105 protein-coding genes and 4 pseudogenes (1 of these 109 only partly in view) are annotated in these 112464 nt (G+C 63.9%); 76 read left to right on the top strand and 33 right to left on the bottom strand.

Going from position 1 to position 112464, the window contains the following annotated elements; genetic code table 11:
• A protein-coding gene (locus ACFFP0_RS11355; protein ID WP_377260457.1) for a hybrid sensor histidine kinase/response regulator crosses the window boundary here: on the bottom strand, positions 1 to 94 show its 5' end (the start). Its footprint begins 1868 nt before the window's first position; only the first 94 of its 1962 coding nucleotides appear in the window; the start codon lies at positions 92 to 94; its stop codon lies beyond the left edge, outside the window.
• A 196-nt stretch (positions 95 to 290) separates the two neighbouring features.
• On the opposite strand from ACFFP0_RS11355, the gene ACFFP0_RS11350 reads away from it, so the two are divergent.
• From ACFFP0_RS11350 to ACFFP0_RS11340, 3 genes are read left to right on the top strand one after another with little or no spacing between them, the layout of a single operon-like run.
• Entirely contained in the window at positions 291 to 893 is a 603-nt protein-coding gene (locus ACFFP0_RS11350) for a TetR/AcrR family transcriptional regulator (RefSeq protein ID WP_377260455.1), read from the top strand.
• Between the two features lie 39 nt (positions 894 to 932).
• Positions 933 to 2090, top strand: a complete 1158-nt coding sequence (locus ACFFP0_RS11345) for an efflux RND transporter periplasmic adaptor subunit (protein WP_377260453.1) — start codon at positions 933 to 935, stop codon at positions 2088 to 2090.
• 24 nt (positions 2091 to 2114) lie between these two features.
• A complete protein-coding gene (locus ACFFP0_RS11340; protein WP_377260451.1) occupies positions 2115 to 5276 on the top strand; it encodes an efflux RND transporter permease subunit in 3162 nt (1053 codons plus the stop codon).
• Here ACFFP0_RS11340 and ACFFP0_RS11335 read toward each other — a convergent pair.
• Entirely contained in the window at positions 5222 to 6211 is a 990-nt protein-coding gene (locus tag ACFFP0_RS11335) for a LysR family transcriptional regulator (RefSeq protein ID WP_377260449.1), read from the bottom strand. The two genes, ACFFP0_RS11340 and ACFFP0_RS11335, sit on opposite strands and share 55 nt — an antisense overlap.
• 173 nt (positions 6212 to 6384) lie before the next feature.
• On the opposite strand from ACFFP0_RS11335, the gene ACFFP0_RS11330 reads away from it, so the two are divergent.
• From ACFFP0_RS11330 to ACFFP0_RS11260, 15 genes are all read left to right on the top strand, one after another.
• On the top strand, positions 6385 to 7587 hold the full coding sequence (locus tag ACFFP0_RS11330) for an ABC transporter substrate-binding protein (RefSeq protein ID WP_377260447.1): 1203 nt from the start codon (positions 6385 to 6387) through the stop codon (positions 7585 to 7587).
• Positions 7587 to 8369 carry an ABC transporter ATP-binding protein gene (locus ACFFP0_RS11325; RefSeq protein WP_377260445.1) on the top strand — a complete coding sequence of 261 codons (783 nt, stop codon included), beginning with the start codon at positions 7587 to 7589 and terminating at the stop codon, positions 8367 to 8369. Before ACFFP0_RS11330 ends, ACFFP0_RS11325 begins: the two co-directional genes overlap by 1 nt.
• A complete protein-coding gene (locus ACFFP0_RS11320; protein WP_377260443.1) occupies positions 8369 to 9070 on the top strand; it encodes an ABC transporter ATP-binding protein in 702 nt (233 codons plus the stop codon). The genes ACFFP0_RS11325 and ACFFP0_RS11320 overlap by 1 nt, the downstream gene beginning before the upstream one ends.
• A 235-nt stretch (positions 9071 to 9305) precedes the next feature.
• A complete protein-coding gene (locus ACFFP0_RS11315) occupies positions 9306 to 10193 on the top strand; it encodes a branched-chain amino acid ABC transporter permease (protein ID WP_377260441.1) in 888 nt (295 codons plus the stop codon).
• Positions 10186 to 11205: a branched-chain amino acid ABC transporter permease gene (locus ACFFP0_RS11310; protein WP_377260439.1), complete on the top strand. Its 1020-nt coding sequence runs from the start codon at positions 10186 to 10188 to the stop codon at positions 11203 to 11205. The genes ACFFP0_RS11315 and ACFFP0_RS11310 overlap by 8 nt, the downstream gene beginning before the upstream one ends.
• 99 nt (positions 11206 to 11304) lie before the next feature.
• Positions 11305 to 12936 (top strand): GMC family oxidoreductase, encoded by a 1632-nt coding sequence (locus tag ACFFP0_RS11305; protein WP_377260437.1) that lies wholly within the window; start codon positions 11305 to 11307, stop codon positions 12934 to 12936.
• A 13-nt stretch (positions 12937 to 12949) separates the two neighbouring features.
• Entirely contained in the window at positions 12950 to 14029 is a 1080-nt protein-coding gene (locus tag ACFFP0_RS11300; RefSeq protein WP_377260435.1) for an enoyl-CoA hydratase/isomerase family protein, read from the top strand.
• Between the two features lie 117 nt (positions 14030 to 14146).
• Positions 14147 to 15034: a 3-hydroxyisobutyrate dehydrogenase gene (mmsB, locus tag ACFFP0_RS11295; RefSeq protein WP_377260433.1), complete on the top strand. Its 888-nt coding sequence runs from the start codon at positions 14147 to 14149 to the stop codon at positions 15032 to 15034.
• Positions 15035 to 15484: 450 nt separating this feature from the next.
• Positions 15485 to 15688 carry a DUF1059 domain-containing protein gene (locus ACFFP0_RS11290; protein WP_377260431.1) on the top strand — a complete coding sequence of 68 codons (204 nt, stop codon included), beginning with the start codon at positions 15485 to 15487 and terminating at the stop codon, positions 15686 to 15688.
• Between the two features lie 208 nt (positions 15689 to 15896).
• The gene (gene cysP / locus ACFFP0_RS11285; RefSeq protein WP_377260429.1) at positions 15897 to 16883 is read left to right on the top strand and encodes a thiosulfate ABC transporter substrate-binding protein CysP; all 987 of its coding nucleotides are present in this window, start codon (positions 15897 to 15899) and stop codon (positions 16881 to 16883) included.
• Positions 16884 to 17090: 207 nt separating this feature from the next.
• Entirely contained in the window at positions 17091 to 17912 is an 822-nt protein-coding gene (cysT, locus tag ACFFP0_RS11280) for a sulfate ABC transporter permease subunit CysT (protein WP_377260427.1), read from the top strand.
• A 2-nt stretch (positions 17913 to 17914) separates the two neighbouring features.
• Complete coding sequence (cysW, locus tag ACFFP0_RS11275; RefSeq protein WP_377260425.1) at positions 17915 to 18802, top strand: sulfate ABC transporter permease subunit CysW; 888 nt, start codon at positions 17915 to 17917, stop codon at positions 18800 to 18802.
• Positions 18799 to 20238 carry a hypothetical protein gene (locus ACFFP0_RS11270; RefSeq protein WP_377260423.1) on the top strand — a complete coding sequence of 480 codons (1440 nt, stop codon included), beginning with the start codon at positions 18799 to 18801 and terminating at the stop codon, positions 20236 to 20238. Before cysW ends, ACFFP0_RS11270 begins: the two co-directional genes overlap by 4 nt.
• A gap of 6 nt (positions 20239 to 20244) precedes the next feature.
• Positions 20245 to 21264 carry a sulfate/molybdate ABC transporter ATP-binding protein gene (locus ACFFP0_RS11265; protein ID WP_377260421.1) on the top strand — a complete coding sequence of 340 codons (1020 nt, stop codon included), beginning with the start codon at positions 20245 to 20247 and terminating at the stop codon, positions 21262 to 21264.
• Positions 21265 to 21379: 115 nt separating this feature from the next.
• Positions 21380 to 23479, top strand: coding sequence for a DEAD/DEAH box helicase (locus ACFFP0_RS11260; protein ID WP_377260419.1), 2100 nt, complete (start codon positions 21380 to 21382; stop codon positions 23477 to 23479).
• Positions 23480 to 23970: 491 nt separating this feature from the next.
• Here the strand turns inward: ACFFP0_RS11260 and ACFFP0_RS11255 are convergent.
• The 3 genes and pseudogenes from ACFFP0_RS11255 to ACFFP0_RS11245 all read right to left on the bottom strand — a co-directional run bounded on the left by ACFFP0_RS11255 (position 23971) and on the right by ACFFP0_RS11245 (position 27373).
• Positions 23971 to 25072: pseudogene (locus ACFFP0_RS11255) on the bottom strand (DNA alkylation repair protein).
• Positions 25073 to 25235: 163 nt separating this feature from the next.
• Positions 25236 to 26672, bottom strand: coding sequence for an NAD-dependent succinate-semialdehyde dehydrogenase (locus tag ACFFP0_RS11250; protein WP_377260417.1), 1437 nt, complete (start codon positions 26670 to 26672; stop codon positions 25236 to 25238).
• A 119-nt stretch (positions 26673 to 26791) separates the two neighbouring features.
• Positions 26792 to 27373 (bottom strand): cupin domain-containing protein, encoded by a 582-nt coding sequence (locus tag ACFFP0_RS11245; protein ID WP_377260415.1) that lies wholly within the window; start codon positions 27371 to 27373, stop codon positions 26792 to 26794.
• A gap of 251 nt (positions 27374 to 27624) precedes the next feature.
• Here ACFFP0_RS11245 and ACFFP0_RS11240 point away from each other — a divergent pair, with 251 nt between their 5' ends.
• The gene (locus ACFFP0_RS11240) at positions 27625 to 28101 is read left to right on the top strand and encodes a P-loop nucleotide/nucleoside kinase family protein (RefSeq protein WP_377260413.1); all 477 of its coding nucleotides are present in this window, start codon (positions 27625 to 27627) and stop codon (positions 28099 to 28101) included.
• Positions 28102 to 28208: 107 nt separating this feature from the next.
• Here the strand turns inward: ACFFP0_RS11240 and ACFFP0_RS11235 are convergent, their stop codons facing one another.
• Complete coding sequence (locus ACFFP0_RS11235) at positions 28209 to 28655, bottom strand: MarR family winged helix-turn-helix transcriptional regulator (protein ID WP_377260411.1); 447 nt, start codon at positions 28653 to 28655, stop codon at positions 28209 to 28211.
• Positions 28656 to 28723: 68 nt separating this feature from the next.
• On the opposite strand from ACFFP0_RS11235, the gene ACFFP0_RS11230 reads away from it, so the two are divergent.
• Positions 28724 to 29095 carry a VOC family protein gene (locus tag ACFFP0_RS11230; RefSeq protein WP_377260409.1) on the top strand — a complete coding sequence of 124 codons (372 nt, stop codon included), beginning with the start codon at positions 28724 to 28726 and terminating at the stop codon, positions 29093 to 29095.
• Positions 29096 to 29366: 271 nt separating this feature from the next.
• On the opposite strand, the gene ACFFP0_RS11225 is transcribed toward ACFFP0_RS11230, so the two are convergent.
• Positions 29367 to 30542: an acyl-CoA dehydrogenase gene (locus ACFFP0_RS11225; RefSeq protein ID WP_377260407.1), complete on the bottom strand. Its 1176-nt coding sequence runs from the start codon at positions 30540 to 30542 to the stop codon at positions 29367 to 29369.
• A gap of 101 nt (positions 30543 to 30643) precedes the next feature.
• On the opposite strand from ACFFP0_RS11225, the gene ACFFP0_RS11220 reads away from it, so the two are divergent.
• The gene (locus ACFFP0_RS11220) at positions 30644 to 31576 is read left to right on the top strand and encodes a LysR family transcriptional regulator (RefSeq protein WP_377260405.1); all 933 of its coding nucleotides are present in this window, start codon (positions 30644 to 30646) and stop codon (positions 31574 to 31576) included.
• A 50-nt stretch (positions 31577 to 31626) separates the two neighbouring features.
• Here the strand turns inward: ACFFP0_RS11220 and ACFFP0_RS11215 are convergent, their stop codons facing one another.
• Complete coding sequence (locus ACFFP0_RS11215) at positions 31627 to 33054, bottom strand: amidase (protein WP_377260403.1); 1428 nt, start codon at positions 33052 to 33054, stop codon at positions 31627 to 31629.
• Positions 33055 to 33206: 152 nt separating this feature from the next.
• Here ACFFP0_RS11215 and ACFFP0_RS11210 point away from each other — a divergent pair, with 152 nt between their 5' ends.
• The 22 genes from ACFFP0_RS11210 to ACFFP0_RS11105 all read left to right on the top strand — a co-directional run bounded on the left by ACFFP0_RS11210 (position 33207) and on the right by ACFFP0_RS11105 (position 55768).
• Entirely contained in the window at positions 33207 to 34292 is a 1086-nt protein-coding gene (locus ACFFP0_RS11210; RefSeq protein WP_377260401.1) for a LacI family DNA-binding transcriptional regulator, read from the top strand.
• Entirely contained in the window at positions 34289 to 35311 is a 1023-nt protein-coding gene (locus ACFFP0_RS11205; protein ID WP_377260399.1) for an ABC transporter substrate-binding protein, read from the top strand. Before ACFFP0_RS11210 ends, ACFFP0_RS11205 begins: the two co-directional genes overlap by 4 nt.
• Positions 35312 to 35531: 220 nt before the next feature.
• The gene (locus ACFFP0_RS11200) at positions 35532 to 36374 is read left to right on the top strand and encodes an ABC transporter permease (protein WP_377260397.1); all 843 of its coding nucleotides are present in this window, start codon (positions 35532 to 35534) and stop codon (positions 36372 to 36374) included.
• A complete protein-coding gene (locus ACFFP0_RS11195; protein ID WP_377260395.1) occupies positions 36371 to 37153 on the top strand; it encodes an ABC transporter permease in 783 nt (260 codons plus the stop codon). Before ACFFP0_RS11200 ends, ACFFP0_RS11195 begins: the two co-directional genes overlap by 4 nt.
• Positions 37146 to 38171, top strand: a complete 1026-nt coding sequence (locus ACFFP0_RS11190; RefSeq protein ID WP_377260393.1) for an ABC transporter ATP-binding protein — start codon at positions 37146 to 37148, stop codon at positions 38169 to 38171. The genes ACFFP0_RS11195 and ACFFP0_RS11190 overlap by 8 nt, the downstream gene beginning before the upstream one ends.
• 12 nt (positions 38172 to 38183) lie before the next feature.
• The gene (locus tag ACFFP0_RS11185; protein ID WP_377260391.1) at positions 38184 to 39107 is read left to right on the top strand and encodes a nucleoside hydrolase; all 924 of its coding nucleotides are present in this window, start codon (positions 38184 to 38186) and stop codon (positions 39105 to 39107) included.
• Positions 39104 to 40891 carry an adenine deaminase gene (locus ACFFP0_RS11180; protein ID WP_377260388.1) on the top strand — a complete coding sequence of 596 codons (1788 nt, stop codon included), beginning with the start codon at positions 39104 to 39106 and terminating at the stop codon, positions 40889 to 40891. Before ACFFP0_RS11185 ends, ACFFP0_RS11180 begins: the two co-directional genes overlap by 4 nt.
• Before the next feature lie 8 nt (positions 40892 to 40899).
• A complete protein-coding gene (locus tag ACFFP0_RS11175; protein ID WP_377260386.1) occupies positions 40900 to 41577 on the top strand; it encodes a phosphoribosyltransferase in 678 nt (225 codons plus the stop codon).
• Between the two features lie 91 nt (positions 41578 to 41668).
• A complete protein-coding gene (locus ACFFP0_RS11170; protein ID WP_377260384.1) occupies positions 41669 to 42718 on the top strand; it encodes a dipeptidase in 1050 nt (349 codons plus the stop codon).
• A 44-nt stretch (positions 42719 to 42762) separates the two neighbouring features.
• A complete protein-coding gene (locus ACFFP0_RS11165; RefSeq protein ID WP_377260382.1) occupies positions 42763 to 44406 on the top strand; it encodes an ABC transporter substrate-binding protein in 1644 nt (547 codons plus the stop codon).
• 18 nt (positions 44407 to 44424) lie between these two features.
• On the top strand, positions 44425 to 45492 hold the full coding sequence (locus tag ACFFP0_RS11160; RefSeq protein ID WP_377260380.1) for an ABC transporter permease: 1068 nt from the start codon (positions 44425 to 44427) through the stop codon (positions 45490 to 45492).
• The gene (locus ACFFP0_RS11155) at positions 45489 to 46421 is read left to right on the top strand and encodes an ABC transporter permease (protein WP_377260378.1); all 933 of its coding nucleotides are present in this window, start codon (positions 45489 to 45491) and stop codon (positions 46419 to 46421) included. Before ACFFP0_RS11160 ends, ACFFP0_RS11155 begins: the two co-directional genes overlap by 4 nt.
• Complete coding sequence (locus ACFFP0_RS11150) at positions 46418 to 47269, top strand: ABC transporter ATP-binding protein (protein ID WP_377260376.1); 852 nt, start codon at positions 46418 to 46420, stop codon at positions 47267 to 47269. Before ACFFP0_RS11155 ends, ACFFP0_RS11150 begins: the two co-directional genes overlap by 4 nt.
• The gene (locus ACFFP0_RS11145; protein ID WP_377260374.1) at positions 47266 to 48015 is read left to right on the top strand and encodes an ABC transporter ATP-binding protein; all 750 of its coding nucleotides are present in this window, start codon (positions 47266 to 47268) and stop codon (positions 48013 to 48015) included. The genes ACFFP0_RS11150 and ACFFP0_RS11145 overlap by 4 nt, the downstream gene beginning before the upstream one ends.
• A gap of 73 nt (positions 48016 to 48088) precedes the next feature.
• Complete coding sequence (locus ACFFP0_RS11140) at positions 48089 to 49018, top strand: LysR substrate-binding domain-containing protein (RefSeq protein ID WP_377260372.1); 930 nt, start codon at positions 48089 to 48091, stop codon at positions 49016 to 49018.
• Positions 49019 to 49196: 178 nt separating this feature from the next.
• Positions 49197 to 50693 carry an ABC transporter substrate-binding protein gene (locus ACFFP0_RS11135; RefSeq protein WP_377260370.1) on the top strand — a complete coding sequence of 499 codons (1497 nt, stop codon included), beginning with the start codon at positions 49197 to 49199 and terminating at the stop codon, positions 50691 to 50693.
• Positions 50694 to 50968: 275 nt separating this feature from the next.
• Positions 50969 to 51919, top strand: coding sequence for an ABC transporter permease (locus ACFFP0_RS11130; protein ID WP_377260691.1), 951 nt, complete (start codon positions 50969 to 50971; stop codon positions 51917 to 51919).
• Complete coding sequence (locus ACFFP0_RS11125; protein WP_377260368.1) at positions 51916 to 52734, top strand: ABC transporter permease; 819 nt, start codon at positions 51916 to 51918, stop codon at positions 52732 to 52734. The genes ACFFP0_RS11130 and ACFFP0_RS11125 overlap by 4 nt, the downstream gene beginning before the upstream one ends.
• A gap of 24 nt (positions 52735 to 52758) precedes the next feature.
• Complete coding sequence (locus ACFFP0_RS11120; protein WP_377260366.1) at positions 52759 to 54153, top strand: amidase; 1395 nt, start codon at positions 52759 to 52761, stop codon at positions 54151 to 54153.
• A 294-nt stretch (positions 54154 to 54447) separates the two neighbouring features.
• Positions 54448 to 54795 carry an ElaB/YgaM/YqjD family protein gene (locus ACFFP0_RS11115; protein ID WP_377260364.1) on the top strand — a complete coding sequence of 116 codons (348 nt, stop codon included), beginning with the start codon at positions 54448 to 54450 and terminating at the stop codon, positions 54793 to 54795.
• 2 nt (positions 54796 to 54797) lie between these two features.
• Complete coding sequence (locus tag ACFFP0_RS11110; protein WP_377260362.1) at positions 54798 to 55250, top strand: hypothetical protein; 453 nt, start codon at positions 54798 to 54800, stop codon at positions 55248 to 55250.
• Positions 55251 to 55414: 164 nt separating this feature from the next.
• Positions 55415 to 55768 (top strand): hypothetical protein, encoded by a 354-nt coding sequence (locus ACFFP0_RS11105; RefSeq protein WP_377260360.1) that lies wholly within the window; start codon positions 55415 to 55417, stop codon positions 55766 to 55768.
• Positions 55769 to 55793: 25 nt separating this feature from the next.
• On the opposite strand, the gene ACFFP0_RS11100 is transcribed toward ACFFP0_RS11105, so the two are convergent.
• Both ACFFP0_RS11100 and ACFFP0_RS11095 read right to left on the bottom strand, forming a co-directional pair.
• On the bottom strand, positions 55794 to 56360 hold the full coding sequence (locus tag ACFFP0_RS11100; protein WP_377260358.1) for an RNA polymerase sigma factor: 567 nt from the start codon (positions 56358 to 56360) through the stop codon (positions 55794 to 55796).
• A pseudogene (locus ACFFP0_RS11095) lies at positions 56357 to 56488 on the bottom strand (NepR family anti-sigma factor); the annotation flags it as partial. The pseudogene ACFFP0_RS11095 and the gene ACFFP0_RS11100, both read right to left, overlap by 4 nt.
• Before the next feature lie 222 nt (positions 56489 to 56710).
• On the opposite strand from ACFFP0_RS11095, the gene ACFFP0_RS11090 reads away from it, so the two are divergent.
• The 3 genes from ACFFP0_RS11090 (at position 56711) to ACFFP0_RS11080 (ending at position 58838) form a co-directional block, all read left to right on the top strand.
• The gene (locus ACFFP0_RS11090) at positions 56711 to 57505 is read left to right on the top strand and encodes a response regulator (protein WP_377260356.1); all 795 of its coding nucleotides are present in this window, start codon (positions 56711 to 56713) and stop codon (positions 57503 to 57505) included.
• Between the two features lie 81 nt (positions 57506 to 57586).
• A complete protein-coding gene (locus ACFFP0_RS11085; protein WP_377260354.1) occupies positions 57587 to 57748 on the top strand; it encodes a DUF1328 domain-containing protein in 162 nt (53 codons plus the stop codon).
• A 91-nt stretch (positions 57749 to 57839) separates the two neighbouring features.
• Positions 57840 to 58838, top strand: a complete 999-nt coding sequence (locus tag ACFFP0_RS11080; RefSeq protein WP_377260689.1) for a sensor histidine kinase — start codon at positions 57840 to 57842, stop codon at positions 58836 to 58838.
• Positions 58839 to 59097: 259 nt separating this feature from the next.
• Here ACFFP0_RS11080 and ACFFP0_RS11075 read toward each other — a convergent pair whose 3' ends face one another.
• From ACFFP0_RS11075 to ACFFP0_RS11060, 4 genes are all read right to left on the bottom strand, one after another.
• Positions 59098 to 59295, bottom strand: a complete 198-nt coding sequence (locus tag ACFFP0_RS11075; protein WP_377260352.1) for a CsbD family protein — start codon at positions 59293 to 59295, stop codon at positions 59098 to 59100.
• A 144-nt stretch (positions 59296 to 59439) separates the two neighbouring features.
• Complete coding sequence (locus ACFFP0_RS11070; RefSeq protein ID WP_377260350.1) at positions 59440 to 60366, bottom strand: ABC transporter permease; 927 nt, start codon at positions 60364 to 60366, stop codon at positions 59440 to 59442.
• Positions 60359 to 61369 (bottom strand): ABC transporter permease, encoded by a 1011-nt coding sequence (locus ACFFP0_RS11065; protein ID WP_377260348.1) that lies wholly within the window; start codon positions 61367 to 61369, stop codon positions 60359 to 60361. Before ACFFP0_RS11065 ends, ACFFP0_RS11070 begins: the two co-directional genes overlap by 8 nt.
• Before the next feature lie 171 nt (positions 61370 to 61540).
• Entirely contained in the window at positions 61541 to 63250 is a 1710-nt protein-coding gene (locus tag ACFFP0_RS11060) for a peptide ABC transporter substrate-binding protein (RefSeq protein ID WP_377260346.1), read from the bottom strand.
• Between the two features lie 439 nt (positions 63251 to 63689).
• On the opposite strand from ACFFP0_RS11060, the gene ACFFP0_RS11055 reads away from it, so the two are divergent.
• The 12 genes from ACFFP0_RS11055 to ACFFP0_RS11000 all read left to right on the top strand — a co-directional run bounded on the left by ACFFP0_RS11055 (position 63690) and on the right by ACFFP0_RS11000 (position 77164).
• Positions 63690 to 64853: a M20 aminoacylase family protein gene (locus tag ACFFP0_RS11055; RefSeq protein ID WP_377260344.1), complete on the top strand. Its 1164-nt coding sequence runs from the start codon at positions 63690 to 63692 to the stop codon at positions 64851 to 64853.
• A 23-nt stretch (positions 64854 to 64876) separates the two neighbouring features.
• Positions 64877 to 66724 carry an ABC transporter ATP-binding protein gene (locus ACFFP0_RS11050; RefSeq protein WP_377260342.1) on the top strand — a complete coding sequence of 616 codons (1848 nt, stop codon included), beginning with the start codon at positions 64877 to 64879 and terminating at the stop codon, positions 66722 to 66724.
• 108 nt (positions 66725 to 66832) lie between these two features.
• On the top strand, positions 66833 to 67054 hold the full coding sequence (locus tag ACFFP0_RS11045; RefSeq protein ID WP_377260340.1) for a hypothetical protein: 222 nt from the start codon (positions 66833 to 66835) through the stop codon (positions 67052 to 67054).
• A 13-nt stretch (positions 67055 to 67067) separates the two neighbouring features.
• Positions 67068 to 67646: a Fic/DOC family protein gene (locus ACFFP0_RS11040; protein WP_377260338.1), complete on the top strand. Its 579-nt coding sequence runs from the start codon at positions 67068 to 67070 to the stop codon at positions 67644 to 67646.
• Positions 67647 to 67738: 92 nt separating this feature from the next.
• Complete coding sequence (locus ACFFP0_RS11035) at positions 67739 to 68692, top strand: sugar-binding transcriptional regulator (protein WP_377260336.1); 954 nt, start codon at positions 67739 to 67741, stop codon at positions 68690 to 68692.
• Between the two features lie 147 nt (positions 68693 to 68839).
• The gene (locus tag ACFFP0_RS11030; RefSeq protein ID WP_377260334.1) at positions 68840 to 70165 is read left to right on the top strand and encodes an ABC transporter substrate-binding protein; all 1326 of its coding nucleotides are present in this window, start codon (positions 68840 to 68842) and stop codon (positions 70163 to 70165) included.
• 259 nt (positions 70166 to 70424) lie between these two features.
• Positions 70425 to 71297 carry a carbohydrate ABC transporter permease gene (locus tag ACFFP0_RS11025; RefSeq protein WP_377260332.1) on the top strand — a complete coding sequence of 291 codons (873 nt, stop codon included), beginning with the start codon at positions 70425 to 70427 and terminating at the stop codon, positions 71295 to 71297.
• 9 nt (positions 71298 to 71306) lie between these two features.
• Positions 71307 to 72131: a carbohydrate ABC transporter permease gene (locus ACFFP0_RS11020; protein ID WP_377260330.1), complete on the top strand. Its 825-nt coding sequence runs from the start codon at positions 71307 to 71309 to the stop codon at positions 72129 to 72131.
• Between the two features lie 11 nt (positions 72132 to 72142).
• Positions 72143 to 73147, top strand: coding sequence for an ABC transporter ATP-binding protein (locus tag ACFFP0_RS11015; protein WP_377260328.1), 1005 nt, complete (start codon positions 72143 to 72145; stop codon positions 73145 to 73147).
• 180 nt (positions 73148 to 73327) lie between these two features.
• Complete coding sequence (locus ACFFP0_RS11010; RefSeq protein ID WP_377260326.1) at positions 73328 to 74809, top strand: mannitol dehydrogenase family protein; 1482 nt, start codon at positions 73328 to 73330, stop codon at positions 74807 to 74809.
• 12 nt (positions 74810 to 74821) lie between these two features.
• The gene (locus tag ACFFP0_RS11005; protein WP_377260324.1) at positions 74822 to 75532 is read left to right on the top strand and encodes an HAD family hydrolase; all 711 of its coding nucleotides are present in this window, start codon (positions 74822 to 74824) and stop codon (positions 75530 to 75532) included.
• 48 nt (positions 75533 to 75580) lie between these two features.
• Entirely contained in the window at positions 75581 to 77164 is a 1584-nt protein-coding gene (locus ACFFP0_RS11000) for an FGGY-family carbohydrate kinase (RefSeq protein ID WP_377260322.1), read from the top strand.
• An 84-nt stretch (positions 77165 to 77248) separates the two neighbouring features.
• Here ACFFP0_RS11000 and ACFFP0_RS10995 read toward each other — a convergent pair whose 3' ends face one another.
• From ACFFP0_RS10995 to ACFFP0_RS10985, 3 genes are read right to left on the bottom strand one after another with little or no spacing between them, the layout of a single operon-like run.
• Positions 77249 to 77956: a GIN domain-containing protein gene (locus ACFFP0_RS10995; RefSeq protein ID WP_377260320.1), complete on the bottom strand. Its 708-nt coding sequence runs from the start codon at positions 77954 to 77956 to the stop codon at positions 77249 to 77251.
• Positions 77957 to 77988: 32 nt separating this feature from the next.
• Positions 77989 to 78561, bottom strand: coding sequence for a DUF1700 domain-containing protein (locus ACFFP0_RS10990; RefSeq protein WP_377260318.1), 573 nt, complete (start codon positions 78559 to 78561; stop codon positions 77989 to 77991).
• Positions 78561 to 78884: a PadR family transcriptional regulator gene (locus ACFFP0_RS10985; RefSeq protein WP_377260316.1), complete on the bottom strand. Its 324-nt coding sequence runs from the start codon at positions 78882 to 78884 to the stop codon at positions 78561 to 78563. Before ACFFP0_RS10985 ends, ACFFP0_RS10990 begins: the two co-directional genes overlap by 1 nt.
• Before the next feature lie 268 nt (positions 78885 to 79152).
• On the opposite strand from ACFFP0_RS10985, the gene ACFFP0_RS10980 reads away from it, so the two are divergent.
• Positions 79153 to 79866: a sulfate transporter family protein gene (locus ACFFP0_RS10980; protein ID WP_377260314.1), complete on the top strand. Its 714-nt coding sequence runs from the start codon at positions 79153 to 79155 to the stop codon at positions 79864 to 79866.
• Here the strand turns inward: ACFFP0_RS10980 and ACFFP0_RS10975 are convergent.
• Complete coding sequence (locus ACFFP0_RS10975; RefSeq protein WP_377260312.1) at positions 79863 to 80288, bottom strand: VOC family protein; 426 nt, start codon at positions 80286 to 80288, stop codon at positions 79863 to 79865. The genes ACFFP0_RS10980 and ACFFP0_RS10975 overlap by 4 nt on opposite strands.
• A 90-nt stretch (positions 80289 to 80378) precedes the next feature.
• On the opposite strand from ACFFP0_RS10975, the gene ACFFP0_RS10970 reads away from it, so the two are divergent.
• The gene (locus tag ACFFP0_RS10970) at positions 80379 to 80945 is read left to right on the top strand and encodes a TetR/AcrR family transcriptional regulator (protein WP_377260310.1); all 567 of its coding nucleotides are present in this window, start codon (positions 80379 to 80381) and stop codon (positions 80943 to 80945) included.
• On the opposite strand, the gene nth is transcribed toward ACFFP0_RS10970, so the two are convergent.
• Positions 80904 to 81692: an endonuclease III gene (gene nth, locus ACFFP0_RS10965; RefSeq protein WP_377260308.1), complete on the bottom strand. Its 789-nt coding sequence runs from the start codon at positions 81690 to 81692 to the stop codon at positions 80904 to 80906. The two genes, ACFFP0_RS10970 and nth, sit on opposite strands and share 42 nt — an antisense overlap.
• A 36-nt stretch (positions 81693 to 81728) precedes the next feature.
• Here nth and ACFFP0_RS10960 point away from each other — a divergent pair, with 36 nt between their 5' ends.
• From ACFFP0_RS10960 to ACFFP0_RS10950, 3 genes are all read left to right on the top strand, one after another.
• Positions 81729 to 82211 carry a DUF2244 domain-containing protein gene (locus tag ACFFP0_RS10960; protein WP_377260306.1) on the top strand — a complete coding sequence of 161 codons (483 nt, stop codon included), beginning with the start codon at positions 81729 to 81731 and terminating at the stop codon, positions 82209 to 82211.
• A gap of 45 nt (positions 82212 to 82256) precedes the next feature.
• Positions 82257 to 83156, top strand: a complete 900-nt coding sequence (locus ACFFP0_RS10955) for a methylated-DNA--[protein]-cysteine S-methyltransferase (RefSeq protein ID WP_377260304.1) — start codon at positions 82257 to 82259, stop codon at positions 83154 to 83156.
• Between the two features lie 317 nt (positions 83157 to 83473).
• Entirely contained in the window at positions 83474 to 83632 is a 159-nt protein-coding gene (locus ACFFP0_RS10950) for a hypothetical protein (RefSeq protein WP_377260302.1), read from the top strand.
• Between the two features lie 44 nt (positions 83633 to 83676).
• On the opposite strand, the gene ACFFP0_RS10945 is transcribed toward ACFFP0_RS10950, so the two are convergent.
• Complete coding sequence (locus tag ACFFP0_RS10945) at positions 83677 to 84672, bottom strand: sugar-binding transcriptional regulator (protein WP_377260300.1); 996 nt, start codon at positions 84670 to 84672, stop codon at positions 83677 to 83679.
• A 179-nt stretch (positions 84673 to 84851) separates the two neighbouring features.
• On the opposite strand from ACFFP0_RS10945, the gene tal reads away from it, so the two are divergent.
• Complete coding sequence (gene tal, locus ACFFP0_RS10940; protein WP_377260298.1) at positions 84852 to 85817, top strand: transaldolase; 966 nt, start codon at positions 84852 to 84854, stop codon at positions 85815 to 85817.
• A gap of 96 nt (positions 85818 to 85913) precedes the next feature.
• On the opposite strand, the gene ACFFP0_RS10935 is transcribed toward tal, so the two are convergent.
• The 6 genes from ACFFP0_RS10935 to ACFFP0_RS10910 all read right to left on the bottom strand — a co-directional run bounded on the left by ACFFP0_RS10935 (position 85914) and on the right by ACFFP0_RS10910 (position 91218).
• Positions 85914 to 87209, bottom strand: coding sequence for an MFS transporter (locus ACFFP0_RS10935; protein WP_377260296.1), 1296 nt, complete (start codon positions 87207 to 87209; stop codon positions 85914 to 85916).
• A 75-nt stretch (positions 87210 to 87284) separates the two neighbouring features.
• The gene (locus ACFFP0_RS10930) at positions 87285 to 87686 is read right to left on the bottom strand and encodes a MarR family winged helix-turn-helix transcriptional regulator (RefSeq protein ID WP_377260294.1); all 402 of its coding nucleotides are present in this window, start codon (positions 87684 to 87686) and stop codon (positions 87285 to 87287) included.
• A gap of 50 nt (positions 87687 to 87736) precedes the next feature.
• Positions 87737 to 88570, bottom strand: a complete 834-nt coding sequence (locus ACFFP0_RS10925; protein WP_377260292.1) for a metal ABC transporter permease — start codon at positions 88568 to 88570, stop codon at positions 87737 to 87739.
• Positions 88567 to 89427: a metal ABC transporter permease gene (locus tag ACFFP0_RS10920; RefSeq protein ID WP_377260290.1), complete on the bottom strand. Its 861-nt coding sequence runs from the start codon at positions 89425 to 89427 to the stop codon at positions 88567 to 88569. Before ACFFP0_RS10920 ends, ACFFP0_RS10925 begins: the two co-directional genes overlap by 4 nt.
• The gene (locus ACFFP0_RS10915) at positions 89408 to 90304 is read right to left on the bottom strand and encodes a manganese/iron ABC transporter ATP-binding protein (protein WP_377260288.1); all 897 of its coding nucleotides are present in this window, start codon (positions 90302 to 90304) and stop codon (positions 89408 to 89410) included. Before ACFFP0_RS10915 ends, ACFFP0_RS10920 begins: the two co-directional genes overlap by 20 nt.
• Positions 90301 to 91218 carry a metal ABC transporter substrate-binding protein gene (locus ACFFP0_RS10910; protein WP_377260286.1) on the bottom strand — a complete coding sequence of 306 codons (918 nt, stop codon included), beginning with the start codon at positions 91216 to 91218 and terminating at the stop codon, positions 90301 to 90303. Before ACFFP0_RS10910 ends, ACFFP0_RS10915 begins: the two co-directional genes overlap by 4 nt.
• A 237-nt stretch (positions 91219 to 91455) precedes the next feature.
• Here ACFFP0_RS10910 and ACFFP0_RS10905 point away from each other — a divergent pair, with 237 nt between their 5' ends.
• Positions 91456 to 92793: a hypothetical protein gene (locus ACFFP0_RS10905; protein WP_377260284.1), complete on the top strand. Its 1338-nt coding sequence runs from the start codon at positions 91456 to 91458 to the stop codon at positions 92791 to 92793.
• A gap of 25 nt (positions 92794 to 92818) precedes the next feature.
• Here ACFFP0_RS10905 and lysS read toward each other — a convergent pair whose 3' ends face one another.
• Both lysS and gltX read right to left on the bottom strand, forming a co-directional pair.
• Entirely contained in the window at positions 92819 to 94321 is a 1503-nt protein-coding gene (lysS, locus tag ACFFP0_RS10900; RefSeq protein ID WP_377260282.1) for a lysine--tRNA ligase, read from the bottom strand.
• A gap of 172 nt (positions 94322 to 94493) precedes the next feature.
• Complete coding sequence (gene gltX, locus ACFFP0_RS10895; protein ID WP_377260280.1) at positions 94494 to 95951, bottom strand: glutamate--tRNA ligase; 1458 nt, start codon at positions 95949 to 95951, stop codon at positions 94494 to 94496.
• 262 nt (positions 95952 to 96213) lie between these two features.
• Between gltX and ACFFP0_RS10890 the strand changes: the two genes are divergently transcribed.
• Complete coding sequence (locus tag ACFFP0_RS10890; RefSeq protein WP_377260278.1) at positions 96214 to 96759, top strand: glutathione peroxidase; 546 nt, start codon at positions 96214 to 96216, stop codon at positions 96757 to 96759.
• A gap of 48 nt (positions 96760 to 96807) precedes the next feature.
• Here ACFFP0_RS10890 and ACFFP0_RS10885 read toward each other — a convergent pair whose 3' ends face one another.
• The 3 genes from ACFFP0_RS10885 to ACFFP0_RS10875 all read right to left on the bottom strand — a co-directional run bounded on the left by ACFFP0_RS10885 (position 96808) and on the right by ACFFP0_RS10875 (position 98816).
• On the bottom strand, positions 96808 to 97200 hold the full coding sequence (locus tag ACFFP0_RS10885; protein WP_377260276.1) for a barstar family protein: 393 nt from the start codon (positions 97198 to 97200) through the stop codon (positions 96808 to 96810).
• A gap of 60 nt (positions 97201 to 97260) precedes the next feature.
• Complete coding sequence (locus tag ACFFP0_RS10880) at positions 97261 to 98019, bottom strand: TerC family protein (RefSeq protein ID WP_377260274.1); 759 nt, start codon at positions 98017 to 98019, stop codon at positions 97261 to 97263.
• A gap of 95 nt (positions 98020 to 98114) precedes the next feature.
• On the bottom strand, positions 98115 to 98816 hold the full coding sequence (locus ACFFP0_RS10875) for a TetR/AcrR family transcriptional regulator (RefSeq protein WP_377260272.1): 702 nt from the start codon (positions 98814 to 98816) through the stop codon (positions 98115 to 98117).
• A gap of 132 nt (positions 98817 to 98948) precedes the next feature.
• Here ACFFP0_RS10875 and ACFFP0_RS10870 point away from each other — a divergent pair, with 132 nt between their 5' ends.
• The 3 genes from ACFFP0_RS10870 to ACFFP0_RS10860 all read left to right on the top strand — a co-directional run bounded on the left by ACFFP0_RS10870 (position 98949) and on the right by ACFFP0_RS10860 (position 103446).
• Entirely contained in the window at positions 98949 to 100163 is a 1215-nt protein-coding gene (locus tag ACFFP0_RS10870; protein ID WP_377260270.1) for an HlyD family secretion protein, read from the top strand.
• Positions 100164 to 100180: 17 nt separating this feature from the next.
• The gene (locus ACFFP0_RS10865) at positions 100181 to 101761 is read left to right on the top strand and encodes a DHA2 family efflux MFS transporter permease subunit (protein ID WP_377260268.1); all 1581 of its coding nucleotides are present in this window, start codon (positions 100181 to 100183) and stop codon (positions 101759 to 101761) included.
• A 266-nt stretch (positions 101762 to 102027) separates the two neighbouring features.
• The gene (locus ACFFP0_RS10860) at positions 102028 to 103446 is read left to right on the top strand and encodes a hypothetical protein (RefSeq protein ID WP_377260266.1); all 1419 of its coding nucleotides are present in this window, start codon (positions 102028 to 102030) and stop codon (positions 103444 to 103446) included.
• 2 nt (positions 103447 to 103448) lie between these two features.
• Here the strand turns inward: ACFFP0_RS10860 and ACFFP0_RS10855 are convergent, their stop codons facing one another.
• Complete coding sequence (locus ACFFP0_RS10855) at positions 103449 to 103880, bottom strand: hemophore-related protein (protein WP_377260264.1); 432 nt, start codon at positions 103878 to 103880, stop codon at positions 103449 to 103451.
• Positions 103881 to 104064: 184 nt separating this feature from the next.
• Between ACFFP0_RS10855 and ACFFP0_RS10850 the strand changes: the two genes are divergently transcribed.
• Together ACFFP0_RS10850 and xylB are read left to right on the top strand one after the other, a co-directional pair.
• A complete protein-coding gene (locus ACFFP0_RS10850; protein WP_377260262.1) occupies positions 104065 to 105090 on the top strand; it encodes a LacI family DNA-binding transcriptional regulator in 1026 nt (341 codons plus the stop codon).
• A 109-nt stretch (positions 105091 to 105199) separates the two neighbouring features.
• A complete protein-coding gene (xylB, locus tag ACFFP0_RS10845; protein ID WP_377260260.1) occupies positions 105200 to 106654 on the top strand; it encodes a xylulokinase in 1455 nt (484 codons plus the stop codon).
• 7 nt (positions 106655 to 106661) lie between these two features.
• Here xylB and ACFFP0_RS32075 read toward each other — a convergent pair.
• A pseudogene (locus ACFFP0_RS32075) lies at positions 106662 to 106780 on the bottom strand (endonuclease domain-containing protein); the annotation flags it as partial.
• Between the two features lie 48 nt (positions 106781 to 106828).
• Here ACFFP0_RS32075 and xylA point away from each other — a divergent pair.
• The 5 genes and pseudogenes from xylA to ACFFP0_RS10820 form a co-directional block, all read left to right on the top strand.
• Complete coding sequence (xylA, locus tag ACFFP0_RS10840) at positions 106829 to 108139, top strand: xylose isomerase (protein ID WP_377260258.1); 1311 nt, start codon at positions 106829 to 106831, stop codon at positions 108137 to 108139.
• 288 nt (positions 108140 to 108427) lie between these two features.
• Positions 108428 to 109951, top strand: a complete 1524-nt coding sequence (locus tag ACFFP0_RS10835) for a sugar ABC transporter ATP-binding protein (RefSeq protein WP_377260256.1) — start codon at positions 108428 to 108430, stop codon at positions 109949 to 109951.
• Entirely contained in the window at positions 109951 to 110952 is a 1002-nt protein-coding gene (locus ACFFP0_RS10830) for an ABC transporter permease (protein WP_377260254.1), read from the top strand. The genes ACFFP0_RS10835 and ACFFP0_RS10830 overlap by 1 nt, the downstream gene beginning before the upstream one ends.
• A 92-nt stretch (positions 110953 to 111044) precedes the next feature.
• Entirely contained in the window at positions 111045 to 111995 is a 951-nt protein-coding gene (locus ACFFP0_RS10825; RefSeq protein WP_377260252.1) for a substrate-binding domain-containing protein, read from the top strand.
• Between the two features lie 175 nt (positions 111996 to 112170).
• Positions 112171 to 112464 (top strand): annotated as a pseudogene (locus ACFFP0_RS10820) (sugar phosphate isomerase/epimerase); the annotation flags it as partial.

Genomic DNA, 112464 nt, shown 5'->3' with positions numbered 1-112464 from the left:
GCATATAGATGGCATAGTCGGTAATAGCTTCGACCAGGAGGCGGTAACGTTCCTCGTCAAGTAACGAAACGTCGTAACTTTGCGGCATGCTCATCAGATATCCCCGGCCGCGGAACCCGCGGATCAACGTGCCGGAACGTGGGATATACGGTTTGGTTCCCTCCGGAGCCGAATTTTTACCACGGCGTGGCCGATCTCCCACAGGTGCCGCAATTGACAGATGACGATTTTCGGTTTACGAATGACGAAAAATGAAAATCGTCAGTCGTAAACCGAAGGCCGACAGCCCCATGGATACCAGCGAAAATACCCTGGATGCCGCGAGGCAGGACAACGTCAACCGTATCCTCGATGCGGCGGAGCGGCTGTTCAAGCACTACGGCTATACCAAGACCAATGTCGCCGATATCGCCCGCGACCTCGGCATGTCGCCCGCCAACATCTACCGCTTCTTCTCTTCGAAGGCGGATATCCACAGGGCGCTGGCGCATCGGATGCTGGAAGCCAGCCGTGCCGTGGCGCGCGCCAATGCGGCCCGGCCGGTCACTGCGACGGAGCGCCTGCGCGACCACTTCCTGCAGCAGCACCGGATCACGGTGGAAACCTTCCTGCATGAAAACAAGGTCCACGAGATGGTGGTCGTTGCCATCGAGGAACAGTGGTCCGTCGTCGAGGATCACATCAAGCAGTTGCAGTCGATCGTCGCCGGCATCGTCCGCGAGGGTATCGCCGCCGGCGAATTTCGTGAGCAGGATGCCGTTCTGGCATCGGAGTGCATGTGTGCCACCGTCGTCACGCTCTGCCATCCGCAGATCGTCGCGGAATGCCTGATCGAGGACCGACGCATGACGCCGGCCGATCTCGTCGAATTCGCCCTCAGGGCCCTGAAATAGCGACCTTTATCCAAATCCCGCCATCAGGAGGGCGGCACCATGTTTTTCGTGAACACCAGACGTGATGTCTCGTTTCTTGTCAAAGGCCTCGTCGTTGCGACCGCGCTTGGTGCATTGACGGCCTGCTCCGAGGAGAAGAAGGCCGAAGCGCCGGACGTGGTCCGCCCCGTCAAGGTGACGGAGGTGGCGGCGCCCGACCAGGGCCGCAAGCTCGAATATTCCGGCTCGGTCAGGGCCCGCACCGAGATGAATCTCGGCTTCCGCGTCGCCGGCAAGATCACCGAGCGGCTGGTGGATATCGGCCAGCGCGTCCGCCCCGGCGACGCACTGGCCCGGCTCGATGCCGTCGATTACCAGCTTGCCGTCCGCCGCGCGGAGGCCGATCTTGCGGCCGCCCAGAAGCAGGCGGAGATCACCGAGCTCGCAAAGCGCCGCGCCGATTCCCTCTATTCGAAGAACATCGCCTCCCGGTCGGACATGGAGCAGGCGACGCTTGCCTACGATCAGGCGGTCTCCTCCCGCCAGTCGGCGATATCCGCCCTGGAGCAGGCCCGCAACCAGGTCGCCTACACGGATCTCAAGTCGGACCAGAACGGGATCGTCACTGCCGTCAGCGCCGATATCGGCCAGGTCGTGAGCGCCGGCAATCCGGTCATTTCGGTCGCCGTCGATGGCGGCAAGGAAGTGCAGATCGCCGTTCCGGAAATGGATGTCGCCCAGTTCAGCGCCGGCAAGACCGTGAAGGCGCGCTTCTGGTCGACCAGCGATCTTGCCCTCGACGGCAAGGTTCGCGAGGTGGCCGGCAGCGCCGATGCCCAGTCGCGTACCTTCGCCGTCCGGGTCAGCCTGTCGGAAGACCCGCGCGTGCTTCTGGGCATGACCGCGACGATCGAGGCGACGGAAGACAATGCCTCGCCGACCTGGTCCATTCCGCTTGCCGCGCTCGGCAAGAAGGAGGGCCAGTCCGTCGTATGGATCGTCGATCGCGAGAAGGGCACGGTCAGCTCGCGCTCCGTGACCGTGGCGGAATTCTCCGACAGCGGCGTGCGCATTTCCCGCGGCCTTGCCAAGGGCGATCTCATCGTTTCGGCCGGCACGCAGTTCATGCGGGAAGACATGAAGGTCAAGCTGCCGGAAACCGTCGCCTCCCGCTTCGGCAGCGTCAGCAGCCTGACCACCGCATCCGTAGCGCCCTGATCCTCGGACCAAAGGACCACGACCATGAGTTCCTCCCATCAGGCCGATCCTTCGGAAAAGGCCCGGTTCAACCTGTCCCGCTGGGCGATCGGCCATCCGAGCATTGCCCGCTTCCTGTTCGGCCTCATCATCGTCATGGGTGCGCTCGGCATCATGAACATGGGCCAGAAGGAAGACCCGGATTTCACCTTCCGCGTCATGGTCGTGCAGACCGTCTGGCCCGGCGCCTCGATCGACGACATGCAGAACCAGGTCGTCAACAAGATCGAGCGCAAGCTGCAGGAAACGCCGCATCTCGATTTCGTCCGCTCCTATACCCGCGCCGGTTTCGCGATCACGACCGTCCAGATCAAGGGTGACACGAACGCCGCGGAGGTCGCGGACGCCTTCTACCAGGTGCGCAAGAAGATCGGCGACATCAGCCAGGATCTGCCTTCCGGCCTGCTCGGCCCCTATTTCAACGACGAATTCGGCGATACCTACATCACGATGAACGCGATCGTCGGGGACGGCTACAGCTATCCCGAGCTGAAGCAGTTCGCCATCCAGGCGCGCGACATGCTGCTCGCCACGCCGGGCGTCGAAAAGGCGGTCATCCTCGGCGACCAGCCGCAGAAGATCTTCATCGACGTTTCCTCCAAGGCGCTCGCCGAACGCGGCCTGACCGTCCTCAACATCCGCGACGTGCTTTCCGGCCAGAACAATGTCGATGCCGCGGGCAGCGTCCAGACGGACGATCGCTCCGTCCGCATCTCCGTCGAAGGCGGCGTCACCACGCCCGAGGATATCCGCGAGCTGCGGCTGCGGGCCGGCAACCAGGTGATCCGGCTCGGCGACATCGCGAGCGTGAAGGAGGGCCTGGAAGACCCGTTCCAGCGCAAGTTCCGCTTCGACGGGCAGGACAGCGTCCAGGTCGGCGTCGTCATGGCCAAGGGTTTCAAGGTCACCGATGTCGGCCATGCGGTGGAGGAAACCTACAAGCGCTTCGAGGAGACGCTCCCCGTCGGCGTGTCGGTGCACCAGATCTCAAACCAGCCGGAAGTCGTCACCGAGGCGGTGGGCGAGTTCACGCAGGCGCTGATGGAAGCGCTGGTGATCGTGCTGATCGTCTCGCTGATCTCGATCGGCTGGCGCTCGGGCATCGTCATCGCCATCGCGATACCGCTGGTGCTCGCCGCGACGCTGGCGATCATGTTCTACATGGGCATCGAGCTGCAGCGCATCTCCCTCGGCGCGCTCATCATCGCGCTCGGTCTGCTCGTCGACGACGCGATGATCGTCGTGGAGATGATGGAGCGCAAGCTGGAGGAGGGGCTGCACCGCATCGACGCGGCGAGCTTCGCCTATTCCTCCACCGCGTTCCCGATGCTCACCGGTACGCTGATCACCACGGCCGGCTTCATTCCGGTGGGCTTCGCGGAGTCCACCGCGGGCGAATATGTCCGCTCGCTGTTCTTCGTGGTCGGCATCGCGCTCGTCACCTCCTGGTTCGTGGCGGTCTATTTCACGCCGTGGCTCGGCTACATGATCCTGAAGCAGCGGGCGCATGCGGGCACCCATCACGATGCCTACGACACGCGCTTCTACAAGCGGCTCCGTTCGGCGGTCGGCTGGGCGGTGCGTCACCGGATCATCGTGCTGGCGCTGACGATCGCGGCGTTCTTCGGCAGCCTCTGGTCCTTCCAGTTCATCCCGCAGAGCTTCTTCCCGCAGTCGTCGCGGCCGGAAATCCTGGTCGACATGTGGCTGCCGGAAGGCACGGCGATCGAGGAGGTGGAGCGCCAGGCGAAGGCCCTGGAAAACAAGATCCTGCCCGACGAGGACAAGTCCTTCATCGCCACCTATATCGGCGAGGGCGTGCCGCGCTTCTTCCTGCCGCTCGACCAGCAGCTCCGCAACCCGAACTATGCGCAGCTCCTGATCATGTCGAAGGACGTGGACGCGCGCGAGCGGCTGATCGTCAAGCTCCGCAATATCCTGGCGGAGGACTTCCCGACCGTGCGCGGCAAGGTCGACCGCCTCTTCCTCGGACCTCCGACCGGCTGGCCCGTGCAGATGCGCGTCGTCGGCCCGGACAGGGCGGAGGTCCGCCGCATCGCCGACCAGGTCAAGGAACGCTACTACCAGCAGCCGCTGTTCGGCTCGATCCACGACGACTGGATGGAACCGGTGCCGGCCATGAGGCTGGTCATCGACCAGGATCGCGCCCGGGCGCTGGGCGTTTCCTCGCAGCGCGTGCGGCAGATGCTGCAGGCGGCGGTTTCAGGCGCCCCGATCAGCGATTTCCGCGATGGCGAGGAGACCGTGTCGATCGTGGTGCGTGAGCCGGATGCGACCCGCAGCCTGCTGTCCGCCGTCCAGTCGGTCTATGTCCCGACGGATTTCGGCGGCTTCGTGCCGGTCTCCCAGATCGCCAAGGTCGTGCCCGTGCTGGAGCAGGGCATCGAATGGCGCCGCGACCGCCTGCCGACCATCACCGTCAAGGCGACGCTGCCGGACGGCGTCGAGCCGACGCAGGTGGGCATCAACTTCTACAACTCGATCGCCGATCTGCGCGCCGGCCTGCCGGCGGGCTACAAGATCGAGATCCAGGGCGGTGCGGAGGATTCGGCCGAAAGCCAGGCTTCGATCGCCGCCAAGGCGCCGGTCATGCTGCTGATCATCCTGGTGCTGCTGATGGTGCAGCTCCAGCATTTCGGCAAGGCGATGCTGGTGCTCGCCACCGGTCCGCTCGGCATCATCGGCGCGGCCATGGCGCTGCTCCTGACCGGCGCGCCCTTCGGCTTCGTGGCGATCCTCGGCGTCATCGCGCTGCTCGGCATCATCATCCGCAACTCGATCATCCTCGTCGACCAGATCGACCAGGATATCGCCGCGGGCATGGACCGGGCGGAGGCGATCGTCGGCGCGGCCGTCCGCCGCTTCCGGCCGATCATGCTGACGGCGATGACGGCGGTGCTGGCGCTGATCCCGATCTCCCGCGGCGTCTTCTGGGGTCCGCTCGCCTATGCGATGATGGGCGGCATCCTGGTCGCGACCGTGCTCACCATCCTCGTGCTGCCGGCCGGCTACGCACTCTTCTTCGGTCGCGAACGCCGGAAGAAGACCAGGGACGACCTCCAGCCGGCCAATCAAGGCGACTTGTTCGAAAGCCGTGAAACACCCCTGCCCATGGCCGCCGAATGATGTCGCATGCCTTCCTCCGGGGCCTGGAATCCCCGGAGGAAGGCGTCCTGATTCTGCCTGACGGCTTCGAAAATGTAGTCCGTCACCATCCTGACCCGGGGGATCTGGCTGATGTCCCGGTGGCGGACGAGCCAGTAGTTGCGTTTCAGTTCCACCTCGTCGGGCAGCACGATCTGCAGGTCCGGCAGGGTGCGGGTGATGAAATGCGGCAGGACGCAGAGACCGAGCCCGTTTCGCGTCGCGGTGAGCTGCGCGAAGATGCTGGAACTCTGGAAACGCGCCTTGATGCCCGGGTGGACGTCGCCCAGGTAGTCGAGGCCCGGCACGAAGATCATGTCCTCGATATAGCCGATGAAGGGATGGCTGAGCAGGTCCTGCCGGTTGCGGATGGGGCTCGCCTTGGAAAGATAGGATTTCGATCCGTAGACGCTGAGATTGTAGTCGGTCAGCTTTTCGGTCAGGTACGGCCCGTCCTTCGGCGGGTCGAGCGAGACGGCGATATCCGCCTCCTTGCGCGAAAGGGACATGATCTGCTGGATCGTCACCAGCTCCAGCGTGATGTTCGGATGGCCCTCGCAGAAGCTTCTGATCTTGTCGGCGAAGAAGAAGTTCGCAAAGCCCTCCGGGGTGCTGAGCCGCACCACGCCGCGCTGGGCCGTCGTGCCCGACGTGATGTCGGCCTGCAGCCGGTCCGCCTCCGCCTCGATCCGTTCCGCCGCCTCGACGAAGCGCTGGCCCATGCCGGTCAGCACGTAGCCGCGCGGATTGCGCTCGAAGAGCTTCACCTTCAGGGAGAATTCCAGCCGGTCGATCCGGCGTGAAACCGTCGCATGGCTGGTGCGTAACTGCCTGGCTGCCGTCGACAGCTGTCCCGTGCGCGCCACCGCCAGGAAATATTGCAGGTCATCCCAGGTAAAGTTCGGATTGACGGTCATGTTCCTCCGGGTTCTGTTCAAAAATGCACAGATGCTGTTTGCAATTAATTGCAGGTCCCTGCTTGCGTCAACGGAGGTTTTCGAGAACCATGCAACCAGACAGGCTGCTTTGAGGAGAGCAGTTCAATCAATTTTGAACAGATACGCAATCTGGATCTCTGGGAGGAGAAATCATGCGCAAGACAATTCTGGCGTCACTGGCAGTGCTTCTTGCAAGCAGCGCGGCGTTTGCGCAAAGCGCATCCGATGGCAAGGTCAAGATCGGCATCCTGAACGACCAGTCGGGCGTCTATGCGGATTTCGGCGGCAAATCGTCGGTCGAGGCGGCGAAGATGGCGGTCGAGGATTTCGGCGGCAAGGTGCTTGGCGTGCCGGTCGAGATCGTGGACGCGGATCACCAGAACAAGCCGGATATCGCCTCCAACATCGCGCGCCAGTGGTACGACACCCAGCAGGTCGATGCGATCATGGAGCTGACGACCTCTTCCGTCGCGCTTGCCGTGCAGGCGATCGGCAAGGAAAAGAAGAAGATCGACATCGTGACCGGGGCGGCGACGACGGACCTCACCGGCAAGCAGTGCAGCCCCTACGGTTTCCACTGGGCCTATGACACGCATGCGCTTGCGGTCGGCACCGGCGGCGCGCTGGTCAAGCAGGGGGGCGATACGTGGTTCTTCCTGACCGCCGACTATGCCTTCGGTTATTCGCTGGAGCAGCAGACCAGCGATTTCGTCAAGTCGAGCGGCGGCAAGGTCGTCGGCGGGGTCCGCCATCCGCTGTCCACCACCGACTTCTCCTCCTTCCTGCTGCAGGCGCAGTCGTCCGGCGCCAAGGTCATCGGTCTCGCCAATGCGGGCCTCGACACGTCCAACGCCATCAAGCAGGCGGCCGAATTCGGCATTACGGCCGGCGGCCAGCGGCTTGCCGCGTTGCTCTTCACGCTCGCCGAAGTGCATGGCCTCGGCCTGCAGGCGGCCCAGGGACTGACCCTCACGGAAGGTTACTACTGGAATCTCGACGACAAGAGCCGGGAGTTCGCCAAGAAGTTCTTCGCGCGCACCAAGAAGATGCCGAACATGGTCCACAGCGGCACCTATTCCGCCGTCACGCAATATCTGAAGGCGGTCCAGAAGGCCGGTACGGACGATACGGACGCCGTCGCCAAGGCGCTGCACGAAATGCCGGTCGACGATTTCTTCGCCCGTGGCGGCACGGTCGCCAAGAACGGCCGGATGATCCACGACATGTACCTGCTGCAGGTCAAGAAGCCCGCCGACAGCAAGGAACCGTGGGATTATTTCGACGTGCTCGCCACCATTCCCGGCAAGGAAGCCTATATGGACCCCGCCAAGAGCGGCTGCGATCTGGTGAAGTAATGGCGGTCGCCGCGACAGCAACCCATGAGGAGCCGCGGGTGGTGCTTTCCGCCCGCGGTCTTTCAAAAAGTTTCGGCGCGTTCATGGCGGTGAAGAACGTCGACCTCGACGTCCATCATGCGCGCGTCCATGCGCTGATCGGCCCGAACGGGGCCGGCAAGACGACGGTCTTCAACCTGCTCACCAAGTTCCTGCAGCCGACCGAGGGCGCGATCACGCTTCTGGGCACGGATATCACGAGGACGCCGCCGGACAGGGTGGCGCGCATGGGTCTCGTGCGCTCCTTCCAGATCTCGGCGGTCTTTCCGCATCTTTCGGTGCTGGACAACGTGCGCGTCGCCCTGCAGCGGCCGAACGGTCTTTCCACCCAGTTCTGGCTGCCGCTTTCCTCGCTCGACCGGTTGAGCGCCCGCGCCGACGAGCTCATCGAGGCGGTCGGCCTGAAGCGCGAGCGCAACGCGCTTGCCGCCGACCTGTCCTATGGCCGCAAGCGGGTCCTGGAGATCGCCACGACGCTGGCGCTCGATCCCAAGGTCCTGCTGCTCGACGAGCCGATGGCCGGCATGGGGCAGGAGGATATCGGCACCGTCGCCAATATCATCCGCGACGTGGCGAAGACCCGCGCCGTGCTCATGGTGGAGCACAATCTCTCGGTCGTCGCCGACATCTGCCATCATGTGACCGTTCTGCAGCGCGGCGAGATCCTCGCCGAAGGCGACTACGCCACCGTCAGCCGGGACGAGCGCGTGCGGCTGGCCTATATGGGCTCGGAGGACGCGTGATGGCGCCATTGCTTCAGGTTTCAAACCTCAATGCCTGGTATGGCGAAAGCCATGTGCTGCACGGCGTCGACATGACGGTGGGAGAGGGCGAGACGATCACCATTCTCGGCCGCAACGGCGTCGGCAAGACGACGACGCTCAGGACCATCGTCGGCATCATCCGCGAGCGGAAGGGCGAAATCCGCTTTTCGGGCCGCGACATGCTCGGCGTGCCGTTGCATCGCACAGCGTATGTGGGCATCGGCTTCGTGCCGGAGGAGCGCGGCATCTTCTCGACGCTCACCGTCGAGGAGAACCTGATGCTGCCGCCGGTGGTCGCCGAAGGCGGCATGTCGCTCGACGAAATCTACGAGCTGTTCCCGAATCTCAAGGAGCGCCGCTCCAGCCCCGGCACCAAGCTTTCGGGCGGCGAGCAGCAGATGCTGGCGATCGCCCGCATCCTGCGCACCGGCGTCAAGCTGCTGATCCTCGACGAGCCGACGGAAGGGCTTGCCCCCGTCATCGTCCAGCGCATCGGCGAGGTCTTGAAGACATTGAAGGAGCGGGGCATGACGGTGCTGCTGGTGGAGCAGAACTTCCGCTTCGCAAGCCGTGTCGCCGACCGTTTCTACCTCATGGATCACGGCCGGATGGTCGCGGATTTCCCCGTCGGGGAATTGCCCGGCCGCATGGACATGCTGCACAAAGTGCTGGGGGTCTGAGGATGACGGCCGTCGTTGGATACCCGGACCTTGTGAATCTCTGGTCGCTGCATGTCGGCGGCAGGCGGCGCAGCACACTCCCCTTCTCCTCCCTTGAGGGGGAGATGCCAGCAGAGCTGACGGAGGGTGACAGTGCCTCGAACCCGGCTGTAGAATGTGTTGAACCACCCCTCTCCGTCGCCTCCGGCGACATCTCCCCCGCAAGGGGGGAGAAGGGCAGGAGGAGCCTCGCCCAATGACCATGATCTTCGGCATACCGCTCCAGGCTTTTCTCGGGCAGCTCCTGATCGGCCTGATCAACGGTTCCTTCTATGCGCTGCTGAGCCTCGGCCTCGCCGTCATCTTCGGCCTGTTGCGGGTCATCAACTTCGCCCATGGCGCGCAATACATGCTCGGCGCCTTCGCGGCGATGCTGATGCTGCAGTATTTCGGCATCAACTACTGGTTCGCGCTGGTTCTCGGGCCGCTGGTGGTCGGGCTTTTCGGAGCGGTGATCGAGCGGACCATGCTGTCGCGGCTCTACAAGCTCGACCCGCTCTACGGCCTGCTCTTCACCTTCGGCCTGGCGCTGGCGGTCGAGGGCACGTTCCGTTATCTCTACGGCGCCGCCGGGCAGCCCTATTCGGTTCCGCCGCAGCTTGCCGGCGGCACCAATCTCGGCTTCATGTTCCTGCCGAACTATCGCGGCTGGGTGGTCGTCGTCTCGCTCGTCGCCTGCATCGGCACCTGGCTCCTGATCGAGAAGACGAAGCTCGGCTCCTACCTGCGCGCAGCCACCGAGAACCCGGTCCTGGTGCAGGCTTTCGGCGTCAACGTGCCGATGCTGCTGACGCTTACCTACGGGATCGGCGCGGGGCTGGCGGCCTTTGCCGGGGTGCTTGCCGCTCCGGTCTACCAGGTCTCGCCGCTGATGGGCTCGAACATCATCATCGTCGTTTTCGCCGTGGTGGTGGTCGGCGGCATGGGCTCGATCATGGGCGCCATCCTGACCGGCTACATGCTCGGCATCGCCGAGGGACTGACCAAGGTGTTTTATCCGGAAGCCTCCAACATCGTGATCTTCGTGATCATGGCGATCGTGCTTCTCATCCGGCCGGCCGGCCTTTTCGGACGGGATGCGTGACATGACCGATATGAGCCATTCTGCCGCCAAACCCTCCTCCGGGCCGCGCGCCGAGCGTTCGGCCACCGCCTCGATGACCTATGCGGCCTTCCTGATCGCGGGCCTCGCCTTCCTCGTCGTGGCGCCGGCCTTCTTCTACCCGATCTTCCTGATGAAGCTCCTGTGCTTCGCGCTTTTCGCCTGCGCCTTCAACCTGCTGCTCGGCTATACCGGGCTGCTCTCCTTCGGCCATGCGGCCTTCTTCGGCGGAGCGGCCTATTTCACCGCCCATGTGGTGAAGGAATGGGGTTTCCCGCCGGAACTCGGCCTCCTGACCGGCGTGGCGGGCGCAGCACTGCTCGGGCTCGTCATGGGTTACGTGGCGATCCGCCGGCAGGGCATCTATTTCGCGATGATCACGCTGGCGCTGTCGCAGATGTTCTTCTTCTTCTGCCTGCAGGCGGAATTCACCAAGGGCGAGGACGGCATCCAGTCGGTGCCGCGCGGCCATCTCTTCGGCTTCATCGATCTCAGCCAGTCGACCAGCATGTATTACTTCGTGCTGGCGGTGTTCCTGATCGGCATGGTGATCATCTGGCGCTTCATCAACTCGCCCTTCGGCATGATCCTGAAATCGATCCGCGAGAACGAGGCGCGCGCCACGTCGCTCGGCTATTCCGTCGCGCGCTACAAGCTCGGCGCCTTCGTCATGTCGGCGGCGCTGGCGGGGCTCGCCGGCGGGCTGAAGGCGCTGGTCTTCCAGTTCGCGACGCTGACCGACGTCGCCTGGCAGATGTCCGGCGAGGTCATTCTCATGACGCTGCTCGGCGGCATCGGCACGCTGATCGGGCCGATCTTCGGCGCGGGCCTCGTGGTCACGCTGCAGAACTATCTCGCGACATCGGAATTCCCGGTGACGATCGTCACCGGCGTCGTGTTCATGGTCTGCGTCCTCGTCTTCCGGCGAGGCATCATAGGAGAATTCTACGCCTCCCGGCTCGGCCGGAAGCTCGGTTTCGAACATCGGCGGTAGGCATCGCGGGGAGGCGCGGGCGGCGCGTCATCAGGCAAGGATTGGGGGAAGGCGCTTGCGGGCTGACGTCCGCGGGACGCCTTTCCATGGAGACATGACATGGAAAGCCATTCACACGACTACGACTACATCGTCATCGGGGCGGGCAGCGCCGGGTGCGTGCTCGCCAACCGCCTGTCGAAGGACCCGGGCAACCGCGTCCTCGTTCTCGAAGCGGGCGGAAACGACAACTACCACTGGGTGCATATTCCTGTCGGATATCTCTACTGCATCAACAATCCGCGCACCGACTGGTGCTTCACCACCGAGAAGGAGGAGGGGTTGAACGGCCGTTCGCTCTCCTATCCGCGCGGCAAGATCCTCGGCGGCTGCTCCTCGATCAACGGCATGATCTACATGCGCGGCCAGGCGCGCGACTACGACCTCTGGCGGCAGGCGGGCTGCACCGGCTGGGGCTGGGACGATGTGTTGCCGATCTTCAAGAAGAGCCAGGATTTCTACAAGGGCGCCGACGAGGTGCATTCGGTCGGTGGCGAATGGCGGATCGAGAAGTCGCGCGTGCGCTGGGCGGTGCTCGACGCCTTCCAGAAGGCGGCGGAAGAGGCCGGCATCCCGATTGTCGACGACTTCAATCGCGGCAACAACGAAGGCTCCAGCTATTTCGACGTCAACCAGCGCTCGGGCATCCGCTGGAACGCGTCCAAGGCCTTCCTCCGTCCGGCAATGAAGCGTGCGAACCTCACCGTGCTCACCAAGGCGCATGTCCGCCGCCTCATCATCGAGAACGGCGAGGTGAAAGGCGTCGAATTCCAGCACGACGGCGTTGCGAAGAAGGCCTATGCGAGCCGCGAGACCGTGCTCAGCGCCGGGGCGATCGGTTCGCCGCATATCCTCGAACTTTCCGGCGTGGGGCGAGGCGACGTGCTGCAAAAGGCGGGCGTGGACGTGATCAAGGAGGTGAAGGGCGTCGGCGAGAACCTGCAGGACCATCTGCAGCTTCGCATGGTCTACAAGGTGACGGGCGTGCCGACGCTGAACGAGAAGGCTTCCAGCCTCATCGGCAAGGCCGCGATCGGCCTCGAATACGCCTTCCGCCGTTCGGGCCCGATGTCGATGGCGCCGAGCCAGCTCGGCATCTTCACCAGGTCCGGGCCGGACAGGGAGACGCCGGATCTCGAATACCATGTGCAGCCCGTCTCGCTCGACAGGTTCGGCGATCCGGTCCATGCCTTCCCGGCGATGACGGCGAGCGTCTGCAACCTTCGCCCGGAAAGCCGCGGCTCGGTGCACCTGAAGAGCCCCGATTTTGCCGCCGCTCCCGCCATCCATCCGAACTATCTGTCGACCGCGGGCGACCGGGATGTGGCGGTGAGGGCGATCCGGCTCACCCGTGAGATCGTCAGGAGGCCGGCCTTCGCACGCTATCGCCCGGAGGAATACAAGCCCGGCCCTTCCTACGAGAGCGATGCGGATATCGAAAGGGCGGCGGGCGACATCGGCACGACGATCTTCCATCCGGTCGGCACGGCCCGGATGGGGGCCGATCCGGAGAGCGTCGTCGATCCGCGGCTGAAAATGCGCGCGCTCGGTCGATTGCGTATCGCCGATGCCTCGATCATGCCCAATATAACGTCCGGCAACACCAATTCGCCGACGATCATGATCGCCGAGAAGGCGGCGGAGATGATCCTGGCGGACAATCGCGAGACAAGGCGCCAGGCAGGGCGCTGACCGGAGGAACCCGATGCCCGATATCGCCAGCCAGAGCGACGAAGTCCTGCTCGATCGCATCGGGTCGGCCGCCATCGTCCGGCTCAACCGTCCGAAGGCGCTGAACAGCCTGAACCTTGCCATGGTGCGGGTGATGAAGACGGCGATGGAGCGTTTCGCCGACGATCCGGATATCTCCTGCGTCGTCCTGAAGGGCGAGGGGGAGCGGGGCCTCTGCGCCGGCGGGGATATCCGCGTCATCCATGAAATGGGCAGGGCGGGCGATCCCGAGGTGACGCGCTTCTGGCGGGAGGAATTCCCGCTCAACTACATGATCTCCCACTATGACAGGCCCTATGTGGCGCTGATGGACGGGATCGTGATGGGCGGCGGCGTCGGGATCGCTTCGCATGGCGCGCACCGCATCGTCACCGAGCGCACCCGGCTTGCCATGCCGGAGACCGGTATCGGCTACGTGCCGGACGTCGGCGCCACCTGGCTCCTGTCGCGCGCTCCGGGCGAGGCCGGCACCTGGATGGGGCTGACGGGCGAGATCATCGGCGCGGCGGATGCGATCCATGCCGGTCTTGCCGATGCCTGCGTGCCTTCGGAACGGCTGGACGCCCTGGCGGAAGCGCTCGGCGCCCTCAAGGGTGGCGCATCGGACGAGCAAGTGCGCGCGGTGATCGACCGTTTTGCCGTCGTGCCGGAAGAGGGGCGGCTTGCCGCGCACCGCGACGCGATCGACCGCGCCTTCGCTTTCGACAGCGTGGAGGAGATTGTCGCGGCCCTTGAAAAGGAGGACAGTGAATTCGCCATCGGAACGCGCGAGGCCATCGCCAGGCGTTCGCCGACCAGCCTCAAGCTCGCGCTGAGGATGCTTCGGCTCGGGCGGCAGAGTTCCAGCCTCGTCGAGTGCCTGGAGCGGGAATTCACGGTGGGCTCGGAAATCCTCCGCAATCACGATTTCTACGAGGGCGTCCGCGCCGCAATCATCGACAAGGACCGCAATCCGCAATGGCGGCCGGCAAAGCTGGAAGAGGTGAGCGAGGCCGATCTCGACCGGTATTTCGCTGTCCGGCATCCCGTGCTGTTTCCGGACCACCGGCTTTAGGCGCATGTCGCCCGGAGGCGGGTTTCGGGACGGGGACATCCGGGACGGGGACATTCGGGACAGGGACATGTGGCGGGACGGGGACATGTGGCAGGAAAAGAACGACGGGAGGAAGACATGACCAAGATCGCATTCGTGGGTCTCGGCAATATGGGCGGGCCGATGGCGGCCAATCTGGTGAAGGCCGGCCATGAGGTTTCCGGTTTCGACCTTTCGGAGGACTCCGTGAAGGCTGCGGCCGCGACGGGCGTCAGGGCGTCGCCCGCGCTTGCCGAAGCGGTGCGGGGTGCGGAATGCGTCATCACCATGTTGCCCAAGGGGCAGCATGTCATCGCGGTCTGGTCCGATCTCGCCACGCTTCTGCCGGAAGGGACGCTGGTCATCGACTGCTCGACCATCGACGTCGAAAGCGCCCGCAAGGCGCACAAGCTCGCGGAAGTGATGAACTGCATCTCGCTCGATGCACCGGTCTCCGGCGGCACCGGGGGTGCTGCGGCCGGTACGCTCACCTTCATGGTCGGCGGCTCGGACAAGGCGTTCGCATCGGCCAGGCCGATCCTGGAGGCCATGGGCCGGAAGATCGTCCATTGCGGTCATGCCGGCGCCGGCCAGGCGGCGAAGATCTGCAACAACATGATCCTCGGCATTTCGATGATCGGCGTCTGCGAGGCCTTCAGCCTTGCCGAAAAGCTCGGCCTCTCGCATCAGGCGCTGTTCGACGTCGCCTCGACCTCTTCCGGCCAGTGCTGGTCGCTCACCACCTATTGCCCGGTGCCGGGTCCGGTGCCGACATCGCCCGCCAACAACGACTACAGGCCCGGTTTCGCGGCGGCGCTGATGCTGAAGGACCTGGCGCTATCCCAGGAAGCGGCGCAGCAATCCGGCGCGGCGACGCCGCTTGGGGCGCATGCGGCCGAGCTCTATGCCGAGTTCGAGAAAGCCGGCCATGGCGGGGATGATTTTTCCGCGATCATCCGCATGCTGCGGGAGAAGGCCGGCGGGTAGGCTTTTTGCGCGCATGCGTGCAGCCACGCCGGCGATGCCGGCATGGTCGGGAGGGGCAGGCAGTGGACGATGTGGGTGGGAGGTGGATTTTTTCTGCCTGCCCCGGCCGCTGAAGCCGTCTCGGGAGGTATAGTCAGGTCTCCCTTGCCGTTTCCATCGACCGTCACCGGAACCTGGCCCTTGAACCCGAGGAAAAGGTTGCCGGTTCGCGAGCCCGGTTTCCCATCCGATGACGTGGAGATTGTCGCATCGGCCCGGGAGACGGGGAAAGGCTACGTGCGCGCATCGGGCTAAGTCGTTGAAAAACGGGCGGAGAATTTTTGCGGCCGGCGGAAATCATCCCCCATGGGGCGTTCTTCACGAAGACTTTTGCGTGTTTGTTTCCTCCGGACAAGAGGAGTAAAATAACGCCCCCGGCCGATCGGCCAGGGGCTTGCGATGGAGGAAAACATGGGACGCAAATTTATCGATTGCCGCGAATTCCCGAGTGAAATGAAATGCACCGTAGCCATCTCGGCCGATAACACGGACGAGCTCGTCAATGCCGCGGTCCAGCATGCCGTTGCCGTGCATGGGCATCAGGATACGCCGGCTTTCCGCGAAGATATCAAGAAGGCCATCCACGAGATGGAAGCTCCCCGCAGCGTCGCGTGACAGGCCCATGACGACATTTTCCGGCGCTCATGCCGCCCCCTCCCGGCGGGGGAGGCGGTTTTCTCCGTTCCAGGGCGAAAAGCTCCGCCAAACGCGGTGAAAAATAGTCAAAATTTCTAAGGCTGTCTGTGGCCAAGGTGCCCGGTGCCTCGCGGTTCGATGCGCCTCCCGGTAGTGTTCCCGGCATATTCAAACACCGGAGACTTGCATGAACCGCCTCCTCATCCTCGGCACCGCCCTTGCCGCGCTTTTCGTCGCGCCTGCGCTGGCCCAGCAGCCGACGAAACTGCTCAATGCGTCCTATGACGTCTCGCGCGAACTTTTCGTCGCCGAGAACGAGGCCTTCGTCAAACAGCATCCGGGCGTTTCCGTGGACCAGTCGCATGCCGGCACGTCCAAACAGGCCCGCTCGATCGTGGAAGGGCTCGAGGCCGACGTCGTCACCTTCAACCAGTCGACGGACATCGACTTCCTGGCCAAGAACGGTTTCGTCGCCAAGGACTGGACGAAGGCGTTCGCGAACAATGCCTCGCCCTTCTATTCCTTCCCGTCCTTCCTGGTGCGTGCCGGCAATCCGAAGAACATCAAGGACTGGAGCGATCTCGCCCGCGACGATGTCCACGCCGTCTTCCCGAACCCGAAGACCTCCGGCAACGCCCGTTACACCTATCTTGCGGCCTATGCCTGGGCCAACGAGGCCTACAAGGGCGACCAGGAGAAGATCGAGGCCTATATCACCAAGATTTTCAACAACGTCCCGGTCTTCGATACCGGCGGCCGCGCCGCGACTACGACTTTCGTGGAGCGCGAGACCGGAGATGTGCTGATCACCTTCGAGGCCGAGACCCGCGGGATCGTCAAGCAATACGGCAAGGACAAGGTGGAGAGCGTCATTCCATCGGTCAGCCTGCTCGCGGAGTTTCCGGTCGCAGTCGTCGACAAGGTCGCCAAGAAGCACGGCACCGAAGCGCTCGCAAAATCCTATCTCGAGTTCCTTTACACGGAAGAAGGCCAGCGGATCGCCGCGCAGTTCGGGCACCGTGTCCATAACGAAAAGGTGGCCGCCGAGTTCAAGGATCAGTTCCCGGTGATCCGCCTCGTCAACGTGGACGACGTCTTCGGCGGCTGGGGCAAGATACAGTCGGAACACTTTGCTTCCGGCGGAACCCTCGACAAGCTCTACGGCAGCCGTTAAGTCGTTCCGGGTTTGACCGGCATCGCCATAATGCTCTTCCGTCATGCCCGGCCTCGTGCCGGGCATCTGCATCGGCCGGATCGCGAGCGCGGCAGATCCTCTGCACAGGGCCGAGGATGACGTCGAGCATGGGGCGAGGTTTGTCATCTCTACACCCGGTGGATTTTCATCCGCCGGGTTTTGCCCGTGAAGAGAGGAAATGACTGCTTGAGACGCAATGTCCTGCCCGGATTGCCACTGTCGCTGGGCGTGACCCTCACCTATGTCGGCCTGATCGTCGTGCTGCCGCTGGCCGCGCTCGTCTTCAAGGCGGCGAGCCTCGGCCCGGAGGACTACTGGCGGATCGTCTCGTCGGCGCGCGCGCTCGCGAGCTATCGCGTCACGGTCCTGTCGGCTCTCGGGGCGACGTTCTTCAATCTCTTCTTCGGGCTGGCGCTTGCCTGGGTTCTGACGCGCTACCGCTTTCCGGGCTGGCGTATCGTCGATGCCATGGTCGACCTTCCCTTCGCGCTGCCGACGGCGGTCGCCGGCATTTCGCTGACGGCGCTCTTCACCACCAATGGCTGGTTCGGCTCGCTGCTCTCGGATCTCGGCATCAAGGTCGCCTATACGCCGATCGGCATCATGATCGCCATGTGCTTCACGTCACTGCCGTTCATCGTCCGCACCGTGCAGCCGGTCCTGGAAGACCTCGATCCGGCGCTCGAGGAGGCGGCCCAGTCGCTCGGCGGCTCGGACTGGGAGATTTTCCGCAAGGTCATCCTGCCGCTCCTGGCGCCGGCGTTGCTGGCGGGCGTCTCGCTGTCCTTCGCCCGCTCGCTCGGCGAGTTCGGGGCGATCATCTTCATCGCCGGAAACCAGCCGATGTCGACGGAAATCACCGCGCTCCTGATCTTCATCCGGCTCGAGGAATACGATTACCAGGCGGCGGCGGCGATCGCCTCCGTCCTGCTGCTGGCTGCATTTCTGATGCTCGCGGTCACCAACTGGATGCAGGCCCGCGCCTTGCGCTACACCGTGAGGAACTGACCATGAGCGCTATCCGCAAGGGCAGTAAACCGCCGCGCGTCGGCGACGGGCCGCTCTTTAGCCGTTTCCTGATCGGCATCGTGCTCGTCCTCGGGGCCTTGCTCATCCTGGCGCCGCTCGTCATCATCGGGGTCGAGGCCTTCGCGAAGGGCTGGCAGGTCTATGCGTCGACCATCGCTCATCCGGATACGCAGCATGCGATCGGGCTCACCGTGCTTGCAGCACTCATCGCCGTGCCGGTCAACACCGTGTTCGGTATTGCCGCCGCCTGGGCGATCGCCAAGTTCGATTTCCGGGGCAAGCGCCTCCTGCTGGTGGTGATCGAAATCCCGTTTTCGGTGTCGCCGATCGTCGCCGGCGTCGCCTATCTGTTCGTCTACGGCCTGCAGGGCATCTTCGGGCCGGCGTTCGACGAATACGGCATCAAGATCCTGTTCGCGATCCCGGGTATCATCCTTGCCTCGATGTTCGTCACCGCGCCCTTCGTCGCTCGCGAGCTCATCCCGCTCATGCAGGCGCAGGGCCGGGATCTGGAGGAGGCCGCCACGTCGCTCGGTGCCTCCGGCTGGCGCACCTTCTTCTCGGTGACGCTTCCCAACATCAGGTGGGCGCTGCTCTATGGCGTCGTGCTCTGCAATGCGCGTGTCATGGGCGAGTTCGGCGCGGTCTCCGTCGTTTCCGGCAATATTCGCGGCCAGACCAATACGCTGCCGCTGCACATCGAGCTGCTCTACCACGACTACCAGACGACCGGCGCATTCGCCGCCGCTTCCATCCTGGCGCTCATCGCCGTCTTCACCATCATTGCCAAGGTGGCCCTGGAGCGACAGGGCGCAGGGCGCGGCCGTTCCAGGCCGGCGGCGCCACAGCCGTCGGATGCCGCGCAATGAGGCAGTTTGCCGGCAGCTTCGCCTATATCCGTTCCTGGCTTCTCTCCAGAAGCCGGAGAAAGCATGTGACGGCCGCCGAGGCCTGCATCAAGGCCGGCGAGTTCGAGCAGGGCATCTCGCTTCTGGAGGCGGCATTGCCGCGGATCACGGAATCCACCGCCCGGGTCCAGGCCGTCAGGAGCCTGATCGAGGCTCGCCTGCAGCGGGCGAAGACATTGCGCCAGGAAGGCGATGAGACCGGCGCGTCGCAGGAGATAGCGAGCGCGGTGACGCGGCTCGACGCCGAATTGACGACCGGTCCGCTGACCGCGGCGCGGCGCGCAGCACTCCTCGATCTCGCCACCCAGCGGCTGGCCGCCCTCAGGAGCGCCGGCTGGGCGGGGCAGCTTCGTGGTGCGGCAAGCCCCGCCCTTGCGAAGCCCGCGATTGCCTGGCTTGAAAAAGTCGCCGAAGGCGTCGATCCGAAAGTGACGTCGGCCGACATGCGCGGGCAGGTGGCCCAAGCCCGGGACGAGGGCTTGCCGGCGGTCTGGTGGCTCGCGCTTCACAGCCGGCTTTATCGCCTCGGTTTCGTCGGTGCGGCCATCGATGCCAAGCGCATTGCCGCCCATGCGGTCCTTGCCACGCCCCCGAAGGACGGCCGGCTGGCGATGCATCTGGCCGCCGCGGTCCATGTCGGCGACGATGCCCGCATTTCGTCCCTGCTGTCCGCAGGAACGGATGCCCTGGCAAGACGCGATGGCCTGCTTGCCATGGGGCGGATCGGGGAGGCGCGCGAACTCGACCGGGCCTTTGCAGCGCATGTCGAAGGAAAGACGATCGCCGTTGTGGAGCCTGCCGAAAATACCCTTGGCAACGGCGCCGCAATCGATGCCCATGACCTTGTCGCGCGGACGAATTTTGTCGTGAACGACGGTTTTCGCGAGCAGGCGCACATGCTCGGCACGCGAACCACCGCCGCTTACTACAACAGCATCTTCGTGGAAAGGAGCGAGGCGGAAATCGCCGGGACCCTGCGTTCCGGCGGCATCGAATTCGCGATGTTGCGTTCGCCCATCGAATGCGCCCGGATATGGTGGCTGGCGCGAGGCCAGCGCACCCGCCACTACCATTTCACGCCGACCGTGTTCATGGCGCGGGGATATGCCATGCGCCATCTTCTCAACGATCTGGGCATTGATGCCGGTAAGGCGGATATCGTGTTACGGTTCCGATTTCTTCCTCGGCCAAAGCAGCCATTTTTCCGGATATGCGTGGAAAAGGCGCTCCTTCGACCGCATCCGCAGCTGTGTCGTGCACGACCCGCTCGATTGCTGGCGCTTCATGCGGCAGTTGTCGCAAGCCGGATTGATGCAGGCAGACGCCGTTCTCAACAGCCTGCTCGAACTCGACGAGGAGGCCTTCATCGCCACCCTCGACCGCCGCATAAGAGGTGAAGCCCTATGAAAATCCGCCTCGACCATGTCGTCAAGACCTTCGAGACCTTTCGCGCGGTGCGCGATGTCTCGCTCACCATCGAAAGCGGCGAGCTCGTCGCGCTGCTCGGGCCTTCCGGTTCCGGTAAGACGACCATCCTGCGCATGGTGGCCGGCCTCGAATATGCCGATGGCGGGAGTATCCATTTCGGCGACCAGGATGCGACCGATATTCCGGTGCGCGACCGCGGCGTCGGCTTCGTCTTCCAGCATTATGCACTCTTCCCGCATATGACGGTGGCGGAGAACATCGCCTTCGGCATGAAGGTCTCGAAGGTGAAGCGCGAGAAGGCGGCGATCGACGCGCGCGTCGCCGAACTGCTCAGGCTGGTGCGCCTCGAAAACCTCGGCGACCGGTTCCCGGCGCAGATTTCCGGCGGCCAGCGGCAGCGGGTGGCGCTCGCCCGCGCGCTTGCGGTCGATCCGAAAGTGCTGCTGCTCGACGAGCCCTTCGGCGCGCTCGACGCCAATGTGCGCCGCGACCTGCGCCGCTGGCTGCGCGAAATCCATTCGGAACTCGGCATTACCACCCTGTTCGTCACCCATGACCAGGAGGAGGCGCTGGACCTCGCCGACCGCGTCGTCATCCTCAAGGACGGGCACATCGTGCAGCAAGGCACCCCGGAAGAGGTCTGCCGCGACCCGAAGTCGGCTTTCGTGATGAAGTTTCTCGGAGACGCCAATGTGCTTGCTGCGGAAGTGCGCGGTGGCAAGGCCTATGCCAGTGGGGCGGCGATCGAGGTTTCGGGCCTGCCGGACGGCAAGGCCGAGCTTTATGCGCGTCCCGCCGATCTGGACTGGTCCCTTCAGGGGCCTGGTATTCCGGCCAGCATCACCCGCGTCCTTGACCGGCCGGATGGCCGGCGCGTGCTGGCGACCGTCGAGACCGGCGAGCACCTGGAATTCGACGTCGAGCCTGAACGGGTGGTGAAAGCCGGAGACGGTGGCTTCGTGACGTTGCGCCGCGCCAAGGTCTTCGCACTCTGACCGGCCCACAAGCATTTTGACAATTCCCGCCTGACCCTATAGGGACGGCGCAACGTTTGGCTGCGATCGTTGCGGCCATGGCGCCTACGCGCATGACAATCCGAAAGACAGGTAGATGACTGATTACAACGGCGCCGTTCCGGCGATCGCCAAGGCGTTGGAAAAGCGCGGATATACGACCCTGACGCCGGTTCAGCAGGCGATGCTCGACCCGACGCTTGCCGCTTCCGACGCGCTGGTCTCCGCCCAGACCGGGTCGGGCAAGACGGTGGCCTTCGGGCTTGCCATCGCGCCGACGCTGCTTGGCGAGAAGGATCGTTTCGGTCGTGCAGAGGTGCCCCTGGCGCTGGTGATCGCGCCGACCCGCGAGCTTGCCATGCAGGTGAAGCGGGAGCTCGAATGGCTTTATGAGATGACCGGCGCCGTCATCGCGAGCTGCGTCGGCGGCATGGATATCCGCAACGAGCGGCGGGCGCTGGAACGCGGCGCCCATATCGTCGTCGGTACGCCCGGCCGCATCTGCGACCATATCCGCCGCGAGGCGCTCGACATGTCATCCCTGAAAGTGGCGGTGCTCGACGAGGCGGACGAGATGCTGGACCTCGGTTTCCGCGAAGACCTGGAATTCATCCTCGAATCCGCGCCGGACGACCGCCGCACGCTGATGTTCTCGGCCACCGTGCCGGCGGCGATCGCCAAGCTCGCCAAGAGCTACCAGCGCGATGCGGTGCGCATCGCCACCGCGGCCGAGGAGCGGCAGCATGTCGATATCGAATATCGCGCGCTGCTCGTCACGCCGTCCGACCGCGAGCATGCGATCGTCAACGCGCTTCGCTATTACGAGGCAGCCAATGCGATCGTGTTCTGCTCGACCCGCGCGGCCGTCAACCACCTGACGGCGCGGCTTTCCAACCGCAATTTCTCGGTCGTGGCGCTTTCCGGCGAACTGACGCAGAACGAGCGCACCCATGCGTTGCAGGCGATGCGTGATGGCCGCGCGCGGGTCTGCATCGCGACCGACGTCGCGGCCCGCGGCATCGACCTGCCGGGCCTGGAACTCGTCATCCATGCGGACCTGCCGACCAATTCGGAGACGCTGCTTCACCGCAGCGGCCGCACCGGTCGCGCAGGGCGCAAGGGCGTCAGCGCGCTGATCGTGCCGGTGAACCAGCGCCGCAAGGCCGAGCGCCTGCTGTTCGGCGCGAAGATCGAGCCCACATGGGCGCGTCCCCCGTCGGCCGACGAGGTGATCCGCCGCGACGAGGAACGCCTGCTTGCCGACCCGATCTTCGAGGAGGCGGCAAAGGATGAGGACGAGCAGGCGCTGATCGAAAAGCTGGTGGAGCGTTTCGATGCGGCGAAGCTCGCGACCGCTTTCGTGACGCTTTATCGCGGCAAGAATTCCGCGCCCGAGGAGGTTGCCGAAGTCTCGCTGGAGCCCGGCCGCAAGCCGCGGGAGGGCAGCCGCGAGAAAGGCGATCCGGCATCGCGGCCGCTGGCGCCGCGCGGCGATTTCGGCCCCGCCGTCTGGTTCTCGCTGTCGGTCGGCCGCAAGCAGCGCGCCGAGCCGCGCTGGCTCATCCCGACCCTCTGCCGCAGCGGCGACCTCACCAAGAACGAGATCGGCGCGATCAAGATGCAGGTGGACGAGACCTTCGTGGAAATCGCGGCCGAGCACGCCGACCGGTTCATGCAGAAGCTCGGCAAGGACCGGATGATGGAGCGCGGCATCCGCGTGACGCGCCTCGATCATGCGCCGGACTTCAGCAAGTTCTCCCGCGGGACGGACGAGCACGGTTTTACGCGCCGGGAAGGCCCGCGCATGGACAAGCCCTGGAAGGACAAGAAGTTCGGCGACGGCGAGGGTGCTGAGCGCGGGGGCAGGGACAGGCCGTTCCGGGAGAAGCCTTTCAGCGACAGGCCGCGCAAGGAATGGCAGTCGAAGGGAAAGCCTGCGGGCGGGAACGTCAGCGATGAGCGTCGCATGGACGACGAGGTCTGGGGCGATGCGAAGCCGAAGGGTGGTTTCGGCAAGGGCAAGCCGGCGCAGGCCGGCAATCGCGGCGCAGAGACCTTCGAGAAGCCTTTCCGGAAGGGTGGCGACAAGCCTTTCAGCAAAGACGCGGGTGACCGGCCGTTCAGGAAGAAGGCCAAGCCGGATGCCGGCGGCGTCAAGCCGTCTGGCGGCAAGGGTAGGTTTGACAAGCGCAAGTGATGGCTTTCGCGTCTGGGAAGACCGTGAGACGGTGAAGCACCCGCCCGCCTCTCCCTTGAGGGAGGTCACAGCAAAGCGGCGGGAGGGCGACCCTTTGAGCACGCGGCGGCCACCCACCCCGGACCTTTGGTCCGACCCTCCCTCGGAAGGGGAGGTAATTGCATATGAGCAAGATATGCCGAGGTTTTGTGGAGTGACGGGCAGGCAAGGCTCTCCCTCTTCTCCCCGGCGGGGGTCCGAAAGACCGGATGAGGAGGGGCGAGGCCAAACAGGCTTGCGATGATTTTGCCGCGTGTACACCCCCTCATCGCCTCGCGTCGCTCGGCACTTCTCCCCGCTGGGGAGAAGGGGGAGCAAGCGAGGCTTGCTCGAACTCCCATATGCGCTCTCCTCCTCAAGGGTACGGTGAGAGGACGCCGCTATCGCTTTTGCTTGTTGTTCTCATGCATGTCGTTGGCGCAAAATCGCCGCGCACTTTTGTGCGACACGCATTAGATGGTCAAATCGAACCCACTCGTCCCCAAAACCTCGCCGTTGACGATCAGCTCGACCGGGTGCCGGCCGGCATAGTGGGTGCGGGTGGTGAAATCGCGGATGGGGCGGTTGATCGAAAGCTCCGCCGTCGCGTTCGGCGCCAGCGTGATCTCCTTCCATTTGAAGACCTTCTTCGAGGTGCCGCCCGCCTTTTTCACATAGTGAACGGCATAATCGATTCACCAGCTTCTGCGGCGCGGGCGCCTTCGAGACGAGCCTTGCGGAAATCTGCACCGCGCCGCGGAGTTTCAGGGAAGAGGGCGTCACCGAAAAGGTCTCGACCTCCACCTCGGCCTTGTGGCCCGCGCCGAAAACATGGAGGGCGCGGGCGTCGCCCTTCTTGATCAGGGTGCGAAGCGCCTGCTTCATGATCCAGCCGGTGCGCGGATCGTCGCTGTTCCAGCCGGTGAGCTTTTCCAGAACCCAGGCCGGATGGTCCTTGGTGATGTCGTTCAGGTGATTGGCGACGGACTTGCGCACGTAAAGGCTCGGGTCGCTCTTCAGGTTTTCCAGAATCGGCGCAACTGGCGAGGGGTCGGCGATCAGCGCCTTCAACTGGAAGGACCAGGGCAGGCGCGGCCGGCAGCCTTCGCTCGCAAGCCGCCGGACATGTTCGTTCTCATCCCGGGACCAGCGTTCCATGACTTTCAGCGTCCGGGCCAAATCCTTCAGCAGGAAATGCCGGATGGCGAATTCCGACGAGCCGAAGCGCGTGAAATAACTCAGGGCATCCATGGAGAGGTCGAAATGATCCTGGCCGTGGAGCGCCACATATTCGGGCAGGACCATGGAGGCGAAGCCGTGGTTGATGCGGGGGGCGAGTTCCCGGAGGATTTCCAGGTTCGTCGCGAAGCCGCCGGGCAGGACTTCATGATAGGCGAGGGCGATCTGCCGCAGGCGCTGCATGATGCTCAGGTCGTCGAGATCGTTCGAGGCAAGCGTCAGAAACCGTTCGCCGTCGAAAGCGGGGTGGACGGCCGCCGTCTCGCCCGCGAAATGCCGGAGGCGCTCGCGGTTGAAGATTTCCTTCAGCAGGGGGGCAGATTCGGTATCGGCCATGGTCGCGCCTGTTTGTTCACTTTTTGTTTTCGTATTCGACTCGCGTGCGGCGGGCAAGGCAAAAGAAAACCGGCCGGAGCGGAAGGCTTCGGCCGGCGGATGTCGTTGAACTCGGGGCGAGCTGGGGGCAGGTCGGCTTTCAGGCCGGCCTGCGACGGGGCTATCAGCTCATCTGGCTGACGAAGCGGGTTTCCAGGTAGGCTTCGGTGGCTTCCGAACCGCCTTCGGTGCCGTAACCGGAATCCTTGATGCCGCCGAAGGGCACTTCCGGCAGGGCGAGGCCGTTGTGGTTGATGGTCAGCATGCCGGCCTCGACCTGGCGGCCGAGCGCATGCGCCGTCTTCACCGAGCTGGTGAAGGCGTAGGACGCGAGGCCGAAGGGCAGGCGGTTCGCTTCCTCGATCGCATCGTCGAAATGCGAGAAGCGATTGACGATCGCAAGCGGGCCGAAAGGCTCGTCGTTCATCACCTTGGCCGAGGTGGGCACGTCGGCAAGAACGGTCGGCTCGAAGAAATAGCCCTTGTTGCCGATGCGTTTTCCCCCGGTCTTCAGCACCGCGCCGTGCGACACCGCGTCATGGATCAGGTCTTCCATGGCCGGGATGCGGCGCTCGTTGGCGAGCGGGCCCATGGTGACGCCCTCTTCCAGGCCGTTGCCGACCTTGAGCGCCTGCGCGGCCTTGACGAAACCCTCGATGAACCTGTCGGCGATGCCATCCTGCACGAGGAAGCGGGTCGGCGCGACGCAGACCTGGCCGGCATTGCGGAATTTCGAGGCGGCCGTGACCTCGATCGCCTTTTCGATATCGGCATCGTCGAAGATGATCGCCGGCGCATGCCCCCCGAGTTCCATCGTGGCGCGCTTCATGTGCCTGCCGGCGAGGGCTGCGAGATGCTTGCCGACCGGGGTGGAGCCCGTGAACGAGATCTTGCGGATGACCGGATGCGGGATGAGGTACTCGGACACTTCGGCCGGAATGCCGTAGACGAGGTTGACGACGCCTGCCGGAACGCCGGCATCGGCGAAGGCGCGGATGAGCTCGGCCGGCGAGGCCGGGGTTTCCTCGGGCGCCTTGACGATGATCGAGCAGCCGGTGGCGAGCGCCGCCGAGAGCTTGCGGACGATCTGGTTGATCGGGAAGTTCCAGGGCGTGAACGCGGCGACCGGGCCGACCGGCAGCTTGATCGCCATCTGGGCGACGCCGCTGAAGCGGGCGGGGATGATCTGGCCGTAGGTGCGGCGGGCTTCCTCGGCGAACCAGTCGATGGTGTCGGCGGCGCCCATCACTTCCATCTTCGCCTGCGCCAGCGGCTTGCCCTGCTCGCGGGTCATCATGAAGGCAATGGCGTCCGCCCGGGAGCGCATGATGTCGGCGGCCTTGCGCATCAGCTTGGAGCGTTCGAAGGCAGCGGTGTCGCGCCAGATCTTGAAGCCCTTCTCCGCCGCTTCCAGCGCCAGGTCGAGATCGGCCTTGCGGGCATGGGCGATCTTGCCGATCACTTCCTCGGTGGCGGGATCGATGACCGGCAAGGTCTCGCCGCCAATGGCATCGCGCCATTCGCCGTTGATGAAAAGCTTGACATCGGGATAGGTCTGCATGGTGTCCACTTTCGGTTTAAAAAGGGCGGAAAGGTCAATATTGCGGCGCTGGCAGAGGTGCGGAAATTCGCCGGTCTGACCTAAGATAATTGACGGCCACAATCAACGGCCATCTGACGTTAAAGATAGGGTGGGGTGCAGGCGCTGACCACTTCGCAACATTCGGTGCCGACATTGCGATAGCGGTGCGGCAGGCGGCTGTCGAAGAGGAAGGCGTCGCCCTTGCGGAGGATGCGCGTCTGGCTGCCGACGGTAAGCTCCAGCTCGCCCGCCACCACCACGCCGCCTTCTTCGGCCTCGTGGCTCAGCATGGTCTCGCCGGTATCGGCGCCCGGCTCGTAGAATTCGTGGAAAATCTGCATGCTGTGGGATTTCGCATCGCCCACCTGCAGCAGCGTCAGCGCGCCGGTCGAAAGCGGGGTCAGCTCTTCCGCCCTGTAGAAGATCTGGTCCACCGGCGGCAGCGTCAGCGCGAAGAAATCGGTCAGCGGATAGGAGATCGATTCGAGGATTTTCTTCAGCGAGGCGACCGAGGGGCTGACCTTGTTCTTCTCGATCAGCGAGACCAGGGAATGGGTGACCCCCGCCCTGACCGCCAGCGCCCGCTGGGAAAGGCCATGCTGATGGCGCACCAGGCGAAGCCTCTCGCCGACATTGAAACCGCCATCGGCATGTTCCGCCGCGTCTTCCATGGCGTGCATTTTCGCTTTCGACCCTGTCTATATCGTTACGATCCGGGCGGATGGTTTGCCCACTGATACACCGAAGGCCAGGATTTCGCCAATGACGAAAAACGGCGCGGGATGTGAGGCGCGACCGGGGATTTATCGCGTTGTCGGCGCGTCGGGATCGCTTTCGGCGCTTCGCGATCATTTGGTTGTCATCCGGACGAACTATGCGAGCTGCTTTACGGATGACACCGTGCTTTTAACGTGGGGGGAATTTCTGGACCATGGCTATGAATGAACAGCCCCTTCTCGTTCTGGTTTCCGGTTTGCCCGGGTCCGGCAAGACGACGCTCGCCCAAAAACTCGAGACGGAGCTTGGTGCAATCCGCATGAGCCCTGACGAGTGGATGACTGCTTTCGCAATCGATCTTTACGACAGCGACAGGCGCGAAAGGATCGAGTCCTTTCAGCTTGGCCTTGCTCTTAAACTCCTGGAACGAGGGCAGGCCGTGATAATAGAATGGGGAACGTGGTCGAGATCGGAACGGGACGCTCTGCGCATTGCAGCGCAGCGTTCAGGTGCCCGGGTACATCTGCATTTCTTGCATGCATCGGCGGACATCCTGTTCGAGCGTCTCCAAAAGCGAGGAATGGAGAACCCGCCCATCCCTTACGGGGATGTATTGAAGTGGTTTGACGTTATCGAAATTCCCTCCGAAGACGAGGTTGCGCTATATGATCATGCGGCGGTTGGCGTGTGACGGTGTAACGGCCATGCGGCCTTGATACGCATCTTCGCGCTCTTGGCTCGAATCGGACGCAACAGGCTCTTCGGCCAAGCCACGTCGACCGCGCGCCACGCAGCATCTTACCGCATGGCTTCCGCTATCCGTAACAACGCCGAATATATGATCTCCGGATCGCCGGGCGCGACGGCGTTTCGGGCCAGGCTTTCGGCGTTCGCGACGATCTCGTGGGCCGCACGCAATGCCGACCGTCCGTCCGGCGTAAGCTCGGTCGTCAGGACCCTGCCATGTACCGGGTGGGCCATTCGCTTGACAAGGCCGTCCCGTTCAAGGGTCGCTATGATGGCCTGCATCGTCTGCGGTGTCACGAAGGCCCGCCGCGCCAGTTCCGCGCCTGACAAGCCCTCGCTGAACTCCAGCCCCGCCAGTACCGAGTATTGCGGGGTCGTCAATCCGATGTTTCTAAGTTTCGTGTCGAGATGGCCCCGCAGCGCTTGCTGCGCCCGCTTCAGCGCATATCCGAGCGAGCGGTAGGTGTCGTCCATCGGTGGATCGATCAGGCTGGACATATCAGTACCCTTATATTATATCAGTACCCTGACGATACCCCGTCAGTCAAAAAAAGGAAAGACAGCTCATGCCCCGCCTCATTGGACCGGATTTCATCGGGATACAGACGAAGGATCTGGACGCCGCACGAATCTTCTACCAGGACATTGTCGGGCTTACGCCCGCGGCAAAGGCCCCTCCGGGGGCAGTTGTTTTCGAAACGCAGCCGATCCCGTTCGCCGTCCGCACGCCGATCGGGGACTTTGACGACACGGACAGGCTGGGAGTCGGCATCGCGATCTGGTTTGGCTGCGATGACGCCGACGAATTGCACGCTCATCTGCGCGAGCGCGGCGTGCCTATCGCTTTCCCGCCGAAGGACGGTCCGTTCGGACGCTATTTCGCCTTCGTCGACCCATTTGGCTATACGATAACCGCGCATACCGTCCCGACAACGTAATTGAACGGCGTCGGCGTGGAACGATCTTACCCTGACGGTCGCGGCAAAAGGCGGTCCGGAAGGGCCTGCCACCGTTCCGCGTTCCCGCCGGTCAGATACGGGTGATCGGTCCGAGCCGACCGATCACTATCCGGCAGGAAGCGGCAAGGGTGGGTCCGTATCCTTGGAAAGCGCAAGACAGCCAATGGCCGTTGCCTGGAGCAAGGAGAAAAACCCCGGCGCGCTGGAAGCGGCCGGGGAGGGTCGAGGTCGGGAGGGGAAGCCGAGGCGATCAGAAAAACGCCTGGATGCCGGTCTGGGCGCGGCCGAGGATCAGGGCGTGCACGTCATGCGTGCCTTCGTAGGTGTTGACCGTTTCCAGGTTCTGGGCGTGACGCATGACGTGGAATTCGATCTGGATGCCGTTGCCGCCGTGCATGTCGCGGGCTTGCCGGGCGATATCGAGAGCCTTGCCGCAATTGTTGCGCTTGACGATGGAGATCATTTCCGGCGCCATCCTGTGCTCGTCCATCAGGCGGCCGACGCGGAGCGAACCCTGCAGGCCGAGGGTGATCTCGGTCATCATGTCGGCGAGCTTCTTCTGGTAGAGTTGCATGCCAGCGAGCGGCTTGCCGAACTGCTTGCGGTCGAGGCCGTACTGGCGGGCGCGGAACCAGCAGTCCTCGGCCGCCCCCATGACGCCCCAGGAAATGCCGTAGCGGGCGCGGTTCAGACAGCCGAACGGACCCTTGAGGCCGGAAACGCCCGGCAGCAGCGCGTCTTCCGAAACCTCGACGCCGTCCAGCACGATCTCGCCGGTGATGGAGGCGCGCAGCGACAGCTTGCCGCCGATCTTCGGGGCGGACAGGCCCTTCATGCCCTTTTCCAGCACGAAGCCGCGGATCTCGTTGTTATGGGCTTCCGACTTCGCCCAGACGACGAAGACATCGGCGATCGGGGCGTTCGAGATCCACATTTTCGAGCCGCGCAGGCGGTAGCCGCCCTCGATCTTCTCGGCGCGGGTCTTCATGCCGCCCGGATCGGAGCCGGCATCCGGCTCCGTCAGGCCGAAACAGCCGATCAGCTCGCCGGAGACGAGGCCCGGCAGGTACTTTTTCTTCTGCTCGTCGGAACCGTAGGCATAGATCGGGTAGATCACCAGCGAGGACTGCACGCTCATCATCGAGCGATAGCCGCTGTCGATGCGCTCGATCTCGCGGGCGACGAGGCCGTAGGCGACGTAGGAGGCGTTCGCCGCGCCATATTCTTCCGGCAGGGTCACCCCGAGCAGGCCCGTCTGGCCCATCAGGCGGAAGAGTTCCGGCTCGGTCGTCTCGTCGAGATAGGCTTCCTGGACCCGCGGCAGGAGTTCCGACCTGGCGAAGGCGGCGGCCGCGTCGCGGATCATCCGCTCCTCTTCGGTCAGCTGGTCTTCGATGAGAAAGGGATCGTTCCAGGAAAATGCCACGGGTGTCTGCCTCCAATTTCAAGGTTGAAGGAATTATCCCCGGCGGCTGCGCGGGAGCAAGCACCATTTACTCATTCGGCCATGATCTATAGTAATAATCCATGGTCAGCCTGTCGCGAAAACTGCTTCCCTCCACATCCGCCCTCGCAGCCTTCGATTCCGTCGCAAGGCTCGGCAGCTTTTCGGCGGCGGCCGAAGAGCTGTCGCTCACGCAGGGCGCGATCAGCCGGCAGGTTTCCGGGCTGGAGGAACAGCTCGGCATCCTGCTTTTCGATCGTACGAGCCGCGGCGTCGTCCTCACCGCCATGGGCGCGGAATACGCCAGGGCGGTCGCCAGCGCGCTGGCGCAGATTCGGTCCGCCTCGCTGCAGGTCATGACCAAACGGCATAACGACCAGTTGAACCTTGCGATCCTGCCGACCTTCGGCACCCGCTGGCTGATGCCGCGCATTCCGCAATTCGTCGCCCGGCATCCGGAAATCACCCTCAATTTCGCGACCCGCATCGGCGTCTTCGATTTCGACCGCGAGGGCATCGACATGGCGATCCATGTCGGGCCCGTGGGTGAAAGGGGGCCGAACTGGCCAGGCGCCGAATGCACCTTCCTGATGGAGGAGATGGTGGCGCCGGTCGCCTCGCCCGCCTTCCTCGAATCACATCCGATCGAGAAGGGCGAAGACCTTCTGCGCCTGCCGCTCCTGCACATGGCGTCGCGGCCCGGCGCCTGGAGCCAGTGGTTTGAAAGCCTCGGCGTGGCGGGCGCGCCTTCGCAGGGCATGCGTTTCGAGCAGTTCGGCAGCGTGGCGCAGGCCTGCATCGCAGGGCTCGGCGTCGCGCTGATGCCGCTTTTCCTGATCGATTCGGAGCTTGCGGGCGGCCAGCTCGTGGAGGCTTTCCCGCATCAGGTGAGAAGTCCCAGCGCCTATTACGCCGTGGCGCCGATCAGCAAGACGGGCTTCCGGCCGGTCGTCGCATTCCGGGCGTGGCTGCTGGAAGAGGTCGGCCGGTACAGGGAAGAGGTGGTGGGGTGGTGAGGCATACTCCCTTCTCCCCCCGCAAGCGGGGGGAGAAGGGTGTCCCATCGTTAAAGCCTCGGCCTGCGTCCCAGCCAATCCGTCTTCGCCTCGTAAGCCAGCGCCAGCTCCAGCACCGCCCTGTCAGCCCGCGGCCGGCCGATGATCTGGATGCCGTTCGGCAGGCCTCCGTCGTTGAAGCCGGCGGGCATGGCGGCGACGGGCAGGCCGGCCATCGAGGGGCCGATCACCACTTCCATCCAGCGATGATAGGTATCCATCGCGCGGCCGCCGACCTCTTTCGGCCAATGGGTGGCGGCATCGAAGGGGAAGACCTGGGCGGACGGCAGGATCAGGTAGTCGTAGCGCTCGAACAGTGTCAGCAGGCATTGATACCAGGCGCTGCGGCGCCTGGAGGCGCAATGCACCTCGCGGGCCGTCATGTCGAGGCCGCGCTCGATCTCCCAGATGATCTCCGGCTTGATCAGGGCCCGCTTCGCCGGGTCGTCATAGGTGTCGCGCATGTTGCTGGCGGTCAGCCAGCTTCTCAGCGTCGTCCAGGAACGCCAGACATCCGCCATGTCGAATTGCGCCGCGACGTCGTCCACCGTGCAGCCGAGCTGTTCGAAAACGGGGAGGGCGGCGCGGCAAAGCTCCAGAACGCCGGGCTCGAAGGGGAGATAACCGTCGAAATCCCCCAGCCAGGCAATGCGCGCGCCGGAAAAATCGCGGCCTTCCCGCAGCGTCAGGTCCTCGGCCGGCAGCGAATGCGGATCGCGCGGATCGTAGCCGGCCTGGGTGGCGAGCAGGGCCGCCACATCGCGCACCGTGCGGCCCATCGGTCCCAGCACGGAAAGCTGGCCCATGAAGAGTTCGAGCTTCAGCGAAACCGGAATGCGGCCGTAGCTCGGGCGGAACCCGACCACATTGTTGAAGGCGGCGGGGTTGCGCAGCGATCCCATCATGTCGCCGCCGTCGGCGATGGGCAGGAGATGGGCCGCGAGCGCCGCCGCCGCACCGCCGCTGGAGCCGCCGGCGGTCCTCGAAAGATCGTAGGGGTTCCTCGTGGTGCCATGCACCGGGTTGTAGCTCTGCGAGCCGAAGCCCTGTTCCGGCGTGTTGGTCTTGCCGATGACGAGCGCGCCGGCCTTGCGGATGCGCTCCACCATGACCTCGTCCTTGTCCGGCACGAAGTCGGCGAAGAGCGGCGAGCCATAGGTGCAGGGGATGCCCTTCGCCTCGCAGAGGTCCTTGATGGCGATCGGCATTCCATGCATCCAGCCGCGGGATCGGCCGGATGCGAGTTCCACGTCGCATTCGCCCGCTTCGGCAAGCAGGGCTTCCGTGTCCCGCAGGCTGACGATCGCGTTGATCGCCGGATTGAGCTTCCCGATCCGCGCCAGACAGGCCTTCATGACGCCGACGCAGGATAGTCGTCCGTCGTGGATTGCTTCGGAGAGTTCCGTGGCGGAAAGTCCAGTGATTTCCTCGTCCTGCATGTGGCGTCTCCCGGTCGCAGGCTGTGGATTTCCACCGGGCGGGAGTGTGAAGTCAAGGCGGATATGGGGATATATGTCGGTGGGCGGCGACAAAGTGCTCGACAAAGCGTTTTGATCAAAGTATTTGCTTAAACGATTAATCAGAGACAAAAATGGCAATCACCCGCACCGGACCGAATATGAACGTCATTGCAGCCGCCCTCGGGGTGTCGGCTGCAACCGTGTCCAACGCGCTTTCCGGCAAGGGGCGCGTGTCGCCGGAACTGATCGAGAGAATCCGCGCCAAGGCGGCGGAAATCGGTTATGTGCCGAGCCTCGCGGCACGGGCGCTGCGCACCGGACGCACGGGAGTTCTCGGCCTGGTCCTGCCGGATATCGCCAACCCGCTCTTCCCGCAGATCGCCCAGGCGATCGAGAATGCCGCCTCGGCCGCCGGTTACGGTGTGCTGATCGCCGACTCCCGCGGCGACGTCGCCATGCAGACGGAGGCCATCAACCGGCTTATCGAGCGTGGCGTCGACGGCATGGTCGTCGTTCCCCGGCGCGGTACGCGGATTGCGGATGTCGGCTGTCCGGTCGCTGTCATCGACACGCCCTCCACGCCGGGCAACACGGTTGCCGCCGATCATTGGGACGGCGGCGCGCAGATGGGCCGGCACCTGGCCGCGCTCGGCCACCGCAGGGTCGTGCTGATCGGCACCAGCAGTTCCTCCAACGTGCAGAACGACCGCATCGGCGGGCTGAAGGCCGGCCTCGGCCCCGAAGCGGAATGCGAGACGTTGTGGATCGAGAAGGTCGAAGCGGTCGGGGGCAAGGGTTGCTCGCTCGGCCTTGCGGAAAACGCCCGGGCAGGCTTCACGGCCTTTGCCGCGGTTTCCGACCTGTCGGCGCTGAGGGCGCTCACCGAATTGCAGCGCGCCGGCATCCGCGTGCCGGAAATGGTCAGCGTCACCGGTTTCGACGATCTCGTCTGGTCGCCGGTGGTCACCCCGGCGCTGACGACGATGCGGATGGACATGGCCATGATCGCCGATCTCGCGATCGCCGCGCTCATCCGCGTCATTGAGCCTGAAGGCGAGGCCGAAGAGGCCGCGGCTGGCAAGGTCGCGTCGGAGACGGACCGGGTGCCGATGCAGCTCGTCGTCCGGCAGTCGACCGGTGCCCCGCATTCCGGCGGCGCTCTCAATTTGCATGCCCCCACGTCAAACAAGCCGACAGCAGGAGAACTCAAATCATGAAAAAGGTCATTCTCGCATCGGGCACCGCCCTGATGCTCACCATGGGTGCGGCGCAGGCCCAGGAAAAGACGCTGACGATTTCCGTCTACGCGCTGGCGCAGGACGAATACAAGCAGATCGTCTACGAACCCTTCGAGAAGATCTGCGGCTGCAAGCTCGTCGTCGAGACCGGCAACAGCGTCGAGCGCATTGCCAAGATGGAGGCCAACAAGGCCAATCCCGTGGTCGACATGGCCGTCGTTTCCATGGCGGACGCGCTGTCGGCCTCCCGCGCCGGCCTGATCGATAAGGTCGACACGTCGAAGCTTTCCAGCTTCAACAAGCTCTATGACGTGGCGAAGGACCCGAACGGCGACGGCATGAGCGTCGGCTACACCTTCTACGCCACCTCGATCGCCTATCGTTCCGACAAGATGAAGATCGAATCCTGGACCGATCTCCTGAAGCCGGAATATGCAAGCCACATCGCCTGGCCGAACGTCACCACCAATCAGGGTCCGCCGGCGCTCTACATGCTGGGCCAGGCGCTCGGCAAGGACACGCCGGATCTGAAGGCGGCGATCGAGGCCGTGGGCGAAAAGAAGGACGAGATCGTCACCTTCTATGAGAAGTCCTCGCAGCTCGTGCAGCTCATGAAGCAGGAGGAAATCTGGGCAGCGCCGATCGGCCGCTTCACCTGGGCTCCCTTCACCAAGCTCGGACTGCCGGTCGCCTGGGCCATGCCGAAGGAAGGCCAGACGGGCGGCATGAACGTCATGATCGTCACCAAGGGTTCGAAGAACCGCGATCTCGCGCTGCAGTTCATGGACTTCTGGCTCTCCACCGAAATCCAGACCAAGCTTGCCGAAAAGCTGGTCGACAGCCCGGCCAACAAGGAGGTCAAGCTTCCCGAGGAGATCGCCAATAACCTCACCTATGGCGAGGAAACGGCGAAAAGCCTCAAGCTCATCCCGTCCGCAACGGCACTGGACCAGCGTGCCGGCTGGATCAAGAGCTGGAACGAGAAGGTCGGCCAGTAAGGGTTTGGCGCGTCGCGTTCCATCGTCATCCTCGGGCTTGTCCCGAGGATATGCAGTGCTTTCGGCATATTCTTCGTCACGTATTTTTCGGCTTAGATCCTCGGGCTTGTCCCGAGGATGACGACGCAGAACCCGGCGAGGATGTGCCCGAAGCAAAGCGGGCGGCAACATAGATAAGCCAGTTCCTTTCGAGGGCAGGTCGTTCAGGAGATCACCACCAATGTTTCAGAACAGGGCCGAAGCGCTTGCACTTGCGTTGCCCGCCGCGCTCTTCGCCGCGGCGGTCTTCCTCGCGCCGGTGGTGATCCTGCTTTCGGACGGCTTCCGCAATCCCGCCGGCGGCTGGACGGTCTCGGCCTATACCGGCTTCTTTTCCGATTCGCTGAACCGGACCGTCTTCCTGCGGACGCTGAAGCTCGGCGCCATCGTGACGCTGGTCTCGGCCGTGATCGGTTATGCGGCGGCGTTCGCGATCGTCGGGCTGGCGCCCGCGACGAAGGGGCGCGTGACCGGGCTCGTCGTGCTGCCGCTGATGATCTCGCCGGTCGCCAGAACCTATGCCTGGATCGTCATCCTCGGCCGCACCGGCATCGTCAACGAGGCGTTCCAGGCGATCGGGCTCACGACTGCGCCGCTGCGCATCCTCTTTTCCGAAACGGCGATCTTCATCGGCCTGCTGCAGCTCTTCCTGCCGCTGATGATCATCTCGCTGATCTCGGCGCTCGAAAACATGCCGAAGGATGCCGTTGCCGCCGCCCGCGTGCTCGGCGCCAACTGGTTCCAGGTGTTCTGGAAGGTCATCCTGCCGCTCACCAAGGAAGGCCTCGTCATCGGCGGCACGCTGGTCTTCACCGGCTGCCTCACCGCCTATATCACGCCCGCCATCCTTGGCGGCTCGAAGGTGCTGATGCTGGAAACGCTGATGTACCAGCAGGTCTCGGTGTCCAGCAATTTCGTCTCGGCGAGCGTCATCGCCTTCATCCTGATCGCCATGAGCTTTGCCGCGAACATCCTCCTGAAGCGCGTCGCCACCGCACGCAACAAGCAGAGGAGCACGCAGTGAGCGCCCGCAGCCTTTTCATCCCCTTCACGCTTTTCCTGGTGATCGCCTTCCTGATCGGGCCGTTCCTGATCATCGTCGCGGCCTCCTTCTCGGCCGGCGAGACGCTGGCCTTCCCGCCGCAGGGCTTTTCGCTGCGCTGGATCGCCAAGGTCTTCACGGTGGAAAGCTTCCGCGCCTCGTTCGGCATGTCGATGTTCCTGGCGATCGGCGGCACGGCGGCGGCGCTGGTGCTCGGCATCCCGGCTTCCTACGCGCTTTCCCGCTACAGGCTGCCGGGCGCGGAATTCGTCCGCACCGTGGTTTCCGCGCCGATCATCGTGCCGGGCATCATCGTCGGCCTTGCGCTTCTGCGCTATATCGTCGTGCCTTTCCAGGTCGGCATCACGCTGGCGCTTTTCATGGCGCATACGGCGCTCGTGCTGCCCTATGCGGTGCGCGTCGTCTCCGCGAGCCTCGACAACCTGCGCTCAGACATCGAGGAGGCGGCCGTGCTGCTCGGCTCGTCGCGGCCCGGCGCCTTCTTCCGGGTGGTGATGCCGAACATCCGCGGCGGCATCCTCTCCGCCTTCATCCTCGGCTTCGTCACCAGCTTCAACCAGGTGCCGGTGTCGCTGTTCCTCTCCGGGCCGGGTGTCAGGACGCTGCCGATCGACATGATCGCCTATATGGAGATCGTCTTCGATCCTTCGGTCGCGGCACTTTCCTCGCTGCTCGCCTTCCTGTCCATCGGCATCGTCTTTGCCGCCGAACGTTTCCTCGGATTCTCCCGCTATGTCTGATGCGCCTTACCTCTCGCTCGAAAAGCTGACGCTCGCCTATGGCGACACAATCGCCGTCGCGAACCTCGATCTCGGCATCCGCAGGGGCGAGCTCATCGCGCTGCTCGGCCCGTCCGGCTGCGGCAAGACGACGACCATGCGGGCGATCGCCGGCCTCCTGCCGGTGAAAGGCGGCCATGTGCGCCTCGACGGCGTCGACATCACCCGCGTGTCGGCCAACCGGCGCGCCGTCGGTCTGGTCTTCCAGTCCTATGCGCTCTTCCCGCATCTTTCCGTTTATGAAAACGTCGCGTTCGGGCTGAAGCTCAAGGGCATGCGGGGCGCCGAACTCGATGCCAAGGTGCAGGGCGGCCTGAAATCCGTCGGCCTTTCGAATTTTGCGAACCGCAAGCCGGCCGAACTGTCCGGGGGGCAGCAGCAGCGCGTCGCGCTTGCGCGGTCCATGGTCATGGAGCCGAAGGTATTGCTGCTTGACGAACCGCTTTCCAACCTCGACGCTCGTCTGCGGCTTGAGATGCGCACCGAACTGCAGCGCGTCCAGAAGGAGACCGGCGTCACGATGATCTTCGTCACCCACGACCAGGCGGAAGCTTTGGCGCTCGCAGACCGGATCGTCGTGATGAAGGGCGGAGCGATCGAGCAGATCGGCTCGCCCGAAGACATCTACAGCCGCCCGGTTTCCTCTTTCGTCGCCGATTTCGTCGGTTTCGAGAACATCTTCCCGCTCGAACAGGGAAAACTCAGGACGAGCGGCGGGCTCATCGATCTTTCAGGCGCGGCCCCATCAGCGGCGGGGCTGGCCTGGCGGCCGCGTATGGTGACCCTGGGAACAGGTCCTTTCCAGGGCACCGTGCGCGGTACATCCTTTGCCGGCGACAGCCGCGAATACCTGCTCGACACGCCTTTAGGCCCGATCAAGGCGGAAGTGGAGGCGAGCCAGCCGGCGCATGCGCTGGGCAGCGCCCTTTCCTTCGACCTGCCGGCCGAAAAGGCTGCGTCGCTTGCGCGGTTTGCCTGAGGCGCTGCGGAGATGGCTATCTGGATCGATACCGACATGGGCTTCGACGATATCGCCGCGATCATGGTCGCGGCGCATGCGGGCCTTCAGGTCGACGGCGTCTCGCTGGTTTTCGGCAATGCGCCGCTTGAGCAGGTCCGGCGCAATGCCGCCGGCGCGGCGTCCGCCTTCGTCTGGCCGTTTCCCGTGCATGCGGGGCGGTCGGCGCCGGTTCTCGGCCGGCTGGAGACGGCGACCGGCATCCTCGGCAATGCGGGCATGCCGACGCCCGGCCTCAGCCTTCCCGATGCCGCGGATATCTTCCAGGACGACGCTTTCCAGGCGCTTTGCGCCTGGCTGGAAAAAAGCGAAGGCGAACGGCGCATCCTGGCGCTCGGACCGCTGACCAATATTGCGGCGGTCGCGCTCGCCCGGCCGGACCTTGCGGCCAGGATCACCGACCTGACCTGGATGGGCGGCGGGGTGACAACCGGCAACCACACGGCCTCCGCCGAGTTCAATGCCTTTGCCGATCCGGAAGCGCTGGCGATCGTGCTCGCCCACAAGATCCCGTTCCGGATGGTCGATCTCGACCTCTGCCGCAAGGTTCTCTGCGGACCGGAGGACATCGTGCCGATCCGGGCCGCCGGGGGGCGCAACGCCGGGCTGGTCGCCGACCTGCTTGCAGGCTTCGTCGCGATCGCCACCAGCCGCGGCCGGCCGGCCATGGCGCTCTACGATGCCGTGGCCGCGGTCGCCTTCGCCTATCCCGATCATGTGACCTGGCGCGAGGCGCGTATCGACGCGGAGCTCGCGGGCACGGTGACGCGCGGCCGCACCGTGGTCGAGACCCGGACCGGGCGGGCAGAGTTCAACGCGGCCTACGGCATCGAGATCGATGCCGAAAAGGCCAGGACCATCATTCTCGAAACATTGCGGGCAGAGGCAAGCTGGTGAAGAGCATCATCGCAACCGTACAGGAATTCACAGAGCCGGGATTGCGCGACCGGGTCGTCACCGCGGCGCGAGGCGCCGCACCGTTCGACATCCTGATAGCCGGGGGCACCCTGGTGGACACGGTGACGGGCGAATTGCGCCCCGCCGATATCGGCATCGTCGGGCCGGTGATCGCCAGCGTCCACGAGGCGGGCAGCCGTTCGGACGCGGCCGAGATCATCGACGCCGCGGGCGCCTTCATCTCGCCCGGCCTGATCGACACCCATATGCATATCGAAAGTTCGATGGTGACGCCGGCGACCTATGCGGGCGCGGTCTTGCCGCGCGGCGTCACGACAATCGTCTGGGACCCGCATGAATTCGGCAACGTGCACGGGACCGAGGGCGTCGCCTGGGCGCTCGAGGCGGTCAGGCCGCTGCCGTTGCGCGCGGTCGTGCTGGCTCCGTCCTGCGTGCCTTCCGCACCGGGCCTCGAAGTGGCCGGCGCCGATTTCGATGTCTCCGCCATCGAGGAAATGCTTTTCTGGCCGAAGATCGGCGGACTTGCCGAGGTCATGAACATGCGCGGCGTGATAGACCGCGAGCCGCGCATCAGCGCCATCGTCCAGGCCGCGCTCGTTTCCGAGAAGCTCGTCTGCGGCCATGCGCGCGGCCTGACGGGGCCTGATCTTGCCGCCTTCATGGCCGCCGGCGTGACGTCGGATCACGAACTCGTCTCCGGGGCCGATCTCATCGCCAAGCTGCGCGCCGGCCTGACGATCGAGCTGCGCGGCTCCCACGACCACCTGCTGCCGGAGTTCGTCGAAGCGCTCGATACGCTCGGCCACCTGCCGCAGACCGTGACGCTCTGCACCGACGATGTCTTCCCCGACGATCTCGTCGATGGCGGCGGGCTCGACGATGTGGTGCGCCGGCTGGTCCGCTACGGGATGAAGCCGGAATGGGCGCTGCAGGCGGCGACGCTGAACGCGTCCGTGCGGATCGGCCGCGCCGATCTCGGCCTGATCGCCGCCGGCCGCCGTGCCGATATCGTCATTTTCGACGATCTCAAGGATTTTCGCGCGCGACAGGTCATCGCCAGCGGCACGACGGTTGCCCGCGATGGCCGGATGGCGGTCGAGCTGCATCCGACCGACCCGTCCCTGTTGCAGGATTCGGTCAAGCTCAAGCCGCTGCGGGCAGAGGATTTCAAGCTTTCCGCGACGGCCAGGAAGGTCAGGCTCGCGACGATCGATCGCCCGCGTTTCACGAGCTGGGGGCAGATGGATGCGGATGTCGCCGATGGTTATGTGGTACCCCCGGAGGGAACGACCCTGATTGCGGTCACCCACCGCCACGGCCGCGCCGACAACCGCACCCGTCTTGGGTTCCTGACGAGCTGGGGCAGGTGGAAGGGGGCGTTTGCCACCACGCTTGCCCATGACAGCCACAACCTCACCGTCTTCGGCTCCGATCCGACCGACATGGCCGCGGCCGCCAATGCGGTCATCGAGGCCGGCGGCGGCATGGCGGTGGCGACCGGCGGCAAGGTGGACGTGCTCCTGCCGCTGCCGCTTTCCGGTCTCGTCTCCGACGCGCCGATGACCGAGGTGGCCGAAGGTTTCCGCAATATCCGCGCGGCCATGGACCGCATGGCCGACTGGCAGCCGCCCTATCTCGTCTTCAAGGCCTGTTTCGGCGCGACGCTCGCCTGCAATCCCGGCCCGCACCAGACGGACCGCGGCATTGCGGACGTGGGCACCGGCAGGTTATTGGAAACTCCGATTCTCGAGGTGCTCGAATAGGGAAGACCATGCAGCCGCATGATTTCTGGCAGGCCGTCCATCCGCCCGGAAGCTTCGACCGGGCGGGGCCGTTTTCCGGCTTCTTTCCCGCGATGCTGGACGACGGCGGCCAGATCAAGCTGCCCATACGGCCGCTGGCCGATGGCGAGCATGCGCTTGCGTCGCTGATCATCAACCAGGCGAGCTTCGACGTTCAGGATGCGCTTGCCGCCGATCTTGCGCCGAAACTCGCGGCGTATCGCCCGGAAGTCATCGTCGGCCTGCCGACGCTCGGCCTGACGCTCGCCGCCGCAGTTGCCCGCTCGCTCGGCTTCACCCGTTACGTGCCGCTCGGAACCTCCAGGAAGTTCTGGTACGACGAAGGGCTTTCGGTGCCGCTCTCGTCCATCACCACGCCCGAACAGCAGAAGCGGCTCTATGTCGATCCGCGCATGCTGCCGCTGATCGAGGGCAAGCGCGTGGCGCTGGTGGACGACGTCATCTCCAGCGGCGCCTCGATCGTTTCCGGCCTCTCGCTGATGGCCTCGCTCGGCATCGAGCCGGTGGTGATCGGCGCGGCGATGCTGCAGTCGGAACGCTGGCATGGCAGGCTCGACGCTTCCGGCCCGCAATGGCGGGAGCGGGTTGCCGGGGTTTTCCGCACCCCGATGCTGAAGAAGGCGGGCGAGGGTAGCTGGATCGCCTGAGGCGATTTGTGCCTTGCGAAACCCTATCGGGCGAATAGGATCGCTCCATCAACTCACCTCGGGACCCCTCACAGCATTTGGGAATAGCTTCATGGAACTGGTGTTCGACGGCCACAACGACGTGCTTCTGCGGCTCTGGCGGAACATGAAGGCGGGTGGCGATCCGATCGCTGAATTCATGAAAGGCACGTCGAGCGGCCATATAGACGGCCCGCGCGCCAAGGCCGGCGGCCTCGCGGGCGGACTTTGCGCCATTTATATCCCGTCGGGGGACCTCGTGCTCAAGGAGCCCGACGCCAACGGCCACTATGTCACGCCGCTTTCCGCTCCGCTCGATCATCTCCCGTCGCTGACAATCGCGCTGGAGAAGGCCGCGATCGCGCTGCGCCTCGACCGCGCCGGCGCCTGGCGGCTGTGCCGTTCCACGGCAGAAATCCGCAAGGCGATGCATGACGGCATCTTCGCGGCCGTCATGCATATGGAAGGCAGCGAGGCGATCGATGCTGATCTCGACAATCTGGAGGTCTTCCATGCCGCCGGGCTGCGCTCGCTGGGTCCGGTCTGGAGCCGGCACAACATTTTCGGCCACGGCGTGCCGTTCGCGTTTCCCATGTCGCCGGATACCGGCCCCGGCCTCACCGATCTCGGCTTCGAGCTCGTCCGTGCCTGCAACAGGCTCGGCATCCTGATCGATCTCTCGCATATCACCGAGAAGGGTTTCTGGGATGTCGCGAAGACATCCGACCAGCCGCTGATCGCCAGCCACTCGAATGCCCACGCCCTGACGCCGGTCGCGCGCAACCTGACCGACAGGCAGATGGACGCAATCCGCGAGAGCGGCGGCCTTGTCGGCCTCAACTATGCCGTGACCATGCTGCGCGACGACGGCCGGGACAATGTCTCGACTCCGCTGTCGGACATGATCCGCCACGTCGACTACATGGTGAAGCGGATGGGCATCGACCACGTAGCGCTCGGTTCGGATTTCGACGGAGCCTCGATTCCCGAAGAGATTCAGGATGCTGCGGGAAACCAGAATCTGGTTGCGGCGCTCAGGGGAGCGGGCTACGCTGATGCGGAACTGACAAAACTTTGCCGGGAAAACTGGCTCAGGGTTTTGGGGAAGGCCTGGCACGAATAGGCGTTCTCCAGAAATCCAAGAACGAAATGCAGGGGAAAACGATCATGATCCATTCACTCAACAAGCGCTTGCGCGTGCTTTCCACCGGTGCGGCCCTTTCGCTGCTGCTGCTCACCGCGCCGCACGCCTTTGCCGTCACGCCGGCCGACACGCTGGTCGAAGGCTTCGCCATCGACGACATCATCACGCTCGATCCGGGCGAGGCCTTCGAGCTTTCGACGGCGGAGGTGACCGCGAACAGCTACAGCAAGCTGGTGGCGCTCGATCCGAACGACACGTCGAAGGTCGTGGGCGAACTCGCCGAAAGCTGGACCGTTTCCGACGACGGCCTGACCTATACGTTCAAGCTCAAGCCGGGCCTGAAGTTCGCCTCCGGAAACGCGATCACGGCCGAGGACGTGGCTTTCTCGTTCGAGCGCGCCGTCAAGCTCGACAAGTCGCCGGCCTTCCTGCTCACCCAGTTCGGCCTGACGGGCGCCAACATCACCGAAAAGGCGAAGGCCGCCGATGCGGGCACCTTCGTGTTCACCGTCGACAAGCCCTACGCGCCGAGCTTCGTGCTGAACGTGCTGACGGCGACCGTCGCCTCGGTGGTCGACAAGAAGGTCGTGACGGAACATGCCAAGAAGGTCACCCCGAGCGGCGACTACAAATACGATACCGATTTCGGCAACGAATGGCTGAAGACCGGATATGCGGGCTCCGGGCCTTACAAGGTTCTGACATGGCGCGCCAACGAAGCCGTCATCATGGAAGCCAATCCGAACTTCTTCGGCGAGAAGCCCAGGCTGAAGCGGGTCATCTACCGCCACATGAAGGAAAGCTCCGGCCAGCGCCTTGCGCTGGAGAACGGCGATATCGACATTGCCCGCAACCTGGAGCCGGGCGATCTGGACGCGGTCGCCAAGAAGCCCGGCATGGCGCTCACCTCCGCGCCGAAAGGCACGATCTACTACTTCAGCCTCAACCAGAAGAACCCGAACCTCGCCAAGCCCGAGGTCGCCGAGGCGATGAAGTACCTTGTCGACTACGACGCGATCGGGGCGACCCTGATCAAGGGCATCGGCGAGATCCACCAGACCTTCCTGCCGAAGGGGCAGCTCGGCGCGATCGAGGACAAGCCCTACAAGCTCGACGTCGCCAAGGCCAAGGAACTGCTCGCCAAGGCGGGCCTGCCGAACGGTTTCACCGTCACCATGGACGTGCGCAACAACCAGCCGGTCACGGGCATTGCCGAAAGCGTCCAGCAGACGCTGGCGCAGGCCGGCATCAAGCTCGAAATCATTCCCGGCGACGGCAAGCAGACGCTGACCAAGTTCCGCGCCCGCACGCACGACATCTATATCGGCCAGTGGGGCTCGGACTATTTCGATCCGAACTCGAATGCCGAGACCTTCACGATCAACCCGGACAATTCGGACGAAGGCAAGAACAAGACGCTCGCCTGGCGCAACGCCTGGGACGTGCCGAAGGAGCTGAGCGACGCGGCCAAGGGCGCGCTTCTGGAGAAGGACAGCGCCAAGCGCGCCGCGATCTATCAGGACCTGCAGAAGAAGGTTCTCGCCCGGAGCCCGTTCGTGATCGTCTTCCAGCAGACGGAGGTCGCCGGCTATTCGGCGAAGCTCAAGAACTTCAAGCTCGGCCCGAGCTTCGATACGAACTTCGTTTATACGATCTCCAAGGAATAAGCGGTAGGGACCGGTTCCTTGACCCTCACCGATCAGACCATCGCGACACGGCGCAGCAGGCGCCGTGCCTCGTCGTTCGTGAAGGCCGTGCTGCGCTTCGTGGTAACGGCCGTCACCACCTTTTTCGGGCTTATCGCCGTCACCTTCTTCATCGGCCGCGTGGTGCCCATCGATCCGGCGCTTGCGATCGTGGGGGACCGTGCGCCGGCGCATGTCGTGGAGCGCGTTCGCGAGGAACTCGGCCTCAACCGGCCGCTCTACGAGCAGTTCTATATCTATGTGAAACAGGCGCTGTCCGGCGATTTCGGCATCTCGGTGCTGACCACGAACCCGGTCATGGCCGATATCGCCCGCGTCTTCCCGGCGACGATCGAGCTTGCGACCGTCGGCACCCTCATCGGCGCGCTTCTCGGCGTGCCGCTCGGGGTGCTGGCGGCGGTCAAGCGGGGTAGCTTCGCCGACCAGATCGTCCGCGTGATCGGCCTTATCGGCTATTCGGTGCCGATCTTCTGGCTCGGACTGCTGTCGCTGGTGCTGTTCTACGCCCGGCTTAAATGGGTCGCCTATCCGGGCCGCATCGACATCGTCTACGAATACACCTTCACGCCGGTCACCGGCTTCTTCCTGCTCGATGCCGCCTGGCAGGGCCATTGGGACGTCTTCCAGGATGTGTTCCGCCACGTCATCCTTCCGGCGGCGCTGCTCGGCTATTTCTCGCTTGCCTATATCAGCCGCATGACGCGCTCCTTCATGCTGAGCGAGCTTTCCCAGGAATATATCGTGGCGGCCCGCGCCAAGGGCCTTTCGGAGACCCGCATCATCTGGTTCCATGCGCTGAGAAACGCCGCCGTGCCGCTGGTGACGGTGATCGCGCTTTCCTATGCGAACCTGCTGGAAGGCTCGGTCCTGACCGAGACCATCTTCTCCTGGCCGGGGCTTGGCCTCTACATCACCAACTCGCTGCAGAATGCCGACATGAACGCGGTGCTCGGCGGCACGCTGGTGATCGGCGCGGTCTTCGTCGGCATCAACATCTTCTCCGATCTCCTCTATCGGACCCTCGATCCGAGGACGCGCAGCCGATGAGCACGACCGATACCCCCCTCAAGCCCTACAGCCGCGAATGGCTGCTTTCCGACCGGCCGGCCTCGCGCGGGCAGGCGCGTCTCGGCCGCGCCTATGTGATCTGGCGGCGGTTTTCCGAAAACCGCCTGGCGCTGATCGGCCTCGGCATCCTGATCCTGCTGCTCGTCATCGCCGCGCTTGCGGACGTGCTGGCGCCCTACAACCCGGTCCGGGGGGACCTGCGCAACGCCCGCCTTCTGCCGCCGGGAACGGCAGGCTACCTGCTCGGAACCGACGATCAGGGCCGCGACATTCTCTCGCGCCTCATCCACGGGTCGCGGCTGACGCTTCTCGTCGTCGTGTTGGTCGCGATCATCGCCGCGCCGATCGGCCTCGTCGTCGGCACGGTCTCCGGTTATGCCGGCGGCTGGGTGGATGCGGTCCTGATGCGCATCACCGATATCTTCCTGGCCTTCCCGAAACTCGTCCTCGCCCTGGCGCTGGTCGCCGCGCTCGGCCCCGGCATCGAGAACGCCATCCTCGCCATCGCCGTGACCTCCTGGCCTCCCTATGCGCGCATCGCCCGCGCCGAAACCATGACCTTCCGCAATTCGGAATTCATCTCGGCGGTGAGGCTGATGGGCGCCTCGCCGCTGCGCATCATCCTGCGGCACGTCATGCCGCTCTGCATGTCGTCGCTCATCGTGCGCGTCACGCTCGACATGGCCGGCATCATCCTGACGGCCGCGGGCCTCGGTTTCCTCGGCCTCGGAGCGCAGCCGCCGCTGCCGGAATGGGGCGCGATGATCGCATCCGGGCGCCGCTTCATCCTCGATCAATGGTGGGTCGCCGCCATGCCGGGCGCCGCGATCCTGATCGTCAGCCTCGGCTTCAACCTTCTCGGCGACGGGTTGCGCGATGCTCTCGACCCCAAGGAGGCCGGCCAATGACGATGGCGACTTCCGGGGCTCCGCTCCTCACCGTCGAGGACCTGCGCGTCACCTTCCCGACGCGGACGGGAGACGTGCAGGCGGTGCGCGGCGTCTCCTTCACGCTCGGCCGCGAGCGGCTCGGCATCGTCGGGGAATCCGGTTCCGGCAAGTCGCAGACCGGCCGCGCCATCATGGGCCTCACGCCCGGCCATGCGGCGATCACGGCGAAAAGGCTCGCCTTCGGCGACCGCGACCTGCTTGCCCTGTCCAGGACGGAGCGCCGGGAGCTGAGGGGCAAGCGGATCGCCATGATCCTGCAGGACCCGAAATATTCGCTGAACCCGGTCATGACCATCGGCCGGCAGATCGTCGAAACGCTGAAGACCCACGAGCGGATTTCCGCGCCGGAGGCGAGGGGCAGGGCGCTCGCGATGCTGGAGGCGGTGCAGATCCGCGACTCCGAACGTGTCTTCGACCTTTATCCGCACGAGGTTTCCGGCGGAATGGGCCAGCGGGCGATGATCGCCATGATGCTGGTCTGCGGCCCGGAACTGCTAATCGCCGACGAGCCGACTTCGGCGCTCGACGTCACCGTGCAGCTCGACGTGCTGGCCATTCTCGACAAGCTGGTGGCCGAGCGGGGCATGGGGCTGATCTTCATCAGCCATGACCTCCGGCTGGTCTCGTCCTTCTGCGACCGCGTCATCGTGATGTATGCCGGCAGGATCGTCGAGGAACTGCCGTCGGCCGACCTCGCCCACGCCCGGCACCCCTATACGCGCGGGCTCCTGAACTGCCTGCCGACCATCGGCACCGACCGGCACCCGCTGCCGGTCCTCGACCGCAAGCCGGAGTGGGCGCTATGACCTCGGCCGTTTCGATCCGCGACATGGTCGTCACCTATGATGGCTTTGCGGCGCTCAACCATGTCAGCCTCGATGTCGGAGCCGGCGAATCCTTCGGCATCGTCGGCGAATCAGGCTCCGGCAAGTCCACGCTCCTGCGCGTCGTCTCGGGGCTCGCCTCGTTCGAACGGGGGAGCCTCGCCGTCAACGGCCGCCCTTATTCCAGCAGCCGGCGGGACAAGGAATTCTACCGCACCGTCCAGATGGTGTTCCAGGACCCGTACGGCTCGCTGCATCCGCGCCAGACGGTCGACCGCCTGCTTCTCGAACCGCTTCTCATCAATGGATTCGACAATATCGAGGCCCGCATCACCCGCGCGCTGGACGAGGTGGGCCTGGGCTCCGGTTTCCGGTTCCGCTATTCGCACCAGCTTTCCGGCGGGCAGCGGCAGCGCGTGGCGATCGCCCGGGCGCTGATCCTGGAGCCGAAGATCCTGCTTCTCGACGAGCCGACCTCGGCGCTCGATGCCTCCATCCAGGCGGAAATCCTGAACCTGCTCGAACAGGCCCGGCGGGACCGCGACCTCACCTTCGTCATGGTCAGCCACGATCTCGGCGTCATCAGCCACATGTGCGAGCGGCTTGCGGTGATGAAGCAAGGCGAAGTGGTGGAGACGGTGCCTGCGAAAGCTCTGGAAAAACGCGAGTTTTCCGCCGATTATACGCGCCGGTTGCTCGTTGCCAGCGAGGGGTTCCGCCGGAACTGACGCACCTTTTGTTTTTGCGCATGCCGTTCCTCCGAAACAGGTTGCGGCGACATGCTTTGACGATGAGTTTCGCATGCAGCTTCGCGCGCTTATGTATTTCGATGAACTCGTGCGGACGAATTCCATGCGGGCGGCGGCCGAGAATCTCAATGTCGCCGCGACCGCGGTTTCCCGGCAGATCGAGAATCTCGAGCACTATTTCGGCACGCCGCTCGTCGAGCGCAGCAACCGCGGCATCAAGCTGACGGCGGCAGGCGAGCTGCTGGCTGCGCGAGCCGGGCGCACATTGCGCGAGCTCGAACATGTCCACCAGCTCATCGACGACCTGCAGGGCCTGCAGCGGGGCAGGGTGGTGATCTACGCGAACGGCGCAACCGTCGCGAACCTCATTGCGCCCGTGCTCGCCGAATTCAGCCTGCGTTATCCGAAGCTGCGGTTCGAGGTGGCGATCACCAGCGCCCGCGAGGCGGTGGAGGCATTGGCCGCGGCTGAAGCCGATCTCGTCGTGACGCTGTTCGCGCCCAGGATTTCCGGCGTGAAGGTGCGCCTGCGCTCCGAGATCACCTATGACGTGATCATGGCCGCCGACCATCCATCCGCCGGGGCGCGAGAACTGTCGCTGCGCGCGCTGGTGGAAATGCCGCTGGCGCTTCCCGACAAGAGCTTTGGCGCCCGCCAGGCCTTCGAGGAGATCTTTTCGAGGGAGGGGCTGGAGCTCGATCCGGTGTTCGTGACCGGTGCGCTGGAAATGCTGAAGGAACTCGTGCTGCGCAAGGCGGCGGTGACGCTCCTGCCGGCGCTTGCCGTCCAGCGCGAGATCGGTGCGGGCCAGCTCGTGGCCGTGCCGATCGCCGCCGGCAAGGCGGTGCGCACCCCGATAGACCTCTGTGTGGCGCCCGACCGCCAGCTCTCGTTTGCCGCCGGCAAGCTGGTCGATTTCATCGAGCGCTTCATGCGCGGCGCCGACAGCCGGAAGCCGGCACTTCCGAAAACGCGTGCCTGAATGCGGTTCGTGTAGCGTTTTCGGCTACACAGGGAACACAAAATTCTGCATTGTGTGTGCACCTGCGAAATGACACACTTTTGGCAATCGCGATCCTGCAGGTGCCGGTCAAGCTGGATCGCTGACCAAAAAAAGGGGATGATGGATGGGCAGGACGACGTTTTTGGGCTCCGCCACGATGTTGAAGAGTGCAGCCTTCGGCCTGGCGATGATCGCGGGCCTTTTGCTTCATGAAACGGATGCGCAGGCCGCGCCGAAGACCGCGATCACGGTCGGCATGGCGATCGAGCCGGCGGGGCTCGATCCGACGGTCGCCGCGCCCGTCGCCATCGGTCAGGTGACCTGGCAGAACATTTTCGAGGGGCTTACGACCATCGACAAGGCGGGCAAGGTGCAGCCGCAGCTTGCCGAAAGCTGGCAGATCTCGCCCGACGGGCTGACCTATACGTTCAAGCTCCGGCAGGGCGTCACGTTCCACAACGGCGTCGCCTTCGATTCCTCGGTGGCGAAATTCTCGATCGACCGCGCCCGCGGCGCCGATTCCGTCAATCCGCAGAAGCGCTATTTCGCCTCGATCGACACGATCGAGACGCCGGACGCATCGACACTGGTGCTCAGGCTCAAGCAGCCGGCCGGCAGCCTGCTCTACTGGCTCGGCTGGCCGTCCTCCAGCATCGTCGAGCCGAAATCGGCCGCCGACAACAAGACGACCCCGGTCGGCACCGGACCGTTCAGGTTCGTGAACTGGGCCAAGGGCTCCAAGGTCGATCTGGCGAAGAACCCGGACTACTGGAACAAGGGCGTTCCGGTGAAGCTCGATACCGCCGCGTTCCGCTTCATCAGCGACCCGCAGGCGCAGGCGGCGGCGTTGAAAGCCGGCGATGTCGACGCGTTTCCGGAATTCGGCGCGCCGGAGCTGATCAAGTCCTTCGAGGGGGACAAGCGGCTGACGACCGTCATCGGCAATACCGAACTCAAGGTGGTCGCCGGCATGAACAACACCCGCAAGCCTTTCAGCGACAGGCGGGTGCGCCAGGCGCTGATGATGGCGGTCGACCGCGCCACGGTGATCGAGGGCGCCTGGTCCGGCTTCGGTACGCCGATCGGCAGCCATTACACGCCGAACGACCGCGGCTACAGGGACCTGACCGGGGTCTACCCCTACGATGCTGGAAAGGCGAAGGCGCTGCTTGCCGAAGCGGGCTATCCGAACGGCTTCACCTTCACGATCAAGGCGCCGCAGATGGCCTATGCGCAGCGCACCTCGCAGGTATTGCAGGCGATGTTTGCGGAAATCGGCGTGACGATGAACATCGAGACGACCGAATTCCCGGCGAAGTGGGTGGCCGACGTCCTGAAGGCCGCCGACTACGACATGACCATCGTCGCCCATGCGGAGCCAATGGACATCGATATCTATGCCCGCGATCCCTATTACTTCAACTACAGGAACCCGGCCTTCAACGATCTCCTGAAGAAGGTCGAGGCGACTTCGGACCCCGCCGAACAGGAGAAGCTCTACGGCGAGGCGCAGACCATTCTCGCCGACGACGTGCCGGCGCTCTATCTCTTCGTCATGCCGAAGCTCGGCGTCTGGGACGGCAAGGTGAAGGGGCTCTGGGAAAACGAGCCTATCCCCTCGAACGTGCTGACGGACGTGCACTGGGAAGAGTGAAGCCAGGCGATGAATTGGAGCGGGGTGAATGCGGCAGCCTCCCTCTTCTTCCCGGCGGGGAGAAGGCGGTCCGAAGGACCGGGTGAGGAGGGCGAAGCCAAACAGGCGAGCGAAGAGCTTGCCGCATGGGCACCCCCTCATCGCCGCGCCGCGCCCGGCAGATGCCCGGCAGGGCGGAGGGGGACGGTTCCACAGACTCCTTACACGTCGAGCCCGCCGCGCCACTCTCCTCTGACATCTCCCCCGCAAGGGGGGAGAGTGGGAGCGTGCCGCTCATGATCTCCATCCTCATCCGCCGCATCGTCAGTCTCGTCATCACGCTGCTGGTCGTCTCGCTGCTGATCTTTGCGGTCATGGGCCTGTTGCCGGGTGATCCCGCGGCGATCATGCTCGGCACGTCGGCAAGCCCGGAAACGCTGGCCGCACTCCAGAAACAGCTCGGTCTCGACCAGCCTCTGCCGGTGCGCTATCTCGCCTGGCTCGCGGGCGTCTTCCGGGGTGATCTCGGGCAGTCCTATACCTATGGCGTGCCGGTCGCGGGCCTCATCGCCGAGCGGCTTGCCGTCACCCTGCCGCTGGCGCTGATGGCCATTGTCCTTTCGATTCTCATCGCCATTCCGCTCGGCGTGCAGGCTGCGCGAAAACATAACGGCATCTTCGATTTCGTCGCCGGGCTGTTTTCCTATATGAGCATCGCCGTGCCCGCCTTCTGGGTCGGGCTGCTGCTCATCATCGTGTTTTCGAGCATGCTCGGTTGGATGCCGGCCGGTGGTTTCCCCGGGTGGAATGCAGGGCTCGGCGCCGGGCTGCAGGCGCTGGTGATGCCGGCGATCGCCCTTGCGCTTCCGCAGGCAGGCGTCCTCACCCGCGTCGCGCGCTCGGCGGTGCTCGAAGTGATGAACGAGGATTTCGTCCGCACCGCCCGCGCCAAGGGCCTGAGCGACGGCGTCGCCATCTGGCGGCACGCGGTGCCGAATGCGGCTCTCCCGGTGGTCACGATGCTCGGCCTGCAGTTCACGTTCCTCATCGCCGGCGCGGTGCTGGTTGAAAACGTCTTCAATCTGCCGGGCCTTGGGCGGCTCGCCTACCAGGCCCTCTCCCAGCGCGATATCGTCGTCATGCAGGATGTCGTGCTGTTCTTCTCCGCGCTGGTCATCCTGATGAACTTCCTCGTCGACCTTGCCTACCTGCTGATCGACCCGCGTCTGAGGGCCGGCGCCCGATGACAAGAGCGTTGCGCCGTCCCGTCTTCGTCGCCGGTCTCGCGATCACCTCCGCGCTCTTCGCCGTGGCCCTTCTGTCGCTCGCCTGGACGCCGTTTCCGCCGGGCAGGATGAATATCGTCCAGAAGCTGAAGGCCCCGCTCGAATCCGGCCTGCTCGGCACCGACCAGTTCGGCCGCGATGTCGCTTCCATGCTGATGGTCGGCGCCTGGAATTCACTTTCGACCTCGATCCTCGCCGTGCTTCTCGGCGCAGGCGTCGGGACGGCGGTGGGCGTCGTCGTCGCGATGCGCCGCGGCCTCCTGGAGATCATCGTCATGCGCGGCTGCGACATCATCTTCGCGGTGCCGCCGATCCTGTCGGCCATGATGCTCGGGGCCTTCATCGGCTCCGGGCGGTTCACGGCGATCATCGCGATCGGCATTTTCATGGTGCCGGTGTTCGCCCGCCTCGCCGTCAGCGCCGCGCTGCAGATCTGGACGCGCGACTATGTGACGGCGGCGACCGGGATGGGAAGGCGGAAGGGGACGATCACGCTGGTGCATGTCTTGCCGAACATCTCCAACCAGATCATCGTACAGGTGACGATCCAGCTCGGACTGGCGATCCTCACCGAGGCGGGCCTTTCCTTCCTGGGGCTCGGCATGCCGCCCCCGGCGCCCACATGGGGCCGGATGCTGGCCGATTCCCAGACCTTCCTTGGCCAGGCGCCCTGGCTGGCCCTGATGCCGGGGCTTGCGATCGCGCTCGCCGTGCTCGGCCTCAACATGCTCGGCGACGGGCTTCGCGACCTTCTCGATCCGCGCGACAATTCCTGATTTTTCGAACACGAAGATATTCCGATGAACGACCTCCTGAAACTGACGATCCGCGAACTTGTGGACCTCTACGCCGCCAAGAAACTCTCGCCGTCCGAATACTGGCTGGCGGTCGAGGACCGTATCGACGCCTTCGAGCCGCAGGTGCAGGCGCTTTATCTCTACGACCCCGAAAGTGCCCGCGCCCAGGCTACGGCATCGACCGCACGGTGGATGAAGGGTGAGACGCTTGGGCATCTCGACGGCATTCCGGTGACGCTCAAGGAACTCATCGCCACCCGGGGCCAGCCGGTGCCGCTCGGCACCGCGGCTGTCGATCTCGTGCCCGCGGCCGAGGACGCGCCGATCGCCGCCCGCATGAGGGAGGACGGTGCGGTGATCTTCGCCAAGACCACCTGCCCGGATTACGGCATGCTCTCCTCCGGCCTTTCCAGCTTCCATCATCTGAGCCGCAATCCGTGGGATCTGACGCAGAACCCGGGCGGATCGAGCGCCGGCGCCTCGGCTGCCGGCGCCGCGAGCTTCGGGCCGCTTCATATCGGCACGGATATCGGTGGCTCGGTGCGCCTGCCCGCCGGCTGGACCGGGCTTTTCGGCTTCAAGCCGAGCCAGGGCCGCATTCCGGTCGATCCCTATTATGTCGGCCGCTGTGCCGGACCGATGACCCGTATGGTGGAGGACGCGGCCTTTTCGATGGCGACACTGTCGCGGCCGGACTGGCGCGACGGCACGAGCCTGCCGCCGAGTGCGTTCGACTGGCTCGATTTCGACGTGGACGTAAAAGGCATGAAGATCGGCCTGATGCTGGATGCCGGCGTCGGCCTGCCGGTCGACGGGGAGGTCCGGGACGCGGTCATCGCCGCGGCAAGGCGCTTCGAGGACGCGGGGGCGGTCGTGGTTCCGGTCGAGCCGGTCATGACCCGCGCCATGCTCGACGGGCTCGACAATTTCTGGCGCGCGCGCTTCTGGGGCGATATCGAGAAGATGCCGGAAGCGCGGCGGGCGCTGATCCTGCCCTATATCCACGAATGGGCGAAGGGCGGGGCCGAGGTTTCGGGCGTCGATGCGGTGCGGGGGTTCAACCAGACGATCGAGATGCGCAAGACCTGCGGCCGGCTGTTCACCCGGGTCGATGCGGTGATCTCGCCCACCAACCCGATCGTGTCCTATCCGGCGGAATGGGCCTCGCCCACCAACGACCCGGCACTGCCCTTCGAGCATATCGGCTTCACCGTGCCATGGAACATGTCGGAACAGCCGGCTTCCTCCATCAATTGCGGTTTTTCGAAATCCGGCATGCCGATCGGGCTGCAGATCGTCGGGCCGCGTTTCGACGACCTGCTGGTGCTCAGGCTGTCGCGCGCCTTCGAACAGTGGACCGGCGGCGTCGGCCGGTGGCCGGAGCCTCAGGCGGCCTGAAGCCTCCGGGTCCGCCGGCCACGTCGCGGCCGGGGGGCCTGTCTCGGAACAATCACGCCTCTGCCGCGTTCATCGCGCGCGGTCCGAAACATGCGCAGGTTTCTTTCCGCTTTCTTTCCGCGCGTGTCACGCGCCTGTCGAAGAGGTCGAAGATGAGAACCATGATTGCAATGTCCCGGAGATGCCGGTCCCGGTAATCGTCCTCCTCCCCGCTTTCCGCGCCATTTGATTTTTCGCAAAGCGGGCTGCCCGGCCGGCGTGCTTCAACAGGACAAACCAACCCAGGAGATCGATATGCCCAGCGCCAATACGACCAGCGAATTCGCCCGCAATGGCGATGGCCAGAACGCGGCCGCCACGAAGGACATCGAAGCTCAGATCCAGCAGCTCCGCGACGACATCTCGGCACTCGCCCGCAGCATCGCCGCCGTCGGCAACGAGAAGGCCGGCGAAGTGCGCGGCAAGGCGCGGCGTGCCGCCAACGAGGCGGCCGATGCCTCGCTCCACATGGTGGAAGCCGCGCGCGAGCAGGCGCTTTCTCTGGAACGGGACCTGGAGCGCCAGATCCGTACGAACCCTATCCAGGCCGTCGCCATCGCCGCCGGCGTCGGCTTCCTGTTCGCGCTGATGACGCGGCGCTGACGATGGCGGGACTCGGCCCCCTGCTGGCTTCGCTCGCCGCAATAGACATCGCGGCGTTCACAGAGCGGCTCAAGAGGAATGCCGTCCTCTATGCCTTTGCGATGGTCTTCCTGCTGACGGCCTATGTGCTCGCGGTTGCCGCGCTTGCGGTCTATCTCGGGCAGATGTGGGGCCTGCCGGTCGCCTTGCTCGTCGTTGCCGGCGGCGCGCTCGTCCTGGCCTTCGTGATGCTTGTCTGGATCGCGATGGAGAACCGGGCCGAGGAACGGCGCAGGCGCGAGGCGGCCGCGGCCAACAGCAGCAAGGCATTGATGGTGACCGCCGCGCTCTCGGCCCTGCCGCTCGTCCTCAAGTCGCGGCCGCTGCTCCTGGCTTCGGTGGCCGCCGGCCTCGGCTTCCTGCTGATGAGGAACATGGGATCGGCCAGTTCCCAAACCGACGATCCTGCCGAATGACGGGGTGAACGGCCGCCGGGACGAAAGGGTGGCCGTCGCCCTGCCGGCCAATGCGGGTGATCGGCGAACATTCCTTCCTGTCGCCTTATGTCTTTTGTAAATGACGCCATCTGTTTTCGATGATCTAGGGTGGTTCCTGCACTCGAAATCAGGACACACACGCCTTGCGCATTCTCATCGTGGATTTGGAATATCTGGTCGCCATGGAGGCCGAACGCATCCTGGGCGATGCTTTTCAATGCGATATCCAGATCGCGATGCCGCACGAATATCCGGCCGTCCTGGAAAACCAGACGTTCGACATCGTGCTGATCGATTCCGGCCTTGCGCGGAAGCCCGAGGGGGCCGACGATCTGCGCGCCGCCGGCGTCGGCGTTGTCTTCTCGACCTTTCTGGACGAGGAACTCGCAGGGCTTGCGGACTGGCCGGGCGTCGCCGTCGTTCCGAAACCTTTCGACGAGGAGCAATTGACGGATGCCGTCGGGAATGCCGCCCGGGATCGGGCAACGCTTCCCTGACGGTCCCTGATCGTCCGGCGCGCCTTCAGCTTCCGAAGGCGCGGGAGGTGATGGCAGCATCGCCCGGATCGGGGCCGTAGTCGCTTTCGCCGGAGACTCCCAGAAGTTCCTGGAGGCGGGCGCGGGCGCGGCTGACGCGGCTCTTGATCGTGCCGACGGCGCAGCCGCAGATGGCGGCGGCCTCCTCATAGGCGAAGCCGGCGGCGCCGACGAGGATGATCGCCTCGCGCTGGTCGTCCGGCAGCTTGTCGAGCGCCTTGCGGAAGTCCTGCAGGTCAAGCCGGCCATACTGTTCCGGATGGACTGAAAAGCGTTCGCTGAACAGGCCGTCGCTGTCCTGCACCTCACGGCCGCGCTTGCGCATCTGGCTGTAGAATTCGTTGCGCAGGATGGTGAAAAGCCAGGCCCGCATGTTCGTGCCGGCGGTGAAGCTCGACTGGTTGGCCCAGGCTTTCATGATGGTGTCCTGCACCAGGTCGTCCGCCTTGTCGTGACGGCCGGTCAGCGACACCGCAAAAGCTCGCAGGTTGGGCAGCGACGCCAGAAGGTCGCGCTTGAAGCCGCGATCGTCGATCTCGTCTTCCCTATTCATTTTACATTCACCGGCTTTGCATTCTTCTCGGCCTGTTCGAGACGTTCGAGAAGCTCGAGAAAACGATCCGGAATCCCTTCCTCCTGCACCGCATCGTAGAATTCGCGCAGTTTACGGGAAATGGAAGCGTTGGGCTGCACCGCTCCAGGTCTGACTTCGTGGGGTTGGATAGTAGTCATATCGTCTTTTTTTCTGTTGTCGTCGTCATTCATCACGCGGGCAGCCTGTTGCGATATCGTCGGGCAAGAAAATTCGTAGCAAGAAAAATAGTTCCCTACTTGCGGAACTTTTTTTGCATGCTCACGTTCATAATAGGTCAATTGCCCGCCGGGCATCAGGGGAGATTTTGTATGTCACTGACCACACGCGTTGCGTCTCACCTTCCATATTTGCGTCGGTATGCTCGCGCCGTCACCGGATCACAGACTTCGGGAGACGCGTATGTCGCTGCGGTCCTGGAAGCGCTGATCGCAGACGTTTCCATTTTTCCGGAAACGTCCAGGGACCGTGTCTCGCTCTATAAACTCTTCGTCACGATTTTTGGTTCCACCAATATCGAAATCCGGCCGATCGAATCGCCCTTTGCGTGGGAGCAGCGCGCGGCCGCCAACCTGGCGACCTTGCCCTCGCAGGCGCGGCATGCCTTCCTGCTCATCTCGGTCGAAGGCTTCTCGCTGGAGGAGACCGCCGAGGTGCTCGATGTCAGCGTCGCCGACGTGAACCGCCTGCTCGATGAAGCGACCCGCGAGATTTCGCGTCAGGTGGCGACGGATATCATGATCATCGAGGACGAGCCGCTGATCGCGCTCGATATCGAGCAGATGGTGCAGGATCTCGGCCACCGGGTCACCGGCATCGCCCGCACCCACAAGGAAGCGGTGTCGCTGTTCAATTCCTCGCATCCGAAGATGGTGCTTGCCGATATCCAGCTCGCCGACGGCAGTTCGGGCATCGACGCCGTCAACGAGATCCTCAAGTCCTCCAGCGTGCCGGTGATCTTCATCACCGCCTTCCCGGAGCGGCTGCTGACCGGCGAACGTCCGGAACCCGCCTTCCTCGTCACCAAGCCGTTCAATCCCGACATGGTGAAGGCGCTGATCAGCCAGGCCCTGTTCTTCAACGAGGCAGTGAAGGCAGCCGCCTGATCCATCCGCGGCGAGAGGAAAACAATCAGGAACAAATGCAACGGGGTATGGTTGGAAGCATCCGGGAAGGAGTAGGAGGCCATGTTGTACTATGTTCTTGCGTTTCTGCTCGTCGCGATCGTCGCCGGTGCGATGGGTTTCGGCGGCATTGCAGGGACGTCGGGCATTGCCCAGATCTTGTTTGTCCTGTTCCTTGCGGTGGTGCTGATATACCTCGTCGTAGGCTTGTTCCGACGCGTGTGACATCTTACAGATGATGAATGCTCATATATCCGGGTGCCTGAGCAGGCTTCCCGGGTTCCCCCGGAAGCCCCCAGACGGAGTGAGGAAATTGGTGCATCCCCTGACATGGCAGCAAGCTGGTCAGAGTGATGACACGTTGCGCGAGTTTTTCGTGCCCGCTCTCGTCGATCTCGGCGCGAGCATCATCATCCAGGATGCGGGCCGCAATTATCTCTTCGTGACCAATCTGCCGGAAATCTGGGCTATAGAGCATGTGGCGACGCCGAGCGACGTCAGCCTGTTCGGCGACGAGGTCGCCGCCAAGCTCGGCACCCTCAAGGAAGGGATCACCGAAGCCGGCAGCAAGGGCCATATCGAAATCGCCATCGGTACGGAGCAGGTCTACGAATTCCGGGTGCAGGCGGTGGGGTTCGCCAAGGGCGGCGTGCATCTCGTCACGACCATTATCGACCGCTCCGAAGAGCGCCATCGCGAACGCCTGCTGAGGGCGCTGCTGAGGGAAGTCAGCCACCGTTCCAAGAACCTGCTCGCCATCATCCAGAGCATTGCGCTCCAGACGGCGCGTTATTCCGGCTCGCTCGAACTTTTCCTGCACAAGTTCCGGGGGCGGCTTTATTCGCTGTCGCAATCCCAGGACCTGATCACCGATTCCAGCTGGCGTGGCGCCTATTTCTTCGAGCTGGTGCAGCAGCAGACCGAAAAATACCTGCCGGAGAACAAGCATCTCGTGCGTGTCCACGGCGACAACGTGCTGCTCACGCCGAACGCGTCGCTGCATCTGGGCCTGGCGCTGCATGAGCTGATCGTCAATGCGGTGAGCCACGGCTCGCTGCTGCGCAGCGGCCGCGTCATCAACGTGGCCTGCACCCGCACCGAGCTCAACGGCCACGATGCGCTCGAAATAGTCTGGGACGAGGTTCTGGACGCCAGCCTGAAATCGGAAGACGAAGAGGCGCTGAAAGCGCATTTCGGCAGCACCGTGCTGGAACGCGTCGTCCCTGCCTCCGTCAACGGCAAGGCTCACTACGCCATCTCGAACGACAGGATCAGCTATCGCCTGGTGTTTCCGCTGGAAAGCGGCGGGGAGTGATGGAAAAAGCGAATAGCGAATAGTTTAAGAATTTCAGTAAAGAAACCATTGCAAAGTTTATCAATATCGAACGCTATTCGCTATTGCCTAAAACTAAACTGACCCGGTTCCGATTTTGCGGAGCCGGGCCAGTTCGTCTCTTCGAGGGGGATTGAAGAGTTGTCCGAAGGCTTTTGTAGGGCGGGGGACGGGGGGTCGCCTTCGAACAGCAGTATAACGGGCGTCTGAAAGATAGGTTCCAACGGTTCCAAAAAAAAGTTCAGTGCTGGTGGAGCCAGTCTTCCACTTCACGATCGGCCTCTTCCTGGGCCTTGCCATAGCGTTCCTGGATCTTGCCGGCGAGTTGCCTGCGGTTGCCGGCGATGACGTCGAGGTCGTCTCCCGTCAGTCTGCCCCACTGGCTCTGGACCTTGCCCCTGAACTGTTCCCAATTGCCTTCGACCTGATTCCAGTTCATCGCCTTGTCTCCTTCCGTGTCGTTCAAGCGGGTCATTCCGCGCCCCACCAAACAGCGTCCGGGCCTGCCGGTTCCCGGAAGGCTGAAACAAAAATGGCGGCCGGGGCCGCCATTTCGGGATTGGAGGGGATGATCCCTGCCGCCTTAGTGCTTCAGGGCTCTCGGATCGAGCGCGTCGCGGATTGCGTCGCCCATGTAGTTGACGCTGAGCACCGTCAGCGAGATCGCCAGTCCCGGCCAGAGCACGCGCGACGGGGTCAGTTGCAGGAAGTTGGCGCCGTCGAAGAGCAGGCGGCCCCAGGTCGGGAAGTCCGACGGGAAGCCAAGCCCCAGGAAGCTCAGCGCCGATTCCGTGATGATCGCCGAGGCGATGCCGAGCGTCGCCGAAACCATGATCGAACTCAGGACGTTCGGCAGGATGTGCTTCAGGATGATGCGGTGCTCGCGCATGCCGCTCGATTTGGCCGCCAGGATGAATTCCTGGCTCTTGACCGACAGCACGTCGCCGCGGACGATGCGGGCGGTGTGCATCCAGCTGGTGATCCCGATCACGAAGACGATCAGGATGAAGATGCCGGTCTCCGGCCCGAATGCCGCCCTCAGCGTGTCGCGGAAGAGCATCAGGATGACCAGCAGCAGCGGCAGCAGCGGCAGGGCGAGGAAGAGGTCGGTGAGGCGCATCAGCGGCCCGTCGAGCTTCCGGAAATAGCCGGAGAGGACCCCGATCAGCGTTCCGAGGAAGAGGGCGAGCAGCATGGCGGTGATGCCGACGGCGAGCGAGATGCGCCCGCCCGCCAGCACCTGGGCAAGCATGTCCTTGCCGAGGTTGTCGGTGCCGAACGGATGGGCGAGCGACGGCCACTGGTTCTTGTCGCGGATGTTGATGGTGTTCGGCGCCACCCGGTGGATATAGGGGCCGACATAGACCGCGAGCAGGATGAAGGCGAAGACCACCAGGCCGGCGACGCCTCCCTTGTGGGCGCGGAACTGGCGCCACATGTCGGCGAAGGCCGATCGGGCCGGCGTCGCGGCGGTGGCGGGCGGCGTGCTTGTTATGGTCGCGTCAGTCATAACGTATCCTCGGGTCAAGAATGCCGTAGAGTACGTCGGCGATGAGGTTGAAGAGCACGATCAGCACGGCGAAGATGAAGGTCAGCGTCTGCACGAGCGGGATATCCGCCCCCTGCACGGCCGTGATCAGCAGCTGGCCCAGGCCGTTCACGCGAAAAATCTGTTCCGTGATGATCGCGCCTGAAAAGATCGTCGGCACGCCGAGCGCGATCACCGTGACGACGGGGATCAGGCTGTTGCGCAGCACATGGACGAGCAGGACGGCCTTTTCCTTGACGCCCTTGGCGCGGGCCGTGCGCACATAGTCCTGATGCAGGTTGTCCAGCATCGAGGCCCGCACGAAGCGGGTGATCTGCGAGGCGTTGTAGAGCGCCAGCACCGTGACCGGCAGCGCCATCTGCCTGATCTGCGCCACGAAGCTCGAGACGTCGGTGACCTTCAGGTTCGTGTCATAGACGGATGGAAACCATTGCAGGTACGAGGAGAAGACGACGATCAGGAGCACGCCGGTGAAGAAGGTGGGCACGGAATAACCGACCATTGCGAGGAAGGTGCCGACCTGGTCGAAGATCGAATACTGCCTGTAGGCGGAAACCACGCCGATCGGAATGGCGATCAGTATGCCGAAGAGATAGGCGAGGCCGACGACCCAGAGCGTCTGCGGCAGGCGCTGCACGATCAGGTCGACCACGGGGCTGCGGGTCGCCCAGGAGAGGACCCGCATGCGATCGCCGTCGCCGATCTGCCAGCCGGTCAGGCTTTCGACGATGTTGAGCGGTTCGTTGACGAAGAATTGCTGCAGCCACCGGAGATAGCGGATGGCGAATGGCTGGTCGAGGCCGAGCGAGGCCTTGATCTGCTCGCGGACCTCCGGCGGGATCGTCAGCGGCAGGTCGCCGGTCGGATCATTGGGCGCGAGGTCGAGAAGCGCGAAAATGACGAAGCTGATGACCAGCAGGGTCGGGATTGCGAAGAGCAATCGCCGCAAGGTGTATGTGAACATATGGAAATCTCTCCACGCCGCTGCCCCGCGCCTGACCGGCAGGGGACACTGCGGGTTCTGAAACTGCCGCAAGGTTTTCCCCGGCCCGGGCAGGCCCAGGGAAACATGCGGGGAGCGCAGGAGGAGATGCCGTCGCCGGGCCTGCCGTCACGGCCGGCCCGGCGATGGTCATCACTTCTTGCGCGACCAGTCGGCGACGTTCCACAGTTCGGAATCCCACGCATTCATGCGCACCCCTTGAAGGGTCAGCGAATGCGAGGAGACGCTGCCGCGATGGATGAGCGGGATATGCGCACCCTCTTCGGTCAGCATGTCGTTGAGCTGCTTGGCGAGCTCTTCACGCTTGGAGATGTCGGAGGTCTTGGAGAGTTCGCCGACGAGCTTGTCGAACTGCGCATTGCAGTAGCGCGGGATGTTCTGGCCCTGCCAGCCGTTTTCCGGGCTCGGAACCTTGTCGCAAAGCCATTCCGCCAGATACTTCTCCGGGTCCGTGCCGTCGAAGTTGTTGGTGTACATCTCGACGTCCGCATAGAACTTCTGGAAGGTGTCGGGGCTTGCCGGATCACCGCCGAAGAAGACCGATGCGCTGACGTTGCGAAGCTCGGATTCGACGCCGATCTGGGACCACATGTCCTTGACGAGTTCCTGCGTCGCCTGGCGGACAGAGTTGGTGGAGGTCTGGTAGAGGAAGGAGAGACGGACGCCATCCTTGGCGCGGACGCCGTCGCCGCCCTTCTTCCAGCCGGCGTCGTCGAGCAGCTTGTTGGCCGCGTCGATATCCTGCTTCAGGCACCAGCCGTCGTTCTTCGTCGAGGCATAGGCCTCCGGCGCGGGAACGATGTTGCAGGTGGGCTTGCCGGCTTCGCCATAACCCGCCTCGTCGATGACGCCGCGGTCGATCGCCAGCGAAAGCGCGCGGCGGACGGCCGTGTCCTTCAGCGCCGGATGCGGGCCGGCCTGCTGGGTCGAGCGCTTGTCGCCAAGCTTCGGATCGGGGTTGTACCAGTTGAGATTGATACGTTCGACCTGCGTGCCGAAGGCCGTTTCGAGCTTGCCCTTGCCGGCCTTCAGCATGGTGGCGAGCACTTCCGGCTCGACCTGCATGTTCCAGGCGTAGTCGAACTCCCCAGTTTCCAGAACCGCGCGGGCGGCCGAGGCGGCATCGCCGCCGCCCTTCAGCGTCACCGTCGCGAAGGCGGGCTTGGCCGGATCGCGATAGTTCTTGTTGGCCTCGAAAGTGATGACGTCGTTCGGCTTGAAGTCCTTGACGACGAACGGTCCGGTGCCGATCGGGCCGAAGTTGGCCGATGTGCAGCCCGGAGCCTTGGCGCCGACGCAATTTTCGAACTGCTTCTTCTGGACGACCGGCGACTGCGCGCCGACGAAGGCGCTGTAGGGATAGGGCTTCGGCTCGGAGAAGGAGATCTTCACGGTATGCGCGTCGGGCGCCTCGACATTCGTGACGCCTTCATACTGGGCCTTCTGGGCGCATCCGCCGTCCGGGGCGACGCAGTATTTCCAGGTGAAGATCACGTCTTCCGCCGTGAACGGCGTGCCGTCCGACCATTTGACGTCCGGTTTCAGCTTCCAGGTCATGCTGAGCAGGTCCTTGGCGACGCCGCCGTTCTCCACGGTCGGAATCTCGGTGACCAGCATCGGCACGAGCTGGCCCTTCTCGTCGTAACGGGCCAGGGGCTCGATGACCATGGAGGACGAATAGACCTCCTTGGTGCCGCCGGAGAGATAGGGATTGAGGGTGGAAACCGCCTGCCAGAACAGGATTTTCAGTTCGCCGTCGGAGCCCCGCTCGGCATGGGCCGCGGAACCGGCGACGGCAAGCGCGGCAACGGTGCCCGCCAGAAGGAATCTAAGGTTTTTCATGCTGTATTTCCCCTTATTCATTCTCTTATGAGTTGTTTTTGTGGCTTGCCGGTTGGTCCGGCCTTCGATGCCATGGGTCTGCGAAGCCCTTTTATAACCCGTTGACTTCGCAGGATATTCCTCTCTGCGTCCTCCTGAAAAGCGAGTTCAAGAACAGGTTACGTCATGTCGCCTGAAGCGAGCATGATCAAAATTTGTGCCATCTAAGCATAGGCCTATTTTCCGTTCAAGCCGGAAAATTGAAGCTTGCAAAACCCCGTCCCGGCATCGCAATATCCGCCTCGGCAGGTGGGATGAATCTGACCTTCGCGCCCTTCCCGCAACAGAGGCGGGCGCGAATTCAAGATCCGAAAACTGCAATAGAATCATAAAGTCTCTGATGCCGCCGGAAGCGGGGCGCCAGAGTGGGAACCAGCGGAAAATCGACGAGGTTGCGAGCATGCCAGTCATCAATCGCGTTGCGGAAATGCAGGATCAGGTCGCCGAATGGCGGCGCCATCTGCACCAGAATCCGGAGCTGCTCTACGACGTCCACGAGACTTCCAGGTTCGTCGCGGAGAAACTGAGGTCCTTCGGTTGCGACGCGGTCGAGACCGGCATCGGCAGGACCGGCGTGGTCGGCATCATCAAGGGCAGCCAGGGCGATGGCCCGGTGATCGGCTTCCGCGCCGACATGGACGCCCTGCCGATCCTGGAAACCTCCGGCAAGCCGTGGGCCTCCAGGACCCCCGGCAAGGCGCATTCCTGCGGCCATGACGGGCATACCGCCATGCTGCTCGGCGCCGCGCAATATCTTGCCGAAACCCGCAATTTCAAGGGTTCGATCGCGGTGATCTTCCAGCCGGCCGAGGAGGGCGGGGCCGGCGCGCTGGCGATGATCAACGACGGCCTGATGGACAGGTTCGAGATCGCCCAGGTCTACGGCATGCACAACGAGCCGCGCCTGCCGGTCGGTCATTTCGCGATCGGCAAGGGCGGGGTCATGGCCGCGGCGGATACGTTCGAGATCACCGTTCACGGCCGCGGCAGCCATGCCGCCCAGCCGCATCTTTCCATCGATCCGGTGCTGGTCGCCTCGCATATCGTCATCGCGCTGCAGTCGCTCGTCTCGCGCGAGACGGACCCGCTGAAATCGCTGGTCGTCACCGTCGCCTCGATCCATGGCGGCGAGGCGAGCAATGTCATCCCGGCCTTCGTGAAGATGACCGGCACGGTGCGCACGCTTCTGCCGGAAACCCGCGATTTCGCCGAGAAGCGACTGACCGAAGTGGCGCAGTCGACCGCGATCGCCCATGGCGCGGCGGCCGAAGTCGTCTACCGCCGCGGCTACCCCGTCACCTTCAACCACGACGGGGAGACCGATTTCGCCGCCGGCATCGCGGGAAAGGTCGCCGGCTCGAAGGCCGTTCATGTGGGCGTGCCGCCCCATATGGGCGCGGAGGATTTCTCCTACATGCTGGAGACACGGCCGGGGGCGTTCATCTTCATCGGCAACGGAGATACCGCAAGCCTCCACAACGCGGCCTACGATTTCAACGACGAGGCGATCCCCTATGGCGTCAGTTACTGGGTGACGCTTGCCGAAACCGCGCTTGCCGCCTGACACCGGACTTCAAGGGGAACTCCATGCTGCTTTCGGGAACTGCAATGGAACAGACCGGCGGTTCGGTCGCGCCTGTTCTTTCGGTCAGGAACCTCTCGACCTCGTTTCGCGTCAACGACGAGTGGAGAACCGTCGTCCGCAACATCTCCTTCGACGTGGCGCCGCGCGAGACGGTGGCGATCGTCGGTGAATCGGGGTCGGGCAAGAGCGTCACCTCGCTCTCCATCATGCGGCTCCTGCCGAAGAATTCGAGCCGCATCGAGGGGCAGGTCTTCCTCGGCGGCAAGGAGCTCCTGTCGCTGCCGGAGGAGCAGATGCGCCGGGTGCGCGGCAACGACATCTCGATGATCTTCCAGGAGCCGATGACTTCGCTCAATCCGATTTTTCCGATTGGCAAACAGATCGCCGAGGCGCTGACCGTCCACAAGGACATTTCCAGGGCGGATGCCAAGGCGGAGGTGATCCGCCTTCTGGAAAAGGTCCGCATCCCCAACGCGTCGTCGCGCTTCGACGACTATCCGCACCAGTTTTCGGGCGGCATGCGCCAGCGCGTGATGATCGCCATGGCGCTGGCGTCCAAGCCGAAGCTGCTGATCGCCGACGAGCCGACCACGGCGCTCGATGTCACCATTCAGGGCCAGATCCTCGACCTGATCAAGCTGCTGCAGGAAGAGGAGGGCATGTCGGTGCTCTTCATCACCCATGACATGGGCGTGGTGGCCGAGGTCGCCGACCGCACGATCGTCATGTATCGCGGCGACGCGGTCGAGATGGGCGAGACCGACGACATCTTCCACCGCGGCAAGCACGCCTATACGCGGGCGCTTCTCTCGGCCGTGCCGCGGCTCGGCTCGATGGGCGAGCGCAAGCTGCCGCTGCGTTTCCCGATCATCGACGTGAAGACGGGCGAGCAGCAGCCGCTCAAGGACGTGACGGACACCGTGGCCAAGGGCAAAACGCCGATCCTCGACGTCGAGGATCTGACGACCCGCTTCGACATCCATTCCGGCCTGTTCGGCCGCAAGACGGGCGCCGTGCATGCGGTGGAAAAGGTCTCCTTCAATCTCTTCGAGGGCGAGACGCTGTCGCTCGTCGGCGAATCGGGCTGCGGCAAGTCGACCACCGGCCGTTCCGTCACCCGCCTCATCACGCCGACCAGCGGCAATGTGACGCTCGACGGCTACGAGGTCATGAAACTCGACCAGTCGATGCTGCGCCAGATGCGTCGGTCGATCCAGATGGTGTTCCAGGACCCGTTCGCGTCGCTCAACCCGCGGATGAGCGTCGGCTCGGCGGTGATGGAACCGTTCGTCGAACACAGTCTCGGCACCCGGAGCCAGGCCCGTGAAAAGGCGGCGGGCCTGATGGAGAAGGTCGGTCTTTCCGCCGACATGATGAAGCGCTACCCGCACGAGTTCTCGGGCGGCCAGCGGCAGCGCATCGCGATCGCCCGCGCCCTGATGCTCGACCCGAAGGTGATCGTCGCAGACGAGGCGGTCTCGGCCCTCGACGTATCGATCAAGGCGCAGGTCTGCAACCTTCTGCTCGACCTGCAGCAGAGCCTCAACCTCGCCTTCCTGTTCATTTCCCACGACATGGCGGTGGTGGAGCGGGTGAGCCACCGCGTCGCGGTCATGTATCTCGGCGAGATCGTCGAGATCGGCCCGCGCGCCGCCGTCTTCGAGAACCCGCAGCATCCCTATACGAAGAAACTGATGGCGGCTGTTCCCGTGCCGGACCCGTCGCGCCGCAGGATCAGGCGCAACATGTCGACCGACGAGATCAAGAGCCCCATCCGCCCCGTCAATTTCGTACCGCCGAAGCGCGAATACCGCGAGGTATCGGAGGGGCATGTGGTGCAGGTGGCGTGAGGTTTCCCGCGGCGCGGCGAATTTGCTGGATGACCGGATTTCTGGTATCGTTCATCATGGTTGAAACTCAACTTTGCTGCGCTTCGTCAGAATTGGAAAAGTTCTCGCATGAGTGACAAGGACACGATCTGCAAGCGCACTCTCGAAGCCGCGCATCTTCAGATGATCGAGGGAAATCCCCTTGATGCGGAAGATATTGCGATGTTCGAGATGTTCGACCGCGAAGGCTTTTCGACAGAAGAACAGCTGGACTATGTTCGCAAGGATCTGACGAGGCGGGCGCGGGAAAAGGAAGAATTCGCCGCTTTCGCCGCGACCTCCAGACGATAGTTCATTGCCCTAGATGAGCGGCGATCCATACGTCTATCCAGGCACAAAGATCTTAAGCAACAAATTGGATATCAGAGACCCGGCGGAATTGGACTTCGCCGAGCGTCGTTTTTCGACCATCCGTGCTCGCCAGGGTATCCCGCAAGGCAATTTCGACCTCAAGCATCTTAAAGCGATCCATCGCCATCTTTTCCAGGACCTCTATGAATGGGCGGGGGAGATACGCACCGTCGAAATTTCCAAGGGTGAGAGCCAGTTCCAGTTTCGACAATATATCGAAACGGGCATGGCGGATGTTCATAGCCGTCTGGCGAAGTCCGGTTTTCTGCGAGGCCTGGAAAGATCGGCTTTCGCGGCCGAGGCTGGCCGGATCATCGGCGATGTGAACTATGTTCATCCTTTCCGCGAGGGGAACGGCCGTACTCAACTGCAATATCTCAAGCAGCTTGCGGAAGGCGCCGGCCATTCCCTTGACCTGACGAAGATCGATGTGGTCGGATGGCTGGCAGCTTCGAAGGAGGCGCATCGCGCCCGCTATGACCTCATGGGACGGACGATCGATGACGCCTTGCGTATGACTTCAAACGCCTGAGCATAACCAAAATGCTCACCAGGCCGTTGCCGCCAACCGTTTGACAGCGACTCTCAAAACATGGCAGCAACGCGTGGAGGAGATTTTCTGCCATGGCAAAACGGTCTGATACGCAGGGGCGGCTCGATGATGCGGCGAGAGCCGGATGGCTCTACTACGTGGCGGGGCGCACCCAGGACGAGATCGCCGCGGCCATGAGCATTTCGAGGCAGTCGGCGCAGCGGCTCGTGTCGCTCGCCGTGGCCGAGCGGCTGATCAAGGTCAGGCTGGACCATCCGATTTCGGCCTGTCTCGAACTCTCGGAGGGGCTTCGCCGGAAATACGGCCTCAGGCATGCCGAGGTGGTGCCGAGCGATCCGGCCGGCATCTCCTCGACCGTCGGCATCGCCGAAGCGGGGGCGGCGGAGATCGAGCGCTGGCTGAAGCGACCGGACCCGATCGTGATCGCCATCGGCACCGGCCGGACGCTGAAGGCGGCCGTCGATCAGTTGCCGCCGATGGAGTGCCCGCAGCACCGCATCGTGTCGCTCACCGGCAATATCGGGCCGGATGGCTCGGCCGCGTTCTACAACGTCATCTTCTCCATGGCCGACGCGATCAAGGCGCGGCATTTCCCGATGCCGCTGCCGGTCCTCTGTTCGTCCTCGGAAGAGCGCGAGACCCTGCACGACCAGGCGCTGGTGCGCTCGACGCTGGCGCTCGGCGCCCAGGCGGACGTGACCTTCGTCGGCATCGGCGAGCTCGGCGCCGACGGCCCGCTCTGCGTCGACGGCTTCCTCGGCAGGGAGGAAATGCTGCAACTCATCGAAAGCGGTGCGGCGGGCGAAATCTGCGGCTGGATCTACGATCACCAGGGGCGGTTCCTCGACAACCCGATCAACGACCGGGTGGCGAGCGTTCCGATACCCTCGCGGGAGACGTCCTCCGTCATCGGGATAGCGCAGGGCCGGAAGAAATTCGCGGCGATTTCCGCAGCCCTGAAGGGCGGCCTCATCAATGGTATCATCACCGACGAGGTGACCGCAGGGCAATTGCTCGACGATTGAGCAAAAAATATCCCTAGTCAAATCAAGACGATGACCTATGTCCGTTGCATCGCAGCGACGAATGGCGGTTGACTTTTCTCGCTGTTTTATGGGTAATTGCTCATGAGCAAAGCGAATGCTCGCATCCAATCTTCTCGGGAGGAAGATATGACATTGAAGACGGTTTTGCTGGGCGCCTGCTCGGCGCTGGCGTTTGCCGGCATTTTCTCCACCGCGGCTTCGGCTGAAACCCTCACCATCGCGACGGTCAACAACGGCGACATGGTCCGCATGCAGGGCCTGACGTCCGAGTTCACCAAGGCCAATCCGGACATCCAGATCAACTGGGTGACGCTGGAAGAAAACGTGCTGCGCGAACGCGTCACGACGGATATCGCCACCAAGGGCGGCCAGTACGACATCCTGACCATCGGCAATTACGAAGTGCCGATCTGGGCCAAGCAGGGCTGGCTGCTGGAGCTCAACAAGCTCGGCGACAAATACGATACCAACGACCTTCTGCCGGCGATCCGCGGCGGCCTGACGGTCGAGGGCAAGCTCTATGCCGCGCCGTTCTACGGCGAGTCGGCGATGATCATGTATCGCAAGGACCTGTTCGACAAGGCAGGCCTCAAGATGCCGGAAAACCCGACCTGGGAGTTCATCGGCGATGCGGCCCGCAAGGTCACCGACCGCAAGGCGGACGTGAACGGCATCTGCCTGCGCGGCAAGGCCGGCTGGGGCGAGAACATGGCGTTCGTCACGGCGCTCGCCAACTCCTTCGGCGGCCGCTGGTTCGACGAGAAGTGGAACCCGCAGTTCGACCAGCCGGAATGGAAGGCGGCGCTGCAGTTCTACGTCGACCTGATGAAGGATGCCGGCCCGTCCGGCGCCTCCTCGAACGGCTTCAACGAGAACCTGACGCTCTTCCAGCAGGGCAAGTGCGGCATGTGGATGGATGCCACCGTGGCGGCCTCCTTCGTCTCCGACCCGAAGAACTCGACGGTCGCCGACAAGGTCGGTTACGCGATCTTCCCGGTGAAGGGCGAGATGAAGAACCACGGCAACTGGTTGTGGTCGTGGAATCTTGCCGTTCCGGCTTCCTCGAAGAAGGCTGACGCGGCCCAGAAGTTCATCTCCTGGGCGACCAGCAAGGAATACACCCAGCTCGTCGCATCCAAGGAAGGCTGGGCGAACGTTCCTCCGGGCACGCGGACCTCGCTCTACAACAACGAGGAATACAAGAAGGCGGCTCCGTTCGCGGCTCCGACGCTTGCAGCCATGCAGGCGGCCGACATTACCAAGCCGACCGTCAAACCGGTGCCCTATACGGGCGGCCAGTTCGTCGCGATCCCGGAATTCCAGGCGATCGGCACGAATGTCGGCCAGCTCTTCTCGGCGGTCGTCGCCGGCCAGTCCTCGGTCGACGACGCGCTTGCCCAGGCGCAGTCCGCCACCAAGCGTGAAATGACCCGCGCCGGCTACATCAAGTAAGCGCCGGCCAACAACAGCCCGGCCCGTTTCGGGCCGGGCGATCCCCTTCATCCGCCCTTCGGGCACCTTTTCCCCGAGGGGAGAAGGGGACGTGCCGCAGCGTATCCGATCCTCCTCTCCCCGTGGGGAGAGGGTGGCCGAGCGGAGCGGAGTCCGGGTCAGGGGGCCTTTCCGGCACAGAGCTTGCAACTGGCTGGAGGAGCGGATCACACGCATACTTTCGCCCATGAGAAGGCGAACAAAAAGGGAGGGCGTCGATATGGCAACGCAAAATACGAGAACGTTGGCGCGCTTGATGATGGCGCCGTCGGTTCTGCTTCTTCTGGTCTGGATGATCGTGCCGCTGGCGATGACGCTGTGGTTCTCGTTCCAGAACTACAACCTGCTGAACCCGGCGAACGTGAGCTTCACGGGGCTTTTCAACTACCAGTTCTTCTACACCGACCCGGCCTTCTTCCAGTCGATCTGGAACACGCTGGTGATTGTCGGCGGGGTGCTTCTGATCACCGTGGTCGGCGGCATCGCGGTGGCGCTGCTGCTCGACCAGCCGGTGTTCGGCCAGGGGATCGTGCGCATCCTGGTGATCTCGCCCTTCTTCGTCATGCCTCCGGTCGCGGCGCTGATCTGGAAGAACATGATCATGCACCCGGGCTACGGCGTGCTGGCCGACATCGCCAAGTTCTTCGGCTTGAGGCCGGTCGACTGGTTCGCGCAATATCCGCTGTTTTCGATCGTCGTCATCGTCGCCTGGCAGTGGCTGCCGTTCGCGACGCTGATCCTGCTCACCGCGCTGCAGTCGCTCGACGGCGAGCAGAAGGAGGCGGCGGAGATGGACGGCGCGAATTTCTTCAATCGCTTCATCTACCTGGTGCTGCCGCATCTGGCCCGGGCGATCACGGTCGTCATCCTGATCCAGACGATCTTCCTGCTCGGCGTCTATGCGGAAATCCTCGTCACCACCAATGGCGGCCCCGGCTACGCCTCCACCAACCTTGCCTTCCTGATCTACCGCACGGCGCTCCTGGGCTACGACGTCGGCGGCGCTTCGGCGGGCGGCATCATCGCCGTCGTGCTCGCCAACATCGTCGCCTTCTTCCTGATGCGCGCCGTCGGCAAGAACCTGGACCGGTAGGAGAAGATCATGGCCCGCAATGTTACGACAAGACACAAGGTCATCGCCACGGTCGCCGCCTGGATCGTCTCGCTGATCATCTTCTTCCCGATCCTCTACACGGTCCTCACCAGCCTGAAGACCGAACCGGAGGCGATCGCCGGCTTCAGCCTGATCCCGTCCGGCACGTTCGAGAACTACGTGACGGTGCAGACCCAGCGCGATTACTTCAAGCCGTTCATGAACTCGGTCGTGCTGTCGGTCGGCTCGACGATCCTGGCGCTGATCATCGCCATTCCGGCGGCCTGGGCTATGGCGTTCTCGCCGACCAGGCGCACCAAGGACATCCTGATGTGGATGCTTTCCACCAAGATGATGCCGGCGGTGGCGGTGCTGGTGCCGATCTACCTGATGTTCCGCGATTTCGGGCTGCTCGACACGCGGATCGGGCTCACCGCCATGCTGACCCTGATCAACCTGCCGATCGTGGTGTGGATGCTCTACACCTATTTCCGGGAAATCCCCGGCGAGATCCTGGAAGCGGCGCGCATGGACGGGGCGGGGCTGTGGCAGGAGATCGTCTACGTGCTGACGCCGATGGCGGTGCCCGGCATCGCCTCGACACTGCTCCTCAACATCATCCTCGCCTGGAACGAGGCCTTCTGGACGATCCGGCTGACGACCACGAACGCGGCGCCGCTGACGGCCTTCATCGCCTCCTTCTCCAGTCCGCAGGGCCTTTTCTGGGCCAAGCTTTCGGCGGCGTCGACCATGGCGATCGCGCCGATCCTCATCCTCGGCTGGTTCTCACAGAAACAACTCGTGCGCGGCCTGACGTTTGGCGCGGTTAAGTAAGGAAAACGGACATGGGCAGCATCACGCTCAAGCAGGTGTCGAAGGTTTTCGGCGAAGCCAAGGTCATCCCCTCCATCGACCTCGAAATCAATGACGGCGAATTCGTCGTCTTCGTCGGGCCGTCCGGTTGCGGCAAGTCCACGCTGCTGCGCCTCATCGCCGGCCTGGAAGATGTCTCCGGCGGGCATATCCTGATCGACGGCAAGGACGTCACCCAGGCGGCTCCCGCCCAGCGCGGCCTTGCCATGGTGTTCCAGTCCTATGCTCTCTATCCGCACATGAGCGTCAGGAAGAACATCGCCTTCCCGCTGAAGATGGCGAAGCTGGAGCAGTCGGCGATCGACCGGAAGGTCGAAGCCGCCGCCCGCGTTCTCAACCTCACCGACTATCTCGAACGCCGCCCCTCGCAGCTTTCCGGCGGCCAGCGCCAGCGCGTCGCGATCGGCCGGGCGATCGTCCGCGAACCGTCCGCCTTCCTGTTCGACGAACCCCTGTCGAACCTCGATGCGGCGCTGCGCGGCACGATGCGGCTCGAGATCAGCGACCTGCACAACCAGCTCAAGACGACGATGATCTACGTCACCCACGACCAGGTGGAAGCCATGACCATGGCCGACAAGATCGTCGTGCTGAACCGCGGCAATATCGAGCAGGTCGGCTCGCCGCTGGAGCTCTACAAGAGCCCGCGCAACCTCTTCGTCGCCGGCTTCATCGGCTCGCCGCGCATGAACTTCGTCGACGGTGCCTATGCGCAGTCGAAAAATGCCAGGACCGCGGGCATCCGGCCGGAACATCTCGGCCTGTCGAAGGACAGCGGCACCTGGAGCGGCACGGTGAAGGTTGCCGAACATCTCGGCGCCGACACGTTCCTGCATCTCGACGTTGACGGCATCGGCCCGATCACGGCGCGTGCCGACGGCGAATTTGGCGCCTATCACGGCGACAAGGTTTTCCTGACGCCGGACGAAAGCAAGCTGCACCGTTTCGACGACAAGGGGTTGGCGATCAAGGCCTGAGATCGTGACGAGGCTGCGAACGGTCCGGTAGTCTCGACGCGGATAGATCCCCTGGGACAAGCCCGGGATGACGGCAGGGGAGTGCAACGTGCCATCAAGCCGGGGCCTTGCGATCGAGGCCGGAGTGTTGGTCTGATTTATCTGGCCCGGGATTTCCCGGGCCGTACCGGAGTGAAGACAATGACTGTGAAGCTTTCGCTGGCGAGCTTGAAGGATGCTGCGGCCACCGCCGCCGTGCCGGCCTATGATCCGAAACGCCTGACTGCCGGCATCGTGCATTTCGGCGTCGGCAATTTCCACCGCGCGCATCAGGCGATCTATCTGGACGACCTGTTCAATACCGGCTCGGGGCAGGATTGGGCGATCATCGGCGCCGGCGTGCTGCCTTCCGACGCCGCGATGCGCGAGAAGCTCAAGGCGCAGGATTTCCTGACCACCGTCGTGGAGCAGGACAACAACAGGACGGCGGCCCGCGTCACGGCGCCGATGATCGACATCATCGTGCCGGGCGAGAAGGCGGCCCTCATCGAAAAGCTCGCCGACCCGGCGATCCGCATCGTTTCGATGACGATCACCGAAGGCGGCTATTTCATCGACGCCGCCGGCCATTTCAATCCCTCGCATCCGGCGATCGTCGAGGATGCCGCCAACCCCGGCAATCCGAAAACCGTTTTCGGCCTCATCCTTGCCGGCCTGAGGCTGCGCCGCGAGCGGAACATTCCACCCTTCACCATCATGTCCTGCGACAACATTCCTGGAAACGGCCATGTGACGGAAAATACCGTCGTCGGCCTCGCAAGGCTTTCCGATCCGGATTTCGCCGGCTGGGTCAACCAGAACGTCGCCTTCCCGAACTCTATGGTCGATCGGATCACGCCGGCCACCGGCCAGCGCGAGATCGATATCCTGAAGCAGGATTTCGGGATCGAGGACAACTGGCCGGTCTTCTGCGAGGAGTTCAAGCAGTGGGTGATGGAGGACAGGTTCCCCGCCGGCCGGCCGCGGCTGGAGGAGGTCGGCGTGCAGTTCGTGTCCGATGTCGCGCCCTACGAGCTGATGAAGATCCGCATCCTGAACGGCGGGCATGCGACGATCGCCTATCCGGCGGCACTGCTCGACATCCATTTCGTCCATGAGGCGATGGAACATCCGCTGATCCGCGCGTTTCTCGCCAAGCTCGAAAAGGACGAGATCATCCCGATCGTGCCGCCGGTGCCCGGCATCAACCTCAACGACTATTTCGCGCTGATCGAGCGCCGTTTCCTCAATCCGAAGATCGGCGACACGATCCCGAGGCTGGCGCAGGACGGCTCCAACCGCCAGCCGAAATTCATCCTGCCCTCGACCCGCGACCGGCTGACGCAAGGCAAGGACATCGTCGGCCTCTCGCTCGTCTCGGCGCTCTGGTGCCGCTATTTCGCCGGCACGTCCGACAGCGGCAGGAAGATCGCCTTCAACGATGAAAGTGCCGACAAGCTGCACGAGGCCGCGCTGAAAGCCAAGGATAACCCGGAGGCCTTTCTTGCCTTCGACGAGATCTTCGGCGAGGTTTCGAAATCCGGGCTGTTCCGGGCGCGCTTCGCGCACGCGCTGCAGACGCTCTGGAAAGAGGGAACGGCGAAAACGCTCGAACTCTATCTCGCAGGCGAACTCGTCAAGTAACGGATGGGGAAAGTGCTTCAGACGGCGGGACCACTGGTGATCTTCGATTGCGACGGGGTCCTCGTCGACAGCGAGCCCGTGTCGGTTCGCGTGCTGGTGGATGCGCTGCGCCGCAAGGGGCTGGAGATGGACGAGGAGGAGGCCTATCGTCGCTTCCTCGGCCGCAGCCTCGGCACCGTCACCAGGACGATGCGCGAGGAATTCGGCGTCGAGGCCGACGAGAGCTTCCTCGAAGACATGCGGCACGATCTCTATGACCGTTTCCGCATGGAGCTGCAGCCCATTCGCGGCATTGCCGAGGCGCTGGATGGCCTCGGCCTGCGCCGCTGCGTGGCCTCCTCCAGCCAGCCGGAGCGCATCCGCCTGTCGCTCACGCTCACCGGCCTGATCGACAAGCTGGAGCCGAACATCTTCTCCGCCGCCATGGTGGCGCGGGGCAAGCCTGCTCCCGATCTCTTCCTGCATGCGGCGAGCCAGATGGGCGCCGACCCGGAGAGCTGCATCGTCATCGAGGACAGCCCGGCCGGCATCGAGGCCGCCCGCCGCGCCGGCATGGCGGTTTTCGCATTCGTCGGCGGTTCGCATGCCGTGGCTCCCGGCTACCGGGAGAGGATCGACGCACTTTCACCGGAAGTCGTGTTTGACGCGATGCCGGATTTGATCCACCTTGTCCGAAAACATATAGAGGGTCGCGGAGGATCGGTTTCCCGGGAAGCGTGTTAAGGCGCGGGGGCCGATTGAGGCGAACACAGGGACAGGAAACAAATCCGGATGCGTGATCACCTCGTGGCGGTCGATATCGGCACCGGCAGCGCTCGCGCCGGGGTGTTTGACCGCAACGGGCGCCTGCTCGCCAAGGCGAAACACCCGATCCTGATGTTCCGCCCGAGGGAAAACCACGCCGAGCACGATTCGGAAGACATCTGGGCCGCCGCCTGCCGCGCGGTGAAGCTGGCGGTGGCTGAGGCCGGCATTCCGGCGTCCGCCGTCGCGGCGATCGGTTTCGACGCCACCTGTTCGCTGGTCGCCCGCGACCGGGAAGGGCGGCCGCTCAGCGTTTCCACGACCGGCAGGGACAATCACGATACCATCGTCTGGCTCGACCACCGGGCGATCCGGGAGGCGGACGAGCTTTCGGCGACCGGTCACAAGGTGCTGGAATTCTCCGGCGGTTCGCTTTCGCCCGAGATGGAGATGCCGAAGCTCATGTGGCTCAAACGGCATCTGCCGCAGAGCTGGGAAAGGGCGGGCTATTTCTTCGACCTTGCGGACTTCCTCACCTGGAAGGCGACGGGCTCGCCGGCGCGTTCCCGCTGCACGCTGACCGCCAAGTGGAACTATCTCGCTCACGAGAAACCCGGCTGGAGCGCGGATTTCTGGGCGCTGGCCGGCCTTGAGGATCTCAGGGAAAAGGGCGGGCTGCCGGACGAGACGGCCGTGGCCGGCACGAGCATGGGGCGATTGAGCGCACAGGCTGCCAAGGAACTCGGCCTCGACGTCGAAGTGGACGTGGCGCCCGGCATGATCGATGCCTATGCGGGGGCTTTCGGCGCGCTCGGCGGCGTCTCGGGCGGGCAGAAGCTGGAGACCAGCGTCGCGCTGATCGGCGGCACGTCGAGCTGCATCGTCGCCTTCACCCGGGATGCCAAGCCCGGCCGTAGTCTCTGGGGCCCCTATTACGAGGCGGTCCTGCCGGAGCACTGGCTGGTCGAGGGCGGCCAGTCGGCAGCCGGGGCGCTGCTCGACCATATCGTGCGCATGCACGCCGCCGGCGGCGAGCCGACGGCGGAGCTGCATGGCCGGATCATCGATCGCATCGGCGAGCTGCGCGCCGGGGAGGAGGGGGACATCGCCCCCAACCTGCATGTGCTGCCCGATTTCCACGGCAACCGCTCGCCGCTTGCCGACCCGCATGCGACCGGCGTCATCAGCGGGCTCACGCTCGACACGTCCTTCGACGGGCTCTGCCGGCTCTACTGGCGGAGCTGCGTGGCGGTGGCTCTCGGCATCCGGCACATCCTCGACGCGATCTCGGATTACGGCTACCGCTTCGAGACGCTCCATGTCACGGGCGGGCATGTGAACAATCAGCTGCTTCTGGAGCTTTACGCAGACGTCACCGGCCGCAGGGTGGTTATCCCCGAAACCCGCGATGCCGTGCTGCTCGGCACAGCCATGGCCGCAGCAGTCGCCGGCGGCGTGCACGGTTCGCTGTTCGAAGCGGGGCAGGCAATGGACGGCGGGGGGGCGGAGGAACGCCTGCCCGACCCGGCGCGTGCGGAACAATACGGACGGGACTATCGCCGGTTTCTCGCGATGATCCGGCACCGGGACGAACTCGGCGCGATCGGGTAGACGTCGCTTGCGGGGCTTGCTGGTGTCCCCGGGGTGGCGACTGCTTTGCGCCATTGGCGGGCCGGCGCTTCGATAGCAACAATGTCAGGGCATTTGCTGAATGTTGCCGCTGCCCCTGATCTGCGAGTGCCGCATGATCGGGTGACCGAACAGCTCGACATCACCACTTCCGGAAATCGAAACGTCCGCATCGACCTGCGCGGTCAACTGGGCATCGCCGCTGCCGCGAATTTCCACCTGCACCGATCTTGCGGTTAGTTCTTTGAACATTGCCTCGCCCGACCCGGAGATGTCCAGGGCGACCGCGTCCACGGCTCCGGTGGCAGAAGCATCGCCACTGCCTTTGATGCTCAATTCAAGCTTCGACTGGTTGATCTGCGACAGGGTCAGGTCGCCGCTGCCACGCAATTCCCATTTGGTGATCGCCGGGCCTGATACTTTGACTTCAAGCCGCGAGGCAAACCAGCCGGGATCGCAATCCAGATCCAACCGGCCGGCCTCAAGCCGGACGTGATCGAGCAAAACGGGATCACCGCTGATCACCGCTTCCGCCCTGTCGCCCGGTTGATAATGGACCGAGGCCGGCAGATGGATCGCCAGGCTGTCGCCCACCGTCAAGGGCAGCGTCACCTGCCGCCGAGAGGAAGTGGCCGGCCCGCAGGTCGATTCCCCCAGGCCAGACAAACGGGCCGCATCGCTCCAATCGGGGCCGGCAAGAGCTATTCCGAGCGATAGAAAAGCAGCGGCGCCAATCAGGCCCGTCGTTGCGACAAATGCCAATGTTCGAGTCATGTCCTGCATCCTTCTGAAATATGTTGAAAGTTTCAAACGTCGTGCCGGTCCGGTTGGGCCAGACGGAAATGCAATCGGGCATAGTGGCCGAACATGCGGATGCCGGCGCTGACTGCGATCAGGAGCAAGGCGCCGCCTCCAACGAAGCCACTGACAAGTCCGACGCCGATGAACAGGCGCGCGAACTGGTCGCTCAGCGCTCCGCTTGGATAGAAGAGCAAAGCCATGAGGGTCATCTTCAGTCCGACCGCTCCAAGCGCCACCAGCACGATGGCAAAGGCCATCGCCACGACGACCGCCACGATCAGCAACGGCAGGAAGAGAACGAGGTCGACAATCGCGAGACCGGCAAGGGCCATGATCGCGGCCATGAGATTAGAGAGGCTCCAATGGGTTTCGAAACGCCGCAGCCGTATGTCGGCGCGCAATTCCCGGGCAATCCTGGCCGGATCGCCAAGAGCGGCGGCAACCTCCGCTCCACTGCGGCCATGGGTGATGGATTCGGCGAAGTGAGCCGAATAATCGGCGACGATCTCTTCGACCTCTTTGGCGGGAAGACCCGCAAGTCCCTGTTTCAGCCTGCGCAGAAAGGCATCCTTGCTCATCATATATCCTCAAGAAGTTTGTCGACGGCGGCCGCAAAGGAGCGCCAGTCGCTGCGATGCGCCTCGAAAACCGTCCGGCCAAGCGGCGTGAGCCGGTAATATTTGCGGGGCGGCCCGCTGCTTGATTCCACGAGACGCGTGGCAACCAGGCCTTCATTCTGCATTCGTCGCATCAAGGGATAGATCGTGCCTTCGCCCATGCCGACAGCGGCGACGAGAGTGCTCGCAATCTCATAGCCATAACTTTCCCCTCGAGAGAGTACGGCCAGGACGCAGAGATCGAGCGCACCCTTTCGCAATTGAATTTGGATTGAGTCAGTCATGGCGTCCTCTGGTCTAAGAGATAGATATAGCAAGCTACCGTGCTATGCAAGGTAGTGAAGAATGAATCTTTCCGGTATCCTCTCGCTCTCGCTTCATCATTTGTCAGTTGGGGAAATTATCCGCCTTAATCAACTCGTCCGGTCATGTCGCGAGGACGTCTGTCGTGGGCCGAAGCGGACCGTGAGGCATGTCTCCGTACTGCCGCCTCTCCTCCTTGCTTGCCGGCTTCCGGCCACCTACATCTCTGCGGCATCACTGGAGACGCCGATGATCCTGGACGCCGCACGCCTTTCGCTCATCAATCTCTTCGCGCCTGAGACGCGCGCCGTCTTCTGGAAGACGCTGGGGCTGACCGTCCTCGTGCTCATCGGCGTATGGTTCGCGTTGCGGGAGCTTTTCGTGCTCTATGCCTGGCCCTGGTTCGCGGCCTTCTTTCCCGACATGCCGGACTGGACGGGCTGGCTGACGCTGGTGGCGGCCGTCGTCGCGGGCATCGGTCTCGCACTGGCGCTCGCCCTTTTGATCGCGCCGATCACGGCGCTGATCGCCGGCCTCTTCCTCGACGACGTGGCGGACGTGGTCGAGAAGCGTGATTATCCCGACGACCCGCCCGGCAAGGCCATGCCGCTCGGGGAGGCGATCGCCAGTTCCGTCAAGTTCCTCGGCGTCGTCATCGTCGGCAACGTCATCGCGCTGATCCTGCTCTTCGTTCCGGGCATCAACCTGATCGCCTTCTTCCTGGTGAACGGCTATCTGCTCGGCCGGGAATTCTTCGAGTTCGCGGCGATGCGCTTCCGTCCGCCGTCGGAGGCGCGCGCCTTCCGGTCGAAACATTCCTCGACCGTGTTCCTGGCGGGGCTTCTGATCGCCTGCTTCCTGGCGGTCCCGATCGTCAACCTGCTGACGCCGCTCTTCGCCGCCGGCCTCATGGTGCATCTCCACAAGGCGATTTCGAAACGCGACCCGGCCTTCCGGGGTTAGTCGGGCAGGGCGGAGGCGTCGTAGAGGGCGGCGAATGCGGCGCTTGGCGGGATCGGCCTGATGATGTCGATCAGCACGCCGTTCGGATCGGCGGTGATGAAATGCCGCTGGCCGAAATCCTCGTCGCGGAGATCGAGACGTATCGGCAGGCCGGCGCTCTTCAGGCGATCATAGACCGCATCGACATCCTCCACCTCGACGTTGAGGATCAGGCCGGACACCCTTCCGCGCGCGCTTTCCGGGATGGTGTTGTGGCTGCCGTCGAGGATCGCCAGCGTCATGCCCGGGTTCTCCCTCGATTGCAGGTGCATGTACCAGCCGGCTGAAAACAGCGCTTCGAAACCGAAATGCCGCATGTAGAAAGCGGCGGTGCCAGCGACATCGTCGGTCATGACGACGGGGTAATAGCTTGTGACCTTCACGGCTTCTCCCTCCTTGCGAGTTGTGATACATTCTGCCTGTATGATATTATAGATACATTCTGTCTGCATGTGAATATGTGGAGGATCGAAATGTCGCGCAGCAACCGCGAACGCACCGATGCCACCCGCACCGCCCTCCTGGATGCGGCAAGGGAACTCTTCGTCGAAAGGGGTTATGCCGAGACCGCGACGCCGGACATCGTCGCGGCAGCCAATGTGACGCGGGGCGCCCTCTATCATCATTTTACGGACAAGAAGGCGCTGTTCGCCGCCGTTGTCGAGCGGGAGGCGGCCGAGGTGGCGGAGGAGATCGAGGCGAAATCCGCCGATGCCGCGTCGGCGCGGGAGGCGCTGCTGCAGGGGGCTTCGGCCTATTTCGATGCGATGACGGCGCCCGGGCGCACCTGGCTCCTGCTGCGTCAGGCTCCGGCGCTGCTTGCCGAGGACCCCACGGAATCGAGCCTCAAGGCCGGGCTTTCGCACCTGCTCGCCGGATCGAAGCTGCTTCCGCTTCTCGATCCGCTAACGGTGCTGGTCTCGGCCGCTTTCGAGCGCGCGGCGATCGCCATCGATTGCGGCGGCGATCGCGCGAATTATGAAGCGGCGATCGCGGCGTTACTGGACGGCCTCAGCGAGGCCGATCACCTGCTGCGGTAGCTCGACGAGCGGCGCCGGCACGTCGCAGGTCTTTTCCGGCGAGCGACAGAGATCGGCGATGATGCAGTGCTCGCATTCGGGCTTGCGCGCTTTGCAGGTGTAGCGGCCATGCAGGATCAGCCAGTGATGCGCATGGAAGAGATAGTGGTCCGGGATGACCTTGAGCAGGTTCTCCTCCACCTCGTCCGGGGTCTTGCCGGGGGCGAGCAGAAGGCGGTTGGCGAGGCGGAAGATATGCGTGTCCACCGCCAGCGTGGGAATGCCGAATGCCATGGACATGACGACGTTTGCGGTCTTGCGCCCGACGCCCGGCAGCCGCATCAGCTCTTCGCGGGTCCTCGGCACTTCCGAGCCGAATTCATCGATCAGCATGCGGGACAGCGCGATGACGTTCTTCGCCTTGTTGCGATAAAGGCCGATCGTCCTGATGTATCCGGTAACGCCTTCCTCTCCGAGGTCGAGCATCTTTTCCGGCGTATCGGCCACCTTGAAGAGGGCTCTCGTGGCCTTGTTGACGCCGACGTCCGTCGCCTGGGCCGACAGGGCCACCGCCACCACCAGCGTGAACGGATTGACGTGCTCCAGCTCGCCTTTCGGCTCCGGCCGCTGCACCGAGAAGCGGCGGAAGATCTCCTCCAGTTCCGCCTTCGAATAGGCGGATCTGAAGCGTTTCGGCTTGCCGCGCACGGAAGCGCGATTTGACTTTTGCAAAGTGCTGGTGCTGGATTTGGTCTTGGGAGTCGCCATATCCTTCTATAGGCGTTCCGCACAAGGGAAAGCAACGTGGACGTTTCCGACGATCAGCCTGTTTTCGCAGCCGAGCTCACGGCTTACCGCTCGCTCGGCCGGCGCGGTTTTCATGTCGTGCTCGCGCTTTCCGGCGCCATCTGCTTTCTTTACGGAGGTTTCTTCCTGGTCACCGGCGCATGGCCGATCGGCTTCTTCTTCGGGCTCGATTTTCTCCTCCTCTATGTCGCGCTCAAGATGAGCTACCGGTCCGGCAGGGCGCGGGAGGAGGTGACTGTTTCCCGCTCCAGCCTCTCGATCCGCAAATTCTCGCCGGCAGGGCGGATGGTGGAGCACCGTTTCAACCCGTTCTGGGCGCGTTTCCGGGTCAACCGGCACCAGGAGTTCGGCATCACCTCGATGTATGTGACGGGCGAGGGGCGGTTTACCGATATCGGTTCCTTCCTCAATCCGGACGACCGCGAAAGTTTCGCCAAGGCCCTTCGGGGTGCGCTGGCGACGGTGAAACAACGGATCTGACGCAAGAAACGGGTGGTTTCGGCGAAGCCGAAGGGGCATCTATGCATGACAAGGAGAGATGCCATGAACGCTCTTGCAAAGATCGCCGAACCCGCCATCGACATGACGCCGGTCGGCTCGGATTACGAAACCGTCCGCCGCGTCATCGAGATGATCACGCTCGATTACCGCGACCAGCCGTCGCTCGAAACCATCGCCGCCGAACTCGGCCAGTCGCCGACCCAGCTCCAGAAGGTGTTCACCCGCTGGGCGGGGCTTTCGCCGAAAGCCTTCCTGCAGGCGGTCACGCTCGACCACGCCAAGCGCCTGCTGGGCAGGGAGGAACTGCCGCTGCTCGAGGCTTCCTACGAACTCGGCCTTTCAGGCCCCGGCAGACTGCATGACCTCTTCGTCACCCATGAGGCCATGTCGCCCGGCGAATGGAAGGCGCGGGGCGGCGGGCTCATCATCCGTTACGGCTTTCATCCGTCGCCTTTCGGCATCGCGCTCGTCATGGCGACGGATCGCGGTCTGTCCGGCCTTGCCTTTGCCGATTCCGGCGGAGAGAAGGCCTCGTTCGAGGATATGGCGCGCCGCTGGCCGAATGCCGAATATGTCGAGGACCAGGGAACCACCGCGGCCTATGTCGCGCGCATCTTCGACCGTTCGCAGTGGTCGTCCGACCAGCCCCTGAAAGTCGTCCTTATCGGTTCGGACTTCCAGGTCCGCGTCTGGCAGAGCCTGCTGAAGATCCCGTTCGGCAAGGCGGTCAGCTATTCCGATGTCGCCTGCGATATCGGCCAGCCGACGGCAAGCCGGGCCGTGGGGGCGGCGGTCGGCGCCAATCCCGTCTCCTTCGTGGTGCCCTGTCACCGGGCGCTGGGCAAAGGCGGCGCGCTCACCGGCTATCACTGGGGCCTTACCCGCAAGCGGGCGATTCTCGGCTGGGAAGCCGGCCAAGCCTGATTCGCCGCGCCCGGCAATCGGCAGAATGGCGCATTGTCTTTCCCGATCGACCATGGAAATCTTGGCGCGGCCCGTCGGCAGGACGGGCCGCGCCAATGCCGTTTCATGCCGTCAGGCAATGCCTGCCTTCCCGGTCGCGGCCGATGCTTGGATTCAATAAGGTAGAGCGTCGTTTGTGCGTGCGGAAGGACGCACGGCGCTCTATATTCCCGCCATTTTCCGGGCGTTTGCTGTTGATTGAATTGTTGATCGCGGATAGATAGTAGAATCGGACCGTTGTGAAGTAATTATGTAATATAGACTCTGAATAATGGAGATTGGAATTGTTGCCGACACCGGAGCGCCCTGAGCAGTATGATTTGCCTCCGGTAGAAGAAACGGATGAGTTGTCGGATATTGAACTGGAGGAGGGTGCGATGCTGCTTGTGGACGCCTTGACGCTTCCGCCGCCGCCGGTCGTTGTTGTCCGCGACTAGGACCGGGCTCTTCCGCGGCGCGGGGCGGGGCTGACGCCCCCGGGTCATTCCGCGGCGGCGCTCGTTTCGGCAAGCCGCAGAAGCTCCCGCGCTCCGGTCTCGTCGGTGATCAGCGTATTGCAGCCGATGCGGCGGATGGTGGCCCGGATGGCGACCGCCCGGTGCGCGCCGCCCGAGGAGAGCACGATGTGCCTTGCCTTTTTCAAGGTATCGAGGTCGACCGACATTACCCGCTCGTTCAGCGCGTGATCCACCGAACGGCCATGTTCGTCGAGGAAGTTGAACATCGTGTCGCAAACGCAGCCGGCGGCGATCAGCCGGTCGAGTTCGGCCTTCGAGATGAAGCCTTCCGAAAGCGAAGTGGAATGCGGGCCGATATCTCCGCAGCTCACCACCGCGAGATCGAGGTTTTCAGCCAGGTCGTAGATTGTGTTCAGCCCGCATTTTTCGATCAGCGCCCGTTTGGTGGTCACCGAATCGACGAGAAGCGGTGCGAGGAACATGTAGCATTCGGCGCCGAGATGGCCCGCGAAACGCCACGTATAGTCGATAGGGTTCGTCTGGTGGACGGCGACGATCCCGCCGAGCAGGGAAACGACCTTGCAGTTTTCCCGCCGCGGCGGACGGAAGCTCGAAAGCGAGGCGGTCATGGTGCGGCCCCAGCCCACCCCGATCGTCATGTCGTTCTGCACCACTTCGGAAAGGAACTGGCCCAATGCCAGGCCGACGGCGCTCGCCATCGCCGTGGCGCTGCCGTCGCGCGGCGCGGGCACGACGATCGCCTCATCCAGTCCGTAGGCCTTTTCCAGCCGGGTCGACAGTTCCACGCAGCCGTCGATCCCCTCGCTGATCCAGATCTGCACTTCGGAGCGTTTCATCGCCTCGTCGAGCAGGCGGATCACCGTCGAGCGGCTGATGCCGAGCCGTTCGGCGACATCTTTCTGCGTCAAACCCTGGTTATAATAAAGCCAGGCCGCTCGCAGCCTGAGGGAGGCGGCTTCGGAATAGACGGTGTGGGTCTCGCGTCTGAGCTTCGCCAACGGGCCTCCGGCGGGAATGTTTCGGCATTCCGACGATATTGGCTCAACTGAAACATATGTCAATTCCGAAGAACAAAAGTCTTGACTTCCCTGTCGCGGAAGGAGGATAGTTTTCCGAGGGACGCCGGGGAGCAAAAGTGCGCCGAAAGCGTTAGGGATTGATATCAAGGATTATCCGGATGACGTCGAAACTAGAGCAACTTCGTTCCATGACCACGGTCGTCGCCGATACCGGCGATATCGAGGCGGTCGCCCGCCTGAAGCCCGTGGATTGCACGACCAACCCCACCATCGTCCTGAAGGCGCTTGGAACGCCGATCTTTGCCGACAGGGTGAAGGAAGCGATCGCCTGGGGCCGCAAGCAGGGCGGGCAGGAAGAGGCCGTTGTCGCCGCCGTGGCGGATCGCCTGGCGATTTCCGTGGGCGCGGCGCTTTCCGAACTCGTTCCCGGCCGCGTCTCGACCGAAGTCGATGCCGACCTTTCCTTCAATACCGAAGCGTCGATCGCCAAGGCGCGGTCGATCATCGCCGCCTACAAGGAGCGCGGCATCGAGCGCGACCGCATCCTGATCAAGCTCGCCTCCACCTGGGAAGGCATCCGCGCGGCGGAAGTGCTGCAGACGGAAGGCATCGACTGCAACCTGACGCTTCTGTTCTCCCAGGCCCAGGCGATCGCCTGCGCCGAGGCAAAGGTTTTCCTGATCTCGCCCTTCGTCGGCCGCATCCTCGACTGGTACAAGAAGTCGACGGGCCAGGACTACACCGCCGAGACAGATCCGGGCGTGGTTTCCGTCCGTTCGATCTACAACTACTACAAGGCGAACGGCATCCGGACGATCGTCATGGGCGCTTCCTTCCGCAATGCCGGAGAGATCGAGGCGCTTGCCGGCTGCGACCGGCTGACGATCAGCCCGGCGCTGCTCGAGGAACTCGACAAGGACAACGGCAAGCTGGAGCGCAAGCTCTCGCCGGATACGTTCAAGGCCGAGCCGTTGCAGTCGCTCGACGAGAAGCAGTTCCGCTGGATGATGAACGAGGACGCCATGGCGACCGAAAAGCTTTCGGAAGGCATTCGCCTCTTCGCGAAGGACCTTGTCGCGCTGCGCCAGATGGTCCGCAAGGAGCTGACGCTCGCGGCCGCCTGAACCGGATCACGACCGGAATGAAAGAAGGCCCGTCTTCAGACGGGCCTTTTCTGTTTTCGGGCCGGGGTATGGCCCCGCAGCCGGATGGGCGGCCTGTCAGGCCGCCTGCGGCACCATGGTCGCGGAATCCGGCTTCCGCAGCAACAGCACGGAGACCGCCGCGATCATGCACATCACGCCGGCGATCTGCAGCGCAGGCATATAGGTGTCGAAGCCGCTCTTGAAATAACCGGCGCCCCAGGCGGCGGTCGCCGCGCCGAGCTGGTGGCCGGTGAAGACCCAGCCGAAGACGAGGCCGGCCTTTTCGCGGCCGAACCTGTCGGCGGCCAGCCGGACGGTCGGGGGCACGGTGGCGATCCAGTCGAGGCCGTAGAATACGGCGAAGGCCGAGAGTTCGTAGAAGCTGAAGCCGGAGAAGGAGAGATAGACCAGCGACAGGCCGCGAAGCCCGTAATACCAGAAGAGCAGGATGCGGTTGTCGTAACGGTCGGAGAGCCAGCCGGAGCCGATCGTGCCGAAGAAATCGAAGATGCCGAGGACGGCCAGCGTGCTGGCGGCGGCGACGGCCGTCATGCCGAAATCACCGCAGATCGAGATCCAGTGGGTCTGGATCAGGCCGTTGGTGGAGAGGCCGCAGACGAAGAAGGTGCCGAACAGGACCCAGAACGTGCCGCTGCCGGATGCGCTCTTCAGCGTGGCGAGCGGCGAAACGAGCGTGGCGAGGAGCTTGTGATCCTGCTTCGGGGGCTTGGCGACGGTGGTTTCGCCATAGGCGGGCAGGCCGACATCGGCCGGGTGATCCCGCATCAGCAGGAGGACGAGGAGCATGGCGACGATGATGGCGGCGGCCGTCAGCACCAGCGCCGCGCGCCAGCCGTAGGTTTCGCTGAGGTCGGCGAGCAGGGGCAGGAAGAGCAGCTGGCCGGTGGCGTTGCTGGCGCTCAGCATGCCCATGACGAGGCCGCGGCGCTTCGAGAACCAGCGCGAGGCGACCGTGGCGGCCAGCACCATGGCTGTCATGCCGGTGCCGACGCCGATGACGATGCCCCAGAGCGCCACGAGCTGCCAGATTTCGGTCATGAACAGCGAGACGACGATGCCGCCGGTGATGAGCGCCAGCGCGGTCGCCACCACCTGCCGGATGCCGAAATGGTTCATGAACGCGGCGGCGAAGGGGCCGAGCAGGCCGAACAGCACGAGGCGGACGGCCATGGCGAAGGAAATGTCGGCGACATCCCAGCCGAACTCCTGGTGCAGCGGCTGGATCATCACGCCGGCGGAGCCCATGGCCGCCGCCGTCGCGAGCATGGTCAGGAAGGTCGTGGCGACGATGACCCATCCGTAATGGAGATTTCTGCCGGCCATCCAGCGGGCGGCGGTAGTGGAGAGCATTGCGAACCCTTTCCTCGTCGTTGCCGCACCTGCAGCATCTCTTTGTGGGTATATACCCGTATTTGATCGAAAAAATCAGAGAGCTGCCAGCAGCTCCTGCAATTGTCTTGTCTTGTCCGGCCCAAGCCGGGCCTCGATATTCTCCTGGACGCTATCCCAGAGGGGGCTCCCCTCGCGGAGCAGGTCGCGGCCTTTTTCCGTCAGCGACAGCATCGCCTCGCGCTGGTCCGCCCCGTGGCCGATCGCGATCAATCCGGCGCGCTCAAGCACTTTGGCGTTGCGGCCGACCGTGGATCGGTCGAGCTCGACCTTCGAGGCAAGCTCGGTCAGCGACACCGGTCCCAGCCGGTTGATGTGGCGCAGCAGGCTGAACTGTCCGATGTTCACGCCAAGCGGCGCCAGAACGTCGTCGTAATAGGACGAGACCCTCCGCGACGCCTTTCTGAGCAGGATGCAGTGGCACGTATCGCTTGGCATGGGTGCGGGTATATACCCGCACCCATGCTTGCGCAAGAGGGTGCGAAAAATCAGGCGGCGGCGCGGGCCTTGATCGTCGTTTTTACGAAGGCGAGGATGAAGAGGATCGTCATCAGCAGCACGATGGTCGGCGCCGGGGCGCTGTCGATGAAAAAGCTTATGTAGATGCCGGCGATCGAAGTGCCGAGGGCAATCGCCGCCGCCGTCGCCAGCATGGCGCTGAAGCGGCGGGTCAGCAGGAAGGCGATTGCGCCGGGCGCGACCAGCATGGCGACGGAGAGGATGATGCCGACCGCCTTCAGCGCGCCGACGACGGTCAGGGACAATACCGCCAGCAACCCGTAATGCAGGAGCCTTGTCGGCAGGCCGATCGCTTTCGCATGCCGCTCGTCGAAGGAATGCACGAGCAGGTCCTTGCGCAGGATGACGAGGAAGAGCGTCGCCACCAGCGCGATCAGCCCCGTTTCCACGAGGTCGGAAGGCAGGATGCCGAGCATGTCGCCGAACAGGATGTGGTCGAGATGCACGTCGCTCTGCACCTTGACGAAGAGCACCAGCCCCAGCCCGAACATGCCGGAAAAGACGATGCCGAGCACCGTGTCCTCCTTGATGCGGCTGTTCTCCTTCAGGAAACCGGTCGCGAGAGCGCAGACCATGCCCGCCACGAAAGCGCCGACGGACAAGGGGATGGCCAGGATGTAGGCGATGACGACGCCGGGCAGCACCGCATGCGAGACCGCATCGCCCATCAGCGACCAGCCTTTCAGCACCAGGAAGCACGAGAGGATCGCCATCGGCAGCGCGATCATCAGCGTCACTACGAAGGCCCGCTGCATAAAATCGATCTGGAACGGGAAGAGTGCGAGGTCGACAAGGTCGCTCATGGCGTCTCCTCCAGCGTGCGGCGCAACCGGCGGCGGGCGGCGAGCATTCCGTGCTTCGGCGCGAACAGGAAGGCGGCCAGGAACAGGACCGTCTGCAGCACGACGATGCCGCCGCCCGTGGCTCCGTTGAGGAAATAGCTCAGATAGGCGCCGACGAAACTGGTCGCCGCGCCGATGACGAGACCCATCAGGATCAGCCTTTCGAACCGGTCGGTGAGCAGGTAGGCGGTCGCTCCCGGCGTCACCACCATGGCGACGACGAGGAATGCGCCGACCGTCTGCAGCGCGGCGACGGTGGATGCCGAAAGCAGGGTGAAGAACAGCACTTTCAGGAGGTCCGGCCTCAGACCGATGGTGCGGGCATGGTTCTCGTCGAAAAAGGCGACCATCAGGTCCTTCCACTTGACCGCCAGGATCGCCAGGCTGACGCCGCCGATGATGACGAGCTGCAGCGTGTCTTCCGGCGTGATGGCGAGAATGTTGCCGAGCACGATGGTCTGGATGTTCACGGCGGTCGGGTAGAGCGACACCATGAAGAGGCCGAGCCCGAAGAAGGAGGTGAAGATGAGCCCGATGATCGCGTCTTCCTTCAGCCGCGTGCGCTGGTTGAGGAAGAGCATGGCGCCAGCCGCCAGTCCGCCGGAAATGAAGGCGCCGAGCGAAAAGGGAAGACCCAGCATGTAGGCGCCCGCGACGCCGGGGACGATGGAATGGGAGAGCGCGTCGCCGATCAGCGACCAGCCCTTGAGCATCAGGTAGGCGGAAAGAAAGCCGCAGACGCCGCCCACCAGCGCGCTCACCCAGATGGCGTTCAGCATGTAGCCGTAGGAAAACGGCTCAAGGAGCGTCTGGAGCATCGGCCTTCTCCTTCGGCTTCTGTTGTCTGCCGTTGCCGTAGGTCACGAAAGGCCGCTCGTCGTCGGTGATGACCTTGACGCGGCGTTCGTCGGCGTCCTCGTGCAGGTCCGCGCCGCCGAGGATGAAATGGCGCAGCACGCCGCCGAAAGCCTTTTCGAGATTGGCCTCGTTGAACGTGTCCTCGGTCCTGCCATAGGCGAGCACCGTGCCCTTGACGAAGACCGTGCGGTCGCAGAAATCCGGTACGCTGCCGAGGTTATGGGTCGAGACCAGCATGACGCGGCCTTCGTCCCGCAGCGCCTTGAGGAGCGTGATGATCTGTTCCTCGGTGGTCACGTCGACGCCGGTGAACGGTTCGTCGAGCAGGATCACCTGCCCCTCCTGCGCCAGCGCGCGGGCCAGGAAGACGCGTTTCCGCTGGCCGCCGGAAAGCTCGCCGATCTGGCGCTTGCGGTATTCCTCCATGTTCACCCGCTTCAGGGCCTGGGTGACCATGTCGTGGTCGTGGCGGGAAGGGATGCGCAGGAAATTCATGTGGCCGTAACGGCCCATCATCACCACGTCCTCGACGAGAACGGGAAAGTTCCAGTCCACCTCTTCCGATTGCGGCACATAGGCGACGAGGTTCTTCCTGAGCGCTTCGCGCGCGGGCATTCCGAGAATTTCGACCGAGCCTTCAGTCAGGGTGACGAAGCCCATGATCGCCTTGAACAGGGTGGACTTGCCGGCGCCATTGACGCCGACAAGCGCGGTGATCGTTCCCTTCGGCACCGCGAAGCTCGCGTGACGCAGCGCCGTCAGCCCGTTGCGGTAGGCGACCGTGACGTTTTCCAGCTTCAGGCCGGCACCGGCGGGTTTCGTCTTGCCCATCATCATGATGCGAGACCTCGGGCGATGGTTTGGGTGGTCACACGAAGCAGGTCGAGATAGGTCGGCACCGGCCCGTCCGCCTCGCTCAGGGAATCGACATAGAGCACGCCGCCGTATTCCGCCCCGGTTTCGGAAGCGACCTGTTTCGCCGGCTTGTCGGAGACCGTGCTTTCGCTGAAGATGACCTTGATGTCGTGTTCACGCATGGCGTCGATGACGGCCTTCACCTGCTGCGGCGTTCCCTGGCTGTCGGCGTTGACCGGCCACAGATAGAGTTCCTTGAGGCCGAAGTCGCGGGCGAGATAGGAGAAGGCGCCTTCGCTCGTCACCAGCCAGCGGTGACCTTCGGGCAGGGCGGCAAGCGCATCACGGATCGGCTGCACGGCCGCGTGAATCTTGTCCGTATAGGCCTTGGCGTTGGCCGCATAGACGGCGGCGTGCGCAGGGTCGATCTCCGCCAGGCCCTTGCGGATGTTCTCGACATAGATGACGGCGTTTTCCGGCGACATCCACGCGTGCGGGTTGGGCTTGCCCTGATAGGCGCCGCCGGCGATCGCCATCGGCTCCACGCCGTCGGAGACCGTGACGCTCGGCACCTTGCCGAGATTGGTCAGGAACTTCTCGAACCAGAGTTCCAGGTTCAGGCCGTTCCGCAGCACCAGATCCGCATCGCGGGCACGCAGGATGTCGCGCGGCGTCGGCTGGTAGTTATGGATCTCCGCGCCCGGCTTGGTGATGCTTTCCACCTCGGCGGCATCGCCGGCGACGTTCTTCGCCATGTCGGCGATGATGGTGAAGGTGGTTACGACCTTCGGCTTTTCCTGGGCGTGGGCAAACGCGGGCAGGCTGACGAGAACGGCGGCAATGGCGGCAAGTTTCCTAAGGGGGATCACGGTGTCGAACCTTTTGTTGCAATTCATTCTCAATCTAACCTAGCCAGGATTCTCCATCTGTCAATGCTATTGCAAATCATTCGCAACTAGGCGGTATTCCGGAATGGGACAGGGTGAGGCGCGGCAGCCGGCCGGCACCGGCAAACAATCGAAAAAGAGAACCTTCGGCTTAAAGCTTCCTCAAGAAGAATAGGAGAATATCCCGCCGACATTCCATGGTGTTGTTCTGCGTAAAATGGAGTTGATCATGCCGGAGCTCGGCAAGTGAAGGGTCCCAGGTTCCGGTTCTCGAAGAAGTTCTTCCTGCTGGTGATGGGGGGCATCGTCGTTCTCGGCGGCGGCAGCGGCGCTGCGGCCGTGCTGATTGGCAGCGACAGGATTCTCGGCCCCTCCTATCTCGAACTCAACGGTCTCGAATGCACCGCCGTCGAGACGATCAGGATCAAGCGCGACCAGCGCTACTGGGTCCGCAAATACGTGGTGAGCGACGAGGCCGGGGACGGCATGGCGCGCATCAGGACGGCATTGCGGGTCGCCCGTGCTGTCCAGGAAAAGGAAAAGGCCGATCTCGTGCAGGTGGCGATGATCGACAAGGCGGGTCCGAAGGACCGCGCCCGGATGCGCGGCCGCATGGTCGGCGCGCAGGTCGTCTACATCCCCGATCCCGCCAGGGCGCCGGGAGGCGCCGATGCGCAGGTCTACTCCGCCTATTATCTGGACGGTCCGGCCAATTCGAACGGCGAATATTATGGCATGCGGATCGACCTGCCGCTGGAGGACGCCGAGGCGCTGACCGCAAGGCTGACCGACAAGACGGATTGCGCCGAGCCGGTTGTTGCCGCTCCCGAGGGCGAGCACGGCGCACCGGCAGGCGGTCACGGCGAGAAGGGCGGGAAGAAGAAAGGCGGCGGGCATGGCGAGGCTTCCGGTGGCCACGGCGAAAGCGGTGGCCATGGTGAGGCTTCCGGTCATGGCGAAGCGCCTGCTGCCGAAGGCCACGATGCTCCGGCCGCAGAAGGACATGGCGAAGGCGGCGAAGTCGCGGCCAAGGAGAGCGGCGGCTTCCTCGGTTCGATCACCGGCATGATCTTCGGTTCGAAGACCGAAGCGCCGGCGGAAGGCGAGGGGGCGGATCACGCGGCCGCCAAGCCGGAAGCGCAGGCGGCGCCTGCCGCCGACCATGGCATTGCGGCTGCGGCGGAAGACCATGGCGCCCAATCCACCGCTCCGAAACAGGCAGATGCGAAACAGGCGGATGTGGGGCCGAAGGAGGAGGGCGGGCTTCTGGCTTCCCTGAAAGGGATGATCTTCGGCAGCGGCGGTGAAGCGGAGCCTGCGGGGCAACCGGCATCCGCCGCAGCCGCGAAGGCTTCCCCGGAACAGCCGGCGCCCGAGCCGAGAACATCGGCGGAAGGCGGCAAGCGGTGGTCGAAATCAACGGATGCCGATGTCATCCGTTCCGATCAAGGTGCCCCGGAGGCTGCCCATGCAGAGGCGGCCCCACCCCCGACCGACGGCACCACCGCGGCCGATGCCGCGGGTGCGGCCTGGCTCGCGAAGATGCGCGGCGAGGCGGCGGCCGGTTCCAAGCCGGGGCATTGAGGCGGATACCGGCCCTTTTTCCCGATCAATCCTGCTTGTTGCGGCGCGCCGGGAAGAGGATGACGTCGCGGATCGACGGCGAGTCGGTCAGCAGCATGACGAGGCGGTCGACGCCGATGCCCAGGCCCCCGGCGGGCGGCATGCCCTGGTCCATGGCGTCCAGGAATTCGTCGTCGAGCTGCTTTTCCTTCTCGCCGCGGGCATGCGCCTGCTCGAGCTGCTCCACCATGCGGCGGCGCTGCTCTTCCGGATCGTTGAGCTCGGAGAAGGCGTTGCCGAGTTCCCAGGTGTTGCAATAGGTCTCGAAGCGTTCCACGAGGCGCGGATCGCCCGGCACTTCCTTGGCGAAGGGCGAGATGTCCTTCGGGAAATGCGTGACGTGGCTCGGCTGGATCAGCGTCGGCTCGACCTTTTCCTCGAAGATGAAGGCGAGGCATTCGCCCCAGGTCCAGTCCTTCTCGACCTCGAAACCGGCGGCCCTGGCGGCGGCGCGGGCTTCCTCGTCGGTCTTGATCGCCAGGAAGTCGATGCCGGTCGCTTCCCTGACGGCGTCGGGCATGGGCACACGCTTGAACGGGCCCTTGAAGGAAAGTTCCTTGTCCTGGAATTTGAACTCGGTCGAGCCGTGGATGGCCACGGCGAGCTGGGCGAACATGCGCTCCACGAGGTCCATGATGTCCTCGTAGTCCGCATAGGCCCAGTAGCACTCCATCATCGTGAATTCCGGATTGTGCCGGGTCGAGACGCCTTCGTTGCGGAAGTTGCGGTTGATCTCGAAGACCTTGTCGGTGAGGCCGGAGACCAGCGTGCGCTTCAGGAACAGTTCCGGCGCGATGCGCAGGTACATGTCGAGCTTCAGCGTGTTGTGATGCGTCTTGAACGGCTCGGCGGTGGCGCCGCCATAGACCGAATGCAGCATCGGCGTCTCGACTTCCATGAAGCCGTCGTTTTCCATGAAGCGGCGGATGCCCGAGACGATGCGGCTGCGCTGCTGGAAGCGCAGCTTGGATTCCTCGTTGGTCATGATGTCGAGATGGCGCTTGCGGTAGCGCAGCTCGATATCCGAGAGGCCATGCCACTTCTCCGGCATCGGCAGCAGCGACTTGGTGAGCATGATGATCGACCGGGCGTTGATCGTGAGCTCGCCGCGCTTGGTGCGGCGCACGACTCCGGTCACGCCGATGATGTCGCCGATATCGATCAGGGAGAGAAGCGCGCGGGCTTCTTCCGGCGTCGTATCCTTGTGGGAGAAGATCTGCACCTTGCCCGAGGCGTCATGGATGTCCATGAACATGCCGGAATTGCGCGAGGAATAGACCCGGCCGGCGACCGTCACGATGTCCTGGGTCTCCACGTCGGCTTCGAGGTTCTTGTATTTCTCGGCCAGTTCCGCGTTGGTCAGCGTGCGGTGGAAATGCGCCGGATAGACGTCTCCCACCTTCTCGCGAAGGATGGCGAGCTTCTGGGCGCGCACCTGCGTGGCGTCGGAGGAGAGGGCGGTCTCGTTTGTCGTGTTGTTGTCGGTCATCTTAGTTGCCTTTTCGGCGGCGTTGCCGCAGATCAATTCCCATGCCGGAGCCCTAGCCCCCTCACCCTACCCTCCCCCCCGGGTGGAGAGGGGACTGGAATATGCCGCCGATGCCGCGGTCCTCTTCTCCCCTCGGGGAGAAGGTGCCGGCAGGCGGATGAGGGGGGCGGGCTCAGGCCGCGCTTCCCACCATCGAAGCCACCACCGTCGCGGCGATCTTCAGCCGCTGGCGTACGACGGAGCGGCCGAGCAGCGCCATTGAGTCGAACAGCGGCAGCGAGCGTGACGAGCCGGACATCGCAACGAAAAGCGGCGGGGTCACGACGCGCAGCTTCTTGCCGAGCCTGTCGGACACGGCACGCAGCTCGGCATCGATCGTCTCGACATTCCATTCGAGGATCTTTTCGAGATCGGCCTGGACGGTGTTGACGATTTCCAGCGTCTCGGCGGGGCTGGTTTTCAGGCCCGCGAACGAAGCCGGGGTCAGGCCGACATCGGAGGACAGCAGGAAGCCGGCCAGATTCGGCAGTTCGCCGAGCCTGGAAATGCGGCTCTGCGACAGCTTCAGGCCTTCCGTCAGGCGTTCGTTCTCGGAGGCCCATTCCAGCGTGCGGCCGATGAATTCCTCCGGTGAAAGCTTCTCGCGAATCCAGCGGCCGTTCAGCCAGTCGAGCTTCTGGATGTCGAAGATCGCACCCGCCTTGGAAAGGTTCTCCGGGTCGAACTTCCCGGTGAGTTCGTCCATCGTCAGCAGTTCCTCGCCCTCGGCGATCTGGATGAAGAACAGGCCGAGGAAATTCATCAGCGCTTCCGGCAGATAGCCGAGCGCGGAATAATAGGAGATCGAGGTCGGGTTCTTGCGCTTCGAGAGCTTCGACTTGTCGGCATTGCGCATCAGGGACAGATGCATGAAGACCGGCTGCTCCCAGCCGAAATAGCGGTAGAGCAGGATGTGCTTCGGCACGGATGCAAGCCATTCCTCGCCGCGCGCGACGTGGGTGATCTTCATCAGGTGGTCGTCGATGACATTCGCCATGTGGTAGGTCGGCATGCCGTCGGCCTTGATCAGCACCTGCATGTCGACCGAATCCCACGGGATCGACACGTCGCCATAAACGCCGTCGTGGAATTCGCAATTGCCCTCGGTCGGGATCTTCATGCGGATGACGGAGGCTTCGCCCGCCGCCACGCGCGAGGTCACTTCTTCGGCCTTCAGGTTCAGGCACAGGCCGTCGTATTTCGGCGGCTTGCCCGCGGCGCGCTGCGCCTCGCGCATCTCCTCGAGCCGCTCGGGCGTGCAGAAGCAGCGGAAGGCGTGTCCCTTGTCGAGCAGTTCCTGGCCGTAGGGCTGGTACATCGCCTTGCGGTCGGACTGGCGGTAGGGGCCGTAGGGGCCGCCGACATCCGGGCCTTCCGACCAGGTCAGGCCGGTCCATTTCAGGGCATCCAGCACCTTCTGCTCGAATTCCAGCGTGGAGCGCGTGGCATCCGTATCCTCGATACGCAGGATGAAGGTGCCGCCGTGCTTCTTGGCGAAGAGATAGTTGAACAGGGCGATATAGGCGGTGCCGACATGCGGTTCGCCGGTGGGCGAGGGGGCGATGCGGACGCGGGGGCCGGTCGTGCTCATGGATGCTACTCGATCTTGGCGCCTCGGCGGCGCGAATAATTCTTGTGAGAATGTCGATTTTGGCAGGCCTTAGCGCATATTCAGGTGCGGGCGTCAAGGTTTTTGGGCGCATATCCGCCCTGATCTGCCGGGCCGCGGCCGGGCATGGAGCCCGCCGGCGGGCTGGCGCGGAGGGAGGCCCGGAAGGGACGCTGGACAATCAGGTCCGTTGGAATAGTTTGTGACCGTCTGCCGATTTGCTGTTTTTCATGGAGATTTGTCGATGAGTGATGTTCTGAATATTCCCGTCAAGCTGGCCGACGGCCGCGAGACCTCGCTTTCCGAATACAAGGGGCAGGTGATGCTGGTCGTCAACGTCGCCTCGAAATGCGGCCTGACGAAACAATACGAAGGTCTCGAAAAGCTCTACGAGGACAAGCGTGGCAAGGGCTTCGTCGTCACCGCCTTCCCGGCAAACAATTTCAAGGGGCAGGAGCCCGGCACGGATGCCGAGATCGTCGAGTTCTGCACGCTCACCTACGACGTGAAATTCCCGATCTTCTCGAAGATTTCCGTCAAGGGCGAGGACAAGCACCCGCTTTACAGGGAACTGACGGAATCCGGCGTTCCCACCACCGGCGACGGCCCGATGAAGGAGAGGCTGCGCGGCTTCGGCACGGAGGTCGCCGACGACAACGAGATCGTCTGGAATTTCGAGAAGTTCCTGATCGGCCGGGACGGCCGGATCGTGGCCCGCTTCGCGCCCGATGTGACCGCCGAAGACAGCCGGCTCGTCGCGGCGATCGACAAGGAACTGGCGAAGAGCTGACAGGAAGCGCCCCGGAAGGCTGGGTTTTTCCGCCCGACCGGGGCCGGCCTAGCAGGCGAGCAGCTCGATATTGGGATGGTCGGCTATGATCTGCAGCACGATCTCGAAATAGGTCTCGCCTGTGCCATTCTCCAGAGCGGCTAGGTCCTTGCCGATCCTGTCCGAGTCGTATGTCTCGGGATGCCGCAGCTTGTCGCGGTAGAATGTCCGTGTAAGATCAAGGCCGAGGTCGGCCCTGTTCTTTTCCATGTTCAGCCAGACCAGCGCCACGGGTTCGTTGCCATTGATGGCGCCGAAGCCTCCGTAAAGAAGGTCGTTCAGTGCATCGAGGTTCGGGCCGAGCTTCCAATTCTCGTTGGCCATGAACACGCGGTTGATCTCCTCATAGAACGAGGAGATGTCGCGGATGTTGTCGCCGTCTATGGCAATGGTCTTTTTCAAAACGTTCTGCTTCGCGCGTGGTTCCGTCCGGACCGGCTCGCCCGGACAGGAGGCGGTCCGTCAATGCAGCGTCTCTTCGCCGCCCTTGTTTCGCTTGCGGGCGTTTCTCGCGATCATGTTCAGCACCTCAACCAGCGCCGAGAAGGCCATGGCGGCATAGACGTAACCCTTCGGGACATGGAAGCCCATGCCTTCGGCGATCAGCGTCGTGCCGATCATCAGGAGGAAGGCGAGCGCCAGCATGACGATCGTCGGGTTCCTCTCGATGAAATTGGCGAGCGGGGTGGCGGCCACCAGCATCACGGTCACCGCGACGATGACGGCGACCACCATGATCGGCAGGTGCGGCGTCATGCCAACGGCGGTGATGATGCTGTCGATCGAGAAGACGAGGTCGAGAAGCAGGATCTGGCCGATGGCGGAGGCGAAGGTGGTCGTCGCCGAGCTTGCGATGAAGTCCTCGCCGTGATCCTCGGGATCGACGTTGTGGTGAATTTCCTTGGTCGCCTTCCAGACGAGGAACAGGCCGCCGGCGATCAGGATCAGGTCCTTCCAGGAAAAGCCGTGGCCGAAGGCCTCGAAGAGCGGATTGGTGAGCTGGACGATCCAGGCGATGGTGCCGAGCAGGGCCAGCCGCATGATGAGCGCCAGCCCGATGCCGATGCGCCGCGCCCTCTCGCGGTGCTCGGCCGGCAGCTTGTTGGTGAGGATGGAAATGAAGATCAGGTTGTCGATGCCGAGCACGACTTCCATGACGACGAGCGTAACCAGCGCCACCCAGGCGGCCGGGTCCGTAAGCAGCGCAGCGATCTCCTGCATTCCCATCCTTTCTCAATCTCGAGGCGTAACAGCCCCACCGATTTAAGGATCGGGAACGCAAAGACAAGAGGAGGTTGTGCAACAACCCGTCGAAATCAGGCGTGTTCGCGTGCTTTGGCGGTCACGGGCGCGTCGTGGTTTCCATAGGCGGCCATGAAAACGCGGATGGCGCCCCTGACGACGTGATCCAGTTCCTTTTGCGGCGGAACGTCCTGGAGGTCGCCGAACAGCCGGAACTTGAAGAACGTGCCGCTTGCCATCTCGATGAATTGCCGGGCAGCCAGGTCCGTGTCCTCGACCTTGATGTTGCCGAGCGCCACATGCCGCTTGATGAAGTCGTCCAGGACGGTGCGGACGTTCATCGAGGAGGAATTGAAAAACTGCCGACAGAGGCTCGGCATGCGGTCCACGACGCCGATCACCGTGCGCATCGCGTTGATCACCTGCGGGGAGGTGATGTGCGCGGCAAAGCCCATGCCGAAGCGGTAGAGCCCGTCCTCGACCTCCTCGCTGCCGGCCAGGATATCGCGCATCCTGAGGGTGATGCGCTCGCGCTCCTGCGCGACGATCGCGCCGAACAGGTCTTCCTTGTTCTGGAAATAGACGTAGATCGTGCCCTTCGAGACACCGGCCTCACGGGTGATGTCGTTCATGCTCGCCGCGTGGAAGCCGAGCTTCATGAAAACGCGCTTCGCACCGTCGATGATCTGTTCCCGCTTCACGGGGTCCGCGCCTGCCGCGAAACGTCCGGCTGGACCGGGATCGGATCTTTCCAGCTTCCTCGTCTGCCTGGCCATTTCAATGCCTTTTTTAACCTTTTCGAACCGAGCGGTTCGATTGCTCTTGATATGTGTCATCGAAAGGTCTATGTCAAGCGCATTGAACCGAGCGGTTCGATGAAGACTGTACTCCCAACACGGTAATAGACCATGACGGCTCCTCAGAATGCCGGCGCGCTGCGCGCCGTGACGATGGACAATGCAGGCCCTGTGGAAGCGGAAGCCCGCAAGAGCGAGCCGGCGGCGGAAAAGCCCGCCGCGGCCGAAGCGATCGCGGCGCCCGCCGCCGCCAAGGCGCCCGAACAGAAGAAGCGGCGTGGTTTCCTGCTGCCGGTCATCGCGCTCGCCCTCCTCGGCGGTGCGGCATGGTACGGCTACGACTGGTGGGTCGACGGCCGGTTCCTCGTCTCGACGGACGACGCCTATGTGGAAGGCGATCTCGCCGTCATCTCCCCCAAGGTATCAGGTTACGTCGCCAAGGTTAATGTCGTCGAGAACCAGTCGGTCAAGGCCGGCGATCCGCTCGTCACCCTCGATGACGGCGATTACAGGCTGGCGCTTGAAAAGGCCGAAGCCGCGATCGAATCCGCCAAGCTCGCGATCTCGCGCATCGACGCGCAGATCGTCGGCGCCCAGGCGGCGCTTGCCCAGTCCAAGGCGCAGCAGGGTGCCCTGGAGGCCGCCGTCCGCGGCGCCGAGATCACCTACAAGCGCGCCAGCGAGCTTGCCGCGAAGTCCGTCGGCACGGCGGCCGATCTCGACAACGCCCAGATCGCGCTCGAACAGGCCCGCGCCAATCTCGTCGCCGGCCAGGCGGCCGTCGCCTCCGCCGACGCGAATATCGGCCTGCTGCAGGCGCAGCGCAAGGAAGCGGTCAACACTGTCCGCACCCAGGAGCTTGCCCGCGACCAGGCCCAGCGCGACCTCGACTTCACGGTGCTCAAGGCGCCCTACGACGGCATCATCGGCAACCTCGCCGTCCAGACGGGCGACCTCCTTTCCGTCGGCAAGCGGATCGCCTCGCTCGTGCCGCTGACCGAGCTTTATATCAAGGCGAATTTCAAGGAGACCCAGATCGGCCATCTGGAGCCGGGCTCGAAGGTTCGCGTGCATGTGGATGCCTATGAAGACCATCCGATCATCGGCACGGTCCAGTCGATCGCGCCTGCCTCGGGCGCGGTCTTCTCGATGCTCCCGCCGGAAAACGCCACGGGCAACTTCACCAAGGTCGTGCAGCGCGTGCCGGTCCGCATCTCGATCCCGCAGGAGGACCTGGAACGCGAGCACCTGCGTGCAGGGCTGAGCGTCGTGGTCGACGTCGACACCCGCACCGCCCCGGCCGGCAACGCGGTCGCCGCCAAATAAGCGCAAGGAGAACGGCCATGGCAACCGCAACGGCCGTAGCGGGCGCAAGGCCCGCAGACCCGCCGATGGACCGACGGAAGGTCATCGCCTTCTTCGCGATGGTCTTCGGCATGTTCATGTCGATCCTCGACATCCAGATCGTGTCGGCCTCGCTTTCCGAAATCCAGGCCGGCCTTTCCGCCGGCTCGGACGAAATAGCCTGGGTGCAGACTTCCTACCTGATTGCCGAAGTCATCATGATCCCGCTGTCGGGAACGCTGGCGCGCATCGTCTCGACCCGCGTGCTTTTCACCGTCTGCGCCGGCGGCTTTACGCTTGCCAGCGCGCTTTGCGCCACCGCGTCCAATATCGAGCAGATGATCGTCTACCGGGCGCTCCAGGGCTTCATCGGCGGCGGCATGATCCCGTCGGTCTTCGCGGCGGCCTTCACCATCTTCCCGCCGTCGAAACGCAGCATCGTCTCGCCGATCATCGGCCTGGTCGCCACTCTCGCGCCGACGATCGGCCCGACGGTCGGCGGCTACCTTTCCCACGCCTTCTCGTGGCACTGGCTTTTCCTCGTCAACATCATCCCCGGCATCCTCGTGACCGCCGCCGCGTGGAGCCTGATCGACTTCGACAAGCCGCAGCTTCACCTGATGCGGAAGTTCGACTGGTGGGGGCTCTTCTCCATGGCGGTGTTCCTCGGGTCGCTGGAATACGTGCTGGAGGAAGGCAACAACAAGGACTGGTTCAGCGACGAGCATATCGTCATCGGCACGGTCTTCATCTTCGTCGGTGCCGTGGTCTTCTTCTGGCGCGCCTTCCGGGTGGAGTTCCCGGTGGTGGATCTGAGGGCCTTCGCCAACGCCAATTTCGCCTTCGGCTCGCTTTTCTCCTTCGTGATGGGCGTCGGCCTCTACGGCCTCACCTATCTCTATCCGCTCTATCTCGGCCGCATCCGAGGCTATGACTCGCTGATGATCGGCGAGACCATGTTCGTCTCCGGCCTTGCCATGTTCTTCGCGGCGCCGATCGTCGGGCGCCTGACGAACGTGCTCGACCTGCGCCTGATGATGGCGGTTGGCTTCGGGGGCTTCGCGATCGGAACCTGGATGATGACGGGGATCACCGGAGACTGGGATTTCTGGGAGCTGTTCCTGCCGCAGATATTGCGCGGCGCCTCGATGATGATGTGCATGGTGCCGATCAACAACATCGCGCTCGGCACCCTGCCGCCGCAGCGCATCCAGGGCGCCTCGGGTCTCTTCAACCTGACCCGCAACCTCGGCGGCGCGGTGGGCCTTGCCATCATCAACACCATGCTGACGCAACGGACCGACGAGCACTATGCCCGGCTGTCCGAGCATGTGAACTACGGCAATCCCGCCGCGCTCGACTGGCTGAACAATGTCGGCGGGAACTACAGTTCCTACGGCCTGGACGGCAGTTCCGTGGCGTTGCAGAAGCTCTCCGGCATCATTACCCAGCAGGCTTGGCTGCTGTCGTTCGCGGATGTCTTCCTGCTGCTGACCGGCCTCTTCGCCAGCCTCATCCTCTTCGTTCTCCTGATCGCCAAGCCGGCGCGACCTGCAGGTGCCGGTGGGGGCGGGCACTGATCACAACCCTCCACCGCCGGAAGGGGCTGCCACATCTGTGGCGGCCCTTTTCTTTTAGTTGACTTTACTTCCAGATATTCTACTTTAAGGACGCTGTTTCTTGGCAATCGACCAAGGAAGGCACTCCAGAAAATAGTACCTAAACGCAGGAGGCTGCGGGTTCAAATCCCGTCTCTCCCGCTCTATGGGAGAGTAGCTCAATGTCAGAGCGTCTGCTTGGCACTAGGGGCGCCACGGTTTCGCACTGGCGCCCCGTCTAGCCGATCATGCTGCTATCCCTGTCCTTTCCCGTCTCCGATCTGAGAACGTTCTTCGCCGATGGGCTCGGGCATGTCGGCGTCGACTTCAGTTCGCTGACCCAGCAGGAGCGGAACAGCCATTTTCTCCGTTCGGCCGGGCTGTCGCGGCAGCGCATGTGGGGCGAGAACCCCCATGCCGCCACCGAGAAATACTATTTCCCCCTGCATCGCATCTGCGAGCTTCAATTGCCGGAACCCGCCGACGAGATTTCGAAATGGCACGCCCGGGCGCGTTCCATACGCTACTACCAGCTCGATTCCGCCTGCGGGCGGATCGACCTGAATGTCGTGGCGCGCCCCGATGGCGAGAAGGTGGACATCGACGGCCTGTGGGATCACGTCAGGAAAGGCGGCCTCGGAATCTCGCACCGCAACCCCCGCGAATGCGCGCTGGACAAGGCCGGCAGGGAGCTTTGCCGCCTGTTTCAATCCCGCACGACCGCCGAGCCGGTATTGCGCCTGGGTCCGATCGTCGATGCCGTCTTCTCGGCGCCGCCCGTGGTGTTCTTCGAGGCGAAGGCCTCGGAAATCGGACCGATCCCCAAGTTCTTCAGCCGGGTCCAGATACAGGTCGCCGATATCCGGCTGTATTACGGCTTCCTGCCGACGAAGGAGGTGGCGTGGCTGATCGTCCGGGACAGTATCGAGCGCGATGTCTTCATGTCGGCCCGTGCGCTGCGCATCTATCTCAGCCATTCCTATTGCCACCAGGCCAATTTCCGCAACCTCTCGCGCAACATGCCGGCGATGCTGGACAAGGTCGACGACGACCAGATCCTCTACGAGGGATATACCAAGTATATGATCGAGAACGGACGTTATATCGCGTCGTTGCGCAAGTCGGCGAGCGAGCAGTCAGGCGTCGATCTTGCCACCATCGCCACGCTCGCCGAGGACATGGTCAGGGCGGACGAGATAGAGGCGATCATGGCGCGGCATTCCGAGATGACCAGCCGCCAGAACGTCATAAACAACATCCGCCGGCGGCTTCACGAGGATTCGCAGTTCAACGAGGCCAAGCAAGCCAGTCCGACCACCCAGAATATCATCGCGTTCTTCGGAACCGTTGAAAACGTCCGGCAGGTCGCGGGCGAGGGCCGGAACGGGAAAGGTATTTCGCGCGAGCAGCTCCTCGACGATTTCCTGGACCTGTTCCACCTTACCGAGATCGTCGCCATCGACGTGACCCGGGAACGGCGCTTCGAGATCATTTCGCTGCTGACGGACATGGAATACGCCATCAAGGAATACCGCGATCCCGTCGGCGTGGTCAGGAAGAAGATCGGGCGGCTGCGCTCGCTCACGACGAGGATTGCCCGCGGCCGCTCCAAGCTCGACCGCGTCCTTCTCAAGTTCGAGCGTTCCCTGGGCGACCTGCAGGCCTGACGCTACATTTTCTGCTTGACGTCCTTGACGGTTCCGCCGATCGCGCGGATGCGCTGCTCTCCGCTCTCGTCCATTTCCTGCGACGCGCCTTCGATCAGGCCGCCTTGCTCGGCCGCAATCTCCTGAACCCTCTGCGGGCCGCCGAGGATTGCGGTCAATTTGTCCGCCGTATCCGGATTGGCTTCGAGATATTCCAGGAGCGCCTTTTCGAAGACTTCGCGGATGGGCTTGCTGTTCTTGTCGGCCGCCAGAAGTTCGGTCGCCGGACCGAGTTTGCGGTCCGACTCGACGGCCGGAAAAATGACCGTCCAGATCTCCTGCGCCTTTTCCCAGGCCGCCTCTCCGGCCTTGGCGGCAAATTTCTTTCCGCCTTCCACCAGGTAGGGCGCAATCAGACCGGCGATGGAGGTGGCAAGCGAAACCAGAACCGACATGACGTCTCTCCTCTTCCCCAAAATGTCCTTACCCGCAATTGTTGCATATCTGTGTGTCATTTTCAATAAAGTTGCAGGTCTCCGGCGCCGGCATTCCGCCCGGTCACCGGCTCGGATGGGACCTGAGATTTTTTTGATTTACGTACCTCAGAAATTGGGCTACGACCTTCCCGGGGAGGCGTCCATGAAACCCACGGTCCACGACATCGCGAAAATCGCAGGCGTCAGCCTCGCCACGGTGGACCGTGTGCTGAACGGCCGTCCCGGCGTGCGTTCCATCACCCGCTCTAAGGTGGAGGAGGCGATCGCCGCGCTCGGTTACGTGCGCGATCTCGCGGCCGCCAATCTCGCCAAGAGCCGCACCTATTCCTTCGTCTTCATCCTGCCGGAGAACGACAATTCCTTCATGATCGGCCTTCGCGAGGAGGTGCGGGGGGCGATTTCCCGGTCGAGTGCGGAGCGCACCCATATCCGCATCGCCGACGTGCCGCCCTTCGATCCCGAGGCGCTTGTCGCCGCGCTCGAAAAGGCGATCGCCGACAAACCGGCCGGGGTCTCCTTCGTGGCTCTCGACGCGCCGGAAGTCCAGGCGGCCGCCAGGCGGGTGACGGCGGCGGGCATCCCGATCGTCACGCTGGTTTCCGACCTTCCGGATTCTCCGCGGGACCATTATGCCGGCATCGACAATATCGCCGCGGGCCGCACGGCGGGCAGCCTGATGGGGCGTTTCCTGAGCGGCCGCGAAGCCACCGTGGCGGTGCTCGCCGGCTCGATGCTGGTGCGCGACCACCGCGAGCGCCTGGAGGGGTTTTCGGCGGCGATCGGCGAGGCTTTCCCGGGCATCCATATCCTGCCGGTGCTGGAAGGCCGCGACGATCCGGCGCTTGCCGAGACGATGATTTCCGACGCGTTGCGCCGCCACCCCGACATGGCCGGCATCTACAGCCTGGGCGCGGGCAATCGCGGCCTCATCCGCGCCATCCGGAAGGCGGACGTGCCGAAGCGTCCGGTCGTCATCGCCCATGAACTCACCGTTTCGACGCGGGCGGCCCTTGCGGACGGCATCATCGACGCCGTGCTGAACCAGGACGCGGGCCACGAGGTCCGCAGTGCCATCCGCGTGCTCAAGGCCAAGGCCGACGGCCTGCCGGTGCTTGCCGCGCAGGAACGCATCCGCATCGACATCTTTCTGAAGGACAATCTGCCCTGAGCGCCAGGGTATCCCGACCGGCGCATGCCGAAAAGTGTGAAGCGGTTTGCGGAAGAGATGCGCTGCAAACAAAAAAGGCCGCGAACGCGGCGGAATTAGGAGAAACACCATGTATCTCGGTCTCGATCTCGGCACATCCGGCGTCAAGGCGATGCTGATCGACGGCGATCAGAAGATCATCGGCTCGGCGAGCGGCTCGCTGGACGTGTCGCGCCCGCATTCCGGCTGGTCGGAGCAGGACCCCGCTCACTGGGTCCGCGCGACGCAGGACGCGGTTGCCGGCCTCAGGGCGAAATTCCCGAAGGAGCTTTCTGCCGTGAAGGGCATCGGGCTTTCCGGCCAGATGCATGGTGCGACGCTGCTCGACGTTGAGGACAAGGTGCTGCGTCCCTGCATCCTGTGGAACGACACCCGCTCCCATGCGGAGGCCGCGGCGCTGGACGCCAATCCGATCTTCCGCAAGCTTACCGGCAATATCGTGTTCCCGGGCTTTACCGCGCCGAAACTCGCGTGGGTGAGGAAGAACGAGCCGGACATCTTCGCCCGGGTCGCCAAGGTCTTGCTGCCGAAGGATTATCTCCGCCTGTGGCTGACCGGCGAGCATATTTCCGAAATGTCCGATTCCGCCGGAACCTCCTGGCTCGATACCGGTGCGCGGAAATGGTCGCCGGACCTGCTCGCCGCCACCGGTCTTTCGGAAAAACAGATGCCGTCGCTGGTCGAGGGCACGGAACAGGCCGGGAAGCTGCGCGCCGAACTCGCGTCCGCCTGGGGAATTTCCGGTGACGTCGTGGTGGCCGGCGGGGCAGGGGACAATGCGGCGTCCGCCTGCGGCATGGGCACGGTCGCGGCCGGCAACGCCTTCGTTTCGCTCGGCACGTCCGGCGTCCTCTTCGCCGCCAACGCATCCTATCTGCCGAAGCCGGAAAGCGCCGTGCACGCCTTCTGCCACGCGCTGCCGAGGACCTGGCATCAGATGGGCGTCATCCTGTCGGCCACCGATGCGCTCAACTGGTATTCGCACATCGCCGGCAAGGCGGCAGCGGAGCTGACGCAGGAACTCGGCGAGGTGCTGAAGGCGCCGACCGGCGTCACCTTCCTGCCGTATCTTTCCGGCGAGCGCACGCCGCACAACGATGCGGTCATCCGTGGCTCGTTCATCGGGCTTGGCCATGAAAGCGACCGTGCGGCGCTGACCCAGGCGGTGCTGGAGGGCGTGACCTTCGCGATCCGGGACAATCTGGAGGCGTTGAAATCCGCCGGCACGTCGATCTCCCGCGTGACCGCGATCGGCGGCGGTTCGCGTTCGCGCTATTGGCTCGCCTCGATCGCGACGGCGCTCGGCGTGCCGGTCGATATTCCGGCGGACGGCGATTTCGGCGCGGCCTTCGGTGCGGCCCGGCTCGGCCTTGTCGCGGCCACGGGCGCCGATCCGCTTGCGGTTTGCACGGCGCCGGAGACGGAGGAAACCATCGATCCGGTCTCGGCGGTGTCTGGGGCCTATGAGGCGGCGTATGCGCGGTATCGGGCGGCGTATCCGGCGGTCCGGTCGCTGGCGAGCTGAGAGTGTGAGGCTTCCCCCTCATCCGCCTGCCGGCACCTTCTCCCCCTGGGGAGAAGAGAAACGCGGCGGCGCCTCAATCCCCTTCTCCCCGGCGGGGAGAAGGTGGCCCGAAGGGTCGGATGAGGGGCCTTACCCGCTGAACACCGAATTCGAACCCACAAGGAGGAACCAACCATGAGCACAGGCTTTTTCGGAGATATCCAGAAGATCAGGTATGAAGGCCCCGAGAGCACCAATCCGCTGGCCTTCCGTCACTACAATCCCGACGAGATCGTCGCGGGCAAGCGCATGGAGGACCATCTGCGCTTCGCGGTCGCCTACTGGCACACCTTCACCTGGCCCGGCGGCGACCCCTTTGGCGGCCAGACCTTCCTGCGCCCGTGGTTCGAGGATTCCATGCAGGCGGCCAAGCTGAAGGCGGATGTCGCCTTCGAGTTCTTCAACCTGCTCGGCGCGCCCTTCTATTGCTTCCATGACGCGGACGTTCGCCCGGAAGGCAGGACCTTCGCGGAGAATACCAGGAACCTCAACGAGATCGTCGACTATTTCGAGGAGAAACAGGCCGCGACCGGCGTCAGGCTGCTCTGGGGCACGGCGAACCTCTTCTCCAACCGGCGCTACATGGCGGGCGCGGCCACCAATCCGGACCCGGACGTCTTCGCGTTCGCTGCGGCGACCGTCAAGACCTGCCTCGACGCCACCAAGCGCCTCGGCGGTTCCAACTACGTGCTGTGGGGCGGCCGCGAGGGTTACGAGACCATCCTCAACACGGATTTCACCCGCGAACTCGACCAGATGGGCCGCTTCCTCAACCTCGTGGTCGAATACAAGTACAAGATCGGCTTCGAGGGCACGATCCTCATCGAGCCGAAGCCGCAGGAGCCGACCAAGCACCAGTACGATTTCGACGTCTCGACCGTCTATGCCTTCCTGCAGAAGAACGGACTGGAAAACGAGGTGAAGGTCAATATCGAGCAGGGCCATGCGATCCTTGCCGGCCATTCCTTCGAGCATGAGATCGCCATGGCGAATACGTTCGGCATCTTCGGCTCGATCGACATGAACCGCAACGACTACCAGTCCGGCTGGGACACCGACCAGTTCCCGAACAACGTGCCGGAAATGGCGCTTGCCTATTACCACGTCCTTTCGGGCGGCGGTTTCAGGAATGGCGGCACGAACTTCGACGCCAAGCTGCGCCGCCAGTCGCTCGATCCGCAGGACCTCTTGATCGGCCATATCGGCGGCATGGATTGCTGCGCCCGCGGCCTCAAGGCTGCGGCGAAGATGATCGACGACGGCGCGCTGAAGACCCCGCTCGACGCCCGCTACGGCAAGTGGGACAGCCCCGAATACCAGAAGATGCTGCGCGGGGAATACAAGCTGGACGACATCGCGTCCTGGGTGGAGAAGAACAACATCACCCCCGAGCCGGCTTCCGGCCGCCAGGAGTATCTGGAAAACGTGGTGAACCGGTATGTGTGAGCCAGTCGTGCCTCGTCTTCTCCCCGTTTCCGGGGGGAGGACGCCGGCAGGCGGATAAGGGGTTCGGCAGCCACGGTTTCACCGGGAACAACCGGCGGAAGAGTTTTCAATGCCCTGTCTCACATGTTCGCGTGCGCCGGGCAAATCTGCTTTACGTACCTCAGAATCTAGGCTAGCGTCTCTGGCGGGAGGAGTTCGGGTGCAGTCTATCGTTTCCATACACGCTGTCGGTATGACGACGGTCCGGTGTCCGGAACCGTGCGGCCTTCGTCTGGCGGAGGCCCTGTGATGGCTGTGGCCGAGGCGAATTCTTCCGCTTCGCTGCTGGAGGCGGCAGGCCTTTCCAAGACATTCGGCGTCGTCGAAGTGCTGAAGGACATCAGCCTCGCCGTCCGCGCCGGCGAGGTTCATGCCATCATCGGCGAGAACGGCGCCGGCAAGTCGACGCTGATGAAGATCCTGGCGGGCAACCTGCCGCCCACCCGGGGCGAGATCAGGATGGACGGGGAGGCGGTCGCCTTTTCCGGGCCTGTGGATGCGGAATATCGCGGCATCGTGCTGGTGCACCAGGAAATCCTGCTGGCGCCCGACCTGACCGTCGCCCAGAACATCTATCTCGGCCGCGAACTCGGGAAGGGCTTTACGGTCGACGACCGCGCGATGAACGAGGGGGCGGCAAGGGCCATCCGGGACCTCGGCGGAGATATCGACCCGAACGCCATTGTCGCGCGCCTCTCCATCGCCCAGCGTCAGCTCGTGCAGATCGCCCGCGTGCTGCTCGTGCCGCATCGCATCGTCATCTTCGACGAACCGACCGCGTCGCTGACGCCGCACGAGACCGAGGCGCTGCTCAAGGTCATCAAGGACATCCGCGCCAAGGGCGTCGGGGTGCTCTACATTTCCCACCGCCTGCCGGAGGTGAAAGAGATCGCCGACCGGGTCACCGTGCTGCGCGACGGCCGCCTCGTCGCGTCCCATGCGGCAAGCGAGCTGCAACCTGCCGACATGGCCCGCCTGATGGTCGGCCGCGATGTGGCGAAGCTCTATCCGGATCGCCATGCGGCCGCGGTGCGCGAGGTCGTGCTCAAGGTCGAGCATCTCAACGTGCCGGGCCATGCGCAGGACGCGTCCTTCGAGCTCCGCAAGGGCGAGATCCTCGGTTTCGCCGGCCTGGTCGGCGCCGGCCGCACGGAGCTGATGGAAGGGCTCGTCGGTCTTCGGCCCGGCCGCGGCGCGATCCGCCTGAACGGCCAGCCGGTCGATTTCCCCAGCGTGCATGCGAGCCTCAGGGCAGGCATCGCCTATCTCTCGGAAGACCGCAAGGGCAAGGGCCTGCTGCTTGCCAAGGACCTGCGCGTCAACCTGACGCTCGCCTCGCTCGGCCGGTTCGTCGGTGCGCTGCAGATCGATCGCAAACGGGAAGGCGAGGCGCTCGACCGGGCGATCCGTGAATTCGACATCCGCACCGGAGCCAAGGACATCCTGGCCGGCCAGCTTTCCGGCGGCAACCAGCAGAAGCTGCTGCTTGCCAAGATGATGATGCTCGATCCCTCGATCGTCATCATCGACGAGCCGACGCGCGGCATCGACATCGGCAACAAGGAACAGATCTACAAGTTCATCGCCAGACTGGCCGACGAGGGGCGTTCGATCATCGTCGTCTCCTCCGAAATGCCGGAGCTGATCGGCATCTGCGACCGCATCCTCGTGATGCGGTCCGGCCGGATCGTCGGCGAGGTGACGGGAGAGCATATGAACGAGAACGAGATCGTCGTGCTTGCGACAGGCGTCAAATCCGGGGAGGCCGCGTGATGAGTTCCGTCGCGACCGAAACGGCCAAGGCGCCCAGGACCTCGAAAGACTGGGACATGGCGGCGATCGCGCCGTTCATCGCACTCGCGCTGCTGCTCGTGCTCGGTTATTTCGCCAATCCGAACTTCATCTCCGTCGCCAACCTCACCAACGTCATCACCCGCAGCGCCTTCATCGCGATCATCGCGCTCGGCGCGACCTACGTGATCTCGTCCGGCGGGCTGGACCTTTCCGTCGGTTCGATGGTCGCGTTCGTGGCGAGCCTGATGATCCTGTTCATGAATTCTGGCGCCGTCGCCGACCCGATGTTGATGCTGGTCACGGCGATGCTGCTGGCGATCGCGCTCGGCGCCGCCTGCGGGCTGGCGAACGGCCTCATCACCACGATCGGCCGGATCGAGCCTTTCATCGCGACGCTCGGCACGATGGGCATCTATCGCGGGCTGACGACCTGGCTTTCCCAGGGCGGGGCGATCACGTTGCGCGACCGCGAGCTGCAGGCGCTTTACCGGCCGGTCTATTTCGGCTCGGTCGCCGGCATTCCGGTGCCGATCATCATCATCTTCGTCACCGCCGCGATCGCCGCCTTCGTGCTCTACCGCACACGCTACGGCCGGCATGTCATCGCGGTCGGCTCCAACGAGGACGTGGCGCGTTATTCCGGCATCTCGGTCAACAGGGTGCGCACCGTCGCCTACGTGGTGCAGGGGCTCTGCGTCGCGGTCGCCGTGCTGCTCTACGTGCCGCGCCTCGGTTCCACCTCCGCCACGACCGGCATCCTGTGGGAGTTGCAGGCGATCACCGCTGTCGTGGTCGGCGGCACGGCGCTGCGGGGCGGCGTCGGGCGCATCTGGGGCACGATCTGCGGCGCTTTCATTCTCGAGATCGTCGGCAACATCATGCTGCTTTCGAACTTCGTCAGCGAATACCTGATCGGCGCCATCCAGGGGGCGATCATCATCATCGCCATGCTGGTGCAGCGGTCGCTGATGCGCAAGTGAGGCGTGGCGAGCAGGGGAAATTGGCCGGGCTTTCGGGTCGCGCCCTGCCTCGGACATGCAAGACCCCATGATAAACTGAGGGAGAGAGAAACATGCGCAGACAAATTTTGGGCCTGGCCGTCGCGGCGCTGGCCCTGGCTGCGGGCGCGGCATACGCCCAGGACAAGAAGGTGACGATCGGGGTTTCCATTCCGGCCGCGGACCACGGCTGGACCGCCGGCGTCGTATTCCATGCCGAACGCGTCGCGAAGCTGCTGATGGCGGAGCACAAGGGGCTCAACGTCATCCTCAAGACCTCTCCGGACCCGGCCAGCCAGGCGAACGCGCTGCAGGACCTGGATGTCCAGGGGATCGACGGTCTCGTGATCCTGCCGACCGATCCGGACCCGCTCGTCAACGCCATCCAGCAGGTCAAGGACAAGGGCCGCTTCGTTGCGCTCGTCGACCGGGCGCCGTCGAGCAACGACAATTCCGTCCGCGACCTCTACGTCGCCGGCAACAATCCGGCGCTTGGCGAGGTTGCGGGCCAGTACATCGCCAAGACCACGCCGAATGCCCAGGTCGTCGTCATCCGCGGCCTGCCGATCCCGATCGACCAGCAGCGCCAGGACGGTTTCGACAAGGGCATCGCGGGCTCCGGCGTCAAGATCCTGGAACGCCAGTACGGCAACTGGAACCGCGACGACGCCTTCCGTGTCATGCAGGACTACCTCACCAAATATCCGAAGATCGACGTGGTCTGGTGCCAGGACGACGACATGGCCGTCGGCGTCCTTGAAGCCATCAGCCAGGCCAAGCGCACCGACATCAAGTATGTCGTCGCCGGCGCCGGTTCCAAGGACATGATCAAGCGTGTCATGGATGGCGACAAGATGGTTCCGGTCGACGTTCTCTATCCGCCGTCGATGGTGGCGACGGCCATGCAGCTAACCGCCGCGCATTTCTACGATCAGGTCCCCGTCAGCGGCACGTATATCCTCGATGCCACGCTGGTGACGAAGGACAATGCCAAGGACTTCTACTTCCCGGATTCTCCGTTCTGATTTCCGGGTAGGCTTATGCACGGAGCCCCCTCATCCGCCTGTCGGCGTTTTCTCCCCTTGGGGAGAAGGGAAAAGTGGCACCGTCGCCGTTCCTCCTCTCCCCTTGGGGGCGAGCGGAGCGGAGGTCGGGTGAGGGGCCGTATTCTCGTCGCTCGTTTTTTAAGGAGGAAATATTATGAAGACGATGAAGGGCCCTGCTTTGTTTCTGGGTCAGTTTGCGGGAGATGTGGCACCGTTCGACAGCTGGGACGGGATCACGCGGTGGGCTTCGGAGAAGGGGTATGTCGGGGTGCAGGTGCCGACGTGGGCGGGCCGGCTCATCGATCTGAAGAAAGCTGCCACGTCGAAGGATTATTGCGACGAATTCGCCGGCGTGGCGCGTCGGAACGGCATCGAGGTGACGGAGCTTTCGACCCACCTGCAGGGCCAGCTCGTCGCGGTGCATCCGGCCTATGACGAGGCCTTCGAC

Origin of the sequence: Neorhizobium puerariae, from assembly GCF_042429745.1 — a bacterium.
GTDB lineage: Bacteria > Pseudomonadota > Alphaproteobacteria > Rhizobiales > Rhizobiaceae > Neorhizobium > Neorhizobium puerariae.
The sequence above is the reverse complement of the archived record's forward strand: the minus strand, read 5'-3'. Positions and strand labels throughout refer to the sequence as shown.

What these genes read in the sequence shown, in the direction of transcription:
- ACFFP0_RS10935 (WP_377260296.1), bottom strand. Translation starts at nt 87,209, where the DNA reads ATGCTCTCCACTACCGCCGCCCGCTGGATGGCCGGCAGAAATCTCCAT.
- tal (WP_377260298.1), top strand. Translation starts at nt 84,852, where the DNA reads ATGACGTCGAAACTAGAGCAACTTCGTTCCATGACCACGGTCGTCGCC.
- ACFFP0_RS11290 (WP_377260431.1), top strand. Translation starts at nt 15,485, where the DNA reads ATGGGACGCAAATTTATCGATTGCCGCGAATTCCCGAGTGAAATGAAA.
- ACFFP0_RS10910 (WP_377260286.1), bottom strand. Translation starts at nt 91,218, where the DNA reads ATGAATTGCAACAAAAGGTTCGACACCGTGATCCCCCTTAGGAAACTT.
- ACFFP0_RS11320 (WP_377260443.1), top strand. Translation starts at nt 8,369, where the DNA reads ATGGCGCCATTGCTTCAGGTTTCAAACCTCAATGCCTGGTATGGCGAA.
- ACFFP0_RS11040 (WP_377260338.1), top strand. Translation starts at nt 67,068, where the DNA reads ATGAGCGGCGATCCATACGTCTATCCAGGCACAAAGATCTTAAGCAAC.
- ACFFP0_RS11350 (WP_377260455.1), top strand. Translation starts at nt 291, where the DNA reads ATGGATACCAGCGAAAATACCCTGGATGCCGCGAGGCAGGACAACGTC.
- ACFFP0_RS10855 (WP_377260264.1), bottom strand. Translation starts at nt 103,880, where the DNA reads ATGTCGGTTCTGGTTTCGCTTGCCACCTCCATCGCCGGTCTGATTGCG.
- xylB (WP_377260260.1), top strand. Translation starts at nt 105,200, where the DNA reads ATGTATCTCGGTCTCGATCTCGGCACATCCGGCGTCAAGGCGATGCTG.
- ACFFP0_RS10880 (WP_377260274.1), bottom strand. Translation starts at nt 98,019, where the DNA reads ATGCAGGAGATCGCTGCGCTGCTTACGGACCCGGCCGCCTGGGTGGCG.
- ACFFP0_RS11125 (WP_377260368.1), top strand. Translation starts at nt 51,916, where the DNA reads ATGACAAGAGCGTTGCGCCGTCCCGTCTTCGTCGCCGGTCTCGCGATC.
- ACFFP0_RS11300 (WP_377260435.1), top strand. Translation starts at nt 12,950, where the DNA reads ATGCCCGATATCGCCAGCCAGAGCGACGAAGTCCTGCTCGATCGCATC.
- ACFFP0_RS11120 (WP_377260366.1), top strand. Translation starts at nt 52,759, where the DNA reads ATGAACGACCTCCTGAAACTGACGATCCGCGAACTTGTGGACCTCTAC.
- ACFFP0_RS11100 (WP_377260358.1), bottom strand. Translation starts at nt 56,360, where the DNA reads ATGAATAGGGAAGACGAGATCGACGATCGCGGCTTCAAGCGCGACCTT.
- ACFFP0_RS11135 (WP_377260370.1), top strand. Translation starts at nt 49,197, where the DNA reads ATGTTGAAGAGTGCAGCCTTCGGCCTGGCGATGATCGCGGGCCTTTTG.
- ACFFP0_RS10980 (WP_377260314.1), top strand. Translation starts at nt 79,153, where the DNA reads ATGATCCTGGACGCCGCACGCCTTTCGCTCATCAATCTCTTCGCGCCT.
- ACFFP0_RS11045 (WP_377260340.1), top strand. Translation starts at nt 66,833, where the DNA reads ATGAGTGACAAGGACACGATCTGCAAGCGCACTCTCGAAGCCGCGCAT.
- ACFFP0_RS10970 (WP_377260310.1), top strand. Translation starts at nt 80,379, where the DNA reads ATGTCGCGCAGCAACCGCGAACGCACCGATGCCACCCGCACCGCCCTC.
- ACFFP0_RS11075 (WP_377260352.1), bottom strand. Translation starts at nt 59,295, where the DNA reads ATGAACTGGAATCAGGTCGAAGGCAATTGGGAACAGTTCAGGGGCAAG.
- lysS (WP_377260282.1), bottom strand. Translation starts at nt 94,321, where the DNA reads ATGACCGACAACAACACGACAAACGAGACCGCCCTCTCCTCCGACGCC.
- ACFFP0_RS11245 (WP_377260415.1), bottom strand. Translation starts at nt 27,373, where the DNA reads ATGCACGCCATGGAAGACGCGGCGGAACATGCCGATGGCGGTTTCAAT.
- ACFFP0_RS11060 (WP_377260346.1), bottom strand. Translation starts at nt 63,250, where the DNA reads ATGAAAAACCTTAGATTCCTTCTGGCGGGCACCGTTGCCGCGCTTGCC.
- ACFFP0_RS11155 (WP_377260378.1), top strand. Translation starts at nt 45,489, where the DNA reads ATGAGCACGACCGATACCCCCCTCAAGCCCTACAGCCGCGAATGGCTG.
- ACFFP0_RS11145 (WP_377260374.1), top strand. Translation starts at nt 47,266, where the DNA reads ATGACCTCGGCCGTTTCGATCCGCGACATGGTCGTCACCTATGATGGC.
- ACFFP0_RS10835 (WP_377260256.1), top strand. Translation starts at nt 108,428, where the DNA reads ATGGCTGTGGCCGAGGCGAATTCTTCCGCTTCGCTGCTGGAGGCGGCA.
- ACFFP0_RS11345 (WP_377260453.1), top strand. Translation starts at nt 933, where the DNA reads ATGTTTTTCGTGAACACCAGACGTGATGTCTCGTTTCTTGTCAAAGGC.
- ACFFP0_RS11025 (WP_377260332.1), top strand. Translation starts at nt 70,425, where the DNA reads ATGGCAACGCAAAATACGAGAACGTTGGCGCGCTTGATGATGGCGCCG.
- ACFFP0_RS11070 (WP_377260350.1), bottom strand. Translation starts at nt 60,366, where the DNA reads ATGACTGACGCGACCATAACAAGCACGCCGCCCGCCACCGCCGCGACG.
- ACFFP0_RS10850 (WP_377260262.1), top strand. Translation starts at nt 104,065, where the DNA reads ATGAAACCCACGGTCCACGACATCGCGAAAATCGCAGGCGTCAGCCTC.
- ACFFP0_RS11110 (WP_377260362.1), top strand. Translation starts at nt 54,798, where the DNA reads ATGGCGGGACTCGGCCCCCTGCTGGCTTCGCTCGCCGCAATAGACATC.
- ACFFP0_RS10875 (WP_377260272.1), bottom strand. Translation starts at nt 98,816, where the DNA reads ATGGCCAGGCAGACGAGGAAGCTGGAAAGATCCGATCCCGGTCCAGCC.
- ACFFP0_RS10930 (WP_377260294.1), bottom strand. Translation starts at nt 87,686, where the DNA reads ATGCCAAGCGATACGTGCCACTGCATCCTGCTCAGAAAGGCGTCGCGG.
- ACFFP0_RS11330 (WP_377260447.1), top strand. Translation starts at nt 6,385, where the DNA reads ATGCGCAAGACAATTCTGGCGTCACTGGCAGTGCTTCTTGCAAGCAGC.
- cysW (WP_377260425.1), top strand. Translation starts at nt 17,915, where the DNA reads ATGAGCGCTATCCGCAAGGGCAGTAAACCGCCGCGCGTCGGCGACGGG.
- ACFFP0_RS10920 (WP_377260290.1), bottom strand. Translation starts at nt 89,427, where the DNA reads ATGCTCCAGACGCTCCTTGAGCCGTTTTCCTACGGCTACATGCTGAAC.
- ACFFP0_RS11065 (WP_377260348.1), bottom strand. Translation starts at nt 61,369, where the DNA reads ATGTTCACATACACCTTGCGGCGATTGCTCTTCGCAATCCCGACCCTG.
- ACFFP0_RS10925 (WP_377260292.1), bottom strand. Translation starts at nt 88,570, where the DNA reads ATGAGCGACCTTGTCGACCTCGCACTCTTCCCGTTCCAGATCGATTTT.
- ACFFP0_RS11310 (WP_377260439.1), top strand. Translation starts at nt 10,186, where the DNA reads ATGCGTGACATGACCGATATGAGCCATTCTGCCGCCAAACCCTCCTCC.
- ACFFP0_RS10870 (WP_377260270.1), top strand. Translation starts at nt 98,949, where the DNA reads ATGACGGCTCCTCAGAATGCCGGCGCGCTGCGCGCCGTGACGATGGAC.
- ACFFP0_RS11030 (WP_377260334.1), top strand. Translation starts at nt 68,840, where the DNA reads ATGACATTGAAGACGGTTTTGCTGGGCGCCTGCTCGGCGCTGGCGTTT.
- ACFFP0_RS11215 (WP_377260403.1), bottom strand. Translation starts at nt 33,054, where the DNA reads ATGCAGGACGAGGAAATCACTGGACTTTCCGCCACGGAACTCTCCGAA.
- ACFFP0_RS11315 (WP_377260441.1), top strand. Translation starts at nt 9,306, where the DNA reads ATGACCATGATCTTCGGCATACCGCTCCAGGCTTTTCTCGGGCAGCTC.
- ACFFP0_RS11010 (WP_377260326.1), top strand. Translation starts at nt 73,328, where the DNA reads ATGACTGTGAAGCTTTCGCTGGCGAGCTTGAAGGATGCTGCGGCCACC.
- ACFFP0_RS10865 (WP_377260268.1), top strand. Translation starts at nt 100,181, where the DNA reads ATGGCAACCGCAACGGCCGTAGCGGGCGCAAGGCCCGCAGACCCGCCG.
- ACFFP0_RS11200 (WP_377260397.1), top strand. Translation starts at nt 35,532, where the DNA reads ATGTTTCAGAACAGGGCCGAAGCGCTTGCACTTGCGTTGCCCGCCGCG.
- ACFFP0_RS10915 (WP_377260288.1), bottom strand. Translation starts at nt 90,304, where the DNA reads ATGATGATGGGCAAGACGAAACCCGCCGGTGCCGGCCTGAAGCTGGAA.
- ACFFP0_RS11165 (WP_377260382.1), top strand. Translation starts at nt 42,763, where the DNA reads ATGATCCATTCACTCAACAAGCGCTTGCGCGTGCTTTCCACCGGTGCG.
- ACFFP0_RS11050 (WP_377260342.1), top strand. Translation starts at nt 64,877, where the DNA reads ATGCTGCTTTCGGGAACTGCAATGGAACAGACCGGCGGTTCGGTCGCG.
- ACFFP0_RS11130 (WP_377260691.1), top strand. Translation starts at nt 50,969, where the DNA reads ATGATCTCCATCCTCATCCGCCGCATCGTCAGTCTCGTCATCACGCTG.
- ACFFP0_RS10990 (WP_377260318.1), bottom strand. Translation starts at nt 78,561, where the DNA reads ATGAGCAAGGATGCCTTTCTGCGCAGGCTGAAACAGGGACTTGCGGGT.
- ACFFP0_RS10985 (WP_377260316.1), bottom strand. Translation starts at nt 78,884, where the DNA reads ATGACTGACTCAATCCAAATTCAATTGCGAAAGGGTGCGCTCGATCTC.
- ACFFP0_RS11270 (WP_377260423.1), top strand. Translation starts at nt 18,799, where the DNA reads ATGAGGCAGTTTGCCGGCAGCTTCGCCTATATCCGTTCCTGGCTTCTC.
- ACFFP0_RS11020 (WP_377260330.1), top strand. Translation starts at nt 71,307, where the DNA reads ATGGCCCGCAATGTTACGACAAGACACAAGGTCATCGCCACGGTCGCC.
- ACFFP0_RS11015 (WP_377260328.1), top strand. Translation starts at nt 72,143, where the DNA reads ATGGGCAGCATCACGCTCAAGCAGGTGTCGAAGGTTTTCGGCGAAGCC.
- ACFFP0_RS11170 (WP_377260384.1), top strand. Translation starts at nt 41,669, where the DNA reads ATGGAACTGGTGTTCGACGGCCACAACGACGTGCTTCTGCGGCTCTGG.
- ACFFP0_RS11150 (WP_377260376.1), top strand. Translation starts at nt 46,418, where the DNA reads ATGACGATGGCGACTTCCGGGGCTCCGCTCCTCACCGTCGAGGACCTG.
- ACFFP0_RS11305 (WP_377260437.1), top strand. Translation starts at nt 11,305, where the DNA reads ATGGAAAGCCATTCACACGACTACGACTACATCGTCATCGGGGCGGGC.
- ACFFP0_RS11235 (WP_377260411.1), bottom strand. Translation starts at nt 28,655, where the DNA reads ATGTCCAGCCTGATCGATCCACCGATGGACGACACCTACCGCTCGCTC.
- ACFFP0_RS10955 (WP_377260304.1), top strand. Translation starts at nt 82,257, where the DNA reads ATGACAAGGAGAGATGCCATGAACGCTCTTGCAAAGATCGCCGAACCC.
- ACFFP0_RS10830 (WP_377260254.1), top strand. Translation starts at nt 109,951, where the DNA reads ATGAGTTCCGTCGCGACCGAAACGGCCAAGGCGCCCAGGACCTCGAAA.
- cysP (WP_377260429.1), top strand. Translation starts at nt 15,897, where the DNA reads ATGAACCGCCTCCTCATCCTCGGCACCGCCCTTGCCGCGCTTTTCGTC.
- ACFFP0_RS11190 (WP_377260393.1), top strand. Translation starts at nt 37,146, where the DNA reads ATGTCTGATGCGCCTTACCTCTCGCTCGAAAAGCTGACGCTCGCCTAT.
- ACFFP0_RS11140 (WP_377260372.1), top strand. Translation starts at nt 48,089, where the DNA reads ATGCAGCTTCGCGCGCTTATGTATTTCGATGAACTCGTGCGGACGAAT.
- ACFFP0_RS11250 (WP_377260417.1), bottom strand. Translation starts at nt 26,672, where the DNA reads ATGCAGACCTATCCCGATGTCAAGCTTTTCATCAACGGCGAATGGCGC.
- ACFFP0_RS10860 (WP_377260266.1), top strand. Translation starts at nt 102,028, where the DNA reads ATGCTGCTATCCCTGTCCTTTCCCGTCTCCGATCTGAGAACGTTCTTC.
- ACFFP0_RS10995 (WP_377260320.1), bottom strand. Translation starts at nt 77,956, where the DNA reads ATGACTCGAACATTGGCATTTGTCGCAACGACGGGCCTGATTGGCGCC.
- ACFFP0_RS11090 (WP_377260356.1), top strand. Translation starts at nt 56,711, where the DNA reads ATGTCACTGACCACACGCGTTGCGTCTCACCTTCCATATTTGCGTCGG.
- ACFFP0_RS11035 (WP_377260336.1), top strand. Translation starts at nt 67,739, where the DNA reads ATGGCAAAACGGTCTGATACGCAGGGGCGGCTCGATGATGCGGCGAGA.
- ACFFP0_RS11185 (WP_377260391.1), top strand. Translation starts at nt 38,184, where the DNA reads ATGGCTATCTGGATCGATACCGACATGGGCTTCGACGATATCGCCGCG.
- ACFFP0_RS10890 (WP_377260278.1), top strand. Translation starts at nt 96,214, where the DNA reads ATGAGTGATGTTCTGAATATTCCCGTCAAGCTGGCCGACGGCCGCGAG.
- ACFFP0_RS11230 (WP_377260409.1), top strand. Translation starts at nt 28,724, where the DNA reads ATGCCCCGCCTCATTGGACCGGATTTCATCGGGATACAGACGAAGGAT.
- ACFFP0_RS11205 (WP_377260399.1), top strand. Translation starts at nt 34,289, where the DNA reads ATGAAAAAGGTCATTCTCGCATCGGGCACCGCCCTGATGCTCACCATG.
- mmsB (WP_377260433.1), top strand. Translation starts at nt 14,147, where the DNA reads ATGACCAAGATCGCATTCGTGGGTCTCGGCAATATGGGCGGGCCGATG.
- ACFFP0_RS11055 (WP_377260344.1), top strand. Translation starts at nt 63,690, where the DNA reads ATGCCAGTCATCAATCGCGTTGCGGAAATGCAGGATCAGGTCGCCGAA.
- ACFFP0_RS10825 (WP_377260252.1), top strand. Translation starts at nt 111,045, where the DNA reads ATGCGCAGACAAATTTTGGGCCTGGCCGTCGCGGCGCTGGCCCTGGCT.
- ACFFP0_RS11335 (WP_377260449.1), bottom strand. Translation starts at nt 6,211, where the DNA reads ATGACCGTCAATCCGAACTTTACCTGGGATGACCTGCAATATTTCCTG.
- ACFFP0_RS11220 (WP_377260405.1), top strand. Translation starts at nt 30,644, where the DNA reads ATGGTCAGCCTGTCGCGAAAACTGCTTCCCTCCACATCCGCCCTCGCA.
- nth (WP_377260308.1), bottom strand. Translation starts at nt 81,692, where the DNA reads ATGGCGACTCCCAAGACCAAATCCAGCACCAGCACTTTGCAAAAGTCA.
- ACFFP0_RS11265 (WP_377260421.1), top strand. Translation starts at nt 20,245, where the DNA reads ATGAAAATCCGCCTCGACCATGTCGTCAAGACCTTCGAGACCTTTCGC.
- ACFFP0_RS11175 (WP_377260386.1), top strand. Translation starts at nt 40,900, where the DNA reads ATGCAGCCGCATGATTTCTGGCAGGCCGTCCATCCGCCCGGAAGCTTC.
- ACFFP0_RS11000 (WP_377260322.1), top strand. Translation starts at nt 75,581, where the DNA reads ATGCGTGATCACCTCGTGGCGGTCGATATCGGCACCGGCAGCGCTCGC.
- ACFFP0_RS11240 (WP_377260413.1), top strand. Translation starts at nt 27,625, where the DNA reads ATGGCTATGAATGAACAGCCCCTTCTCGTTCTGGTTTCCGGTTTGCCC.
- ACFFP0_RS11115 (WP_377260364.1), top strand. Translation starts at nt 54,448, where the DNA reads ATGCCCAGCGCCAATACGACCAGCGAATTCGCCCGCAATGGCGATGGC.
- ACFFP0_RS11210 (WP_377260401.1), top strand. Translation starts at nt 33,207, where the DNA reads ATGGCAATCACCCGCACCGGACCGAATATGAACGTCATTGCAGCCGCC.
- ACFFP0_RS11085 (WP_377260354.1), top strand. Translation starts at nt 57,587, where the DNA reads ATGTTGTACTATGTTCTTGCGTTTCTGCTCGTCGCGATCGTCGCCGGT.
- xylA (WP_377260258.1), top strand. Translation starts at nt 106,829, where the DNA reads ATGAGCACAGGCTTTTTCGGAGATATCCAGAAGATCAGGTATGAAGGC.
- ACFFP0_RS11260 (WP_377260419.1), top strand. Translation starts at nt 21,380, where the DNA reads ATGACTGATTACAACGGCGCCGTTCCGGCGATCGCCAAGGCGTTGGAA.
- ACFFP0_RS11340 (WP_377260451.1), top strand. Translation starts at nt 2,115, where the DNA reads ATGAGTTCCTCCCATCAGGCCGATCCTTCGGAAAAGGCCCGGTTCAAC.
- gltX (WP_377260280.1), bottom strand. Translation starts at nt 95,951, where the DNA reads ATGAGCACGACCGGCCCCCGCGTCCGCATCGCCCCCTCGCCCACCGGC.
- ACFFP0_RS11325 (WP_377260445.1), top strand. Translation starts at nt 7,587, where the DNA reads ATGGCGGTCGCCGCGACAGCAACCCATGAGGAGCCGCGGGTGGTGCTT.